At 62.6% G+C, this 83,206-nt stretch carries 76 protein-coding genes and 8 pseudogenes; 45 read left to right on the top strand and 39 right to left on the bottom strand.

Going from position 1 to position 83,206, the window contains the following annotated elements; genetic code table 11:
* Positions 1-161 precede the first annotated feature (161 nt).
* Positions 162-473: a hypothetical protein gene (locus ASU23_RS35280; protein WP_322943162.1), complete on the top strand. Its 312-nt coding sequence runs from the start codon at positions 162-164 to the stop codon at positions 471-473.
* 50 nt (positions 474-523) lie between these two features.
* Here ASU23_RS35280 and ASU23_RS33885 read toward each other — a convergent pair whose 3' ends face one another.
* From ASU23_RS33885 to ASU23_RS35270, 4 genes are all read right to left on the bottom strand, one after another.
* The gene (locus ASU23_RS33885; protein WP_156423104.1) at positions 524-1,942 is read right to left on the bottom strand and encodes a hypothetical protein; all 1,419 of its coding nucleotides are present in this window, start codon (positions 1,940-1,942) and stop codon (positions 524-526) included.
* 275 nt (positions 1,943-2,217) lie between these two features.
* Positions 2,218-2,550, bottom strand: coding sequence for a helix-turn-helix transcriptional regulator (locus ASU23_RS05585; RefSeq protein ID WP_058037500.1), 333 nt, complete (start codon positions 2,548-2,550; stop codon positions 2,218-2,220).
* Positions 2,547-3,101 (bottom strand): site-specific integrase, encoded by a 555-nt coding sequence (locus ASU23_RS35275; RefSeq protein ID WP_306300761.1) that lies wholly within the window; start codon positions 3,099-3,101, stop codon positions 2,547-2,549. Before ASU23_RS35275 ends, ASU23_RS05585 begins: the two co-directional genes overlap by 4 nt.
* Positions 3,094-3,576 carry a hypothetical protein gene (locus ASU23_RS35270; protein ID WP_306300760.1) on the bottom strand — a complete coding sequence of 161 codons (483 nt, stop codon included), beginning with the start codon at positions 3,574-3,576 and terminating at the stop codon, positions 3,094-3,096. Before ASU23_RS35270 ends, ASU23_RS35275 begins: the two co-directional genes overlap by 8 nt.
* A gap of 54 nt (positions 3,577-3,630) precedes the next feature.
* Between ASU23_RS35270 and ASU23_RS05575 the strand changes: the two genes are divergently transcribed.
* The 3 genes from ASU23_RS05575 (at position 3,631) to ASU23_RS05565 (ending at position 6,524) form a co-directional block, all read left to right on the top strand.
* Positions 3,631-4,131 carry an IS5 family transposase gene (locus ASU23_RS05575; protein WP_253741225.1) on the top strand — a complete coding sequence of 167 codons (501 nt, stop codon included), beginning with the start codon at positions 3,631-3,633 and terminating at the stop codon, positions 4,129-4,131.
* A 94-nt stretch (positions 4,132-4,225) separates the two neighbouring features.
* Positions 4,226-4,510 (top strand): YciI family protein, encoded by a 285-nt coding sequence (locus ASU23_RS05570; RefSeq protein ID WP_058037499.1) that lies wholly within the window; start codon positions 4,226-4,228, stop codon positions 4,508-4,510.
* A 1,258-nt stretch (positions 4,511-5,768) separates the two neighbouring features.
* Positions 5,769-6,524, top strand: coding sequence for an IclR family transcriptional regulator (locus tag ASU23_RS05565; RefSeq protein ID WP_058037509.1), 756 nt, complete (start codon positions 5,769-5,771; stop codon positions 6,522-6,524).
* A gap of 24 nt (positions 6,525-6,548) precedes the next feature.
* Here ASU23_RS05565 and ASU23_RS05560 read toward each other — a convergent pair whose 3' ends face one another.
* Positions 6,549-7,481, bottom strand: a complete 933-nt coding sequence (locus tag ASU23_RS05560) for an alpha/beta hydrolase (protein WP_058037508.1) — start codon at positions 7,479-7,481, stop codon at positions 6,549-6,551.
* Between the two features lie 228 nt (positions 7,482-7,709).
* Here ASU23_RS05560 and ASU23_RS05555 point away from each other — a divergent pair, with 228 nt between their 5' ends.
* The 3 genes from ASU23_RS05555 (at position 7,710) to nudC (ending at position 9,825) form a co-directional block, all read left to right on the top strand.
* Complete coding sequence (locus ASU23_RS05555; RefSeq protein WP_058037498.1) at positions 7,710-8,453, top strand: alpha/beta fold hydrolase; 744 nt, start codon at positions 7,710-7,712, stop codon at positions 8,451-8,453.
* A gap of 69 nt (positions 8,454-8,522) precedes the next feature.
* Complete coding sequence (locus ASU23_RS05550; protein ID WP_058037497.1) at positions 8,523-8,825, top strand: Dabb family protein; 303 nt, start codon at positions 8,523-8,525, stop codon at positions 8,823-8,825.
* 73 nt (positions 8,826-8,898) lie between these two features.
* Positions 8,899-9,825, top strand: a complete 927-nt coding sequence (nudC, locus tag ASU23_RS05545) for an NAD(+) diphosphatase (protein ID WP_058037496.1) — start codon at positions 8,899-8,901, stop codon at positions 9,823-9,825.
* Between the two features lie 40 nt (positions 9,826-9,865).
* Here the strand turns inward: nudC and ASU23_RS05540 are convergent, their stop codons facing one another.
* The 4 genes and pseudogenes from ASU23_RS05540 to ASU23_RS05525 form a co-directional block, all read right to left on the bottom strand.
* Entirely contained in the window at positions 9,866-11,692 is a 1,827-nt protein-coding gene (locus ASU23_RS05540; RefSeq protein WP_253741221.1) for a sigma-54-dependent Fis family transcriptional regulator, read from the bottom strand.
* 90 nt (positions 11,693-11,782) lie between these two features.
* A pseudogene (locus ASU23_RS05535) lies at positions 11,783-12,181 on the bottom strand (acyl-CoA synthetase); the annotation flags it as partial.
* Between the two features lie 53 nt (positions 12,182-12,234).
* Positions 12,235-12,564 carry a recombinase family protein gene (locus ASU23_RS05530; protein ID WP_253741219.1) on the bottom strand — a complete coding sequence of 110 codons (330 nt, stop codon included), beginning with the start codon at positions 12,562-12,564 and terminating at the stop codon, positions 12,235-12,237.
* A gap of 457 nt (positions 12,565-13,021) precedes the next feature.
* Positions 13,022-13,504 carry an ester cyclase gene (locus ASU23_RS05525; protein ID WP_058037507.1) on the bottom strand — a complete coding sequence of 161 codons (483 nt, stop codon included), beginning with the start codon at positions 13,502-13,504 and terminating at the stop codon, positions 13,022-13,024.
* A 15-nt stretch (positions 13,505-13,519) separates the two neighbouring features.
* Between ASU23_RS05525 and ASU23_RS05520 the strand changes: the two are divergent.
* Positions 13,520-13,885, top strand: a pseudogene (locus ASU23_RS05520) (DDE-type integrase/transposase/recombinase); the annotation flags it as partial.
* Between the two features lie 460 nt (positions 13,886-14,345).
* Here ASU23_RS05520 and ASU23_RS05515 read toward each other — a convergent pair.
* From ASU23_RS05515 to ASU23_RS05495, 5 genes and pseudogenes are all read right to left on the bottom strand, one after another.
* The gene (locus ASU23_RS05515) at positions 14,346-16,079 is read right to left on the bottom strand and encodes a sigma-54-dependent Fis family transcriptional regulator (RefSeq protein WP_253741217.1); all 1,734 of its coding nucleotides are present in this window, start codon (positions 16,077-16,079) and stop codon (positions 14,346-14,348) included.
* Between the two features lie 177 nt (positions 16,080-16,256).
* Positions 16,257-17,185: pseudogene (locus ASU23_RS05510) on the bottom strand (AMP-binding protein); the annotation flags it as partial.
* Positions 17,186-17,278: 93 nt separating this feature from the next.
* A complete protein-coding gene (locus ASU23_RS05505; protein ID WP_005564687.1) occupies positions 17,279-17,590 on the bottom strand; it encodes an EthD family reductase in 312 nt (103 codons plus the stop codon).
* A gap of 116 nt (positions 17,591-17,706) precedes the next feature.
* Positions 17,707-18,768 (bottom strand): alpha/beta fold hydrolase, encoded by a 1,062-nt coding sequence (locus ASU23_RS05500; RefSeq protein WP_011600043.1) that lies wholly within the window; start codon positions 18,766-18,768, stop codon positions 17,707-17,709.
* A gap of 37 nt (positions 18,769-18,805) precedes the next feature.
* Positions 18,806-20,446 carry an NAD(P)/FAD-dependent oxidoreductase gene (locus ASU23_RS05495; RefSeq protein WP_058037492.1) on the bottom strand — a complete coding sequence of 547 codons (1,641 nt, stop codon included), beginning with the start codon at positions 20,444-20,446 and terminating at the stop codon, positions 18,806-18,808.
* A 227-nt stretch (positions 20,447-20,673) separates the two neighbouring features.
* Here ASU23_RS05495 and ASU23_RS33220 point away from each other — a divergent pair.
* The 3 genes and pseudogenes from ASU23_RS33220 to ASU23_RS05480 form a co-directional block, all read left to right on the top strand.
* Positions 20,674-20,958: pseudogene (locus ASU23_RS33220) on the top strand (helix-turn-helix domain-containing protein); the annotation flags it as partial.
* 463 nt (positions 20,959-21,421) lie between these two features.
* Entirely contained in the window at positions 21,422-22,066 is a 645-nt protein-coding gene (locus ASU23_RS34475; protein WP_058037491.1) for a DUF6461 domain-containing protein, read from the top strand.
* A gap of 476 nt (positions 22,067-22,542) precedes the next feature.
* Complete coding sequence (locus ASU23_RS05480; protein WP_058037489.1) at positions 22,543-22,845, top strand: putative quinol monooxygenase; 303 nt, start codon at positions 22,543-22,545, stop codon at positions 22,843-22,845.
* A gap of 275 nt (positions 22,846-23,120) precedes the next feature.
* Here ASU23_RS05480 and ASU23_RS34735 read toward each other — a convergent pair.
* Positions 23,121-23,297: pseudogene (locus ASU23_RS34735) on the bottom strand (IS481 family transposase); the annotation flags it as partial.
* Between the two features lie 95 nt (positions 23,298-23,392).
* A complete protein-coding gene (locus ASU23_RS05475) occupies positions 23,393-23,635 on the bottom strand; it encodes a hypothetical protein (RefSeq protein ID WP_058037488.1) in 243 nt (80 codons plus the stop codon).
* Here ASU23_RS05475 and ASU23_RS35265 point away from each other — a divergent pair.
* Both ASU23_RS35265 and ASU23_RS05465 read left to right on the top strand, forming a co-directional pair.
* On the top strand, positions 23,623-23,850 hold the full coding sequence (locus tag ASU23_RS35265; protein WP_058037487.1) for a VOC family protein: 228 nt from the start codon (positions 23,623-23,625) through the stop codon (positions 23,848-23,850). The two genes, ASU23_RS05475 and ASU23_RS35265, sit on opposite strands and share 13 nt — an antisense overlap.
* A gap of 1,400 nt (positions 23,851-25,250) precedes the next feature.
* The gene (locus ASU23_RS05465) at positions 25,251-25,589 is read left to right on the top strand and encodes a MerR family transcriptional regulator (protein WP_308125228.1); all 339 of its coding nucleotides are present in this window, start codon (positions 25,251-25,253) and stop codon (positions 25,587-25,589) included.
* 110 nt (positions 25,590-25,699) lie between these two features.
* Here the strand turns inward: ASU23_RS05465 and phoU are convergent, their stop codons facing one another.
* Together phoU and ASU23_RS34730 are read right to left on the bottom strand one after the other, a co-directional pair.
* Complete coding sequence (phoU, locus tag ASU23_RS05460; protein WP_058037485.1) at positions 25,700-26,362, bottom strand: phosphate signaling complex protein PhoU; 663 nt, start codon at positions 26,360-26,362, stop codon at positions 25,700-25,702.
* 171 nt (positions 26,363-26,533) lie between these two features.
* The gene (locus ASU23_RS34730) at positions 26,534-27,154 is read right to left on the bottom strand and encodes a PAS and ANTAR domain-containing protein (protein ID WP_058037505.1); all 621 of its coding nucleotides are present in this window, start codon (positions 27,152-27,154) and stop codon (positions 26,534-26,536) included.
* Positions 27,155-27,369: 215 nt separating this feature from the next.
* On the opposite strand from ASU23_RS34730, the gene ASU23_RS34725 reads away from it, so the two are divergent.
* The 4 genes from ASU23_RS34725 to ASU23_RS05435 all read left to right on the top strand — a co-directional run bounded on the left by ASU23_RS34725 (position 27,370) and on the right by ASU23_RS05435 (position 30,582).
* Positions 27,370-27,687 (top strand): hypothetical protein, encoded by a 318-nt coding sequence (locus ASU23_RS34725; RefSeq protein ID WP_253741213.1) that lies wholly within the window; start codon positions 27,370-27,372, stop codon positions 27,685-27,687.
* Positions 27,688-28,001: 314 nt separating this feature from the next.
* A complete protein-coding gene (locus tag ASU23_RS05445; protein ID WP_156423103.1) occupies positions 28,002-28,865 on the top strand; it encodes a hypothetical protein in 864 nt (287 codons plus the stop codon).
* 738 nt (positions 28,866-29,603) lie between these two features.
* On the top strand, positions 29,604-29,792 hold the full coding sequence (locus ASU23_RS34465) for a hypothetical protein (RefSeq protein WP_058037504.1): 189 nt from the start codon (positions 29,604-29,606) through the stop codon (positions 29,790-29,792).
* A 115-nt stretch (positions 29,793-29,907) separates the two neighbouring features.
* Entirely contained in the window at positions 29,908-30,582 is a 675-nt protein-coding gene (locus ASU23_RS05435; RefSeq protein WP_172827024.1) for a HemK2/MTQ2 family protein methyltransferase, read from the top strand.
* A 1,066-nt stretch (positions 30,583-31,648) separates the two neighbouring features.
* On the opposite strand, the gene ASU23_RS05430 is transcribed toward ASU23_RS05435, so the two are convergent.
* Both ASU23_RS05430 and ASU23_RS05425 read right to left on the bottom strand, forming a co-directional pair.
* Positions 31,649-32,737 (bottom strand): hypothetical protein, encoded by a 1,089-nt coding sequence (locus ASU23_RS05430; protein WP_058037482.1) that lies wholly within the window; start codon positions 32,735-32,737, stop codon positions 31,649-31,651.
* Positions 32,738-32,953: 216 nt separating this feature from the next.
* On the bottom strand, positions 32,954-33,838 hold the full coding sequence (locus ASU23_RS05425) for a hypothetical protein (protein WP_156423102.1): 885 nt from the start codon (positions 33,836-33,838) through the stop codon (positions 32,954-32,956).
* Positions 33,839-34,950: 1,112 nt separating this feature from the next.
* Between ASU23_RS05425 and ASU23_RS33875 the strand changes: the two genes are divergently transcribed.
* Complete coding sequence (locus ASU23_RS33875; RefSeq protein WP_156423101.1) at positions 34,951-35,379, top strand: hypothetical protein; 429 nt, start codon at positions 34,951-34,953, stop codon at positions 35,377-35,379.
* Positions 35,380-35,390: 11 nt separating this feature from the next.
* Here ASU23_RS33875 and ASU23_RS05410 read toward each other — a convergent pair whose 3' ends face one another.
* The 5 genes from ASU23_RS05410 to ASU23_RS05390 all read right to left on the bottom strand — a co-directional run bounded on the left by ASU23_RS05410 (position 35,391) and on the right by ASU23_RS05390 (position 39,960).
* A complete protein-coding gene (locus ASU23_RS05410) occupies positions 35,391-36,542 on the bottom strand; it encodes a hypothetical protein (RefSeq protein WP_216637117.1) in 1,152 nt (383 codons plus the stop codon).
* A complete protein-coding gene (locus ASU23_RS05405; RefSeq protein WP_058037478.1) occupies positions 36,539-37,741 on the bottom strand; it encodes a sensor histidine kinase in 1,203 nt (400 codons plus the stop codon). Before ASU23_RS05405 ends, ASU23_RS05410 begins: the two co-directional genes overlap by 4 nt.
* Entirely contained in the window at positions 37,738-38,340 is a 603-nt protein-coding gene (locus ASU23_RS05400) for a LuxR C-terminal-related transcriptional regulator (RefSeq protein ID WP_253741223.1), read from the bottom strand. Before ASU23_RS05400 ends, ASU23_RS05405 begins: the two co-directional genes overlap by 4 nt.
* A 300-nt stretch (positions 38,341-38,640) precedes the next feature.
* Entirely contained in the window at positions 38,641-39,300 is a 660-nt protein-coding gene (locus ASU23_RS05395) for a hypothetical protein (RefSeq protein ID WP_058037476.1), read from the bottom strand.
* Between the two features lie 300 nt (positions 39,301-39,600).
* Positions 39,601-39,960 (bottom strand): hypothetical protein, encoded by a 360-nt coding sequence (locus ASU23_RS05390; RefSeq protein WP_058037475.1) that lies wholly within the window; start codon positions 39,958-39,960, stop codon positions 39,601-39,603.
* 832 nt (positions 39,961-40,792) lie between these two features.
* Between ASU23_RS05390 and ASU23_RS05385 the strand changes: the two genes are divergently transcribed.
* Positions 40,793-42,730: a cutinase family protein gene (locus tag ASU23_RS05385; RefSeq protein WP_082661348.1), complete on the top strand. Its 1,938-nt coding sequence runs from the start codon at positions 40,793-40,795 to the stop codon at positions 42,728-42,730.
* A 954-nt stretch (positions 42,731-43,684) separates the two neighbouring features.
* On the opposite strand, the gene ASU23_RS35085 is transcribed toward ASU23_RS05385, so the two are convergent.
* Positions 43,685-43,807 carry a hypothetical protein gene (locus ASU23_RS35085; RefSeq protein WP_256933449.1) on the bottom strand — a complete coding sequence of 41 codons (123 nt, stop codon included), beginning with the start codon at positions 43,805-43,807 and terminating at the stop codon, positions 43,685-43,687.
* Positions 43,808-44,309: 502 nt separating this feature from the next.
* On the opposite strand from ASU23_RS35085, the gene ASU23_RS05380 reads away from it, so the two are divergent.
* The 5 genes from ASU23_RS05380 to ASU23_RS05365 all read left to right on the top strand — a co-directional run bounded on the left by ASU23_RS05380 (position 44,310) and on the right by ASU23_RS05365 (position 50,522).
* A complete protein-coding gene (locus ASU23_RS05380) occupies positions 44,310-44,771 on the top strand; it encodes a hypothetical protein (protein WP_058037473.1) in 462 nt (153 codons plus the stop codon).
* A 568-nt stretch (positions 44,772-45,339) separates the two neighbouring features.
* Positions 45,340-46,098, top strand: coding sequence for a hypothetical protein (locus tag ASU23_RS05375; protein WP_058037472.1), 759 nt, complete (start codon positions 45,340-45,342; stop codon positions 46,096-46,098).
* Between the two features lie 178 nt (positions 46,099-46,276).
* Positions 46,277-46,408, top strand: coding sequence for a hypothetical protein (locus ASU23_RS35080; RefSeq protein ID WP_256066028.1), 132 nt, complete (start codon positions 46,277-46,279; stop codon positions 46,406-46,408).
* Between the two features lie 602 nt (positions 46,409-47,010).
* Entirely contained in the window at positions 47,011-49,518 is a 2,508-nt protein-coding gene (locus tag ASU23_RS05370) for a LuxR family transcriptional regulator (RefSeq protein ID WP_172827023.1), read from the top strand.
* Between the two features lie 182 nt (positions 49,519-49,700).
* On the top strand, positions 49,701-50,522 hold the full coding sequence (locus ASU23_RS05365; protein WP_172827022.1) for an ABC transporter substrate-binding protein: 822 nt from the start codon (positions 49,701-49,703) through the stop codon (positions 50,520-50,522).
* A 247-nt stretch (positions 50,523-50,769) separates the two neighbouring features.
* Here ASU23_RS05365 and ASU23_RS05355 read toward each other — a convergent pair.
* A pseudogene (locus ASU23_RS05355) lies at positions 50,770-51,395 on the bottom strand (transposase); the annotation flags it as partial.
* Positions 51,396-52,309: 914 nt separating this feature from the next.
* On the opposite strand from ASU23_RS05355, the gene ASU23_RS05350 reads away from it, so the two are divergent.
* The 3 genes from ASU23_RS05350 (at position 52,310) to ASU23_RS05340 (ending at position 54,211) form a co-directional block, all read left to right on the top strand.
* Complete coding sequence (locus tag ASU23_RS05350; protein ID WP_058037502.1) at positions 52,310-52,945, top strand: GAF and ANTAR domain-containing protein; 636 nt, start codon at positions 52,310-52,312, stop codon at positions 52,943-52,945.
* A gap of 119 nt (positions 52,946-53,064) precedes the next feature.
* Positions 53,065-53,841, top strand: a complete 777-nt coding sequence (locus ASU23_RS05345; protein ID WP_058037468.1) for a GAF and ANTAR domain-containing protein — start codon at positions 53,065-53,067, stop codon at positions 53,839-53,841.
* 43 nt (positions 53,842-53,884) lie between these two features.
* Positions 53,885-54,211, top strand: a complete 327-nt coding sequence (locus ASU23_RS05340; RefSeq protein WP_156423099.1) for a hypothetical protein — start codon at positions 53,885-53,887, stop codon at positions 54,209-54,211.
* Between the two features lie 265 nt (positions 54,212-54,476).
* Here ASU23_RS05340 and ASU23_RS05335 read toward each other — a convergent pair.
* Together ASU23_RS05335 and ASU23_RS05325 are read right to left on the bottom strand one after the other, a co-directional pair.
* Positions 54,477-54,968 (bottom strand): annotated as a pseudogene (locus ASU23_RS05335) (sigma-70 family RNA polymerase sigma factor); the annotation flags it as partial.
* A gap of 699 nt (positions 54,969-55,667) precedes the next feature.
* Positions 55,668-56,174, bottom strand: coding sequence for a MarR family winged helix-turn-helix transcriptional regulator (locus ASU23_RS05325; RefSeq protein ID WP_058037465.1), 507 nt, complete (start codon positions 56,172-56,174; stop codon positions 55,668-55,670).
* A gap of 145 nt (positions 56,175-56,319) precedes the next feature.
* Here ASU23_RS05325 and ASU23_RS05320 point away from each other — a divergent pair, with 145 nt between their 5' ends.
* From ASU23_RS05320 to ASU23_RS05310, 3 genes are all read left to right on the top strand, one after another.
* A complete protein-coding gene (locus ASU23_RS05320) occupies positions 56,320-58,782 on the top strand; it encodes a molybdopterin oxidoreductase family protein (RefSeq protein ID WP_058037464.1) in 2,463 nt (820 codons plus the stop codon).
* On the top strand, positions 58,779-59,258 hold the full coding sequence (locus tag ASU23_RS05315) for a hypothetical protein (RefSeq protein WP_058037463.1): 480 nt from the start codon (positions 58,779-58,781) through the stop codon (positions 59,256-59,258). The genes ASU23_RS05320 and ASU23_RS05315 overlap by 4 nt, the downstream gene beginning before the upstream one ends.
* An 83-nt stretch (positions 59,259-59,341) precedes the next feature.
* Entirely contained in the window at positions 59,342-59,749 is a 408-nt protein-coding gene (locus tag ASU23_RS05310) for a DUF952 domain-containing protein (protein WP_058037462.1), read from the top strand.
* A gap of 156 nt (positions 59,750-59,905) precedes the next feature.
* Here ASU23_RS05310 and ASU23_RS05305 read toward each other — a convergent pair.
* The 6 genes and pseudogenes from ASU23_RS05305 to ASU23_RS05280 form a co-directional block, all read right to left on the bottom strand.
* A pseudogene (locus tag ASU23_RS05305) lies at positions 59,906-61,486 on the bottom strand (FMN-binding glutamate synthase family protein).
* A 256-nt stretch (positions 61,487-61,742) separates the two neighbouring features.
* Positions 61,743-62,060 (bottom strand): MGMT family protein, encoded by a 318-nt coding sequence (locus ASU23_RS05300; RefSeq protein ID WP_058037461.1) that lies wholly within the window; start codon positions 62,058-62,060, stop codon positions 61,743-61,745.
* Complete coding sequence (gene metH, locus ASU23_RS05295) at positions 62,053-65,634, bottom strand: methionine synthase (RefSeq protein WP_058037460.1); 3,582 nt, start codon at positions 65,632-65,634, stop codon at positions 62,053-62,055. Before metH ends, ASU23_RS05300 begins: the two co-directional genes overlap by 8 nt.
* A 209-nt stretch (positions 65,635-65,843) precedes the next feature.
* Positions 65,844-66,176, bottom strand: a complete 333-nt coding sequence (locus ASU23_RS05290; protein ID WP_007732991.1) for a cupin domain-containing protein — start codon at positions 66,174-66,176, stop codon at positions 65,844-65,846.
* A gap of 179 nt (positions 66,177-66,355) precedes the next feature.
* Positions 66,356-67,036 (bottom strand): hypothetical protein, encoded by a 681-nt coding sequence (locus tag ASU23_RS05285; RefSeq protein WP_058037459.1) that lies wholly within the window; start codon positions 67,034-67,036, stop codon positions 66,356-66,358.
* A 159-nt stretch (positions 67,037-67,195) separates the two neighbouring features.
* On the bottom strand, positions 67,196-67,891 hold the full coding sequence (locus ASU23_RS05280; RefSeq protein ID WP_019749589.1) for a metalloregulator ArsR/SmtB family transcription factor: 696 nt from the start codon (positions 67,889-67,891) through the stop codon (positions 67,196-67,198).
* A 59-nt stretch (positions 67,892-67,950) separates the two neighbouring features.
* On the opposite strand from ASU23_RS05280, the gene fdxA reads away from it, so the two are divergent.
* From fdxA to ASU23_RS05235, 9 genes are all read left to right on the top strand, one after another.
* A complete protein-coding gene (gene fdxA / locus ASU23_RS05275; RefSeq protein WP_007732994.1) occupies positions 67,951-68,325 on the top strand; it encodes a ferredoxin in 375 nt (124 codons plus the stop codon).
* Positions 68,326-68,334: 9 nt separating this feature from the next.
* Entirely contained in the window at positions 68,335-70,080 is a 1,746-nt protein-coding gene (gene ctaD, locus ASU23_RS05270; RefSeq protein ID WP_058037458.1) for a cytochrome c oxidase subunit I, read from the top strand.
* A complete protein-coding gene (locus ASU23_RS05265; protein ID WP_007732998.1) occupies positions 70,077-70,523 on the top strand; it encodes a hypothetical protein in 447 nt (148 codons plus the stop codon). Before ctaD ends, ASU23_RS05265 begins: the two co-directional genes overlap by 4 nt.
* Before the next feature lie 30 nt (positions 70,524-70,553).
* Positions 70,554-70,964 carry a DUF952 domain-containing protein gene (locus ASU23_RS05260; protein WP_007733000.1) on the top strand — a complete coding sequence of 137 codons (411 nt, stop codon included), beginning with the start codon at positions 70,554-70,556 and terminating at the stop codon, positions 70,962-70,964.
* Between the two features lie 120 nt (positions 70,965-71,084).
* Positions 71,085-71,573 (top strand): molybdopterin-binding oxidoreductase, encoded by a 489-nt coding sequence (locus ASU23_RS05255; RefSeq protein ID WP_238565229.1) that lies wholly within the window; start codon positions 71,085-71,087, stop codon positions 71,571-71,573.
* A 493-nt stretch (positions 71,574-72,066) separates the two neighbouring features.
* Positions 72,067-72,303 carry a hypothetical protein gene (locus ASU23_RS05250; protein WP_007733004.1) on the top strand — a complete coding sequence of 79 codons (237 nt, stop codon included), beginning with the start codon at positions 72,067-72,069 and terminating at the stop codon, positions 72,301-72,303.
* Positions 72,304-72,477: 174 nt separating this feature from the next.
* On the top strand, positions 72,478-72,927 hold the full coding sequence (locus tag ASU23_RS05245; RefSeq protein WP_019749593.1) for an Rrf2 family transcriptional regulator: 450 nt from the start codon (positions 72,478-72,480) through the stop codon (positions 72,925-72,927).
* 31 nt (positions 72,928-72,958) lie between these two features.
* On the top strand, positions 72,959-74,152 hold the full coding sequence (locus ASU23_RS05240) for a globin domain-containing protein (protein WP_020971120.1): 1,194 nt from the start codon (positions 72,959-72,961) through the stop codon (positions 74,150-74,152).
* Between the two features lie 11 nt (positions 74,153-74,163).
* Entirely contained in the window at positions 74,164-74,361 is a 198-nt protein-coding gene (locus tag ASU23_RS05235; RefSeq protein WP_007732173.1) for a hypothetical protein, read from the top strand.
* Positions 74,362-74,391: 30 nt separating this feature from the next.
* Here the strand turns inward: ASU23_RS05235 and ASU23_RS05230 are convergent, their stop codons facing one another.
* The 4 genes from ASU23_RS05230 to ASU23_RS05215 all read right to left on the bottom strand — a co-directional run bounded on the left by ASU23_RS05230 (position 74,392) and on the right by ASU23_RS05215 (position 77,863).
* Positions 74,392-74,805, bottom strand: a complete 414-nt coding sequence (locus ASU23_RS05230) for a VOC family protein (protein WP_007732172.1) — start codon at positions 74,803-74,805, stop codon at positions 74,392-74,394.
* Between the two features lie 1,052 nt (positions 74,806-75,857).
* Positions 75,858-76,496: a Fic/DOC family protein gene (locus ASU23_RS05225; RefSeq protein WP_007732169.1), complete on the bottom strand. Its 639-nt coding sequence runs from the start codon at positions 76,494-76,496 to the stop codon at positions 75,858-75,860.
* A 3-nt stretch (positions 76,497-76,499) separates the two neighbouring features.
* Positions 76,500-76,682, bottom strand: a complete 183-nt coding sequence (locus ASU23_RS05220) for an antitoxin VbhA family protein (protein ID WP_007732167.1) — start codon at positions 76,680-76,682, stop codon at positions 76,500-76,502.
* Positions 76,683-77,335: 653 nt separating this feature from the next.
* Positions 77,336-77,863 (bottom strand): DUF488 family protein, encoded by a 528-nt coding sequence (locus ASU23_RS05215; protein WP_100199315.1) that lies wholly within the window; start codon positions 77,861-77,863, stop codon positions 77,336-77,338.
* A 133-nt stretch (positions 77,864-77,996) separates the two neighbouring features.
* Between ASU23_RS05215 and ASU23_RS05210 the strand changes: the two genes are divergently transcribed.
* The 6 genes from ASU23_RS05210 to ASU23_RS34720 all read left to right on the top strand — a co-directional run bounded on the left by ASU23_RS05210 (position 77,997) and on the right by ASU23_RS34720 (position 82,969).
* Complete coding sequence (locus tag ASU23_RS05210; protein ID WP_007732161.1) at positions 77,997-78,656, top strand: carbonic anhydrase; 660 nt, start codon at positions 77,997-77,999, stop codon at positions 78,654-78,656.
* A gap of 136 nt (positions 78,657-78,792) precedes the next feature.
* Complete coding sequence (locus ASU23_RS05205) at positions 78,793-79,380, top strand: uracil-DNA glycosylase family protein (protein WP_019749598.1); 588 nt, start codon at positions 78,793-78,795, stop codon at positions 79,378-79,380.
* Positions 79,381-79,747: 367 nt separating this feature from the next.
* Entirely contained in the window at positions 79,748-79,945 is a 198-nt protein-coding gene (locus ASU23_RS05200; RefSeq protein ID WP_007732151.1) for a hypothetical protein, read from the top strand.
* A 951-nt stretch (positions 79,946-80,896) separates the two neighbouring features.
* The gene (locus tag ASU23_RS05190; RefSeq protein WP_238565220.1) at positions 80,897-81,031 is read left to right on the top strand and encodes an MFS transporter; all 135 of its coding nucleotides are present in this window, start codon (positions 80,897-80,899) and stop codon (positions 81,029-81,031) included.
* Positions 81,032-81,045: 14 nt separating this feature from the next.
* Positions 81,046-81,801 (top strand): hypothetical protein, encoded by a 756-nt coding sequence (locus ASU23_RS05185; RefSeq protein WP_058037456.1) that lies wholly within the window; start codon positions 81,046-81,048, stop codon positions 81,799-81,801.
* 1,030 nt (positions 81,802-82,831) lie between these two features.
* Positions 82,832-82,969 (top strand): hypothetical protein, encoded by a 138-nt coding sequence (locus ASU23_RS34720; protein WP_241896194.1) that lies wholly within the window; start codon positions 82,832-82,834, stop codon positions 82,967-82,969.
* Positions 82,970-83,206: the final 237 nt, after the last annotated feature.

Raw genomic sequence — 83,206 nt, 5'->3', positions numbered from 1 at the left:
GAAGCAACGACTGAATCTTTGACACCCGAACTCGAAACCGCATAACCTACAACACGACTCGTTGATCACGAACCTGATGGTTCACCGATCCGAAGTACACCACTCCATGGGACGCTATCTGTGGTGTTTCCTCGAAACGAGTGCATAGTCGGTACGAACGCATGCTCGCCGATACGGCTATAGCTGGCCGATCGAGTTACGTTGTCTTGCAGGTACGTCGGTTTCTGTGCTCGAACAGCGGCTGTGACCGACGCACATTTGTCGAGCAGATCGACGGACTGACCAAGGCTTATGCACAACTACTCCGCTGCTGCGCGGAATCCTCGAGAAGATCGAGCTGGCGTTGGCTGGACGAGCTGGATCGAGGTTGGCGTCTGCGCTGGGAGTTTCGGTCGGAGTTCTACTCTGTTGCGGCTGGTCCGAGCGTTGCCAGACCCTCCAACCGGCGTGGTGACGGTGCTCGGTATCGATGACTTCGCGCTGCGAAGGCGACATCGGTATGGGACTTCCGAAAGCCTGGAGTTCAGCCAAACTGAAGGAATTCGGCGCGAACTTGAGGACAGGTCGGGCTCGGGAACCGATGATAGTGCGTGGGTTCGCGGTCAACTGTGGAGATCGTGGTGTTCTGCGGGGCTCTCGAGTAGGTGCCGGGCCGCGGCGGCATAGCGGATCGCGGTGCCCGGATTGAATCCGAACACCGCGGTGAGGTGCAGTGGGTCCGGGCCGTGTGTGAGTGATTCTTCGAGTTGACGATCGACGTGCAGACGATCGAGGGTGGCGGTAAGCCCCCAGAATGCCCGGGTGATCCACACTCTGCCACTGTCACACTCAATCGACCGCCCGCACTTCCAGATCCGACCGGGCACGTGCGCACTGCGGTCACGCGGTTGACCAACAGGTGGGGGTTGGCTGTGTTGGGCCAGTGGGTGCGTCGGTAGCTCAGCCAGTCCGTCAGCGCTCGGTAGGTGAGGTCGTCCAAGGGTCGGGATCGGCCGGCGATGGTCAGCCGACGGTCACCGAGGTCGATGTCGTCGAGCAGCAACTCGCCGACGTCCTTGGTGCGGGCAGCGTGGATGGCGGCCAGGGCGACGGCGAGGCGGGTCGCTGGTGTGATCGCCGCGTCGGTGGCCTCGGCGATTTCGTTGTCGTCCAATGGCAGTATGGCGCGGTAGTTGTTCGGTCCAACACGGATGCGCGTGGTCGGGTCGCGGAAGATGATGCCGTTCTTCCGGCAGTGCCTGAAGAGGGACCGCAGGACGCTGAGCGTGTGTCGACGTTTGTTGCCCTGCAAGGTATTCGCGATTGCGAGGATGTCGTTACGGGTGACTTCCCGTAGATGGTCGTAGTAATGCGACCAGCCGAGCAGGATTGGTCGGATCCTGTTGAGGTAGCCCCACACGGTGTTCGGGTCGCGGGGACGCGTTCGTGGCCCGCCGTCGTGGAGTGTGCGGATCCAGTCCTCGACGTCGCGCCGGATGCCGGGGGTGATGCCGTCGAGTTTGCGCTCCAACCACGTGTCGAACGCCAGCACTCGGTCGTCGTCGAGCAGCTCGAGTTCCTTGAGGATATCCGCGACCCGACCGCGATGACGGACCGCGGAAATCAGCTCGGAGTAGCGGATCTTCTCATCACCGGTATGACCGGACAGCACGACGACCAGCGCCTGGTCGACGCCGGCGATGAGTGCGTGCGACCACCCGCGGGCCTCATCGACATCCTGGACGACGCGGCGGCCGCGAATGAGGGTGGGGTTGGCCAGATCCGCGTCCCTCCGGCGATCGAAACGGGTGTAGTCGCGGCGAATATCGAGCGGAAGTTGGAGTTGGGCCCCGGCCCGTATTGGATCTCGAAGCTCGGCACCCATGAGTGTGGGGCGCAGACCCCGCGTTCCGCGCTTGCCTAATCGTTCTCGTCCGGGGATACGGTAATGGTCGCGATGCATACGGGCGAAGAACAGCTGCTGGTAGCGCACCGCACGCAGAAACGGTTCGGAGACTGCAGTTTTCCCGGCGGCTTTGGCATCGGTGAGTGCCTGCAGCCGGCATAAGCGGCAGTAACCTTCCTTGATCGGGACTGTTCTCCGGCAGGCCGTGCAGCGGCCCGATGGATGCAGGTTGCGGAAGGTGTAGCAGGCTCGGCAACAGTAGCCGGGCAGCACACCCCAGGCGAAGCACTCGAAGCAGCTGGACGCCGGCTTGCCCGGTGAGATCCCGCCCATCAGACTGGCGGCAGCGAGCGACCGTCCCTGCGTTTGGGGACCACCGCGGGCCCGCCGGATGAGGCCGCAACGAGCGGACCCTCATGTTCGTGATCGACTGTGCGAGTGACCTTGTCGGGCTCGGGAATGAGTAGTTCACCGACCTCGCAGCCGAGCACGGTGCAGATGACGTCAAGGTCGGCGAGTTTGATGCTGGCCAACGAGTCGGTCGACCACATGCCCGACATTTTCCCGGCACTGATGGCCAGCCCGTGGTCAGCGAGCATGCGCTGCAGCTCGCTGGCCTTCCAGATTCCGCGGTTCGCGGCGGCCAGCCGCAGGTTCCACTTCATGACAGCAGTCCTTCCAGGCGTCGCTCGGCACGCTGTTGGCCGGCGATCCACGCGTCTTCGATATGGGTGCGGTGCACGTGGACGTACTGCATTGTGGTTGCGATCCAGACGTGACCGAGGGCCTGTTGGATCGCGACCAGATCCATGCCGCCCAGGTAGAGCTGGCTGGCACAGAAGTGTCGCAGCACGTGAGGGGTGAGCCTGTCCGGCCAGTCCGGCAAGTGCCTGACCGCTGCCTCCGCCAAGGCGGCGCGGAGCGTCTCGCTGCTGATCCGGGCAGCCGAGCTGTCGGTGTTCTTGCGTTCGGACGGAAACAACGGCGCACTGGGCCGATCGTGATTATCACCGAAATGTCCCCAGACGTCCTCGACATACCAGCACAGGGTGCGCCCGGCATCGTTGATGAGTGGCACCATCCGCTCTCGTGGCCCGCTACCTCGGGACCCTTTCCCTTTGCGGACATGGAGTTTGCCGAAACGGCCGAGATCCCACTTGATGTTGGCCAAGTCGAGGCTGCGGGTCTTGTTGATGCGGATCCCTACGTCAGCCATCAACCGAGCGGCGGCGAAGTTGCGTGCTGTCGGTGCGAACTTTCGGCAGCTGACCAGATCCTGCCGCCAGCCCGCGAACAACCGATGAACCTGCTCTGCGCTGGGCGGAATCCGCAACGATGCCCGTTGTTGACCGCGAGGGGGTTGATTTCGTCGATCGGGCACTCAGCGATGCGGCCAGGGCGTGGATCTCAACCTTGTGACGCAATTCCAGGAAACAGAAGTATGTCTTGAGTGCCTGCGCGCGGGCCAATCGCGTGTTCTTCGCCGACTGCCGCAACACCTTGCCGAAGTACCCGTCCGCATCAGTAGGCCCCATCTCCCACAAGGGGCGTCCGAGCCATGCCCGCACCTGTTCCAGGTTGGCCACGTCGGCGCGAATCGTGCTGTCCGCCAAGCCGGCAGCCGCTCGAGCGAGCACGAACCCGGACAGCACGTCGGTCTCGAACTCAGCGATCTCCTCCCGACTCGCCAATGGCCGCCGCTCGCGCTACGTGATCGGGCGCGGGTCCAGGGCGGTCGACACCCGCTGCCGTCCGCGGCGATCGTCGACTCCCAGTCGGTGCAGGGCGCCGACACGGTGGCCCGGTCGAGCCGAGGATACGACGCGGGCAAGAAAATCAACGGCCGCAAACGTCATATCGCGGTCGACACCAACGGGCTGCTACTGGCGGTCGTGGTAACCATGGCCGGGATTCAGGACCGCGACGGTGCCATCCGGCTGCTGGCCGCGTTGCGTGCCCGATTCTCGACGATCAGCCTGGTGTGGGCGGACGGCGGCTATGCCGGACGGCTGATAGACTGGTCGAAACGGGTTGTGTCCCTGACGGTTCAGGTCGTCAAGCGCACCGACGATGTTAAAGGGTTCAAGGTTCTTCCCCGGCGTTGGGTAGTCGAGCGAACCTTCGCCTGGATCTGTAAACACCGGCGCTGTGTCCGTGACTACGAGACGCGGCCCGACCATCACGAAGCGATGGTCTACATCGCCATGATCGCCACCATGTCACGCCGACTCGCCCGCACGGCGTGACCTATCCCGGAGTTCTCAGACGCGCTCTCAGGTGCGCACTCGATGTGCATGTTCGGAGCCGTTTCATGTCCTTTCCCCCGCTTGAGGAGTAACCATGGCCTTGTTCGCTGTGATCTGGTCGTATACCACCGATGCCTCGGTCAAAGAGGCTGCGCATGCCGAACACCTGACTTTCGTCAAGGATGCCGCTGCCCGAGGCGTGCTGCAGGAGGCCGGCGCCTGGGCCGACGGCGCCGGAGCCCTACTGGTCTTCCAAGCGGTCAGCGAAGACAACTTGCGTTCTCTGCTTGCGGAGGATCCTTACGTCAAGCAGGGTGTGGTCGTAGAGCAGCACATTTACCAATGGAATCCAGTCATAGGCCCTCTCGTCGGCGTCTAACGCCAATGCGGCACGCTCAGTCCCTGGTGGCTCGTTGTTGAAGTATCTTTACGGTTTGCCTTGGTATGTGCTTGGTCGGCGGTGTGGGTCCAGACGAACGGCGCGCAGCGGGTGTTCCATCCGTTGATGAAGGCGCGGACTTGGTGGTCAGCTCCTTGACGGAGCCGCAGGTCCGCGGTGGATGGCCTGCCGTTCGATTATTCCGACCACACCTCCACCAGGTTCATCCACGATGCCGAGGTGGGCGCGAAATGCACATGATACGAGAATTTTCGGCCAGCCACGCCCAGACTTCGGCCTTCTTGTGGGTGGCGTAGTTGTCCATCACTAGATGCAGCTCCCGCTCCGGGTAGGCGCGGGCGGGGTGTTTGAGGAAGAGAAGGAACTCCCGATGGCGATGTCGCGGTTTGCGCAGCCCGGTGACCCTGCCGGTGGCGATGTCCAGGGCGGCGACTCCCCCGAGGACTCCGTCCAGCGAGGTACCCCCCCAGGGTGGAGGTGCCGTGTCGGGTGTAGTCGTGGGTGCGCTGCCCGGGCGAGCCGATCCGCATCGACAGCATCGGCGCGGTCCGGCCCAGGGCCCGAATCTGCGACTTCTTCGTCCACGCACAGCACGATTTCGTTGTCGGTGGATGCCAGTACAGGCCGACGATGTCGAGCACCCAGCTCCGGATCGGTGGAAAACTTTGAACAGAAGTCAAGCCGTGGCAGTAAAGTTCCGTCTTTCCCCATGCAGGGGATTCTCACTGGCACAGCTTTGTTCGCCGCGCATCTGTGCGGCGCGAAAGATGTGACTCTACCAACGCTCTCGACTTGTTCTGTAGTTCCAGCCACAGTCACAGCTGCCAACCCCGTACCCTTCTCGCTCAACAAATGACGTCGGGACCGGGGCGACGGTCATGCCTGCTGACGAAAGCTGGGTTTCAAAGTCTTTGCGGGAAAGACAGATTGGCCCACGGCTGTCGCATGAGTATGTTACGTAGGTCGTGAGTGGAGCGCGGGTGTGCCGGCGAGATCGCTCGTCTATGCCGTGGAGTGTGATTCGACCATTCACCGGAAAATCAGTGTGGAACTCAGTGACGGCTTGAGTTAGTCCTAGTGTTGGACAGGGATATTCGGTGCCCGCCTGCCATCGACTCCAGGATCGGGCGGCGAGATCGACCATCTGTGCCGCCCACCTCCTCGATCCCGCCAGGTTTGTCGCGCCTCTTCCCTCTCGGCGCAAGCTTCGGATTGCTTATATACGTAAATTTATGTGTTGCAATCAGATGACGCCCTCAATGTTCGAGGCCGCAGTCGCCATCGGACCGTGGACCGCATTGCTGCGATTCTCGAGCTCGTGGCCCGATCCCGCACCGGACTCACCTTGAGTGGGATGGCCAAAGAGCTGGACGCGCCGATTAGTTCGACGCAAGGTCTCGTCAACGGTCTCGTTGCGACGGGTTATCTCGAGGAGCACGAGCGACGGTACTCGCTCGGCAGTGCCCCGTATCTACTCAACCGCCTCGCCGGACGGCAGCCAGTCTCGACGGTCACGCACGCCGACCTCGAAGACGTCCACGCGAGTTCCGGCTTGACGACCGTGCTGTCGATCGCCGTCGGTCCGAACATTTTCTACGTCGACTACTGCTCTTCCGACCCGCGGTTCGCGTACCTCGCTGAGAATTACGTGAGGCGATCGCTCATCCGTACCTCCGGCGGCTGGATACTGCTTGCCGGGATGGAGAAGCGCGACCTCTGGGCGTACATCCAAACTCTGCCCGACGAGGATCGCGACACTGTCGAGCGGTTCTTCGCTGCCCTACCGGAGATCGAACAGACCGGAATCTGCGCCTCCCCTAACGAGTCGACCGACGGCGACGGTGTCTCGGTCGCGGTTCTCGAGAACGGCAAGACCGTCGCCGCCGTCGGTGTCATCGCACCTCATACCGTGATCACGAAGGAGCGCGACAGGTTGGTCGCCCTCTTGGAGCAGGGTGCCCGGAGTTGGTCCGATCGCGGCGTACGACCGTAATGCAGCCGATCCGGGACACCGTGGTCAGTCGGCGAACTGCTTGCCGAGGAATTCGACGACGGCGCCGTGCAGTTCGGCGCTGCGCGGAATGGCGCCGGTCATCCAGTACACGGCATGGACAAGGCCTTCATACAGTTCGACCTGCACGGGGACGCCCTGGTCGGCCAGCCTCCGGCCGTAGTCCACGCCCTCGTCCCGAGTGACCTCGTATTCGTTGAGCAACAGCAGGGTGGAGGGAAGCCCCGACAGATCCGCGGCCTTGGCCGGGGAGGCGTACGGATTCTCGGCGTCTTCCGGGGTGGCCAGGTACTGCTCCCAGAACCAGTCGATGGCTGCCGTGGTGATCAGGTACCCCTCGGCGTTCTCCTCGCGCGACGGGAATCGTGCCGTGCCGTCGATGACCGGATAGATCAATACCTGAGCGCGCAGTGCCGGGGTGCCGGTGTCGCGTGCCCGGAGGGCTGTGACCGCGGCCAGGTTGCCTCCGGCGCTGTCACCCATGACGGCTACGCGCGTGTCGTCGCCACCGAAGTCGGCTGCGTGCTCGACGACCCAGTTCAGTGCCGCGAACGCATCGTCGGGTGCGGCAGGAAACTTGTGCTCGGGAGCCAGCCGGTAACTCAGTGCAGCCACGATGACTTTCGCGTCGGCGGCGAGCGCGCGACATGGCTGCTCGGTGACGTCGAGGCTGCCGGCGACCCAGCCGCCGCCGTGGATGTACACCACGATCGGCAGAGGTGTTTCGGACTCCGGGATGTAGAGACGCACTGCCTGGTCGCCACCGGGGCCGGGGTAGACCGTGTCGACGATACGAGCGACGTCCGCCTTCGGTGCCTGGAGGCCGCTGAAGGACTCGACGACCTCACGGGCTTCAGCAATGCTCATCTGCTCGAACGACTTCAGTCCCTGCTCGTGCAGGGTGTCTATCAAATTCTTGACCGCAGGATCGAGTGCCATGGTGTTCTCCTTCATGTCGTGGGCAGGTCTGTTCAGCCGGCAGGTGGAGCCACCCTATGGGTGCGTTCGGCGCGGGGAGTGTCCGAAAATCACACACGCACCTGCGCCCCCGGGTGTCACGGGCGTGTGTTTCACAATCGGACACGCCGACGCCCTGCGGTTCTAGTTTCATTCGGAGTGATCAACAGACGGCTGGAATTTCAGCGTCGCCGACAGAGAGGAACGCCAGTGAACGCGATTGCAGCGATCGAAGGAAGCGGTGACCATCGGATCCTGGTGTTGCACGGCTGGGCGCTGGACAGCAGCGTATGGCTCACCGCCCGCGCCCGGACGGATCAGTCCCGCTTCACCTACGCGTACCTCGACTTTCCGGGATACGGGGTCAACCGTCCCGAGCCACCGGCCGACGGAATCGACGGGATGGCCGCGGTCGCCCTCGACGCCGCCGATCAGCTCGGATGGTCGACCTTTTCCGTTCTCGGACATTCGATGGGGGGCACCACAGCGCTTCGGGTGGCGACCCTCGCACCTGAACGCGTGACCTCGGTCGTCGCACTGACGCCCGTCTCCCCGGCAGGTACCCCTCTCGACGAGGCGACCTACGGTTCCTTTGCCGGGGCCTGGGCCGACCCGGGTGCAGCCATCCGTGGCGCGCTGGCACCATACATCGACGAGACAGATCTGAAGAACCTCGTCGACCGCAACCGCTCGACGATGGATCAGGCAACGTGGGAGTCCTACCTGAAGAACTGGACGAGTCCCGACTTCCTCGACCGGATTGGCATCTACGAAGGGCCTACCACCCTGATCGTGGGTGAGAGCGACCCGTTCGTCACTGCCGAGTACCTCGGGGACACGTTGGCGGCGTTGAAGAACGGGAACCTGAAGACCATTCGGGGCAAAGCCGGGCACTACCCCATGGTGGAGAACGCTCCGGAGACGGTGGCGTTGTCGGAGCAATCTCTGTACTGATCCGGCCGGGAACGCAACCGGTTCCGACTATGCCACGTTCGAATCACGAATCCAGGGAGGATTCTCACCATGTTGAATCACGTTGTGACGTTCAAATGGAAGCAGGACGTCAGTGACGAGCACATTCAGTCCTTTCATGAAGCTCTGAGCGCGGTCTCGGAGAAGATTCCGGAGGTCGTGGAATACCGTTACGGAAGGGATCTGGCCCTCAAGCCCGGCAGTGGTGACTACGCAATCTCCGCGACCTTCGAAGACGTCCCCGACTTTCGCACATACCTGGCACATCCCGATCATGTGCGCCTCGTCCAGGAATTCATTTCGGTGATGGCCGAATCGTATTCGTCCGTTCAGATCGAATTCGCCTCGCGATAGGCGCGACCGGACCGTCGTTCGTCGAACGACGGTCCGGTCGACAGTGTCGCTCGTTTCCGAAAGTTGTGATCCAGTGGTGAGTGTCGAACACACCGGGCAGGCCCCGTCACGTGGTGCCCTGAGCCGTCCCGTCTCGGTGCGGGACGACGCGGCTGGGTGGGTGGAGGCGTGGCCGGATGCCCGAATGCTTCGCGTGAACGGTCGCGGTCAGGTCCGGCTCGTCGACAGACAACTGATGCTGGAACCGGCCGCCGACCTCTACTCCGAGCCTCCCGCGCGCGCCGTGCTCCTCGGCGTCTGTGGCACGGTGCACGAGTGGGCGGTGCGGGACGAGTTCCTCGCTGACAAGTCCTCTGCGGGAACCGAGGTCGAGGTCGGTGACCTGCGCTCACACGGAGCATTCCTCGATGCTGCTGACGCCGACCGGTATGTCACAGCGTTGGCATTGCTGACGTGGCAGGACGACGCCCATTTCTGCGCGCGGGATGGAGCGCCGACAACGATCACCTCGGGTGGTTGGATGCGCGTGTGCACGGCGTGCGGCCGGGAGGAATATCCGCGTACCGATCCCGCGGTCATTTGTCTGGTGCACGACGGGGCAGACCGAGTACTGCTGGCGCGTCAGGCGAACTGGCCGGCACGGAACTTCTCGACGCTGGCGGGCTTCGTCGAGGCGGGCGAGTCTCTGGAAAGCTGTGTGGCACGGGAAGTTGCGGAGGAGGTCGGTCTCGTCGTCTCCGACGTGGTCTACGTCGGAAGTCAGCCCTGGCCCTTCCCACGCTCCCTCATGCTCGGATTCCATGCCACCGCCGACCCTCGCGACGAGCTCGTCTTCAGGGACGGCGAGATCGGCGACGCTCTCTGGTGCACCCGCGCGGAGGTACGGGAGGCTCTGGCTGCCGGGGATTGGACGAGCTCGGCGGCTGCGCACGTGTTGTTGCCCGGCGCAGTCTCGATTGCCCGGCGCATGCTCGAGGCCTGGGCGCGAGCCGGTGACTGACGCTCTGTCTCGATCGGCACGGTCCCGTCGTCGACTGGCACTACTGCGGAAGGAACCGGCTTCCGTCGATTCCTAGGGCGCGCATTTTGCGGTAGAGGGTGGAGCGAGCTACCCCCAGGCGTTGCGCAGCCAGTAGTTTGTTGCCCTCGGTCTCGACGAGTGCCCTGAGCAACGCGTCGCGCTCCGCCAATTCGAGTGAGGTCGAGGCGTTTCGGCGGCGTAGATCACCGTCGCGGTATCCGTCGGGCAGATGCTGCACTCCGATGTCGGAGCCCATCGACCGCAGGAGCGAGGACGCCAGAACCGATTCGAGCTCTCTGACATTTCCCGGCCAGTCCCGCGCGAGCAGCAGTTGCAAAGCAGTGGGTTGCAGTCGCAGGCCGTTGCGGTCCGGGGAGTGCTTACGTAGTAGGGCGACACTGATGTCGGCGATATCTTCGGACCGATGTCGCAGTGGATCGATCTCGATGCGGCGCATGAAGTGATCGCACAGTCGTCCGGCGGGGCCTTGGCGGATCCCTTCGCCGGCGGTGGCAATGATGTGGGCGCGATGGTCGACGGCCTCGCTGAGGACCGCGCAGACGTTGGAGACCAGTTGTTCCGGCAGGAGATCGAGATGCCGGATGATGAGGGCTCCGTCGACCTTGTTCCAATTGACCAGTCCGGCAATCCACGCGTCGGGGTCGATGGAGGCGGTACCAGCGTCGAACACGGTGAAATGGCCGTCGGCATCCTGCATCCGGTGGAGGGCGCTCGCGGCGAAGAACTTGCCGGCGCCGGGTTCTCCGGTGACGAGCACAGGTGCGTCGATCGCGGCGAGCCGCTCGAGCTCGGTCTGCAGTCGTTTCGTCGACAAACTGCGGCCGGGGATCTTGACAGTCTCCGTGCGTCTTTCGACGGAGGAGGCCGACGCCAATTGACGGGCGTACGACTTCTTCGTATCGCGGGGATGTGGCCGCATCTCGATGATGATGCCCGCCGGCGTTCGGGAGTCTCCGACTCTACGTGCAGTTGCGGAAACCGTGACGTTGTCGGCGAGTCTGACTTCCCCGATGTATTCGTCGCGGCCGGCCAGCATTCGGCATGCCCAATCCCACAAGAGCGCCTGGTCGGACGTGTCGATGATCTGCGCGGCCATCGGAGTGGTCATGATGACATCCTGATTCAAGGACACCACTGCAGAGGAGCCGCGTCGAGAGGCCTGCAGGAAGGACTGGAGAAGCAGTTGCTCGCGATCGGAGGACTCGGCGTAGAGGCGCGACTGAATCTCGCGAACGGCTGATTGCGCCAGGGCGCCCATCAGCGCGTTGGAGTCCGACAGGTTGGAGGTGATGTCGAGTATGCCCTCCACGGTGCGGGTGATCGGATGGATGATAGGGACGCCGACGCACGCCAGGCTCTGCAGCGCCTCACGGAAGTGCTCACCACCGCTGACTTGGAACGGTCGTCGCTCCTCCAACGCGGTGCCGATCCCGTTGGTGCCGGTGTCCTCCTCGGCATAGCGGAAACCGGGTGCGACGTAGGCGCGGTCCAAACGCGCTCGCAACCCTGCGTCGCCCGCCCTGCGGTCGACGATCTGAGCGGCGGAATCGGCCAGCAGGATGGTCGCGGGGGCGTCCTGCAGGTGCAGGACGAGGTTGTCGATCACGGGATCGGCGGCTCTCCTCAACCGGCTGTCGCGATCGACGTCCGGCGTGTAGGGAAGGTCGCCATCGCCGGACGAGACGCCGATAACTTCACACCGCCGCCACGACGCCTCGATCTCGGGTCGGAGGGTGCTCAACGCCTGGCTCTCTCGTGATGGCGCTGATGTCCAGAATCGTTCACGTTCGTTCCATGGCTCGCGGCTCGCCTTGTCGATACTCATAGCCACCTTACATCACTGGTCAGGGGATTTTCTGAGCTGATCCCCCTCGCAATGTAACCTGGCTCACATCTGTGGCAGTGTCCCGTTTTGCTACAGTCCGCCCACTGTCCCGGACCCGGTGGGGATGACTGCAACGTTGTGGTCGCGACCATCGGAGACTGTGCTCGCCGGGTCTGCCGAGGTGGGCCGACCTGTGTTTTCCCGATGTTGTCGTCTGATGTCGGCTTTGTCGATCTTGCCCACCGCAGTCTTGGGGATCTCATCGACTCTCACGAAGCGATCGGGCAGCCAGAACCGGGGGAGCGTCGTCGCCAGGAACGACCGGAGCTCCTCGTCGGTCACGTCGGCGTCCAGCCGGAGCCACGCGAGGGGGCGTTCCTGCCATGTGTCGTCCGGTATGGCGATGACGGCGGCCTCCGAGACAGCAGGATGAAGCACGAGCGCATTCTCGAGGTCCACCGAGGAGATCCATTCCCCACCGCTCACCAGCCCCGTCCCCAGGCAGCTCGCGCGTGCCCCCACACCACCCGTCATGGAGGAAATCACATCCCGAACATGGCACGACCCTCGGCCGTTGCGGTGTCGATGCCCTGCTCGAGGACCGTCAAGCCGACCCCCCGTTCGCGGAGCTCGGCCCCGAGGGTGATCAGATGCGGCACCGAGCGACCGAGTCGATCCAGCCGGGTGATCACCAGGGTGTCGCCCTCGCGCAAGCGCTGCAGCACCCGATCCAACTGCGGCCGTGAGGCTTTGGCCCCGCCGGCGTGATCGATGTGGATGTTCTCGGTGGCCACCCCGGCGCGCCGCAGCGCAGCGACCTGATGGTCGGGGTTCCCGTCCGTCCCGGAAACCCGCGCGTAGCCGAGCAGCATATGTCGACAATAAGCTGAGCCTGCGTCTCTGACGGCGTCCTGCACCGGCGCGACCGCCGGGCCAGCACGTGGCGGGGGACGGCGTTCTGAATGGTGCAGGCGGTGAACACCTGGGCGCATCACAAGCAGTCCGTCACGGGCGCTCAGGAGGGCGCGATTTCGTGTCGCTTCGCTACGTCTAGGTCGGCGGGGGTGCTCACACGATCATGTCCCGGAGCACCGCGGCGGCGTTGGTGAGGTGCAGCTGCACGTCGGCCTGGGTGCCCAGTTGCTCGCGCACGGCGGCTGCTGTCGGTTGGTTGAGGTCGGTCATGCGATCACTCCGTCTGTTGTGAATGACTCGGACGTGTGGTGCCCGCGGCCCGCTGGATAAGCGTTTCGGCAAGAATTGCGGTCGTGGTGGCACGCTCTGCCCGGGGAAGATGACACGTCCCGGACTGAGGGGATGTGCCGCGGCTCAGGAGCGGGTGAAGCGGGATCTGAGTTTGTGCATGCCGACCATGATCTTTTCTGCGGTGCTTCCGGGTTCGGGGACCAGGCCCAGCTGTATGGCGATGTCGTTCATGTTGACGATGATCCGGAGTGTGGCGATTTTGCCGTCGCGGTATTCGTGGATGTCGACGCCGTCGAAATCGATGTGTTTGCCGGTGGCGGGGATGCCAGGTGGGTCGAGCGGGCCCTGGTGGGTGGCGGTCGCCTTCCACCAGTAGGCGGCGCGGGGGCCGTCACCCGCGATATGTGGGCCGGCGATTAATTCGAAGGTCAGGTCGGGGAACGCGCGCCAGCCGTGGTCGAGGAATTCGCGTACGTCGGCTTTGCCGCGCATGGTCTTGGGCCAAGCGGAGTCGTCGTAGACGATGTCGTCGGTGAGCAGCTCGAGGACCTGTGTGGGGTCGTGGGCGTTCCACGCGTTGCCCCAGCGCTCGGCGAACTCGTCCACCCACGCGGGGTCGTTGCGGCCAAGAAGTTCTTCCGTCGCCTGCTCAAAAGGCCTGGAGTATGTGCCGCGGGTACTGTCACCGACAAACTGGCCAGCTACACCGTCGCGCACCGCGAGTTGCTGGGCTCGGTCGAGCATCGCCGCTCGAAGTATCTGAACAATCGAGCCGAGAACTCGCACCAACCGACCCGGCAGCGCGAGCGGGCGATGAAACGGTTCACATCACCCGGGCACGCGCAACGGTTCCTGTCCGCGTTCAGTTCGATCTCACCGCACTTCCGGCCGGGCCGGCACCGGCTCTCGGCGCCCGAATGGCGTACCGAGATGGCCGACCGCTTCGCGGTCTGGCGGGAAGTCACCGCGATCGACGTTGCCGTCTGAAAAGCGAACAACTCGAGGGTGGTCCATAGCATCATCTCAAAAACCAACTGTGCCGCTATACTTTTCAATCAACGTGACAGTGCCATTCAGCGTTATCAGGGCATGTCGGAGTCGTTCATTGGACTGCCCTCGGGAAATCCCGTAGGTGATGAAGATCTGCTCGGCAGGAATGCCCCCGTATGGCACAATGTCTGTGCCAGTTGGATCAACTTCACCCGTGGGTCGGTGACGTCCTTGGCGCGGGCCGCTGCGAGTCGTCTGCAATTGCGGAGGCGCTGGTACTCACGCGTCGAACAGTCCAGCCAGTAATGAGGTCCGGAGGTGTTGGAACTTCGGCTTTCGCCGACTCGTGCTGGCAAAGAGACGGCCTCCGGCGCAGTGGAACCTGTGCGGCTCGACCTGGCATCAAAAGGGGATTCGGACATGGTGGCTTACCTCATGGTGTGACCCGCCAAGGGGATCACACCTGAATGCCGAATGTGTCGATCTTTCGATAGAGCGACGACCGGGCGATCCCCAGCGATTTCGCCGCCGCCACGCGATTGCCGCCACATTCACGGAGCGCCACCACGATGGCATCACGTTCGGCGCTCTCCATCGCCGTCATCGTCCGCCGAGGCGCCGAACTGAGTGCGGGTGGCAGATCGACTGCGGTGATCACCCCCGCCGGCTTGGCGTGCAGAGCGTGCTTGAGCGTGTCCACCAACTCGGCGATGTTTCCCGGCCAGTGGTATTTCTTCAGCACCCGTAACACGTCGTCGGGGATGTCGGCGTCGCGGTGAGGTGCGAGCTGCCCCAAGCACATTCGAATGATTGCCGGAATGTCGTCGGGATGGTGTCGCAACGCGGGGACATCGATTGTCGTGGTGAAGTTGCGAGCAAGGGCGGAGTGAAGGAGCCGATCTCCATCGGTGGACGAGGTGGCAATGATCCACCGCGCCGGATAGCCGCGCTGATCGGCGGACACCACATCGGAGACGGCCTGGTCCAGGCGGGCGTCGAGCACGTCGATATCGCGGAGAACGACGGTGGTGGCGGCGGAATCCAGCGCGTTTCTCAGGCGTTCCTCGACGGATTCCACGGGGTGACAGTCCACGACGGCAATCGGAGCTTGTGGGTTCTTGTACAGATGTGCCCCGCGCGCAAGGGTGAGCCGGCCGCTTCCACCTTCTCCCCGCAGGATCGTGTTGGCATCGGTGGATGCCAGGGAGATCAGCTCCCTGCTGCACCGGGTCCATTGCGGTGAGGATCCGGTCGATCCGGGCAGCGCAGGAAGGCTGCGGTGGTGCGTGGTCGAGGACCTGGTGTGCGGCGGCCGTTCGACTTCGAGGATCACTCCCGCGACCTCGGCACCATCCTCGATGATGTTGCGCTTGACCGTGATGGTGCCGCCCGAGGGGAGGTGAAGGGCGAGCTGGGTGATCCGCGAGGGGCCGAGCAGCGAATGTGCTTCCTCGCGGAGGAACGCCTCGTCGATCGGATCGAGCAGGCGAGAACCGATGGTGTTCGACATGAAGACGCCGCAGCTCAGTGAGTACACAGCGACCTGTCGACGTCGACAGGCTGCGAGGAACTCTCCCAGCACGAGCTGTTGTTTCGCCGATCCTGTCGAACGCAGTGCCGACTCGACGTCCCGTGCAGCCCCGAGCGCGAGTTGACGCATCAGCGGGTTCGCCTCTCGGGCGAGACCGCTGATATCGATCAATCCTTCGACACGTCCGAGGATCGGATTGTGGATGGGCGCGCCGGCGCAGGTGAAATCGTGGATTGCCTCGTGAAAGTGCTCGCGGCCGTCGACGTAGACGGCCATGCCGGTCTCGAGGGCGGTGCCGACGCCATTGGTGCCGATGAGTTTCTCGGAGTAGTTGAACCCTGGCGCGAAATAGACGCTGTCGAGCTTGGCGGCAAGGACAGGATCATTGTCGCGCCGCAACATGACTTGGGCATGCTCGTCGGTCAGCGCGACGCTGAGTGACATTCCGGACAGGTCGTCGTGCAGGCGATCGAGGATCGGTGAGGCGCATTGCACCAGCCGGCGACGCAGGTCGAGGTCTTCGACGAACTGGAGACGAGGAGGGCTCGAACCGTCCGGCACCACGCCCGCCTGACGAGATCGCTGCCACGACTGGGCGATGAAGCTGGAGACCTCGTCCGTTGCGGACAGGGATGAAGCGGGGCGACGATCGGTAGTCACTCGCCGCCGCCTAGGGTCGCTGTCCATCAAATCTCCGTCCTGGTGTCTCCGACGCACCCCACTACTGTGTCGCAGGTCACTTTCCCTGAGTGTCCCAGAATAGGACATCGGAAACCTGCGTCGACCCGCGACCGACCGTCCGGGCGGATGCCGGCACTGCGGATTCGCAGCGCCGAGCTATTCGCCGCGGAGCGCCGGTCTCAGCGCGTCGAGCACCGCAGGGTCCTCGATGGTGAGGGGACCGGCTCGTCGTGGCCGTCGGCGATGGCCCGCATCGACTTGCGGAGGATCTTGCCCGACCGCGTTTTCGGCAGTGCCTCCACGATGGTCACCTGCCGGAAGGCTGCCACGGCGCCGATGTCTCGACGCATCGCGGCGATCAACTCGCCCTGCAGCGTGTCGTGATCGATGTCGATTCCATCTTTGAGCACCACGAACCCGCGCGGCAGTTGACCCTTCAACCGGTCGGCCACGCCGATCACCGCGCACTCGGCCACCGCCGGGTGCGCCGCCAGCACCGCCTTCATCAACCCAGGGGAGAGCCGGTGCCCAGCGACGTTGATCACGTCGTCGGTACGTCCCATCACGAACAGGTAGCCGTCCTCATCGAGGTATCCGCCGTCACCGGTGAGGTAGTAGCCAGGGAACCGCGTCAGGTAGGACGCGACATACCGTTCGTCGGCGCCCCACAGGGTGGGCAAGGTGCCCGGCGGCATCGGCAGCTTCAGGCAGACCGCGCCTTCCTGACCGGGCCCCATCTCGCTGCCGTCCTCGTCCAGAATCCGCACGTCGTACCCGGGCACCGGCACCGACGGCGAACCGGCCTTGATCGGCATCGGTTCCAACCCGCGCAGGTTCGCCGCGATCGGCCATCCGGTCTCGGTCTGCCACCAGTGGTCGACCACCGGTACACCCAACTTGGCCTGCGCCCACCGGTAGGTCTCCGGGTCCAGCCGCTCACCGGCCAGGAACAACGACCGGAACTTCGACAGATCGTAGTGCGCCACCTTGGCCGCCTCGGGATCCACCTTTCTGACCGCGCGCAGCGCGGTAGGGGCGGTGAACAGGGCTTTCGCTCCGTATTCGGAAATGACCCGCCAGAGAGCGGACATTGCGTGTGACGGGTGGTTGGCGGAGCCACCGAACGGCGCATCCCGGACCGCGGGGCGTTCACGGTCCGGGATGTGCGCGGCCTCAGGTCAGGCGGAGGGGATGAAGTCGTCGGTGACGAACAGGGTGGCTCCGCCGGTGGCGAAGTTTCCGATGTCGGCGGCGGCGGCCTGCCCTTCGGGTGAGGCGAGTCCGTCGTCGAGTGCCTGCCGGGAGTCGAAGCTCAAGACGGCAACGAGGTGGTAGGGCGCCTGCGACTGGTCGAGGGCGCTGACCTTGCCGGCGTGCCAGGTGCGAACACCGGGGATCTTGTCGGCCAGTGGGCGATGGGTGGTGCTGTAGTACTGGTCGAAGGACGCGGGTTCGTCCGGGTGGCCGTAACAGACGATCAGATGATGCATCGATTTTCTCCGAAAGGGTTGTCAGACAGCAGGATTATTGGACTCGGGCGACCGGGTGGTTCGCGGCGGATGAGCTGGCTGTGTCGATCAAGCTCGACGCCGCGCCCGGCCCGGCTTCAGACCTCGATGTCGAGGAGGTCCCCGAGGTGCCGGTCGATCTGGGGCATGTAGGTCGGTGAAACACCGAACAGACCCAAGTGACCAAGGGTGTCCTCGACGACCCGCAGTTCGCTGTTCTTGATCAATTCCTGCTCCGGGACACAGTCCCGGACCGGGAACAGTTGATCCTCGTCGATGGGCATGACGAAGGTCTTGGCGGTGATGCGGCCGAGTGCTGCCGCCAGGTCACCGCCGGTATGGCGGGCGACGTCACCGCGCTGCCACGCCCACGACTGCGTGAGGAGCGCGTTGGGGTCCATCGCAGTGAAGTAGGGCTCGAGGAATCCGCTCAGGAACGCCTCCTTGGAGTCGAACTCCATCGCCCGCCACACCTCATGCTTCCAGAACTCGGTGGAGAATCCGACGATGGCCCAGATGTGGGCCTGCCGGATGAGCCCGTCGACGACCTGTTCGTTGGAGGTGTATTCCCCGCCGTTCCAGCCCGGACTCGACTGGATCGCTTCGCGCATCGCCTCGGCGATGAGGAAGTCGCCCGGCGTGTTCTGTGCTGTGCCCGCAATCGGCGCGGCGCGCAGCACCTTGTCGGGGAAGCGCACCGCCCACTCGTAGGTCTGCTGGGCGCCCATCGACCCGCCGGTCACCAGGGCGAGGCGTTCGATGCCGAAGTGCTCACGCAGCAGTCGCTCCTGCGCGACCACGTTGTCGCCGATGCGGACGTGCGGGAACTTCGACATCGCAATACCGGCGTTGGCGCCGGCGGCATTATGTGGGGAGACCGACAGCCCGCTGCCGATCTGGTCGATGCAGACGATGAAGTATTTCTCCGGGTTGAGCGCGTGGTCGGGGCCGATGTAGACATCCCGCCAGATCTGGTGTGTACCCGAATACCACGTCGGGATGAGGATCGCGTTGTCCTTGGCCTCGTTCAATACGCCGAAGGTTGCCACCGCCAGCTGGCAGTCGGGGATGGAACCGCCTTCCTCCAAGTCGAGTTGTCCGATGCCGATCAGTTCGTAATCGCCATGAAATTCGTTTGTGTAGTACGGGTTCTCGATCATTGTCGTCCTCCTTTGGGCCGATGAAGTGGATGTCGGATCAGCTCAGTTGAAAACCCTTGTACCCGGCGGCCGCTGCGGCGAGGGTCTTCTCCCGATAGGTGCCGACTCCGCCGATGTAGGACAACACTCGCCGAGGCTTGCCGGGGACGTTGGCGCCGTTGTACCAAGAGTCGGTTTTCGAGACCAGCGTGGCGTTCGCGGTCTCGTCGTGATGGGCGACCCACTCGTCTTCACCGGCCAGCGTCGGCTCGATGACGGTGTGGTCGTGCGCCCGCATGTACCGGATGCATTCGGCGATCCACTCGGTCTGTTGCTGCAGGCAGGTGGTCATATTGCACAGTGCCGCGGAAGGCGCCAGAGGGGCACCGGTCGTGAGCATGTTGGGGTAGCCGTGCACCATCAAGCCCATGGTCGTGCGGATGTCGCGATTCCAGTCGTCCTTCAGTGCCCGGCCGCCGCGCCCGCGGATGTCGATCCGCGTCAAAGATCCGGTGCCGGCGTCGAAGCCCGTGGCCATGACGATGACGTCGACCTCGTGCAGCGTTCCGTCGGCCAGGACCAAGCCCTGGGGCACGATCCGGGTGATCGGGTTGTCGCGGACTCCGATGGCCTCGACGTTCGGCCGGTGATAGGTCTCGAGGTAGTTCGTTTCCAACGGCACACGATGTGTTCCGAAGCCGTAGTCGGTGGGGATGAGCAGGTCGCACAGGCGGGGATCCTGGAGCCGTGCGCGCATCTTGCGTCGAACGAACTCCGAGATCTCTTCGCTGATCTCCTCGTCGTAGAACATCTCACCGAACGAGGCGAGCCACAGCTTCAACGAGCCGTTCTCGTAGATCTCCTCGAGTACATCGTTGCGCTGCTCCGGTGTCAGATCCGCCCACACGTGCTCGAAGTCGTACTCGAAGCCGCTGAACGTATTCGGCAATGTTTCTTTCAGCTCGGCGAACCGGCTCTTGTACGCCGCCACGTCCGACTCGTCGAAGGTGGGGTTCTTCATCGGGAGGGCGTACTGAGGTGTGCGGATGAAGACCTTCAGATGTTCGACCTTGTCGGCCACGGTCTGGATCACCTGGATGCCGGTGGCACCGACGCCGATGACGGCGACACGTTTGCCGTCGAGATCGGCGCCCTCTTTCGGCCAGCGGGAGGTGTGGAAGATCGGCCCGCTGAATTCTTCCTGGCCCTCGAACACGTACGACATCGGAGCCGAGAGCATTCCGCTGCAGGTGACCAGGAACCGGGTGGTGATCGTCTCGCCGCGATCGGTCCGCACGATCCACTTGTCGGCCCGCTCGTCGTAGTGCGCACTGGTGATCATGGTGGACAGTTGGATGTCGCGGCGAAGGTCGAGGGTGTCTGCGACGTAATGCATCCAGCGCTCGATCTCCGGTTGGCCGGGGAAACGCTGGCTCCAACTCCAGTTCTTGTACAGCTCTTCCGAGAACAGGTACTGGTAGATGTACGCCTCGGAATCGAAGCGCGCACCGGGATAGCGGTTCCAGTACCACGTGCCGCCGACGTCGCCGGCGGTGTCGTAGGCCCGCACTCGCAGACCCTGTTCGCGGAGCTGGTGCAGCTGGTACAGACCGGCAACCCCCGCGCCGATGATCAGCGCATCCAGTTCGAGCGATTCCGTTGCCGAAGTTTCCGTGGGCGCAGAAGCCGTAGTCGACATCTCATACCTTTCTGTGGTTCAGGTCACTGAGAAGTCATTTTTGTGACAACCGCCACCGCCAGCTGTCCCAGCTTCGGACAGTTCGGTAGGCCCGTGTTCGGAAGCTACTGCCTATGCCGGTGAACGCCCCTTTCCGGGACGGTGCCGGTAGGCGTTCCTTGGGTTCGTGCGGTGATCGCAACACCACTGATCAAAGGGTGTTGCACGTGGTGAAATATTCTCATCGGATGGTTCCGGAGATCTTTCAAACGTTCTGGGCGGGGATGGCTGCGGGTGAGTTCATCACGGACGCGGCCGAGGCGGCCGGCTCGTATCGCAAACAGGGTGCTCGGTGGCTTGCGGCCTGTGGTGGGGTGTGTCCCCGGCGTGGCCGCAACCTCAAGGGCCGATGTTTGACGTTCGCGGAACGGGAAGAGATCGCCATCAGCATCGCCGCAGGTCACACGCTTCGTGACATCGCGACAACCCTGAACCGGAGTCCGTCGACGATCTCACGCGAGATCGCCCGCAACCGTGAGCCGTCCGGGCGGTACCGAGCCAGATCGGCGCACGCAGCCGCCTACCATCGGGCCTTGCGGCCCAAACCGTCGAGAACGCAAGTAGTGTTCGTCGCTGCCAGACGCCACGGCGGTGATCTGCAGGCGCTGTCGTTCGGAAGGGTCAGCAAACCATTGAGCGTGGTCGCTGTTCGCGGCGCCGTACGGCGTGGTCTTAGTCATAGTGAAGCTTCCTCTGGCAGCATGCTGAGCAGCTCCCTTTCCTGGCCGGTTAAGGGAAGCGCAAGGTATGGCTTCGAAGGTCACTGCTCACGTGGGTAGTCGCACGTTGCGACCCCACCGATGGCTATTGTCTGACCTTGCGGCTCGACGGAACCGGTGGATATGGTTGTACAGCAACGCTTTATCGTTATACAAGCCGTGGCCTCCTGCTCGTATCCGTCGCAAGTTCGCCTCTGCGTTTACCCGTCCGCTGAGAGTGAGCAACGCCAGCATCGCTGCCGCCGCCCTCGGCGCAACTCTCGGAGCGGCCGGCGCGTTCTGGTTCTCCAGGATCACCATCAACACCGACTACTGGACCGGACTCGCCCCCGCGATGCTCGCCATCGCCCTCGGCTTCGGGCTCGGCGTCATCGCGCTCTCCCAAGCCGCCGTCTACCGGGTCGACGCAGACATGGTCGGTATCGCCTCGGCACTGCTCAACACAGCCCAGCAAATCGGCGTCGCGCTCGGTCTGGCAGTACTCGCCGGGGTCGCCGCCACCGCGACAGCAGCAAGCGGCAGTACCAGCCCGCAGGCGCACGGCCGCGGTACTTTCCTTTGGTACCACGAAGGCCAGGTCAAGTGCGCTTTTGACCACCATATTCCGAGCGGCCGTCGAGGGACGGACCCGGACGCCGTAGTGCCCTGGCTAGAAGAGATCGGCGGATTTGGGCGCCTCTCAGAGGAAGCAGAGTTTCCGGCGACCGTACACACCGAAGCTGCCGTCATGGCGCTGATGGAGCGCGTTTCGGGCGTACAAGTAACGCACTCGTTGCTCCACGACTCGACGTTCCTGACTGCATTGGTGAGGCCAACTCCCGGGGTCTTCCTGACGGCCTTGTGGCCAGCGAACCGAGCGTAATTCCGGTTGCCTTTCGTCACTGGTGACGAAATACGGTGCAGCGCAATTGATTACGCCGATAATATAGATTACGTCAGGCGGATAGGCGTGGGGACGATGAAGGTGCGGCGGCGTGGCGGCTGGTCGCGAAAGGGGGTTTGGGCGGCGGGTTGCACTGATGAAGCGCGCGGCCGACGGCTAGTCGGTAGGTTTTGTGAGTGCAACTCTGAGCTCCATTCGCGCCGTTCCTGGACCAGCCGCGCTGGCCGCGATCGCCGTCCCCAGCACCACATTGGTCGACGGCTCACCGAACTCGCCGACCTCCGCCCTGGTCGTCGCAGCGTTCGTACTGCTCGGGGGCCTGTGGGTCGCCTTCATAGGGTCGTTCTTTCTCGACGATCTCCCCCATAGAGAGCCGGTAACCAATGGGGGGTCACTCGTCGGCGACATTCAACGCGTGCGCTTCCCGCGACCGTACGAGAGGAAGAGGTGTCGTCATGAGTGTGACCAAGGGACTGCTGGTCAGGTTCGACGCGTTGCCCGGGAAGGAGGACGAGGTGAGGGACTTCCTTGACAGCGGCCGTGGGCTTGTCGAGGGTGAGCAGGCCACCGTCGCGTGGTTCGCGATCCGCCTCGGCCCGTCCTCGTTCGGGATCTTCGACGTTTTTCCGGACGACGCCGGACGTGACGCCCACCTGTCCGGACCCGTGGCGGTAGCACTCGGCGAAAACGCCGGCACGTTGTTCTCCGAACCCACGATCGAGAAGCTCGACGTCCTGGCTTCCAAGCTCCCCGCCTGACACCACGGATTCGGGGCACGAGACTCGAGCGGAGGGGTCGCTGCGCGGCGTCCTCGGGCTGACGCAGCCCGCCCTTGGCGCGGCAGCGGCCCCTTCTCTGGGGCTTGTTGCCCGCGTACACCCTGATATGTCGGTGTGGGGACAGGTCCACGTGTAAGTCGGTGTTCGGCGTTCCGTAGTTGTTCGCTGAGGTGAGTGGGCCACCCTGGGAGTCGTCTTCCGGCAAGTTGACGATTTGCGCGGCTTCGCATTGTACGAATTGTCGATAGCACACGTCACCGCCAATTGTACCGACCCGACAGGTTGGGTACGCGGTCGGCGGGTGAGTTGCCCCGGAGTGCGGTGTGGCCGCGTTCGTGATTGTAGATGCGAAGGAACTCAGGGAAGGCCGCGACGCGTTCGGACTCGCTCAGGTAGGGGCGAGCGTAGGCCCATTACTCCTTGGTGCGATGCGGACACGATTGGGGCCGAACGCGTGCGCGTCGGTGTGCGCCAAGCCCAGACCCACTGACCGACGAGGCGTTGGCCGGGGTGGTCGACAGCACGCTTATGTCGGGAGGTCTGCGGTGCGGTGCCTCGGTTGCGGATACGCCGGATGATGCTCGATGCGGCTGATCATCGCCGGCTTGCCGAGTTCTACCGGTGCCTTCTGGGTGCGCAGTACGAACCGGGTAGTGAACCCGGCCAGGAAGTCGAGCCTCGATTTATCGATCTGGTCGAGTCGGCTACGGGCGCCCGGTTGGGTTTTCAGGTCAGTGAGAACTATCAGCGTCCGGATTGGCCGGATCACCGAAGGGTTCCGACTCAGGGGCATCTCGAATCAGTGTCCAGGAGGGGGAGCTTGATCAGGCGATCGACTTCGCCGTGTCCCTGGGTGCATGTGTCGCCAGTGTGGTGGAGCGCGATGAGGGGATCGTTGTTCTCCTCGATCCTGAGGGTCATCCTTTCTGTTTCCTGACTGCCGCTGTGCCCGAGGCGCCCGTCAGCGACTCGGAGGTGCGCTGACTGCGGTAACGGAGGTTCGCCCTTGTTCTGCGGATGAGAGGTGGTGCGGACGTTAAACCTTGCCGGACTACTGGCCTGCGGGAATGACTGAGTTCGGTTGACAGTTGTCGGCCTACGGGATCAGTTCGATTTCGTCGGAATCGTATCCGAGGAGCGGTGCGATGCCTGATTGGGCGGTGTCGCCGTAAATTGGTTCTACGCCTTCTGCTTCGAACATCTGTGAATGCAACTCGTCCACGTCCGTGGGGTGGGATGAGCGTGCGAAGCATGCCGCCGACACCGACGCAACCCTCCTCGCCATCGGCGACTACCACGCCACATTCCGTCGCCACCACAACAATTGGCGATTCGCTTCATTCGCAGTCACACGCGCCTGGCAGACCAACCCCTGAGTTGCCACAACTGTGCATTTCGGGATGTGGACTCAATTGCCATACGGTCCAAACCTATTCGGGAAAGGGCCCACGAGTGATGAATCCGTCCGGGTCGCGTAGGTAGGGCGGCGCGAGGTGTCACTGCATTGCCTACCTTCGCGTCAGGCTTGCACGGAGTGGCCGCCTGCTCGACCCCTGGTTGTCGGTAACATTTCAGTCACCGGGTAGACCAAACCTGACGGACTGTTTTAGGGTGGAGGTGCAGGGTTGAGCAAAGAGCCCGGCGCGGAAAGTGGGTCCCCGTGCTGTGTGCTCAACACGGGGACGTCTCACCTCGTGGAGTCCCCGCCCGGCATCAGTCGGTGGGGACTCCACTTCGACAGTATGCCAAGTTGGTGTATCTGCAGGTTACGTAAATATTGCAGGATGCGGAAGACGCCCGCTCCAGTCCGGGACCTCGATACTCGTCCTGTCTTAGTGGCTGGCGTTGTCATGGCGTGCGTGCGCGTGGGTCCGTGATCGACTGCGCGAAGCATCTCGACTTTCGAACTGACGTGATGCTGCCGTTGGATGCGCCGGTTTGCTCGTCGATCGCGATCGGGAACATCGGTTTCAGGTATGGGTTCGATGGGGTTGCCGTCGTTGACATGGTGGACGACCAGGCGCAAATTTCCTCTCTTCGAACCGGCGGCGCAGGCGTCACAATTTCTATCGTGGCGGGGGTAGACATTCTCTCTTGGTGTGTTGTATCTTTTTCTTGCAGGAACGAAATCAAGAGGTGCGGGAGAGATGAACTACCCGCAAGCAGTACCGCAGGGCAGGGACGTGCCGGGGCCGAAAATTGTTGTGAGTGTGTAGTTCAGGTCCCGGCACCCCCTTCACGAGGGTTACCGGACATGGTGTGTGCGTTCGGAAGCCCGAAGAGTGCAGTTGTTGTTAGTTCAGTGAGTGAAATCGGCCCCGTCTCGGCCCCGGCGCACCCCCCGCGCCGGGGGCCCCGTCCATTCGAAGTGAAAGTAGACCGCCATCTCGGCAGAGCGACCCGCCGGCGACCTGTCCGGCAAGTTCGACGACGAAGACTATCCCGCCTACAGCATGGGCCACGCCGCCGAACTCCTCGGTGTCCGGCAAGGATTCCTCCGCAGCCTCGATGCCGCGAAACTCCTCACCCCACAACGCTCCGCCGGTGGGCACCGCCGCTACTCGCGCTACCAACTGCGTATCGCCGCCCGCGCGCACGAACTCGTCGCCGCCGGCACCCCACTCGAGGCTGCGTGCCGGATCATCATTCTCGAAGATCAACTCGCCGAAGCGCGCCGCATCAACGCAGAACTTCAACAACGCGAGAACGGGGCCGGCGTCTGATCGCGGTTGGTTTCGGTGAATGAGCCGGCAGGAAGGAGCCTCGAGCCTTTAGCTGGGGTTCATGGTTCCCGGGGTGGTCGAGTGGTGACGGTGATCTGCGAGTGTGGTTGTCAGAGAAGGGTTTCGGGTCGGGCTGGGAGTTGTCCGGTTTCGAGGAAGATGATGCGTCGTCCGATGTCGACGGTGTGGTCGCAGAACCGTTCGTAGAACCGTCCGAGGAGGGTGACGTCGACTGCTGCTTGTACTCCGTGTGGCCATTGTGGTGCTTGGGTGACGGTGAACAGGCGCCGGTGCAGTTCGTCCATGACGGTGTCGGCGGCGACCAGCTTTTCGGCGCGTTCATGGTCGAGGTGGCGGAGTACTACTTGGGTTTCGGTGGCCCGGGCTACCGCGGTCTTCCCGATGTCCTGGATGACTGGCTGTGCTTCGGGTGGGACCGCCGGTGTGGAGTGGCGCAGGCGCGCGATCTTCGCTACATGGGTAGCGAGTCCGCCCATGCGTTGCAGACTGGCGGCGATGTGCAGGCCGCCGCCGGTGAATCGCAGGTCATGCGCGACGGGGGCCTGTAGGGCGAGGAGTGAGAATGCCTGGTGTTCCCAGTCGGCGGCGGCTTTGTCGAGGTCGGTGTTCGCGTCGAGTACTCGTTCGGCGGTGGGAAGGTCGACATCCAGCAAGGCTGTTGTTGCGTCGGCAATTGCTGTGATGGTGAGAGCGCACATGGCGGCGAGACCGGCAGCGAGGTCGTCGAGGCTGTCGGCGAAGTGTGTGCGCATCTGCTCACCTTAAGCGTGCCGAATGGTGTGCGACCAAGACTGGCAACAAAGGTGCGCCGGCCGATATGGACTCGAACCGAGCCGAGTGCCGAGTCGGGGTCACCACAGGGCCAGCGCTCCGGTGCTCGCGGCCATGAAGAACACACGCTGCGACCGCGTCGCAGCGTTGTGTCAGGTGGTGTGGAGCAGGAGATGATCGAAGCGTGTGCGTACCGCGGTGGGGATGTCGAGGTCGGTGGCTATTCGGGTGAGGAGTCCTTCGGCGATGTCGCGGAGTTTGGTGTTGGTGTGTTGGGAGTGCCAGACGAGGACGTCGAAGGCGCGGTCGGCGGGGATGCGGTAGATGAGCATGAGCATGCCTTTGGCTTGTTCGATCGCGCCGCGGGAGGCGGTGAGGTCGGCGACGACGTCGTCGACTGCTTCGGAGACGGTGGTGTCGATGGTGTCGGTGATGTCGATGTAGAAGCCGGAGCTGCCGATGACGGCACCGTCGTCGTCGAGGACGCGGTCGCCTACGACGACGACCGAGCGGGTGTGCCCGTGGGTGTCGATGATGCGGTGGCGGCTGCTGAATGCTCCGCCGGTGGTGCGGATGGTGTGCAGGGTGTGGGCGACGTGGGCTCTGTCGTCGGGGTGTTTGTGGGAGAGGAGCAGTTCGGTGGTCGGGGTGACGGCGGCGGTGGCGGGGTCGTATCCGTGCATGCGGGCTACGGTGTCGGACCATTCCCATCGGTCGCCGTGGCGGTGGTAGAGGAATCCCCCGACTCGGTGTGGGGCACCGGCTTTCGCGATCGGCTCTAATGTTCTGTTGTCCTCTGCCGGCACTCGTACGCCCTTCCGATCTTGCCTGTCCTCACTTGCTTGTTCGATGAAATTTATCGGATACGGCGGGTGACGGCGACACGTGGTTCCAGTCAGGGAGTGGTAATAGGCGAGGGCGACAGGGCGATCGTTATCGTCTGGTCGTGGTGTGTCCGGCCGGTCGAGCGGGGGAGGGATGGAAGCGCGTGAGTGTCGGTGTGTGTCGGGAGAAGTTTCTGGGGGAGTTGGGGCAGCTGTGTGGGCGGTTTCCCGATGATGCGGTGTTGATCGGGTCCTACGAGGCGGTCGTCGGCGGTGACGATGTGGTGTTCGGTTTGTTGATCGAGTTGGTGGGCCCATTGGCGCCGCTGTGTGCTGATGAGTTGTGGGAGTGTGTGAGCGGGTTTCTTCGCGACTTGAGGCGGGTGGAGTTGTTCGGCGAGCCGATCCAGTTGAGAAGTCCTGCGCGGGGGCGTTGTTCGCGGTACACGCCGCCGTCGATACGTCCGGTCATCCGGCTGTGATCGAGTGCCGGAAATGAATGCGGGATGCGAACCCTGAACGGCGTGCAGGTGTGCCCACGACGGGTCGGTGTGTGTATCCGTTGCCCGCGCGCATGGGATTGGATTGGCCTGCAGTTTCCGGTTGGTGCGTGCCTGGGTAGCCCGATCGGCGACTCGTTGCCTGTGCAACACTCCGCTGCAAGGCGTGGCTGTCCTGACCATTCCCCGGCGACATCGGCGTAGCAGAACTTCCCTCCGATTCGAGATGTCGGGGGCGATGCTGTCGTTTCGCTGATTTCGCTCGTGACCCGTGGTTGTCTGGTTATCGTGGTCTGATGACATTATCTCCGTCGTGGGTGGAGCTGGTCGGGAGAAATGCTGCGGCGGAGACGGTTTGCGTGTCGGGATCGATGCGCATGACCGGACAGGCGGGTGATCAGACCCCAGGCGGGGATTTCCGGTTCTGGCACGGCGCCGGAGGGCGGTGGCGCGTCGAGCGTGGTGGTGAGGTTGTCTACATGTCCAGCGTCGACGGGGAGGCGTTCGTGCGGATCGACAACGAGATGCAGCGCCATCGCGGCGGCTTCGGGGTTGTGCACCTGGGATCGATGTTCAGTCCGTTGGATCTGTTGGGGCCGGAGTCGGTGTTGCGGCGGATGAGCGTGCAGGGGACTGTATCCGAACCATGCCTGGATGTGGTCGGGGGAAGAGCCGCGTGGTCGATCACCATGACTCAGTCGTCGGGTGTGCCGGTTGATCTGGCGTTCGACAGTCGCACGGGTGTGCTCGTGCGACTGACCGGTCCGGAGGACGCCGGCGGTTTCGAGGTCCTCCATCTCACCGAGCACGGCCAGTTGGGTGCGGAGTTGTTTCGGTGGGACGGGCCGTCGGTGGATGCACCGATGTCTGCTCGGCGCCGCCCTGCCGGAGATCGCGAGCAGCGAGGTGCGTCGCGGGTAGAGGAGCTCACTGCGCTGGTAGCTGCTCTCGATCGTCCCCAGGAGGTGCTCGAGGTTGTAGTTGCCTCAAAGGGGGGAAGGGCTGCGCGTGAGGCGATCGCGGATCTTCTTGGTGTGTCGGCGGTCGGTGCGGAAGCGGTGGCGTCGATGGCGCTGATGGGGTTTCGGTCGGATGTGGCCCAGAGAGCGCGTGAGGAGTTGGCGGCGTTGCAGAGCCGTTCCCTCTGTGAGGGAGAGTAACGGCCAGACGCTGGGTGGCTCATCAGTGGTCGATAGTGTGGGGGGTCGGTCCCATTTGACGCGGATCGCCTTGGGGCAGGCGCTGATCGGTTCGGCGGCGAACGCAGTGGTGACGATCGGGGGCGTCATGTGAGGTTCGGCGCCAAGCTCGTCGAGTCTGTTGGGCCGGGAGGTGGGCAGTGTCCGTGGTCTCCACCTACCCACTTCGCCGGACGCGCGACGGGCAGGTGACGAAGTGTGTGTTGTACGCCAGTGAGGGACCGGGACAACAGTCGTCTCGGTCTGGCGCATCCCATCCCGGAGTCACGTTGGTGAAGCTCCGAGACGAGTGCGGTTCAGCGCTTGCGCCTGCCTGACGAAGCGGGGGTGCTGGTGGAATAGGTCTGGGAGACGGGCGTCCCGCCTCCCGTCGAGTGACCAGCCGGTCGACGGGCGCCCCACAGGCAACAATAGCTGCGAAATCCGCTACTGCACCGGGAGTTTCAATTTCAGGGACGGTGACTGGTGTGTCGGCGACGTCGACGGCGGACCGAGTGGATTGAACTGCGTGTCAGTTCGCAGGCTGCTTTTTCGACTGTACTCGTGTTGTGTTCTCGCTTGGGTTCGGGCGAGCTGCGATGGCTGGGATCGCTTCGGGTAGTGCGTGTTCGGTTTCTCCTTGTTCCATTGATTCTCTTCCCTGACGTTTCTGGTGAAAGTGATCTGGGTAACAAACCGGGGGTCGATGAGGAGGCTGTGATGGATGTGATTGTGTGGGCCGAGTCCGAGGAACGTGAGCGGTGGTGGCGACAGGTGATGGGCGTCGCGCCTGCAGGCGAGCGTGGCGTGGGTATTGAGGCTGGAGAGTTGACCACTAGCGGGTTTTCGGGGGCGTCGAGGAGGCGCGGATCGGCAGTCCGATCGATTCAGGGCGTGACCGCGGCCTGAGCACAGCCGCGTAGCCCAGGAGACTGATTCGAGCGGGAGATAATTGTCGATCGGTTTGCGTACGTGCTGTTCGGGGAATGGGCGTGTGCATGGTGCCAGAACCGAGGAGTCGATGATGATCGTGCGTTTGCCTGGTGTGTATCCACCTCAACAGGACACGTCCTTGCTGAACGATGCCCTGTTGGCGCATAGTCTGACACCGCGCACTCGGGTGTTGGATTTGTGCGCCGGTACGGGCGCGTTGTCCGTTGCCGCGGCCAAGGCGGGGGCCGGGCACGTTGTCGCGGTGGACATCGCGCGTCGTGCGTGTCTGAATGCGCGGCTCAATGCGGTCGCTGCCGGGAAGCGTATCGACGTTCGGCGTGGTGATCTGACGGCGGCGGTGCAGGGTGAGCTGTTCGACCTCGTCGTCTCCAACCCGCCGTATGTTCCAGCGTTGGGCGACGAGTTGCCTACGAGCGGTATCGAGCGTGCATGGGATGCCGGCAAAGACGGGCGGGCATTACTCGACAGGATCGCGTTGTCTTGCGCTGAAGTGTTGGCTCCGGGTGGGACGTTGCTGTTGCTGCAGTCAGCGCTGTGTGGTGTGCAGAAGACGGAGACGATCTTGGAAGAATGCGGTTTGACGGTGACTGTGGCGGCCAGGAGTTTCGTACCTTTCGGTCCCGTCATGCGTGCGCGCCGAGCGATTCTCGAGCAACGGGGTTTGATCGTGACCGGTCAGGATACTGAGGAACTCGTGGTTCTCCGCGCCACCAAATCAGCTCCTTCGACCAGCACGATGGCATGACGGCGAGGCATCGGTGTGCCGCGGCGCTGACGCCATCACTCTGGGGACTTCCGTTCCTGCCGCGTACACGAGCGGGACACGACGCAGACGTAGTGGGGTATCAGCGGGCAGGTGTCGGGGTGCGCACTGACAATATTGTGGGTGCGAGGGCGCGAATCGCTTCTCCGGCAAGGGTGTTGACTGCATGAGCGACTGCGTTGTGCCCGTGTCTCGGTTGCTGGGCGATATCACGCGGTATCTCGGTGTGGCCCAAACATCATCTCTGACACATGCTCAACGACACCAACCGGTCACCGGCATCAGCCAAGATTCACGGAGCGTTCGCCCCGGCGATCTCTACATCGCCCTACCCGGTCGGACCCACCACGGGGGCGCCCTCGCTGCGAGGCAGCGGCGAGGGAGGTCTCACTACTCCGCGCAGCCATGTCCGTCCGCCGCTTGGGGCGTGCACGGCAGCGTGGCGAGATCGGCGATGATGATGGCATTGTGGGTTCTTGGCTCGTCGAAATTTGGTAATCGCCGACCCCACCAGAATCCCGTTTCTGCATTTTCTGCCAGGCGTGCGCCGGCAATCGCGAGTTCTCAAACGCCTTCAGAGATTGCTGCTTCCAGGGGTTTGGAGGGCTTCAGCGGTTGATTCTGACTCCTCGTGGCGTGTTTAGCCGCCGTAAACGGTCACAAAGAGCGACCAGGACGCGGTACCCTCCGCTCTGAATGTGCCGTCATGGTCGTGTCGCGGTCGCGCACATGTTGGGCAGGCACTGTTTCATGTTCGCCACTGAGCGGTGCTGCTGTGACGAAGCGGTTTTCGGGCGTCGGCGTATGCGCCCGGCAGAGACGAAGGGTCCATTGTGCGTCGAAAAAGCGACTCTATCGGCACACTCGACTTTGCCCGTCACCGAGCGGCTGTGACCGCCAAACCTTCGGAGCCTAACACTTTTGAATGATCCTGAACGCGAACAGGTATCGAGCATATCGGCTGGTCAGATACGCTCGATATCTGCCACTGGTCTCAGGCTGCTCGGCACTGCTCGATAGCGGTTTTTCGTATGAACATGAATCTGTATCAGCAGGCGATGATGATGTTGGGGTCGGTCTTCATGTCCAACCATTTGCCGTAGGCGTCGTCGTTTTCCCGGTGGACGTCGGCGCATACCTCGGCCTGTGTATAGCCAGCGGGTTTGTAAACCGCGTAGATCGGGTTTCCCTCGTTGCTCTCCTGTCGGAGGGATGGGCAGGAGTGGTCGGTGCGCAGGTACTTCGCGCCGGGGTGCGCGGCGAGGGCATTTCCCACTTCGGTGGCATAGTTTCCGGGCTTGGTTGCGCTGTAGACGACCACGATCCCGAGACCATCGCACGTGGGTTGGGTGATAGGCGTCGACAGCCCGAGATCTCCTGACCCACCGACGGTATTGCCGGAGTCGTCGGCGCAGTGGGTGAAGCTGCTCAGTTCGGCTTCGGGAACGCCATCTGCCCGCGCTTGGGTGGGGCACATTGTGGTCGGGAACGATGTGTAGACAACCCACTTGCCGGCGACCACACGGACCAAAGAGGAGGAGTCGCCCAGAAGGTTCCAGACCACGTACGCCCACTGTCCGTGGCAACGGATTTGGCCACCAATATCGCGACTGAGATCGGTCTCGATGGCGTCAGCAGTGCACGGTGGCGTCGCTGTTGCGGTGGCATTGACTGCTCCGTCGCCCGTAACGACAACAAGTGTGAGGGCACCGTTCTCGCACTTCGATCCATAGCCGGCCAACTGGGAGGCGACAGCGGTCGGGCTCACGCACGTCCAGCCATCGAACATCGCTGACATGGTGTTGCCCTGGCGGGTGATCACCGGATCGTTGTAGTAGCGGTTGATGAGCGCCACAGCATCGGTACAGGTGATTGCACCAGTCTCTACGACCACGGTGCCGGGGGTGCCAGCCGGGAAAGTGACGGTGCCGCAGGTGCTTCCGGGGGTGGCGAGCGCGTCGGTAGTTGGTTGACGGTTCGGTTGTTGCGCCGGCTGGGAGGACGCGCTTGCCGTCTCGGGCTGGGCACTGACGGCCTGGCCGGATGTTGAACAGGCGGTTGCCACGAGGGTCATACCGACGATCGCTGTAATCGTTGCGCGTCGCAAGCCGAGTAGCTGTGCTGCCTTGTGCCGCATGCATCTCCCTGATGAGTCTGGTCAGTTCGACGATCTGACCTGTAGTCGCGTGGTTCCAGGCTTTTGTTACACCAACGGCCTGGTATCGGGGCGCATGCTCTGCACATCCTTACCTATAGACGAGCGCCGGCATTACTCCGGCGCGAGAGCAGATGATGCAAGTCTCTTCTGCGATTCTGCACGGTTCAGCGTCGGTGCCGCCGGTTGGTGGTTTAGCTAGCATCCGCCGAGCGGGGTTGCCACGAATTTCTTGGTGCCACCACGAACCTGAGTGACGGTGTCGGAGTCGCTGAGAGCACCAATTTTCGCGTTCTCGAACTGGAAACCTAAGTACATGGTCGGCTTACTGGGCTGGCTGACCACGAGGACTGGGCCGAGGTCATTCACTTGCTCGATCACATCGTCGCTGAAGGCGTTGCGTACCTGGGCGGGGGTGCTGCCTGTTCCCACTCCGTAAATTGGCCGTGAGCCCACCGCGCCGACAACTGCGTCATTTTTCACGTTGATTGCAGCGGTGGTCCCGTCGTAGTAGACGGTGCAATCGCCACCGACAGTCCTCATGTTAGTTTCGTCGATACCGTGGCTGGCCAGTTCTGATTCCACGGTGCCGGTGACAATGTTGCCGTAGCCGCCAAAAGTTATCGCTCCTGCTGAGGTAGGGGAGCGCGTGGTAGAAACTGCTGACGAGGTGGCTGCGGCGACTGAATTTCCTGCGTTTGTGCACATGAGAAATGGTTCGGTGACGAATTCTTTCGTACCACTCCAAATCTCGTAATGATTGAAACCGTCTGCTCCGATGGAGAAGGCCAAATATCGGTCAGGATGGTTCGGATCGCTAACTAGCAGGTCGGTGTTTTGTGGTGACCTGAAATTTGGCGTCGAAGTGAAAGTAGCTTCAGGATAGGCAGTTCTGATGTCCTGTTCGCTCGACGCGGATGTGATCCCGCTTGATGTCGAGGTGCTATTAGCGCCGACTATTTTGCCGTCGATAGTGAATATTTCAACGGTTGCGCCGTAGTTGCCGATCGAGTAGCGCATGCACCCGTCCACTGGTTCCCCGGCGGGGGTAATTCCCTGGGCAAGAAGGTCCGCTTCGCTCATTCCGGCCACCACTGGTCCAGCCCCACCGAAAGTCAGTGCCCAATCAGCTGGGGTCCTATTAGTGGATCCCGACAATGAATCGTCGAAACCACCGCAACCGGACAATGTCAAAGCCCCAGCGATACCCACAACCGCCGCGATCTGGAACCTCGAGACCATGCGTTGATGAACCCTTCTGATTAGTCGATGCACGCATCTTCACGATCGACGCAGCGTGTGTGGCGAACTCTAACTGGTGACCTCACGATGAACCAGGCCAAGATTGTCGATCAAGGGTGAGTGCTGTTCGGGTTTGCTGCGGGCGGGACGAGTTTGAACTGCCGCAATTGCGCTTTGATGGATTCGGGCCATGTTACGCGGTTCTTTGCCAGGTACCAGGCCGCTATACCGGATGCGACTGCGAGGATAATCCATACGATACTACCGCCGAGTTGCGACCCGAAGTCGTTGCTGGACGAGGCTTTTCCTGTCGCTAGGTCGTACTCCGTGGTTGTCGTCACTCCTTCGACTGAGAAGGTCCAGAATGCAGGGATGGCAAACAGTACTGTCAGGGCTCGCGCAACATGATAGGGGCGAAGTTCGAAAGCCATAGGTTCCTCCGAAAGGCATGTTCAGGTTTGGAGTTCGTGAGGTTGAGCGGGTGAGAGAGTTTTGACAGTAGTTGAACTTGGAGGGATCGCCGAGACGGCAAAAGTAGGGGCACACGCCGTCGTGAATAAGTAAATCAACGACCAGATACTCTTTACCCTTACGTAAGAGAGCGCAGGGTCGAGCAGTTGTGTGCTGAGTGAGCCCGATGGCGAGGTCGACTGTCCATCCGATTCCTCCGGGAACTTGCCCTCGAATGCCAGAAGAAATAGGTACTTTATCCGATGCCTTGGGCAACGCCAGGACCGGTACCTTAAATTGAGTACGGTGGTGCGCTAGGGTTATCGGCTGTTGCTTCACTGATGCAGATTCCGCGCTACCGTCAGGACCAAACCCCGTATTTGTCAATCAGAGGGTGCCACGTTTTCTCTGCGGTCGACGATGCAGTTAATGGAGACATCCCCTTACCGCACCACTGCGGACTGATCCAGGATGGACAATGAATTTAAGTAGAGGAGATATTCATGACGCGGAGTAGCTCGGTCGGCGCCCTTGCTGTTGGTGCTCTGATGTTTGGTGTGGTGTTGCTCACCGGATGTGGGAACGAAAACTCTACTGAGTCCAGCGCCACGCGCTTCGAGCGTCTTTGCAGCCAGTTCTGCGAAGACGGCGAAGAACTTGCCGACATCACGTGCACGAAGGCACACGGCAGTAACTGCTTGGCTGTAGTGGAGGATAAAGCCGATTTTGCGCATAGGATTACTCAAGTCGGTATCGCCGCAGGTTCGGTTCAGGGCCAGGCTCTCACTGTCAGCGAATCAGCACAGGCTTTTGAGAACGCCGGGTGTGGGATGGGTTCGATGTCAACGGGTTCCGCGAACTACTGCAAGAGCAGCTTGTCGACCTTCGAGGCTTCCTTCAACGAACTTCTCGACAGACTCAACCAGCGGTAGTCCGAATCCGATCACGGCTCGTCCAGCGCGTCGTCGCCTCCGCGATTGGTCCCCTCTGCCCGATTCGGGAGGAGCGACGCGGTGGCCAGATCGATGAGCGTGTCGGGGACAAGGAGGGCGAGTCCGTCCTGCCCGTACTCGCTGCGGGTGGTGTCGTCGCTGCGTCGGTGCAGGATGGTCAGCAGGGTATCGCGTTGTGGGGGAGACACTCTGACGGTCAGTGTGCCGTCGGCGGCTTCGGTGAGGGCTGCGAGGACTGCAGTGATGATCTGTTCGCGGACGGGGTCTGCGGTTTGGTCCATGCCGTGGTCGTCGAGCAGGATGACGTCGACTCCACGCGCCCGTGCCGCCCTGGCTGCGGCGGCGACGTCGGCGGTGTCGAGAATGGGGGCTCGGAGGGTGTCGCGTAGGTGCGCTTCGAGGAGGGTGCAGGCCCGTTGTTGCTCGTCGGTGATGTCCTCGTCTGTGGCGAGGTGTTCGAGGAGGGGGCGGGCCAGGTTGTCGAGTCGTCGTAGTTGTTGGTCGCGTTCGTCGAGGATCGCGGTGTCGGCGGCTTCGGCGGCGACGCGGATGATGGTTTGTTCGCGCAGTGCGAAGATGTCGCGGGCGGCGGGACGGATGGTCCAGGCGAAGAACGTCGCCATCAACAGTGGGGCGAGGTTGATGATGGAGATTCCGATGCCGTAGCCGGCGCCTTGTCCGGTTCGTTGCGCCCACCAGGCGCAACTTGCCAGGGTTGCGGTCATCCCGAGCCATGCCCACCAAGTCCGTCCGCGGACACACATATAGGTGTAGATCGCGGTCGCGGCGGAGAGAGGCCAGAGTTGTAGTAGACCGTCGATCGGGATCGGTACGACCGCGAACACCAGATTGAGGCTGATCGGTCCCGCCAGCGTCAGCGCAAGAGTTGTCCGATACGGCAGTGGATCACCGGCGGTCCGGATGAGAGCTATTGCGGCGGCACTGACCACAATCCAAGCTGATGTTTCGGCCCATAACGACTTTGCTGTGGGGGCTGTGGTGAGCGCGAGGAGAAGGAACGTCGCGATGAACGCGCCGACGACTACAGTGGCCGCGGCGGTGCGTAGCCCGAGGAGTTCGCGGACATCGCGGGTGTCGGAGGTTTGATGTTTCGCGCGCGATGCGGTGCGGTCGTCGGTCATGGCGCTGTCCATTCGATGTGCACGGTGGTGCCGCGTCCAGGTTCGGAGTCCACCCGCGCTGATCCACCGGCGATGGGTCGCATTCGTCCGAGGATGCTGACGGCGATGCCCAGGCGGTGTGGGGGGATCGAGGTGTGGTCGAATCCGACGCCGTCGTCGGCGATGGCGATGCTGATGCTGTCGGACTGTAAGGCTGCGGTGACTGTTCGGGTGGCCCGTGGTCCGGCGTGGAGGTGACTGTTGCGCAGTGCTTCGGAGAGCGCACCGCTCATGGACCGGACGGTGCTCACGGGAATCCGCAAGGTTTCTGCAGTCTCGGTGCCGGTTACGACGAACGAAGTGTTGGGGTCGATATCGACTGTAGCGGTGCGTAGTTGGGCGAGGGTCTCGTCGAGGCCGATGGACTGATCGGGATCGCTGACGGTGTGCAGTTCGTCGAGTTCACGCAAGGTCGTTGAGGCGAGGGCACGGACATTCTCTCGGTGTACTGGCCGTGACGCGGTCAGGAGGGTGGCGATCACTCCGTCGTGGATGAGGGCGTCGAAGCGTTCACGTTCGACGGCGCGGGCCCGTTGGGCGGCAGCGCTTGCGGCGGCGGCGTGCGTGGCATTGGTGGTGGCGTCGAGTAGCCGGCCGGTGCGTAGTGCCATCGCGGCTCCGCCGACGAACAAGGTGCAGAACATGATCGCGAAGGTGATGTCCGGGATCAGCATCGGCGCGGATGCGTTGACTCGGGCGGCGAGGTTGATCATTTGCACTGTGGTACAGCCGATCACGAGATGGATAAAGGCAACGCTCGTCGGCCAGGCGATGACGGCGGCGAGGCTGGCCAGGCCGGGGAACGCGGCCAGCCACACGCCGTCATCGCCTGGCAGTTGGGCCCCGGTCCATGCCAGGGGCCAGGTGAACGCGGCCGCGAGGAAGGCCAGTGCGGCCGCGGCGGCTGCCGAGCGCATCGCTGCGGTGCTGCGGCGGAAGGAGAGCAGGCCGGGCAGCATGCCGGACCCGAACACGACCACGACAGCGAGAGGTGTCCACCATCGATGCATGTGCGGTGTCGTGGTGGTGATCGAGGGGTACAGCAGTGCGAGGTAGGCGAGGTAGCCGACGCTGGTGAAGCGGGCGAACATGCGCAGGATGCGATCGGTGTTCGCCCGGCCGACGCCCGTCGCGGCGGATGGCACGGCCGGGCTGGTCATCGCAGTCCGCGTTCGGGGACCGGGAGCCACCCGTCTTCGACGGCGCGTTTGTAGAGGTCGGTTTTGGTGTTCGCGGGGCGTCCGGCGTCGGCGTATTTGGCGCGGATACGTCCGAGGTAGTCGTTGACGGTGTGGGTGGTCAATCCGGTCAGGCGAGCCACGCGGTCGGCCTTTTCCCCGGAGGCGTAGAGGGCGAGCACATCACGCTGACGCGGGCTGAGATCGACCTCGGCCAAATGGGGGTCACCGTCGACGGCAGCGGCCCACTCCGTGGTCACGACTGGTTCGCCCGCGACGGCGGCGATGATCGCGGCCACGACGACATCGACGGTCTCGGATTTGCGCACCACACCGAGGACGCCGGCCTTGGCCGCCAAACGCACGAGGTACGGATTTTCGGCGCCGGTGAAGATCAGGGTTTCCAGACCCGCGGCGCGGAGCTCGTCGACGTTGGTTTTCGGGGACGATCCGTCTGCGAGGCGTAGGTCGAGGATCGCCAGATCCAACGCGACCTCCTGGGCGAGTAGTGCGGAGACGGTGGGTGCTGAGGCGCACACGGACAGGGACGGGTACGGGGCGAGCATCGCCTCGAGGCCCATGACGACCGCCTCATGGTCCTCGACGACACCGATGCGGTGGACCGTGTCGGTGGGGGAGTAGGAGGGGGTATCGGTCACGTGGTGGACTCCGCTGCGCGTGTGAACAGGATCGACAGAACATAGCAGGGAGTTCGGAACGGGAAGTCGGTTTGCGGGTGTTCTCAGGCGCAGTGCACAGCGCGGGACCATTCGCTGATATGTCAGGCATCTGGTCCGCCACGATCGCGGATGGGCAGGTCGAGACGGGAATGGATTCAGGCACGACAGTGGGTGCCGGTGATGATGTCTGCTTCTTGTCGGTCACATCCTGATGATCGCGCCGGCGACGGGCGTGTCGGCGAGGTAGGCGTTCGGTGCGAGCGATCGAACGGCGTCGGCGATGTCGCCGCGGAGGCGCTCGATCGTTTCGCCGGCGACCAGGACGCCGTGCTGCGAGTGCGCGGAGACGAAGTCGAGGCGCCCGCTTGCACTTGAGGCATTGTCTTGAAGGGAGATGACTGCAGTGAACAAGTCGGGCGCTGCGACCGAGCCGAACCGCACACTGATCCGCCGGTCGGTGTTCTCGATCAGGTACAGGCCGAAGTGTTGGGCCGAGGGCCCAGGACCAGGCTGCAGTGTGTGAAGGAGATGTTCCCGGATCACTACGCTGCGGACGGGCGCCGAGAACAGCAATGCATGATCGAGCGCGAATCGGCCGTACCCCGAGACAGACTCGGCGGTAGGGCTTTCGGATCCACCGGTATATCGGGCGGGGACTGCGCGCAGGCTGTCCCAGGTGGTGTTCTTCTTGCGCATCCGATCCGAGACAAACCACACCGTGAGGCCGAGGGCGGTCAGCAAGAGCATCCACGCGATGTCGTCGTTGTAGAAACCGGTGATCCCTTTGACGCCGACAATCAGAATTGGAACAGCTCCGATGGCCCGGACGACGAGATACGGTCTGATGCCGGTGGCGTTCATGCGATGGTCCTCACCCCGTTGTGGACAGTACAGCGATACCGAAAACCTGGGGCGGCTCAGCGTTCGCACGTCATCGTTCGACCGTAGAACGGGTAGAAGTCGGCCGCGAGACAGCAGAATTGGGGGCACAGTACGTGCATGCCCTCTGCCCGACAGTGTCACCGAATGTAAACGACCGTAAGGTTCTCGCACCTGCCTCCGACGGTGACAGGCCGAGCGGATGCTGGCACGGCGGCCGTGCAATCGTGACACGTGCTCGGCGCCCTTTCAAAGAATGGGGATTGAGAGCGCAGTAGTCGGTCAGGGAACGATCCACAGTCCGGCGCCGGGGAGAACGGTGATCGGGCTTCCGGCGCCGCTGGTGGTGACGGTGGCAACCAGGACACCCGAACCGGTGATTGCGGTGGCTCCGGTAGCGGGTAATCCGAACCACAAGTTCGAGGTGCCTGCAACGCCCGTGGTGAGGTTGCGCCAGTGGACCATGCACGCGCAGATGCCTTCGGTGCCACGGAATTCGGTGATTCCGGGGCGTTCGGTGTCGGTGGTGGCCGTGACATGTTGCCCGACCAGAGGTCCGCCGAGCCCGGTCGGGCCGGTGGCGAGGCCGGCGACCGGGATGGGCAGCACAGTGTCGACGGGTTCCGCCGAAGCGCGGGACATGCTTGTGACGACCGCAGTTACAAGGATCGCCAGAACGACGATCCCTACTCTTCGGCAGAGAGCGACCCGTCGGAGCGACCGTGCGCGTGAGAGAGGAACGTCGCGTGACGCCGACGACGGCAGAGGGGAAATTCCTACCCGGCGATGATATTTCATGCGGTCCTCCCGAGAGATGAGACGCGGGGTGCACCGGGTGGTTTCACCAGTCCCAGCGCACACACTGTTCGGACTGACCTCGAGTGCACATCGCGCAAACACAAGTTCGTCACAGTGTGTACCAGTAGTTACCCCGTTTCCGGCCCCGACAACCACGACATGTAGACGATTGCCATCGAGCAGTCGGGCGCGCGACTCGGCGCGCGTCGAGACTTTCATCCGGTATAGGACGAACCCAGGTGCTCCCATGCACGAGATCGGGCAGCAGGTGCCTCGTCGCTCGGCCGCTGACCCTTCGCGCCGCCAGCGATGAGTGTGTGGTCGACGGGTGCTGACAGCGACTACGGCGCATACACATTCGGTGATACGAGCGGGGGACAGCTTCCAGGGACGCCCCTTCGGGAGGCGTCCGCATCGTCGTGCACGCCGGAAGGTATCGCACGGGGGCGTGTATGGGGAGACCACAGAATTGGGGGCATGCGCGAGGGGTGGGCTGTCGACTGAGATACATCTGATCGGGTGACGCTAACGAGGGACGAAAACACTCCGGAACCGGCACATCGCTACACCCGATCCTACCGAAACATTCGACACGTCTCGCTCGTGCACGGAAACAGCGCACACCGCACCTCAGTGCACAGGTGCACCGACGGCAGTGAAGGGATGACGAGAACACATGAGGACACGATTACAGCAGCGGCCTACCGGCCGCACTGGATCCGCCGGCGGGCATCGACGGAATGCGGTGCTTGCGCTGCTGAGCCTGCTGGTAGCCGTGGCCACGATCTCGGCGCCGATCGCCCAGGCACAAGAATCGGCATCGCAGCAATCGAGTGTGTTGTTCGTGGTCGATACCTCGGGATCGATGTCGGGATCCCCACTGACGCAAGCGAAAGAGGCGCTGCGCGCAGGGATCGACGCGCTCGCTCCCGGCCAGGCCGCCGGGCTGCGTAGTTTCAGCGGCAGCTGCGGCGACGGTGGCCGGTTGTTGGTTCCTGTCGCCACCGACAACAAAGACCAACTCAATGCCGCGACAACGCAACTCTCCGCCGACGGTGGTACCCCCACACCGGACGCCCTGAGGGCAGCAGCGCGCGACCTGCCGGCCAGCGGGGACCGCACCATCGTGTTGATCAGCGACGGACAGAGCAGCTGCGGAAACCCCTGTGCCGTTGCCCAAGAGATCAAGAACGATCTCGGTGTCGACTTCCGCGTCCATGCCGTCGGTTTCAACGCCCCGACCAATGCCGAGAGCGAGCTGAGCTGCATCGCCAATGCCACCGGCGGGCAGTACTTCACCGCCACCAACACCGACGAGCTCGCCGCAGCCATCTCCGCGGCAGTGGAAACGACCAACCCCGCCGAATGCGATGACGTGTACTTCGTCGGCGTCCGCGGATCCAGCGAGAAAGGTGAGGACGGTCAAGGGCCGGACACAACACTCGAAGAGTACGAGTCCGCGACCTTCGATCCTGTCTACACCAAAGATTCCGGCCCCAACGCCCGCACCACGGGGATGGGTGAACCCGTGAAAGCCGTCTTCGACGAACTGCACCATCAGGGCGAAGCCGGCACCCCGGAGATCGCATCGATGCAGGCCCGCGCGATCCGCTATCCCGCGATTCCGGTCAATCTCCTCGACCTCTCCTACATCGATCGGTACCAACGATCCGTCGCGGTCGGTGCCGACAACCTCGCGAAGGAACTGCGGCTGATCGCCTCGCACTGCCATCAGGCGTCCGTGGTGCTCGCCGGTTATTCTCAGGGCGCCGACGTGATCAACAAGACCATGGGCAACGCCCACCGCAGCGGCGAGACGTCGCTGTTCACTCAGGTGAAGAAGATCGTCGTCATCGGCGATCCCTCGCATCAACCCAACCGCGCCGAAAACGTCGGGGGATGGAGCAAGTTGGGCTCGACGAACGGCTCCGGCGCCTCGGTCTCGGCGTCGATCGCTGATCCTGATGCACTGAAATTCAAGGATGCCCACGCCGGACTTGTGTCCTCGATCTGCATGATCGGTGATCTGGTGTGCGATACCAGTTCGTTGGCGGTCCACGAAGCGATCGCGTCGAAATTCGGTTCGCAGACCATGACCCACACCCTGTACTCGGCATTGTCGATGCAATGCCCGGCAGTGAGCAACGCCTGGCAGTACGGCACCGACTGCAGTGGTCAAATACTGTTCACCGCGCTGGGGCACACCGCGGTGCCACGTTCACACGGCGGGCTCAGTGCCGATCAGGTTGTCGTGCAGTCCGGTACGCACCTGTGGGCCGGTTTCGTCGCGATTCGCGGCGCTGTGGGGCAGGTGACGAAGGTGGGCAAGTTCGTCGGAACGCTGTTCTCCGATCCGGTCGAGGTCGGAACGTTCGAGGTGAACGACGACGGTGTGGCGATCCTCGATTTCGTCGTTCCGAACGTTCCGCCTGGTGAGCATCATCTGGAACTGCGCGGCGACGACGGCAGCGTGTACCGACTGCCGATCCTCGTCACCGAGACACCGGTCACCGATGGACCCTTAGGGTATGTCGTCGACGGCACGACGGTGCACGTCCCCGACGCTACCGGGACGGGAAGCGTCGGCAGTTCGGGCAGTATCTTCGGCAGCTGACGACATAGTCTTCGTGTCAGCGACTGTTGTCCCGGTGCCGCGAAGGTACCGGGACAACAGTCGTCTCGGTCCGGCGTGGCCCCGTCCGGCGATAGCGCCGGCGAAGCACTCGGACATGAGAGTGATTCATGGTGGGGCTGATGTCAGGCGAAGAGGTGACGAGTTGCAGACGGGGCATGTAACGGGCGAGATTTATGGGGGCGTCCCGCCTCCCGTCGAGTGACCAGCCGGTCGACGGGCGCCCACAGGAAACATAACTGCGAAACCCGCTACTGCACAATAATTCCCCGATTCTCAAGGGGCAGGCCGGGTACGTCGGCGGCGCCAGAGAGTTCCGCTGAGTGATGCGATCTGTGCGCGGTGAGCGGCTGTTTTGCCCCTGTGGGAAGCCTGCTGACAGAATTCGGGCACGCGTGTAAGCCGACGTGGAGACTCACGACCGACAGGAGCGATTGGTATGTCCTGGTCCCGATTCGAGATGGTCCTCCGCCCGCTATCGGACTTGTTGTAGCAGAGTATTTTTCGCGGGCGACCGGGATGTTTGCGGTGAGGGTTCTCGATGCTCGCCGTGAAGGAGGAACAACGGGGTGGGCACGGTGGTCACCGACGTAGGAGTCGTCGTAGTCGGGGCTGTGGGCGGCGCACTGGTGCAGAGTGCGCGGTGCTGCTCGTGCAGGAGGTGACGCTCTCGCGGTGGGATCCAGGGTCCTTCGTAGACGCGGAGGTCGCATCCGCGGCACTGGGTTCGGAAGTAGCCTTCGCTCATCGATCGGGTTCCTTTCGTTATTTCTCGGCGACGAGTCTCGGCGGGCGTGTGGGGGCTGCCGACAGTCATGATCGCGTGGGGAAACCGTAGCGTTGCCGCATCCGGGTGAGGGCCGCGATGTCTTCATCGTTGACCTGTGTCGCGGCCGCCCAGGCGAGGCTGTCGGTGTAGTCGCGTCGACGTTGTCGTCATTCCTCGGGCGTGAGGGCCGTCGCGGCGGTGTGAGGGTCCGCGCAGTTCGATTCGGTGTTCTCGAATTGCGCGAGGTACGCGGCGAGGATGGCGGCGTCACGGCGAAATCTACTCAACACTGCTGTCTCACCTCGGTATGGCAGCGGTCGTACCGTCTCCACGACGTACCGGAGACAAGTTCTATTTCAGGCATGGGACGTGACGCTCCATTCGGTCCCGACCTGATGAAGACAGTGCAATCTTTGATCAATCGGACTTTAGCATCGCATCGCAGAGGTTCAGTTATCCCCAAGCTATTGGTGGGGCGGTGGCAGCGCTTCCAGAACCCTGGGTCGAGATTTTCAGGCGAGCGTGGTTGGGCAGATACGAGCATCGCGCGTGGACAACCATGCAGTTACCGGTGTCGAGTTCGAACAGACGGACTTTCACCGCACACCCGTATCGTTCGCCCCCCGTTTTTGGGGTCTCGGCAAGCTCTGACGTGCGTACTACGGTCGAGCAGTCAAGTGGACGACCCATCAGACGACCCCACCAGCGTGGCCTCGGCAGCCCTCACTGACGCCGGTCCGGCCGTCACCGATCTGCAGAGAAAAGGGACAAACTATGCATCTTCGAAGGTTCATGACAACAACTGCAGCGATCGCCGCGACGACAGTTGCCGGAGCTGCAGTCGCGTCGGCCGACGTGGTCATCCCGCAGACCCCGACCGTCCAGACAAGCATCGCCGGTGACACGTTCAGCGCTACTGTCACCAACACCAACACGATCAATTCACACTGCGGCCTGACTGTGCTGACCGCCGACCTTGCACCAACAACTGTTTTCCCCGCCGGTTTCGATATCGGCACCTCGAACTGGGACACCCACCCTGATCCCGTGTTGCCCGGTGACACCAAGACGTACACCGTCGATGACCTTGCCGCGGGCACGTATGTCTTCTACGCCGGATGCACGACGACGGAGAACGAAAACTCCGAATGGGTGAACTCGATGGTGCAGGCGGACACGTTCACCATTACCGCGACAACGGGGGAAGAAGGAGGACCGGGCGGTTCCCTCGGAAATCTCTTCGGGTCGTCCTGACCCCAACTTGCCGTGTGAAACGGAACTGCGGCGTACGGAAACGGACACCGATGGTCAGCGGGCAGTGTGTCCGGGACGCTGCGGCCTGTTCCTGGTCGTAGGGTCGATAGTGTCGCCGTGTTCTCGACCCAACCCCGAGAGGATGGCGCCAGGGCTTGTCGGCCTTACTCATGAGCGTCGACGGCCCTGTTCGGTGCGCTGGCTTCTGTCACGGTTGTCAGCGCGCCAGGGCTCCACCGGCGAAGTCTCACTCCCTTTCCGGTGGAGCCCCTCGTTCGGACCGTGTCTCGGACAACGATTCCGCCAACGGGGAAAGGCTGGAGTCGGAGCGATCACGGCGGGCCGGCTTCGGTGAACGCAGAACCTGACTGCTTAACACCAATGGACGCATCATCCCATTCTATGAGAATTCGAACAGCGGCCTGAAAAGTGAAACACGTTACCGAACAACGGTTTCCAGTTGTCTGTAAATTACGGTCACGCGATAGTTAAACATTCACAAACCGGACAGTCTGTGCTAGTTTTTGCTGATCTTTACTTGCATTCCTTATCGAGAGGTTCAACTCGTATGTCCACCACTGCTCGCCGCGCCGGAATCGTCGCCGCACTCGTCAGCTCCGCAGCCCTGATCGCCCCCGCTTTCGCCGGCGCGCTGCCCACTGGTTCGCTCGGCTCGGACGAGACGGCTCCCGGCGTCACGTGCGATGCAACCTCCACCGAAACCAGCGCCAACGGCTGGGGTATCCCGTTCGACGACGAGAAGAACCAGACCGCTTCGTACTCGGCCGAGAATGTTCTCGACGAGGACGGCTCCCTCGAGCTCGCGGTCGACGGCGTCGAAGACCGCTCCGTGTCATATCACTCGGCGGGCGGTGTGAAGCTCTCCGACATCCTCGACACCGACATCAGCTTCGCCGAACGCGCGGCCACGGCGAAGGCATCGTTCCAGCTGCGGCTGAGCGGAACCACCGGCGGCAAGTTCACCGACACCACCGGCTTCACCACCCTCGTGTGGGTGCCTGACGCCACCGCACCGGACACCACCGACGGCGCCGTGCACACCGACCTGCAGGACGGGCAGTGGTGGAGCACCCAGAACATCGACGGCGCAAAGGACTTCGCCCGCGTGAGCCTCGACGCCATCGCCGAAGCTCAGCCGAACGCTGTCATCGACCACTACGGCATCAGTATCGGCCGCGGCTCAGCCGCAACCTCCACCCTCGTGGATGCGGTGACGTTCAACGGTTGCACCACCAACTTCGCCAAGAAGGACGCTGAGACCGGTACCGGCTCGCTCGGCAACCTGGGCAACATCTTCGGCAGCTAGGGAAACGACCGGGGCGTGACATCCGGAGCGGTGGCGGTCACGAACGGCCACCGCCCGGCGAACTGGCAGCCCCAAGTCGCAGAAGGGTGGGGGCGGACCCCGGTGTATGCGGGGGTCTGCCCCTCCTTGCTTTGCTGTTTGTCACTACCGTTCAATCGATAATTTCTGAGGAGTTTTCATGGGATCGTTCGATACCGCATCGCTGAGCACCGAATCGCTCGAGGATCTCAATCTCGGCAAGGTCAGCGAACTGCTCAAGCTCGGCATCACCGCAGTCTCTTTCATCACCGCCCTGAATTCGCTCAGCTGAGCGCTGCCTCGGGTTGAGGCGGGGGAGAATGTAGCCGGGGTTCGGGAACTTACCGCCGCCGGAGTCGGCTGATGTGGCGGACGGAGTTCCCGGCCCACTCGAGAATGCGGTGGACTTGACCAGTGATCGTGGTGAGCGTCGGTGGGCCCCTTCGGCACGCTGGCTTCCGTCTCGGTTCTCGCGCGCCAGACCCGTCTGTAGGTTCACCTCTTTGTCTACGGGTTCTCCCTGGGGGTTGGATGTGCACCCTGCCCCTTGTTCCATCTTGGTGACGAGCGGCCGGCATCACGACGAACGCGTCCTCCGACCGGGCCTGCCAGTCGCGAGCACAACCTGTGCCGCGTGCTATCGCGGCAATCTGTCCGCCAGTTGCTTCCATACCGGCTAGGGACCACAGGTCCTTACATCCCGTCGCCTTCATGAAATCGTTTGGTCTCGGTGACACCAATGGGGGGTGATTGCAGGGGTGATTTCAGGGATGAGAGGCGGGTGAGCCTTCGCATCGCTCCAGATGCCCGATACACATAGCAGGTCGGGTTCCTGTGGTTGTTTGTGCCGACGTTTTGTGCCGTGCACCGATGAAAATGAAAGAGTTCTTGTTCGTGGTTTCAGCCGATGTTCGTGCGTACGCATCCGAGATCCTCGCATCTGCCGAGTTGATCCCCTTGCGGCACAAGCTCGTGGTGATGCTCGAGAAAGCAGCTCGGCTCACTACCGTTCATTCGTTCCCTGGGTCGAGTACCGCTTCTGTGCTGCGAACGTGGGCGTCGTCGGGGTCGCCACGGGCCACCCTGGTTACACCGGTGCTCCGTCCCATTGGCGAAGCTGTCGACGAGATTCACGACCTCATCGCAGGGACGGAGCCGCCTGGGGGACGGATTGTTCTGACCTTCCTTCACCCGAACCCCGTCACTGATCCCGGTGTACATGCTTACCTCCTCGAACTGCTCGAGCAATACGGCCATGTCGATCTGATCGTTTCCACAACCCACCGTCGGTTGGAATGTGCTGCCCGGGAAGGTGGACTGACGGTCCAGACCATCAGCGCTGACGACCTCGTCTTCACCGAGGACGACGTCCACGCTCTCGCGTCCAGCGTCAACCTCCCCGCGTCGGTCGCCGAGGTGGTTCGTCACTGCACGGCCGGAATCCCTACCGTGGTGATGGATACGATCACCGAGTTGGCGCTCCGCCCCGTTGCCGTGTCAGGGTCGCCCGAGCAGTGGCGTGCCGCCGCGGAGCGATGTGTCGATCGCTACCTGGCGACCCTCACGCCCCGCGGGCGTAGCAGGCGTCTCGGGATTATTCTCGAGGCGTTGTCCATTGCGCATCTGATCGATTCCGATGTCGCGGCAGTGCTCACCGACAACACAGCGACCACCGAAGACCTCCTGGCGCTCGAGCAGTCGGGAATCCTTCTCGCAGTCCAATCTTCGGACGGCACGTCCGGGGCGTGGACGATGACGGCACCTCTGCGAACATTGTTGAGCCTTCGCCCCCGTGTGCAAGACACCGCACGCGGTGAGCGCAAGATCGCGCTGGCGCACCATCATCGCCGGACGCAGACACCGCATCTCGCACTCCGGTACGCCGCTGAGGCGCACGAGTGGCCATTGGTCGTGGATGTCGTCGAAGAGTCGTGGGTGTCCATGCTCGCCCAACACATGGCGTTACTGCGCGATATCCTTGTGCGCATTCCGCCCCAGTACACACAGAACAAGGTTGCCGTTCAAGCTGGACTGAATCTGTTCACACGCAACGGATCACGATCGACTAGCATGACCGATGGACTCCCCCGCACTGTCGAAACTTTGCGGCAGTTGGCCGCAACCGACGAGGGAATCGACCGACTACGTATAGGTTCCATTCAATCGATCATGCACCGTGTCTCGGGCGATTTCCCCGCTGCAGCCGAGTTGGCCGTACACCTTTCGCAACTGAGCGGGTACATCCTCGAAATCAACCCCGAGCGGATCACCGACGAACTTCCCGTCCTCCGGCTGCAATGGGGCATCACACACCAACTCGCCGGTGATCTGACCACGTCCTCGATCGAACTCAACATGGCCTATCGCGGTCGCGAAGCCGCCGACACCGGATTCGTCGCAGCCAACGCAGCCGGCAGCTCGGCAATGAACTGGGCGATGGTCGGCGAACCGACCCGCGCACAATTGTGGCTGGATTACCAGAGCAAGCATCCGATCCCGGCGGGCTGGCTGGAGCAGATGGTTCAAGTCAGCGGCCTCGTCGCCCGCACCCTCCTCGCCCTGGACCGCCTGGAGGTCGAAACCGCCGGCGACGCGCTAACGGCACTCGGCGAACCATCGCATCGAGAAGAGCTGTGGGCGTACATCGTCTATGCGCGGTGCCTGCATGCACTGGCGACCGGTACCGCCTTCTCCGCGCTGGTCTTTCTGCGCCGCCAACGCGCCGCGCACCCGCACCGCGTGCGAGCTGGATCTGCAGCGATGCCCCTCCTGGCTGCGATGGAAATCGATCTCATGCTCGCCTGCGGCGAAGGCAACAATGCCTCTGCCTTGGCGCAGACCCTGACCGCGCCCGAATCCCATCCCTGGACCCTGGTCTCCGTTGCACGACTGCACTATCTGACCGGCGACTACAACGCAGCCTTGACCCTGTGCCGAGAACTCGATGCCGACCAGCAAGCGCGATATCCAGGGCTGCACACCGAAGCTCTCCTGCTCGAAGCCAGCATCCACCTTCGTATGGGGCACCTCGTGCGCGCCGGGAACTGCTGGAGATGTGCCGTCACCGTCGCCGAACAAACCGGTGCCCTGCGCCCGTTCACTACGATCGCCGACGCGGACATCGACGAACTGCAGAAAATCGAACATTCGGAGCTGGTGTCCAATGTTCGCACCGACATTCGTCCGGTCTTCCCTCCCGCCGTGTCGCTCGTCGTGGTCACCGAACGCGAGCACGCCGTACTGGCCCTGCTCGCAACAGGAATGGGGACAGCCGACATAGCAAAGGAACTCTTCGTGTCCATCAATACCGTCAAAACCCAATTACGCAGCCTGTACCAAAAAATCGGGGCCCACAACCGCCATGATGTCGTCATCATGGCCAAGCACCTGTCCATCATCTGATGAGTTCCCGCCCCTCCTCGCCGCGGCCTCCTCACTTCAGGTTGGTGATGCTGGCACTTCTGACGTTCACTCTCGCTTGCTCCGCCTGCACATCGCCGCACCCCAACGCCGACGACAGTGCAAGTCTTGACGCAGCAGCCAGGACAGTGGTCCACAGCAGGGGAGCCACCACTGTGGCACACGTGCCGGAACGTATCGTCGCGCTGTCCTCATCCTGGGCCGACACCGTCATCGCCTTCGGGCGCACCCCCGTTGGTGTCGGATCCATTGCCGGTATCAGCACCTCCGGCGGGCACTTTCCCTGGCAAGGTGACTACGCGTCGACCTCGATCACGCTCACTCTGGTGGGCGCGCCCGCGTACGAACAAATCGCGGCCCTGGCACCGGACCTGATTCTGGCGGACTACTCCGCCCGCGACGCCGCCGTGTACAACGCTCTCAGCGCTATTGCACCGACCATCGCCCCACTCGCTTCCACTGGTTACGTCGACCCGTGGCGCGCACAAGTCAGCGTCCTCGGACAGATCTTCAACGAAACAGACCGCGCCGAGCGTCTGATCACCGACACTGACAACGCCATCGCCGATGTCGCCCGACGACATCCCAACCTCGCTGGGCGGACCTTCCTCATCGCCACAGCCCGCCCCGGCACCGTCGCCTTGATCGCTTCCGACACCGACCCGGCGGCCGCGTTGTTCGTCGAACTCGGAATGCGCATGGATTCCGAGATCGTCGCCCAATCCCACGGGGTAACACGGACCAACATCGCCGTCGAGAACGCACTGCCGATGATGGGTGCCGACCTACTTCTGATTCAAGGACAAGCAGCGTTGTTGGAGGCGTCGATACCGGTATGGGGCAACCTGCCCGCGGTGCGATCGGGCGCTGTCGCGCACATCGACGGTCCCCTGTCCGCGGCGCTCAGCGACCCCAGCGTCCTCGCCATCGCATATCTCCTGCGTGCGCTCGAGCCACAACTTCGGCAAGTCGGATCGGCATCATGAGCCTCGCCCTGCCCCTTCCGCGTCAGTGAACATGTGCGGGGTCTATCTCGCTAACCGCGTTCGACGGTTTCCGTCAGTAAGTTTCCGATCCCGGGCCAACGATCGGTGAACGTGATCGCACACGCGTTCAGCGCAGGCCCTTGCTTGTCGGGCCAGAGCGGGTCGCCAACACAGCCTTCGGTATCCGCCCTGGTGTTCTTCTGTCGACACGGGTCTATCTCTTTAACGGTGTTTCGGCGGTTTTCCATCAGTAAGTTTCCGATCCCGGCCAACGATCGGCGAACGTGATCGCAAACGCGTTCAGAGCAGGCTTCCACCTCGTTATCCATCGTGCCTGGCCCTTGCCTGTCGGGTCGAGCGAACGCGTCACCAAATACAGACACTTCAGCGCAGCCGCCTCGGTAGGGAAATGGCCACGAGCTTTCACCGCCCTCCGATAGCGGGCATTGAGGGACTCAATCGCGTTGGTAGAGCACAGCACTCGCCGTATCTCGGTGTCGTAATCGAGGAACGGGATGAACTCCTGCCAGGCATTGGTCCATAGTCGGATGATCGCCGGATACGTGTTGCCCCAATGTTCGGCGAGATCGTCGAACGCTGCACTCGCTGCCGCCTCAGTCGGGGCAGTGTAGATCGGCTTGAGATCGTGTTTGAGCCCGTCCCAGTGTTGCCGACCCGACAGCCGAAAGGTGTTGCGGATCAAATGGATTACACACGTTTGGACCGTGGTCGCCGGCCACACGTTCTCGACGACCTCCGGTAGACCGTTCAATCCGTCGCAGACCAGGAAGAAAACGTCCAGGGTACCCCGATTTCGAATGTCAGTCAGTACGGACAGAATTTGGCGCCCTCACCGCCGGTGCCGGCCCACAGTGAGTGCCGAGTTGTGTCGGGCGCGGTTTCTACGGGAGTTGGGTCAGCTTCGCGAGCGGTTTCCCGATGACGAGGTGGTGATCGGTTCGTACGAGAGTGTCGTCGACAGTGACGACGAGGTGGTGTTCGGGTTGTTGATCGGGTTGGTGGGCCCGGCTGCTCCTGCGTGCGCAGATGTGTTGTGGGAGTGTGTGAGTGGGTTTCTTCGGGACCTGCGGCGGGTAGAGTTGTTCAGTGATCCGATACAGGGGAGAAGTCCTGTGCGGGGGCGTTATTCGCGGTACACGCCGCCGTTGAATCGTCCGATTGTCCGGCTGTAATCGAGTGTTGGCAGGTGCATGCGGGATGCCAACCCGGATCGATCGGTTCTCGTGCCCTCGCCGTCGAGTGCCATGGGATTCGCACAGACGGGTTCCGGTTGGTGCGTGCCGGCGAGATCTGCTCGGCGACTCGTTGCCTGTGCAGTGCTCCGCCGTACCGCTAGTTACCCGCTGGGGAAGGGGTGAACCGGCGCTGCGCAGTGCCGGGTGGCGGGCGCTGCGACGCCGGGGTTGCTGTGGGAATTGTGTCGCTGTTGGTTGCTCTCGCTGCGCACGGTTTGAGGGAACTGATGTTGGGGAAGGAATCGGGGATGAGTACAGCGGAGCAGACGTATCATCCGGGACAGAAAGCGCCGGTCAGCGGCTTCTACGAATGTGATTGCGGTGACGCGCACCGGGTCTACCGATGTCGCCGGCCACGTGTTGCCGCCACTGCCACAAGGATGCTCGGGCGGGGTGTGGCGACTGAAAGAAGCTCGGCCACAGTAGAGTTGATGTGCACGCGTGACACGGGCGGTACCCAGCCCGGGAAGGTACTTCTTCGATGTCGACAGACCTGTCCCCCGCGAGTTTCATCCGTCGGAGCCGTTCGAGGTGACAAAGCAGCTGGCGCGTGAGCTTGTGCGCGAGACGGGGGTCGACGGGGTCGGTGTCGCTGTTTTTGCGACCGACTCGACACGTGATCTCGTCTACGCCAGCGACGGCGTCGCGGAGGAGCTCGACGAAACGCAGTTCACGCTCGGGGAAGGTCCGTGCCTGGATGCTTTCCGTTTCGATAGCCCGGAGCTGCACGCCGACATGGCTGGCGGTGAGGCACGTGCGCGGTGGCCACTGTTCACGGCCCAGGTGTTGGGGTTGGGGGCGGCGAGCGTCTACGCCTACCCCCTCGGCGGTGGAGGGTCCCCGTTCGGGGTGCTCGAGTTGTACGGCAGTTCGCCGATTGCATTGGCGCAGTCCGAGGACGTGAAGTGTCGCTCGTACGCGCACACGATCGCTCATGCGGTGCTTGCCGAACTCGCTCCGGTGTACGCCTTGACGTCGGGGAGTGATGTGGGGGTGTTTCGGCGCGGGAACGTGAACGTCGCGTCCGGGATACTCGCTGCCTACCACAGGATTTCGGTAGAGGAGGCGATGGTGCGTCTGCGTGCGCGGGCTTTCTCGCGGCAACACCGCATCACGGCGGTCGCTCAGGGCGTCATCGCCGGGGATCGTTTCGACACCGACGAGTGACAGCGGGGGCATCACGTCATTGCTGTCCTGGGGCGGTAGGGTCACGGTATCGGTGAAACCAGCGCCGCCACCCTTTTTGAGTCTCGCAGGATGGTGCCTGCGAGATAGGACCATCCATCATGACTCGCGACGAACTCTGTACTGCGCTCGATGCGCCTGCGCCGCATGTTGACGTCATCACCGCGCAGCAATACGACTCCGACGACATAGCGGTCGCGGTGGAGCGTTTCGGTGCGCTCCTACGAACCCCGATGCCCTTACCTTCGCTGCTGCAATCAGTGTGTGCGCAAGTGGTGGCGACGATCCCCACGGCGGACATGGCCGGCGTCACCGTCCTCTCCCCACGAGACAAAGAACCGGAGACGGTCGCGTGCACCGACGAGCGCGCCCTCGACGTCGACGTCGATCAGTACCGCGCGAACGAAGGGCCGTGTCTGGAAGCGGCACGCACCCGGCAGGTGGTGCGGGTACGCATCGACGACGCCGCACTACGGTGGCCCGAGTTCGCGAAGAACGTCGCCGGAATGGGAGTGGCAAGCTACCTCTCGGCGCCGCTCACGATCGATGACGACCATGTGGGGGCGTTGAATCTCTACAGTTACGACGATCACGGGTTCAGCGAGATCGACGAGGTGCTGTTGCAGGTGTTCGTCGCCGCGGTCGAGGGCGCGGTATGGAATGCACGGCGGGCGGAGCAGTGGCGAGTCGAGGTCGAGGGTCTGCAGGAGGCGATGAAGACGCGGGCGGCGATCGAGCAGGCCAAGGGAATGCTGATGGTGTTGCATGGGATCAGTGCGGAGCGTGCGTTCGAGGTGCTGGTCGAACAGTCCCAGTCGCGCAATATTCGGGTCGCGGCGATTGCGGCCGAGGTCGTGGAAACACTGACCAAGCAGTAGCCGCAGACGGGGATATCGGAGAAGAACATAAGGAGAATGCGTGGTGGACTGGTTTGTATCAATATGGGATGAGGATTCGGAGGCTCACCTGTACCGCGGCGGTGAAGGGTTTGATCGTGCGTCGGTGATCGAGCAGGCGGTTGCCGCGGGGCGGTTGATCGTGCGCCGCGAGGACGGTTCGATCGTCGGAGTGGTAGGAAAAGTGGTCATCGACGGCACCCCGGTTGACGCGATCGCGTTCGGCGACTTCAGTGTGAGTGATGACGAGCTCCGCGGTCTCCTGGCCACCAAGCTTGACCGCGTGCAGGGATCTTCGGAGCTCGGCCGGAGTGCTGGCTCGTCGAGTGGGGTCGAATTCCGGAAGGGCTGACTGGGATCGGGAGTTTGGCTGCCAATTGTTTTTCTGTTCAACGTCTTCCGTGCGCTGCCGTGTGAAGTATCTAGGTGTCCGTGCCGGTAGGAAGTTTTGTGGGGTCCGCCGGGCCGGAGCGCGGGGTGCACTGTCCGGCGGACCGATCCGAAGCTTCGCCGCCGGGGGTGTTCAGACATCGGCGTGGCTGTGCGATCGCGAATTTAGGGTCGGAGATTCGAAAATGTTGGGCGGAGCCGGGTTTCAGGTGAGTTTTCCGAGTTCGAAAGAATCGGTAGAGCAGGATGGTGCGTTCTCGTTCGGGGAGGGCGAGGAGTGCGGGTCGGAGGGTTTCGTGGTTGTCGATGCCGTCGAGGGCGGTGTCGTAGTCTCCGCGGGTGTCTGCGAGGGAGACGCCGTCTTTGAAGGTCTCCACGTCGAGGGATGTCGACTGGTACGAGTCGCCGGCGGCGACGATCTGCCCGATCTCGGACGGTTCTACGCCGATCTCGTCGGCGAGTTCGGGTGTGGTGGGTTCGCGGCCGAGGTGTTGTGTGAGCGAGGATTGCGCTTTCTTGAGGGCGAGGTAGTTTTCCTGCAGTGAGCGTGGGACGCGGACACCCCACCCTTTGTCGCGGAAGTGTTTGCGCACTTCTCCCATCATTGTGGGAAGGGCGAAGGACAGGAAGTCTTTCCCTTTGTCGAGGTCGAAGCGGTTGACTGCGCTGACCAGGCCGAGGCGGGCGACCTGGACGAGGTCGTCGTGAGATTGTCCGCGGGTGTTGATCGGGTGCTACGAGGCGGTCGTGGACGGCGGCGATGATGTGGTGTTCGGTTTGTTGATCGGGTTGGTGGGCCCATCGGCGCCGGTGTGTGCTGATGAGTTGTGGGAGTGTGTGAGCGGGTTTCTTCGCGACTTGAGGCGGGTGGAGTTGTTCGGCGAGCCGATTCGGTGGAGGAGCCCTGCGCGGGGGCGCTGTTCGCGGTACACGCCGCCGCCTGGACGTCCGGTAATCCGGCAATGATGCGCGGGGCGAACTTAGTTCAGAGACGGTGGCCTCATGCGCCTGACAGAGACCGCCTCTGAACCGGGGCGATTCGTGTCCGCGCTGCGCTTCATATTTGCCGGCCGTTTCAGTTCCTGCGCTTGTTTGATGCCGTAGTCGGCGGTGGGGCGGTGGGGAATGGAAACTCGGAGGTGGTGAACTCGATGGTGTCTACGAAGACGTTCACCATTCCGGCAGAAGGGAAGGAGGATCGGTCAACGAGGTTGTCGCACGGGCGGGCACTCACTTGTCACTGCCCTCGTGGTGATGAACCAACCTCCAGACGCGGCCGATTTCGTCGCTGGATCTCCTGCAAACTCGATCGTCGGCCGTGGCGTACACGCGTCGAGGACACTCCCCGACGCTGCCCGGTGCGCCCGGGCCCACGCCAGCTGCTCCCGGAGTCCGGTGACTGTTCAGCAGGTGCTCGTTCAGTGGGCCGGCGGCCACAACAGGGTCAAGATGTCGCCGTCGATCGGTTCGCCCGCGGCGGCGGCGAACCGGCGCATGGTGTAGGCCAAGGCATTACGGTCATCGGACGTCATCCGCGCCAGGACCGCCGATATCGCCTCCCGGCGGTGGGCGCTGACCCGGTCCACCAGTTCTTGTCCGGCAGGAGTGAGGGTCAACGTCAGGTGCCGGCGATCGTCGAGCGCGTCGCGCCGATCCAACAGGCCGGCTTTGATCAGCCGGTCCACCGCCCGGGAGGCGTTCGAGGGATGCACCGCGAGTGCCGCAGCAACAGCAGCCAAGTTCACGGGCCCGCGGGTGTCGACCAAGACCAGGATCCGCAGGTGCGGCACCGTGACGAGTTCTTCCGCCTCGGCGACGGAGGCTGCGGCGATGCCGACCAGGGTCCGCGAGGCCCAGAGCACCGCGTCCACCTGCTCGGTGAAATGGTTCTCCGCATCGACCCCGTGCTCTCTTACTGCGCTCATACCCACATCCTGCACTCAGCCATTGCGCAGTCGCAACCATTGCGCGTTTGATGGGAGGAACATTACTACCGATGCCCGGTCAGGGGCGGGGTACTACGTAACCTCACCGGGCTACTGATCCGCTCCGTGCGGGAAGGAGTTGTCGATGACCGTTTCACGGGACCGAATCGCTGAACCGTGGGGTGCGCGCACCCCGTACGGGCGGGGGCAGGGGTGGCCGCAACGGGTGGATCAGCACCTCGCTGAGGGCGTCGAGTCGGGGTCGGTGGATCGGTGGGTGCAGTCCGCGTCGATTCTGCATTCCAATGGTGACGCGCTCGATATCGCGGTGAAGGACGGTGCGATCGTCGGTGTCCGAGGGCGCGGGGTCGACCGGGTCAACCGGGGGAGGTTGGGGCCGAAGGATCTGTTCGGGTGGCAGGCCAACGGATCGAAGGACCGGCTCACCCGGCCGTTGATCCGCCGCGGCGGCGCCCTGGTGGAGACGGACTGGGATACCGCGATGAACGCCGTAGTGGCCCGCAGTCGGCAACTGTTGGACGATCAGGGGCCGAGCGCGATCGGGTTCTACACCTCGGGGCAGTTGTTTCTCGAGGAGTATTACGCCCTCGGGGTGATCGCCCACGGGGCGATCGGCACCAATCACGTGGACGGAAACACCCGCCTGTGCACCGCGACCGCCGCCGAGGCACTCAAGGAATCGTTCGGCTGCGACGGGCAACCCGCCTCCTACACCGACATCGACCACGCCGACGTGATTGCTCTGTTCGGGCACAACGTGGCCGAAACGCAGACGGTGTTGTGGTCCCGGATCCTGGATCGGCTCGCCGGGCCGAATCCGCCGGCAATTCTGTGTGTCGATCCGCGGCCGACACCGGTCGCCCAGCACGCCACCGTCCACCTGGCGCCGCTGCCGGGTACCAACGTCGCGCTGATGAACGGACTGCTCCATGAGATCGTCGAGCACGACTGGATCGACAGGCAGTGGATCGAGCAGCATACTGTCGGTTTCGAGGACCTGCGCACCCAACTCGCTCCTTACACGCCGGAGAAGGTGGCGTCGATCTGCGACGTACCGGTGGCGGATCTGCGCGAAGCCGCCCGGCTGATCGGCATGACCGATCGTCTGCTGTCGACGGTACTGCAAGGCTTCTACCAGTCCCATCAAGCCACTGCCGCTGCTGTGCAGGTCAACAACGTGCACCTGATCCGCGGCATGCTCGGCAAACCCGGCTGCGGGGTACTGCAGATGAACGGACAACCCACCGCGCAGAACACCCGCGAATGCGGCGCCGACGGTGACCTTGCCGGATTCCGCAACTGGGCCAACGACTCTCACGTCGCCGAACTCGCGCAGTTGTGGAACATCGACCCCTCCCAGATTCCGCACTACGGCCCGCCCACGCATGCGATGCAGATGTTCCGGTACGCCGAACAGGGCTCGTTGAAGATGTTGTGGGTGAGCGCGACGAATCCCGCGGTATCACTGCCCGAACTCGCGCGGATCCGGTCGATCCTGTCTCAGGACAGGCTCTTCCTCGTTGTGCAGGACATTTTTCTGACCGAGACCGCACAGCTGGCAGATGTGGTGCTTCCCGCAGCGGCGTGGGGAGAGAAGACCGGGACCTTCACCAACGTCGACCGCACCGTGCACCTGTCCGACAAAGCGGTGGAACCGCCCGGGCAGGCGCGCCCGGATCTGGACATCTTCCTCGACTACGCCCGCCGAATGGACTTCCGCGACAAGGACGGTGGCCCACTGCCGGCGTGGCACGACGCGGAAACCGCGTTCGCGGCGTGGAAGGACTGCTCCGCAGGCAGACCCTGCGACTACACCGGCATCACCTACGAGCGGCTGCGCGGCGGATCCGGAATCCAATGGCCCTGCAACACCGAACATCCCGGCGGCACCGAACGCCTCTATACCGGCGGCGAATTCTTCTCCGCACCCGAGTACTGCGAATCGTACGGCAAGGATCTGGTCACCGGCACTCCGCTCGAACCCACCGAATACCGAGCCCTCAATCCGGACGCCAAAGCGATCATCAAAGCCGCGGAGTATCTTCCGGCGCACGAAAAACCCGATGAGCGTTACCCGTTCGCGTTGATCACCGGCCGCACCCTGTACCACTTTCATACCCGCACCAAGACCGGTCGTGCCCGCCAACTCGACGACGCAGCCCCTGCTGTGTGGGTCGAGATCTCGCGAGCGGACGCACGCAACCTCGGCATCGAGGAGGGGGACCTGCTCGAGGTCTCCTCTCCCCGCGGGCTCCTGCACGCCCAGGCCCGGGTGAGCGGCATCCGGTCCGGAGTGTTGTTCGTTCCGTTCCACTACGGCTACTGGGACACTGGTGGCGGCGAGCACGACCGCGCGGCGAACGAACTGACGATCACCGACTGGGATCCGGTGTCCAAGCAGCCGATCTTCAAGACCGCCGCCGCGGCGGTGACCCGGATTCGCGCCGGCGACGGTCCGGCGCCCGCCCCGACCACCACCGCCTCCGCCCCTGCCACACCGGCAGCGGCGTCGATCCCGTCGACCGTCGGCGGAGCGGCGGCGATGGTGACCGAACACCTGCCCTCGACCCCGAAGGTGACCGAATGAAGATCAATCTGGCATTGCGGGAGCTGCACCGCTCCGAACACACACTCGCCCTGGCCCTCGCTGCTGTGTCAGCTCGGCACGCGACCGACCACGAGATCCATCACGTCGCCTACGATCTCGCCGAATGGTCACGCACCCATCTGCGTGAGCTCGCAGCCGCCGCAACCCGCTACGATCTCGATCTGGACGCTGCACCGCGCACCGTGCCGTTGACGTCCCCGATCCAAGCGAAACTGAGCGAACTGCTCGGCCACCGGCCAGAACCCGCCCTGGTGTTGTTGATGGATTTGCGCCGTTTGCACCGCGTCACCGCGGGCGTGTCCGTCGATTGGGAACTTCTCGCCCAAGGCGCGCAGGCGGTCAAGGATCAGGACTTGCTCGCGCTCACCGCGCGCTGCCATCCGCAGACGCTACGGCAGCTGCGATGGTCCAATGCGATGCTCAAAGTGCTTGCGCCTCAAGTCTTGGCCAGCTAACAGCGGCGGGGACGGGCACGTGCCCTGCACGCCCGCGTCCCGATCGATTGTCGGAGTCCGCCTGTGAGGAAAGGAGTAGTGAGATGAGTGGCCCACGCATCGTGCATGTGGCGCTGGCCGACGACTGGGAGGGCTGTCGGCGCTTCGGGGAATACGACGTCGCCACGGTAGCAACCTCGTTCGACGACATCGGATACATTCACGCCAGCACCAGCATGCATCTACCAGCCGTACTCGAGCAGCCCTACGGCCAGGTGAAGTTGCCGCTGCTGTTGATCGTGCTCGACGAACAGAGTCTCGCCGCTGCCGGAATCGATATCAGCTGGCGCACCGACGGGAGCGCGCAGCTCACTCCGCGGATACTCTCGCCCTTCCCGATGGAGGCTCCGATCGTCGTCGAGGCCATCGAACTCGACTACGAAGACGGCGGATGGGTGACGCCGGACCTGGCAGGTTTCGCCGTGCGCGAGGATGCGCCCGCGCCGCTGTGACCGCTCGCCCATCATCTACTCGTCCGAGGTCTGCCGTTGTCGCTGTTCGATCGACAGCCCGGCATCGACGGGCGCGATCTGGCGGATCCGAGCCAGCGACGCGCGGTGACCCCGCCACGGAACGTGCGCGCGGAGGTTCGCTGGAACGGGTCGCCGTCAGTGCTCGGGGATCGGGCGAAACGAATCCGGTGACGCCGCATACCAATCCGCCGCCCACGACGGCGGCGGGTCGGACAACAGCTCACCCGTGCGCAGCCGTGGATAGATTTCGGCGTAGGACCGGATGTCGGTGGGTGATACTTTCTTGCGCAGCATCTCGGTGGTCAGTTCGGCCGGGTGACGGGCGCCCATCGATGCCATGATCTCCACTGCCTGGCGCACGGTGCTCTCGTGGTATCGCTGGACGCGACGAGATTTGTCGGGCACGTCCAAGGCGCGTGTTCGTTTCGGATCCTGGGTGGCGACACCGACCGGGCAGGTGTTGGTGTTACAGCGCTGCGCTTGAATGCACCCGATGGCCATCATCATGGCGCGGGCAGAATTGGTGTAATCCGCACCTTGAATGAGCCGCTTGACGATGTCGGTACCGGTGGCGATCTTCCCACTTGCGCCGATGGCGATCCTGCCGCGCAGCCTGGTGCCGACCAGCGCGTTGTGCACGGTCATCAACCCTTCCGTGAGAGGGAGCCCGACGTTGTCCTCGTATTCGAGTGGTGCAGCGGCAGTTCCGCCCTCCGCGCCGTCGACGATGACGAAGTCCGGGATAGTTCCTTCCGCCTGCATAGCTTTACAGATTGCGAGGAACTCGATCCGGGACCCCACACACAATTTGAAACCCACCGGTTTACCGCCGCTGAGTTCACGTAGCTGCGCGAGGAAGCGCACGAGTTCGCGGGGAGTGTGGAAGACGGAATGGGCGGAGGGACTGACACATTTCTGCCGCGGCGGGACACCGCGGTAACGGGCGATTTATTCGCTGACTGTCGCCGCCGGCAACACTCCGCCGACACCGGGTTTCGCTCCCTGGCTGAGCTTGAGTGAGATCGCCCTCACATTCTCGTGGGCGGATTTGTCGGCGAACTGCGCCGCGTCGAACTCGCCGCGCCGGGTGCGGGCACCGAAGTACCCCGAACCCAGCTCCCACACGAGATCACCGCCCCCGTCGAGATGATAAGGGGTGATGCCTCCTTCGCCGGTGTCGTGCGCGAAGTGCCCGGCGGCAGCGCCTGTGTTGAGCGCACGCAGAGCGTTGGCAGAGAGCGCGCCGAAGCTCATCGAAGAAACGTTGAGCAACGACATCGAGTACGGCTTGCTGCAATCCGGTCCGCCGAGCATTACCCGCGGCGGCTCCTCCGGTTCCGGAACAGGCGATGCCGAGTGCACGAGATATTCGTAGCCCACCTCGCCGATATCACGTTCGGTACCGAACGAGAGCTCCCCGTGTATGCCTTTGGCGCGCTCGTAGATGACCGTGCGCACGTCTCGGTCGAACGGACGACCGTCGAAGTTCCGCTCGATGAAGTACTGCTGCAACTCCGGTCGCACGCTTTCGAGAAGGTAGCGCAGATGCCCGACTACCGGATAGATCCGTAGCAGTGAATGCCGGCGCTGGGCGACATCGAAAATCCCCACACCAAGCAGGACAACGCAGACGGTAACCAACAGCCACCATCCCGCGCCCACGAGCGTTGCCACGATGCCGAGCACGAGTAGTGCAAGTCCAAGAGAACCGACCATGAAAATTCGCAGCACCGAACACCTCTCATCGAGCAGGGATCGTCGCACAGGCACCCCAGACCAACGTAGCTCGACGATAATCGCCCGGCCACCTGCGTCCCCGGACGGGTGACCGATGATGCAACAACCCTCGCGGCCGATTGCGCCGCTCCGTGACACGGTCGCAGGCAGTCGACGTAACGCAGCACGACGCTTAGCGGATGTGCGGGGGAAGGGTTCGGTCAGGGCAGCGTGACCGAATTGGGGCATGCGTCGCTCAGTCGTTCCAGAGCGCGAGTGCTAGGTCCACTCGATCGCCGCGCATGGGCGTTCCTTCACCGCGTAGTAGGGCGAGAGCATTATTGCCGTGGCAGGCGGCCGGGGTGCCGTTGGCGTAGACGACGCGGTGCCAGTGCGTTTCGTCTGCCCAACGGGTCATGACCTGCCCGACTTGGCGAGGGTGTCCGTTGACGAGGGTGGCGATCAGTCCGTATGTCATTACTCGGCCTGCAGGGATACCGTCGATGATGTCGAGGACGCGGCGAGCGAATGGAGAGGGTCCTTCTTCGTTTACTTCGGTCGACAATTCAGACATTGAAATACTTTGCTTCCGGGTGGTGCAGGACAAAAGCGTCCGTGGACTGCTCGGGATGCAGCTGCAGTTCTTCGGACAATTCGACGCCGATTCGCTCGGGTTCGAGCAACGCCACCAACTTGGCACGATCCTCGAGGTCCGGGCACGCGCCGTATCCGAACGAGTAACGAGCGCCGCGGTACTCGAGATCGAAGTAGCCGGCAACCTCGGTCGGGTCCTGCTCCGCGACGGTATGCCCCTCGGGGAGCACAAGCTCTTCACGAACGCGTCGATGCCAGTACTCGGCCAGAGATTCCGTGAGTTGGACGCCGATTCCGTGAACTTCGAGGTAATCACGGTACGAGTTCGACGCGAACAATTCGTTGGCGAAGTCCGCGATCGGCTGACCCATCGTCACCAACTGGAACGGAAGAACGTCCACCTGGCCGGTCGCTTCTGCTTCCTTACGCGAGCGCACGAAGTCAGCGATGCACAGGAAACGGTCGCGATGCTGACGCGGGTAGGTGAACCGGAACCGTTCAGGTGCATCCGGTTTCGGTTCGGTGAGCACGATGACGTCGTCGCCCTCCGAGATCGCCGGGAAGTAGCCGTACACAACCGCGGCGTGCGCGAGGATGCCCTCGGACGTCAGCCGATCGAGCCAGTATCGGAGCCGCGGACGGCCTTCCGACTCGACCAGTTCCTCGTACGTCGGACCGTCGCCCTTGCGCTGACCGCGAAGGCCCCACTGGCCGAGGAAGAGAGCGCGCTCGTCGAGCAGCCCCGAGTACTCGGACAGAGAGATTCCCTTGACGATGCGCGAGCCCCAGAACGGCGGTGTCGGCACCGCAATGTCGGTAGCGACATCGGAACGCTCCGGCAGGACGACGGGAACCGCTGCAGCTTTACGCTTTTCGGCGATGCGCTTGGAACGCTCGTGACGAGCCTTACGCTCGGCAGCCTTCTCGCGAGCAGCGATGGCCTCTGGGCTGTCCGGCGCCGGGCCGCCGCCGCGCTTGGTCGTCATGATCTGGTCCATCAAGTTCAGACCCTCGAAAGCGTCGCGGGCATAGCTGACGTCGCCCTCGTACACCTCCTGCAGATCGTTCTCGACGTACGAACGCGTCAGCGCGGCACCACCCAGCAAAACCGGGAACTGTTCCGAGACACCGCGAGAGTTCAGTTCCTTGAGGTTGTCCTTCATGACCACTGTCGACTTCACGAGCAGTCCGGACATGCCGATGACATCGGCCTTGTGCTCGATCGCAGCATCGAGAATGGTCGCGATGGGCTGCTTGATGCCGAGGTTCACGACGTCGTAACCGTTGTTACTCAAGATGATGTCGACAAGGTTCTTGCCGATATCGTGGACGTCGCCCTTGACCGTCGCAATGACGAGGCGGCCCTTGCCGTCGTCGTCCGTCGCTTCCATGTGCGGCTCGAGGAACGCAACTGCTGCCTTCATGACCTCGGCGGACTGCAGAACGAACGGCAACTGCATCTGTCCGGAACCGAACAGTTCACCGACGGTCTTCATGCCCGAAAGCAGTGTCTCGTTGATGATTTCGATCGGGGACTTGACCGTCATTGCTTCGGTGAGATCGTCGTCGAGGCCGTTGCGCTCGCCGTCGACGATGCGACGCTCGAGCCGGTCGAACAACGGAAGTCCGGCGAGTTCCTGCGCACGGGACTCGCGCGCCGACGCAGCCGAGACACCCTCGAACAGAGCCATCAGCTTCTGCAGCGGGTCGTAGCCCTCGCTACGACGGTCGTAGACCAGGTCGAGTGCGGTTTCACGCTGCTCGTCCGGAATTCGCGCCATCGGCAAAATCTTGGACGCGTGAACGATCGCCGTGTCCAGACCGGCCTCGGTGCACTCGTGCAGGAACACCGAGTTGAGGACCTGCCGTGCGGCCGGGTTCAAACCGAACGAAATGTTCGAGATACCCAGGGTGAAGTGCAGTTCCGGGTACGCAGCCTTGAGCTGACGGATGGCTTCGATGGTCTCGATGCCGTCGCGTCGCACCTCTTCCTGACCGGTGGAGATGGGGAAGGTCAAGGCGTCGACGATGATGTCGGACTCGGCGAGTCCCCAGTTTCCCTTGATGTCCTCGATCAGACGCTTGGCGATGGCGACCTTGGTCTCGGCGGTGCGAGCCTGGCCCTCTTCGTCGATGGTCAGGGCGACGACTGCCGCGCCGTGCTCCTTGACCAACGTCATGATCTTGTGAAAACGCGATTCGGGGCCGGCGCCGTCCTCGTAGTTGACGGAGTTGACAGCGCAGCGGCCACCGAGGTGTTCGAGACCGGCCTGCAACACGGCAGGCTCGGTGGAGTCGAGCATGATCGGCAGCGTCGAGGACGTCGCCAGACGGCTGGCCAGTTCCGACATGTCGGCGGCACCGTCGCGGCCCACGTAGTCGACGTTGAGGTCGAGCATGTGTGCGCCGTCGCGGGTCTGGTCCTTGGCGATGTCCAGGCACTTCTGGTAGTCCGCGGAGAGCATTGCCTCGCGGAAAGCCTTGGAGCCGTTGGAGTTCGTGCGTTCACCGATCATCAGGATGCTGGCGTCCTGCTCGAACGGCACCGCCGAGTACAGCGAAGAGGTACTCGGCTCGTGGATCGGGGTGCGCTGGGCCTTCTCGACCTGACGGACCGCGTCGGCGACCGCGCTGATGTGCTCGGGTGTCGTACCGCAGCAGCCGCCTACGAGGCCGAGTCCGAACTCGGAAACGAAACCACTGAGGGCTTCGGCCAATTCGTCGGCGGTCAGCGGGTACTCGGCGCCCTTGGGGCCGAGCTGCGGCAGGCCGGCATTGGGCATGACCGACACCGGCAGCGTCGAGTACTTGGACAGGTGCCGGAGATGTTCGCTCATCTCGGCCGGCCCGGTGGCACAGTTCAGGCCGATCATGTCGATACCGAGTGGCTCGAGTGCCGTCAGCGCCGCACCGATCTCACTGCCCAGGAGCATCGTTCCAGTTGTCTCTACCGTCACGTGCGTGATGATCGGCAAACGCAGTCCGAGTTGCTCCATCGCGCGCTGACTGCCGAGAATGGCCGCCTTCACCTGAAGCAGGTCCTGGCAGGTTTCGACGAGGATGGCGTCGGCGCCACCGTCGATCATGCCGAGCGCGGCTTCGGTGTACGCGTCACGAAGGACTGCGTACGGTGCGTGTCCGAGGCTGGGGAGCTTGGTTCCCGGTCCCATCGAGCCGAGTACGAATCGGGCCATGCCGTCGCGGCCTGGTCCCATCTCGTCCGCTACTTCACGGGCGAGAGCAGTGCCTTTTTCCGCGAGTTCGCGGATCCGGTGAGAGATGTCGTAGTCGGCGAGGTTGGGCAGGTTGCAACCGAAGGTGTTGGTCTCGACGGCATCGGCACCAGCGGCGAAGTACGCACGGTGGATGTCTTTGAGCACGTCGGGACGGGTGTCGTTGAGGATCTCATTGCACCCCTCGAGGCCGAGGAAGTCGTCCAGGGTGAGGTCCGCGGCCTGCAACATGGTGCCCATCGCTCCGTCGCCGATGACAACGCGCTGTTTCAGCGCATCAAGCAGGGCAGAGTTCAACGGGCCGGACGTGCCGCCGGTCATGGACTCCGAGGACACAGGGGCGATCGGAGCGTTGGTCTCGGATCGGTTCAATGCACTTACCTCACAGGTCGGTTGTCATCGACACGAGACAGCGCCGCAGACCCGCACCCAGAGAAAGAGCAGGGCACAGTTCGGCAACTCGATCGTGATCGACAACGAAACAGAAGGATAACGGTCGAATCAGTGGCCGCAGAAGGCCGTCGATACTTTCAGATTGTTTTGGCGACGGTCAGCAGTACGCTCGAGGACTCCAACGCTTCGAGAGAATGCCGAGCATTCGGGACGATCAACAGATCGCCGGATGAGCCCTCCCACGCGTTTTCGGCTGCGCACAGGCGTACCCGACCGGTGAGCACGTAGACGGTCGCTTCCCCGGGGTTCTCGTGCTCGTCGAGCCTTTGCCCCGCAGCCAGCGCGATGACAGTTTGACGCAGGACGTGCTCATGGCCGCCGTACACGGTACGAGCGCTGCGGCCGCTCTTCGAGTTTTCCGCCTTGTCGGCGAGTTGGCGCGCTAGCGCTGTCAAAGACATCTTTTCCACGATGGTCGCTTTCTGTCATTTGTCCGGTGCCGTCGAGGGTTCACGTCGTTTTCGGCTCGTCGGCTACGAGGTTGCGAGCAGGTTTCTCTGGTGGTTGGTGTGTGTGCGGCATCTACACAGTCGTGATCGAAGTCCGCCCGGGATCATGTAGTTGTATCGGCATCGTGCACGAGGTTCCATCAGGCCTGTGTCGGGGGTTGCGGATGATCTCGTGTGGTGAGGAACTTCGCGGGGTCACTACCGGCACGAGCGCCGCTGCTGAGCCATCGGGCGAATCCTCGAGGATCGCGACGTTCGAGTTCGTCGAGGTAACGCTCGCGGGTACGCGCGAGGTGCAGCGCGTCCGGAGTCGGTGTCGATGGATCATGGTGCAGCGCCGCATAACTCACGCGCCAACATCGGCACAGAGCTTCGTTCGACAGGTCGCTGCAGTCCGGTAGCGGAAGAAGCGGCACCTCGACGGCGCTGGTGTGGATCAGAGGGCTTGTCGGCGAGCACGGGGGTGACTGGGTGAACTTGACCCTGCCGTGACAATAGCGGGACACCGGGGGAGAGGTGAGGGTCATCAGCAGTATCAGCGGTAAGGCAGCAGCGCCGGAGAGCGCGATCAATCCGATGACACCGGCCACGACTGCCGCCCACGTAGCGCCGTCTCGTAGCACAATCGCCAGGAGGGTTCGCGGTGGTGGGGTAGCGCGAAGTGTGATCGGTCGCAACCAGGGTGAACCCGCTCCGATCAATACTGCGGCAATCATCGCCGATATCAGTACGTCGGCAGAGACGGTGAGGAATGCGACGATCCCCCCTGACGCGGTAAGGACCGCTGCGGCGACCCACCAGATGATGCGATAGATGCTCATGGGATGTAATCCCTTGCCGTGAGGAAGTGTCCAACTGTTCCTGTCTCGGTGCGGTCCGCGAAACGGCGAATAGGTGCGAGTACACCGGCGGTCCCACAACGAGCGGGGGAGGGGAATGCGACTGCGCGACAGCAACATCGATGTACACGATCCTGTGTGTCATTGCTGCTCCAGTTGTGCCAGGCACGTATGTGGGGTGTCCCAGGGGGTGAGCGTGCTCTCGATCTGGCGTGCGCCGAGTCGTGTCAGGACCCCGCGTATCAAGCCCAGGTGCAAGGAGCAGACAACGCCGGGGTTTTGTCGGGCGACGCTTTCGAACGGGCAGGCGTGCAATCGGATCCGCGTCGGTGATGTCGAGGTTTCGAGTTCCGGATCGAACCCCATCTCCGCGAACAAGGTGGTGACGACGAGCGCTGCTTCTTCTGTCGGCCGGCCGGTTCCGGAGGTTGCGCCGAGTTCGTCGCTCGCCCACTGTCTGCCCGCAGCCTCGGCGAGGTTCTCCGGGGTGCCGTCGCTCTGGCGTGCGAAGTGGGCCGCCAGAACGTGAGCCAACTTTTCGTATCCGGAGGTGGCGCCGACTCCTGACCCGAGTGCATTCTGTGCCCGGTAGAGCTGGCGTGGACGCCCACGGGTGACGTTGTGTTCGGTCTCCTTCGCGATCAGACCGACCTCGATCAGTGCGTTCAAGTGGAACCGAACTGTGGTCACATGCAGATCGCACAAATCGGCCAGTTCGGCGGCGGTCATCGATTCCGCGCCGGCTCGCAGGGCGTCCAGCAGTTGGACTCGGCGCCGTGACGCCAGTACTGCATGAGTACCGGCGCGTGCCGACCCTGTTCCTTTTCGTATCGCCATACTGTAAGACTTTAGAGGAAAGATGTCCTCGAAAATAGGCAGTGTCCTGGAGGCCGCTCATGACGTACGTGATCGCTGCACCATGTATCGACGTGATGGACCGAGGATGTGTCGAGGAATGTCCGGTGGACTGCATCTACGAAGGGGCACGGTCGCTCTACATCCACCCGGACGAATGCATCGACTGCGGAGCGTGCGAACCGGTCTGCCCGGTCGAGGCCATCTCGTACGAATCCGACGTGCCCGCCCGCTGGGAAGATTTCATCGACGACAACGCTCACTTCTTTCATCGTCTACTACCCGGAGCGGCCGAGGTGGTGGGATCTCCGGGTGGGGCCGCGAAGCGTGGTCGCGTCGGCGTCGATACGGAGTTGGTAGGCGGGTATCCGCACCCGGGCGATCCGGATGGCGGACCGCCGTTCGGCGAGCAGTGAGGGTGGCCCATGACTCCCGTTGTGACAGAACTCCTTCCTTCGCGGCCCTACCCGAAACACCGGGGGTTCAAGGGCACGTTCCTCTATTCCGCTGCCACCACGACCGATCCAAAAAAGCTGGGCGTGATGTATCTGGTCACCTCGTTCGCCTTCTTCATGTTGGGCGGATTGATGGCCCTGCTGATCCGGACCGAACTTGCCGTCCCCGGTCTTCAGTTTCTCTCGAACGAGCAGTACAACCAGCTCTTCACCATGCACGGCACGATCATGTTGCTGCTGTATGCGACTCCGATCGTCTTCGGCTTCGCGAACTACATACTTCCCCTGCAAATCGGTGCACCGGATGTCGCGTTCCCGCGACTGAACGCGCTCAGCTACTGGCTGTACCTGTTCGGTGCGCTCATCACCGTATCCGGATTCCTCACCCCGGGCGGAGCCGCGGACTTCGGATGGACGGGATATACCCCGCTGACCAGTGCACTGCATTCACCAGGTGTCGGCGGAGATCTGTGGATCATGGGACTCGCACTGGCCGGCGTCGGGACCATCTTGGGCGGGGTCAACATGATCACCACCGTGATCTGTTTGCGAGCACCCGGGATGACGATGTTCCGGATGCCCATCTTCACGTGGAATGTCTTCATCACCATGATCCTGGTGTTGTTGGCTTTTCCTATTCTCACAGCAGCGCTGATGGGTCTGCTCGTGGACCGACACTTGGGCGGGCATCTCTTCGATCCCGCCACCGGTGGTGCGATCCTGTGGCAACATCTGTTCTGGTTCTTCGGACATCCCGAGGTGTACATCGTGGCCATACCGTTCTTCGGGATCGTCTCGGAGATCTTTCCCGTCTTCTCCCGCAAGCCGATCTTCGGCTATGCCGGACTCGTCTACGCGACGATCGCCATCTCTGCGCTGTCGGCGGCAGTGTGGGCACATCACATGTTTGCCACGGGAGCCGTTCTGCTGCCGTTCTTTTCGATGATGAGTTTTCTCATTGCCATACCCACCGGGGTCAAATTCTTCAACTGGATCGGAACGATGTGGAAAGGACAACTGACCTTCGAGTCGCCGATGATGTTCTCGCTCGGATTTCTGATCACTTTCCTCTTTGGCGGTCTGTCGGGGGTGATACTGGCGAGCCCGCCCCTCGACTTCCACGTCACCGATTCGTATTTCCTCGTCGCGCACTTCCACTACGTTCTCTTCGGGACCATCGTCTTCGCCACATACGCCGGGATCTATTTCTGGTTCCCGAAGATCACCGGACGATTCATGAACGAACGACTCGGTAGGTGGCATTTCTGGACGACTTTCGTCGGTTTTCATACAACCTTTCTGGTTCAACATTGGCTCGGCGCCGAAGGCATGCCGCGGCGGTATGCCGACTACTTACCCTCGGACGGATTCACCACGCTGAACTCGATCTCGACGATCGGTTCGTTTGTTCTCGGAGCGTCACTGCTGCCGTTCGTGTGGAACGTGTTCACCTCGTACCGCTACGGAGAGGTCGTGACGGTCGACGATCCGTGGGGTTACGGAAATTCGCTCGAATGGGCAACAAGTTGTCCGCCGCCGCGGCACAACTTCACCGAACTGCCTCGGATCCGCTCCGAGCGTCCCGCGTTCGAACTGCATTACCCGCACATGGTCGAACGAATGAGGACCGAAGAACATGCAGCTAGAAGGAAGATTTCCACAGCCGTAGTGGAAGGACCGAACTCGATCCCGTCCAGTGAGGTCGATGGCCTATGACCGAAGCGGCACGCTACGCGCAATTAATCTTGCCGGTCTTTTGGCTCGGGATGGTCGCTGCGATTTCCTTCCTGGAAGCACCGATCAAGTTTCGCGCTCCCGGAGTGAGCCTGGCCATCGGGCTCGGGATCGGCCGCAAGGTTTTCACCGCGCTGAACGCGGTGGAGTTGGTTCTGGCACTGATATTGCTGGCATCGTGCGCGGTCGCGAAACCTGCCGTCCCCGCGTTGACGTTCGTTGTACTAGCCGTGTCGGTGCTCGTTGTTCAGGTTGCGGCGATCCGACCACGGCTGAGTGAACGGTCAGACCGAATCCTTGCCGGAGAAGTCTTACCTCGTTCGAGGACACACGTGGTGTACATCGCTTTCGAGTTGGTGAAGGTCGTGTTGTTGATCAGTGCGATCATCTCCCTGTTCCAGGTGTTGACCGCATGTCTTCACTGACACCCGGACCACTTCCACGAAAGGTTCCCGATGAACGAATGCATTTTTCACATAGCCCTTGCTGATGACTGGGAAGGCGCTCAACGATTCGGAGAATATGAAGGATCAACCCGCGCAAAGACTCTCGATCAGGTTGGCTTCGTCCACGCTGCCACTGCAGGGGATCTCGAGAATGTTCTCGCGACAGTGTACGGAGACCTCCGACTTCCACTGGTAGTGGTAGTTGTCGATCAGGATGCTCTCCTTGCAGCGGGGGTCTCGATCAGGTGGGACGAGCGCAACCCATCACCTCCTGGTGCAGACACACGGGTTCCCCGGATCCTCGGAGCAATACCGTTGGATCCGGACATCGTCCTCGATGTTCTCCCGATCGACGAAGTCGGCGGGGAATGGGTCGTTCCCGACATGTCCGCATATACGCTCCGAGATACGACGCGGTAGCCGACAAAACTCAGGTAAGCCGACTTTCCGACCAATAGTGATGAGCAGGGTCAGGTCCTCGAACAATTTTTGCACGCCAGTTACCTAGCCGGTGTCACCTACAGCGTTTGGATGTAACCGATGGTTGACTCCACCGATCCGTCTACAGCGCCGAGAGCGGACCCCGATGCCGTGCGGACTCCTACTGTGGCGCAAAGCTTCCGCACGCAATTGATCCCAGGCGCGGACGTCGTCGACCCTGTCACCTGGGCGGGTTCGGTGCCATATGCCACCGGCATCACACCTCGTATGCGCATCGGCCACAGCAAGCGGTTCAACCTGCTCTGGCTGCTCCCTATCGGATTCGTCGTCCTGATCGCGACAATGGCTGCGGCACAGCACTTGCGTGGGTTGTCGTCGGTGCAGGTGTTCATCGAACAGCACCCCGGAGTCGGCGAGGTCCGCCCAGGGGAAACGTCTGCCCTTCCTGCATGGTTGGGTGCGCAACACTTTCTCAATCTGTTTCTGATGGTCTTCATCATCCGGTCGGGCATACAGGTTCTCACCGACCACCCTCGGCTGTACTGGACCCGGCACAGCACTCCTGGCCGGGAGTGGTTTCATATCTAAAAGCCTGTTCCTGCCGATCCCTTGCGGACAGCGCGCGACGGACCCAACCGTGCAACATGGGGCCGATGCCTACACGTGCGATCTCAAGCTCGACTGTTGATAAGTCGCTCGACGCAAAAGTGTACGACGGTCTTCGGCGGCAGACCGATTCCAGATCGAGTCCCCACAGCCGTTACACCGTCGACAGTTGCCGTTTGGGTGCGATGTAGGTGAGCGAACCGTCGATAGCTTGGGGTTAGCGATAATCCGGATTGAACTGTTACGGTGAGTTACTTGAAAGTTGTTCGTTCTTCATGAGGTCGGGGCCGAATGGAGCTCCACCAGCAATGAAACTATGTAGCACAGTGCTTTTCCGGAACGAAAGTCCCTGTACATTATTTGTCCGTCGTTGCGTTCGACGCATCGAGCTGTCTCACCGAGATCCGATCGATGCTTGCGGGATCATTGCAGTGCCATTCCGTACGGCCGCAATCAGCGTTAAGACGGTGACGCCATGACGAGCAGATGTCGGCGCGAAGCCGCATTGCTCGCCGTGTTTCTGGCACAATTCGAACCCGTAGCCGGGGGACAGAAACCGACCGTCACTCGCCTCACCGCCCGTGAGATCGACCAATGGCGAGAGGACTACGAGCAAGCGCTGCAATGGTCAGCTGCAACGAGTTTCAGCACGAACGACGTCGCCAACCTCAAGGAAATGCGTCGACGGTACGGATTTACCTCCGTCCTCTGAGAGTGCACTACGGGACGATGTGCTCGACTCGACCTTTCGGCAACAAACCAATATTGCACGGTCGGTGCCGCTTCACAGCGTTCTCGACCATGTTTGACGTGGTGCGTTGGGCCTTCGTTTGAGATCCCCCTCACATAATAGTCATCTCAGATGCGAATTATGTAGGTTCAGATCATGCAACTGACGCAGTTCACCGATCTGGGATTGCGCGTCGTCATGCGGTTGGCCGTACTCGACGCCGATGCCTCCCCCAGTACCCGGGTAATTGCGCAGCAGCTCAACGTGTCGTACTCCCATGCCACCAAGGTGGTTACACGGCTCGGTGAGCTTGGCATCGTCACAACCAGGCGCGGTCGCGGCGGCGGGCTTTCCATCACCGAACTCGGCCGCACCGCCACCATCGGCTGGCTGGCCAGACGCCTCGAAGGCCCGGGTGAAGTCGTCGACTGCGAAGGCGACAAACCGTGCCCACTTCGCGGCGGCTGCCTCCTTCGGAGCGCTTTGCGCGAAGCACAGGAAGCGTTTTTCGTTTCACTCGACGCGGTCACGATCGAAGACGTCATCCGGCAGCCGTCCAAAACTGTCCTGCTACGCCTCACCACCCGGAGCGACGAAGCAGGCTGATCAATCGAATTTCGACCGAACGGAGCAGCTCATGCTTTCCCCACAGTCAACCGAGGTCATTCGCGCCACCCTTCCCGTGGTCGGCGCCGCCATCGGCGATATCACAACCCTGTTCTACCGCAAGATGTTCGACGCACATCCTGAACTCGAACGTGATTTGTTCAATCGCGGCAATCAGAAACAGGGCGAACAGCAGAAGGCTCTCGCCGGCGCCATCGCGGCATTCGCGACGCTTCAGCTCGAGCCGGACAGCGCCAAGGTCGATCTCATACTCTCACGCATCGCGCACAAGCATGCGTCGCTGGGAATCACGCCCGACCAGTACGCAATCGTGCACGAACACCTCTTTGCCGCGATCGTCGAAATACTAGGCGATGCAGTCACTCCCGACGTCGCAGCAGCCTGGGACGAAGTCTACTGGCTGATGGCGGAAACCCTCATCACGATGGAGCGTGGCCTCTACCAACTCGCCGGCGTCGACGCCGGTGACGTCTGGCGCACGGTCAGGATCAGCGAACGAGTTCTTCAGTCCGCCGATACCGTCTCCCTGACGCTCACTTCGCTAGACGGCAGTGCACTCCCCACCTTCGCACCCGGACAGTATCTTTCGGTCGGGGTTACGCTGCCCGACGGCGCTCGCCAGATCCGCCAATACAGCCTGTGTTCGATACCGAGCAGCGCAGACTGGCGGATCAGCGTCAAGCGAATCTCCGGCACTCCTGATGGCGAAGTGTCGAACTTCCTCTACAACAACGTATTCGAAGGTCAGGAACTCTCCGTCACCACGCCTTTCGGTGATCTCACCATGCCGGATGACAACTCACCTCTCCTACTCGCGTCGGCCGGAATCGGTTGCACACCGATGATCGGGATGCTCAATCATCTCGTGGACACCGGCGCCGAGCGTTCGGTCTCTGTCATTCATGCGGATCGATCCATCGCGGACCATGCTCACCGCGCGGAACTCAGCACACTCGTCGACAAGATTCCCGCCGCAACTTTGCATCGTTGGTACGAGGATCTCGGCACGCACGTGGCGTTCGGATCGGTTCACGAAGGACGGGCGGATTTGCAAGACATTGCAGTGGAGCCCGATACCCAAGCCTTCCTCTGCGGGCCGATGCCGTTCATGTTGGCGATGCGCGCATCGTTGCTCGAAAGGGATGTTCCGGCGCAGAATATCCACTACGAGGTCTTCGGGCCCGACAGCTGGGCCAACACCTGAGCGGAGCCGACATGACGGAAGAGCAACCGGTGGAAACTCTTTCGCGGTGGTCCGGTTCCGGAGCGATGTGGCGGGTTCTGCACAGAACCCCCACCTCGATCACGGTGTCACTACGACGCTGCGACGACGGCGAGGAAGTGGACCGGCTGACCTCGTCCGATCCAGATCTCCTCGCGTGGATCGGCGACCGCTCCGGCAGCGAGGACTGACCGGACCACTGCTTGTGGTCGACGGGCACGTTATCCGTGGAATCGTGGTGCGATCAGCTCTCGGGGTAACTGTTCTGGGCTTGGGTAAGCGACGATGACACGTATACCGTCAGGGTCGCAGCCATCGACGAAAGTCACTCCACCGACTACCTGGGTGAAGGTAGAGGCATCGTATGCGCGTAATCGAGCACCGATCCGCGCCAATTCTTCTTCGGTATCAGCGGACCACATGACGTAGCGGACGCCGATATTGCTGATGTTGGGCCGGGATGCGTCTTTTTGGACATACATGTAAATCTGAAAATCGTCCGGCGTCAGGAGAAGGGCCGCCTCGCGTTCGCGAAGGGCGACACGGCAGGTGAACACGTCGCAGTAGTAGCTCACAGACCGGTCCAAGTGGGCTACTTGCATCACCGACGAGGCAACTTTCGCGGCAGCACACATTTTTTGTCCCATAACTCCCGAGCAGGCCAGAGGTCTTCACAGTACCGTCATGCTCGACACCCTGGCTCGTACTGCAAAACCGACTTCTGAACGCGGCAAGATCGTCCGCCACTGTCGCGTACACAGCGTTTCCCCGTCCGCGTGTCGAGTACTCGATCTGCGAAGGGAGACGTCGGCATGGTCGGTCCAACGCGACTAGTGTGCCCGACCCGAGGACCTTCGCTCCGACGATCCCACGGAGTCGCGCATGAGGGCGATCGGGATGGAACAGAAGCGGTCCATCATCGACGCGGGCATCGCTGACCCGCGGTAATGTCAGCATCGTTGCACGTCGCAACCTGTCGAGTCCGCGTGAGAGAGCACTCGACAGGTTCAACCGACTTATTCAGCACAGGACCGAACGTGGTCCGAGTGTCCTCTCTTTGCGGTGATCGCCTGGTGCAGTCTTTCTTCGAGAGCTTCTCGGTCGCGTGACAGTGGGGTCCGGCCTGTGCAGGTCCTCGCTGTGGACAATTGGGGAGGGCGTCCTTCCTCAACGAGGTGAAGCTTGTGTTCATGTCAGGATGATGGTCTGGACCGTGTCAGAGGGTCCTGGAGCCTGATCCGGATTTGTGGTTCTCGCCGGTGCACAGCGAACTATCGACGTTAATATCGTTGTGCCGCAACAGGGACGGAGAAGACGGCGTCGGTCGGTGCGGCGGGGGCAGGGTGTGTTTCGAAGAACTACGCAACCTCCGGCGACGATCCAGGTTCGTCGTACGCTGTGGCGTCGTGTCATCGCGTACCACTGTCTTTGCGATGGGATAGTTGTCTTCGGTGCAGTGAACAGAGATGATGACCGCAGGCGCCCCGACCTGAGTGTGGACCACTTGGGGACCAGCTCACGGTCTGGGGCCGCAGGGGCCGACGGAAAGTCGATGTCACCGAAGATGATCGAAGGGACGCGCCTGTCGAGCTCGCCCGCCGTGCTGCCTCTGGTCTGTCTAGGGGTTCAAAAGCGAAGGGGGTGGGTGAGACGGGTCAACCCCTGTATCGGCTCGGGTACAGCACAGTCAGAATTCATACGCCGGCTCGTCGTCGAGGATCTTTGTGAACATCTCGATGAGCCCGCTCCTGTCGGATTCGGCCCGGGCGGTGTGGCACGCACCGTGCAACTCGTCGTCGTCGGTCTTCTGCCAATCGAGTCCGGCCCCACGTTCCGAGAGAAGCAGGTCGAAGAACTCGCGAGTTGCCCGGCCATTGCCCTCCCGAAAGGGGTGCGCAAAGTTCGCGTAGTCGTACAAGTATGCGATTTTGCGCGCAAGGCCCACCTCACTCACCGTCGCGAGCTGTGTACATTCGTATATCTCGAACGCGACATGATCCATCGCCTGATGAATATTGCCTGGCGGGCAGAACGACTGGTTGCCCTTCTCTGTACCCACAGTGCGCACGTCGCCGGCCCAGAGGTACACATCTTGGAAGAGCTGACGGTGGATGGCCTGAAGGAACGTAAGGTCATAGGTTCGGTCCCCGAGGAGTCCGGGGGATTCACGAAGTTCGATTATTCGGGCTTCGACAAGATCGTTCTCTGCATCGCTGAGCGCCTCGATCGTGTCGGCGCCCACACGGTTACGTAGAACGTCCGTGCCGGGGATGAAGTAGCCCTGCCAGTCCGTCTCGAGGTCACCGGTATTCCACGGATGCTGCACTGGTTACTGGACGTTGTACCGGCGGCGAACCCGATCGCCGAGCTCAGTCGCGGTGATCGTTCCGCGCGCGTAGGCGAGCTGGTCCGTGCGGGTGGCGGCGGTGCTGCGGGCGCCCTCGAGTTCGGTGCTCTTGCGGATAGCCCGGATCGTCTTCACTCGACGTTTGGTCTTCTGCAACTCGGTCATGGAACTTCACCTCCTGGTATCTCCAGAATAGTCGACGGACCCGAGATCTCGTGGAGGCGGTGTCGACGGACGTGGGGGCGTGGCTCGTTAACTGGTTTTAGCGATCTGTTCGGCTGCGCCTCAATCTGTGCTGCAATTCCGGCCGTCTCCACCACGACCGCAGTGCTGGATCGGCGGGCGCCGGGTGGCAGCCTTCGCGTGATGGTGCCGACTGTGACTGGGGGCTCTGATCCGGTTGGCACGGGTGAGCGGGGAATGAAGACGTCACGTCACCGCCAGTTGGACGGTGGACGGTGATGGGTGATCCGTTCGAACCTCGTCCATCCCTGCAACGAAGTTTTCGGATCGGCGGATCACGCCTGCAAGTCGCGTGGGGGCCCGTGTTGCACCCCACAGTGAAGTCAGTCGACGCAGTTGTCACATACTCTGTTTCAGCCAGGAGGATGGTGTCCGCAGCGGCCGATTCTCCGTTCGGGCGGGACTTCGCTCGGTTGCCCTGTCAAGGCAGAGGGATGAAGACTTGCGCTCGCGCAGACGGTCTCCGGGCCCTGCAGTATGCGTAGCAACGCGGCGTGAGGAGCGCCCCTAACAATCCCCGGCCGGGCAGGAGTGGTGGTGGTTCGGCGCGGCAACGAACATCGGGCATAAGCGGCCTATTCTGAAGGATCGGGTGGGTACCAGATGCGTGTTCCGTCGATTTTCGCGAATGATGTCATGGTGTGTGGTTTGGCTGAGGTGGGGCTCATGATGTCGAGGACCTGGTAGTCGCGTAGGAGTAGGGCGTCGCCGATCATCGATCGGTGGCATCGCCACGGGACGGCTTCGGCGCACATGATCGTGGTGACGGCTCCGGTTGCGGCGGTGCATAATTGGTCGATGCCTTCTTGGAAGGGCTCTGTTTGCATGTAGTCGGCGTAGCCGCGGAACGAGGTGTTGCGCCAGGCGCCGTTGATGGAGTTTTTCGTGGTGTGGCGCAGTCCTCCGAGCCTCTCGATCCATTGATAACGAATGCCCTGGCTGGGGAGGGCTTCGGTGAGGGCATCGTGTCCGAACTGGGGGTTGTGACGCGATTGGGGGACGGAGCGGACGTCGACGACTTGTTCTACATCGTGGGCGCGGAGAAGTTCGACGAATTCGTCGAACGGGTGTGTCGAGTGGCCGACCGTATACATGCGTTTCATGCACTCCATCATCAGGTGCGGGAGGTACTCGCGCTTCCAAATGCTCATCGCCGCGGGGAGGCGAGAAACGTGCGGAGAAGTCCTGTTTCAACCCCCAGCGCACGGCGTTCCTGGTCGTGTGCACAATGAATGAATGCCACGTTCGAGTCCGGTGTCTGCTTGGAAGTCCCTTCGTGAGGGCAACGAGCGGTTTGTCAACGACGCGTCCATTCATCCCAGTCAGGGGATTGCCGATCGCGCGAAACTCGTCGACGGGCAGCACCCCACTGCGGTGTTGTTCGGTTGCGGAGATTCGCGCGTAGCCGCGGAGATCATTTTCGATCAGGGTCTGGGCGACATGTTCGTCGTGCGCACCGCGGGTCACGTGCTCGATGATTCGGTTCTCGGTTCGATCGAGTACGCCGTCGATATTCTCGACGTGCCGCTGATCGTCGTGCTCGGGCACGACGGTTGCGGCGCAGTGAAGGCAACGCTGGACGCTCTGGACGAGAATGCGGTGCCCGATGGTTTCATTCGTAGTGTGATCGAGCGTGTTGCACCGTCGATTCTGATGGGCCGCAACGAAGGTCTGTCCACGGTCGACGAACTCGAAGGTCGTCATGTGGTGGAGACGGGGTCGTTGATCATGCAGAGGTCGCGGATCATCGCCGACAAGGTGGGCAAGGGTACGTGCGCGATCGTCGGCGTCACGTATGCGTTGTCGGACGGCCGGATGCGCCTGCAGGGCACTGTCGGTGATGTCGGAGAAACCGCAACGGGCTCCGAGTCCGGTGACGCCGATCGCCTCGCCTGAAACGACCGCGCCAGAACGCCAGTAAACCATCGGCTGGGCGGCTGGAAATTTCTGTCAGGATCCCGCGAATGCCGCCAGGCCAGCGTGAAGGCGGGGAGCGGGTCATCGACGTATCGCGGCTTAGGGGTGTTTGATCATGCAGGAATCTTTGGCGCATGTGTTGACGGAGATCCGAGGGTGCACGCTGTGCGCTGACCAGCTGCCCTACGGTCCGCGGCCCGTCGTGCAGGCCGGTCCCTCCGCTCGGTTACGCATTATCGGCCAGGCACCCGGACGTAAAGTCCACACCACCGGTATCGCATGGGACGACCCGTCGGGGGATCGTCTGCGCCGGTGGCTGGATCTCACGTCGACGCAGTTCTACGATCCGGGCACGGTCGCGCTCACGTCGATGGGGTTCTGCTATCCCGGCAAAGCACGTTCGGGCGATAAACCGCCGCAACGAGAATGTGCAGCCCGGTGGCACCCGCGGCTCGACGATCACTTGCCGAGCATTGCGCTCACGGTATTGGTCGGTCAGTATGCACACGCCTATTACTTAGGGCGGGATCGCAGAACGTCGTTGACCGATACCGTCCGCGCTGCCGAGGATTACTTGCCGCTCGGCTATCTCCCTGTACCGCATCCGTCTCCGCGCAATCAACCGTGGCTGTCGAAGAACCCGTGGTTCGAGGAGGACGTGTTACCGATCGCGCAGGCTGCAGTTCGGGCCCTCCACCTTTGACCGCTGCCGGTTCTCCTGGTGCACGGCCTACGAACGCGTCTCGCCTGGTCAGTGCCGCATGTGCCAGCGTCGATGTCGAGTGCGGGATTACTCTGTTCGGCGTGACCGACGTATCGACTCGACAGCGCCGAGCCTGCTGACCCACTGAGCTGAGCAACTGGCGTGGTCACTTTGTTGCTCTCACCGACCTCGACGCCGCGAACTGTTCCGGGGAGAACAACCACGCGGGGGCTCGCTGTTCGGACCCGACGATTGCTGCGCCCGTAATTCATTGGCGAGAGTCGAATGTAGGGCCGGGCCGGGCGTCACGCTTGCCTGCTCGATCGCGGCAGCGGATGGTGAGGGGATGGATCGCTACTGAATTACCATGCCCGACGGTTCGGCCGTCGACGAATACTTCCACTCGGACAACGACGCAATCACAGCAGCCACGGAAGCGAACTCGGGCACGAGTTGTGGGATCACCGTCGAACGCTACGCCGAGGACGGCCACCTCTTCGCAACGCATTTCCCTCAAGGAGGGCACCGCGGTACCGCCCGCCGGCACCGCCCTCGCCCCGGATAGGCCAGCAATCGTCCAGTCCAGGATATAGAGAATGTTGTTGCGTCCCGATACGGCGGCGAAATCGGCTCGTTGATCCTCTTCCGGGAAACAGCATGGCAATCATCAAGTGCCGCAAGGCTTCGATCTCAACCGGGCCCGCAGTGCCGTTCCCTTCCAACATGGGATCTACAGACTGTGGACTTCCTGCCTGTCGTGCCGACGGCACGTACCTGTCAATGACGGGTGATGACCCCGGACCTCCGCCGGTATCGCGATACGTGATCCACAGCGGTGCTCGACTGCCGTTCCGCAAGATTGAAGCGTAGGAGGTCGGGTTGACTCACCACCGTATGTCGCATCGCCTGAACAACGAATTATGCTTCGGCGGAAAGTGATACGAGTTTCTGTTGTAGTTTCGGCTCCATGTCGTGATGTGGCAACTCTCCGAACGAAGTGTTAGCACGTTCTGCGATTCCGGAGGCAGTTCGTTCACTGGTTTTTGTCGGGGCGCAGGCCGCCGAATGCCCTAATGTGTGTTCTCCCCGAATTACGTGAAACGTGCAACGAGCAATTGCGTGAATTCAAGAAATATGGTGGGCTGTCGTTGCCGGAGGGGTAGGCAGTATCAGGGCGCTGGCAGAGACGTGAGTTCCTGTTTTCGTAGGGATCGACGAGTGTGAAAAATGCCCAAGGTTCTCGGGTGCTCCTGCGCGGGCGTGATTGCGTTGGGTCGATGTCGGCCCTGGCAGCGTCGGCCCGGGTTATGTCGTTGCAGCTGCGGGAATCAGCAGGAGATCGTCGGAAGAACTCGGCCACATGATGTCCAACCGCCCCGCCCACTACAACTAAAGGACTAACCCGAAAGAACTAACTCCTCCCGTAGAAGAGGTTTGTCCGATTCGGCCTAACGCAAACCGTCCGGTCTGTGCTAATTTTCTGTTCTTCGTCATCGGTTTGGTTCTGCTCGGCGGCATGATCTTCGCTTCGACGTCGGAATCAGCTGTGCGACTGCGCTCTTCGCTGGATCTGATCGGTGCAGTACTGCTCGGATCGGGCATCGCCGGAATTCTGATCGGCGGTTTTCGGAAGCTTAAATTTCCCCTGTGAGAGGCGTCAATCGCATGTCCAAGAACACTCGTCGTACCGGAACCATCGCTGCCCTCGTCGGCGCAGCCGCGCTGATCGCGCCGGCCTTCGCCCATGCCGCACCGACCGGTTCGCTCGGCTCCGCAGATCCGGGGGCGGGCTTCACGTGTTCCGCGACGTCGACTGAAACCACCGCCAACGGATGGGGCATCCCGTTCACCGACGAGAAGGACCAGACCGCCTCCTACTCGGCAGAAAACGTCTTCGACAAGGACGGCTCACTCAAACTCGAAGTCACCGATGTCACGGATCGCTCCGTCTCGTACCACGCGGCCGGCAGCATCAAGCTCGCCGACGCTGCAGCGAAGGAGATCGGGTTCTCCGAGCGCGCAGTCACCACCAGCGCCGCGTTCCAGCTACGCCTGACCGGCACCACGAACCCGGCCGACAACGGTTTCACCACTCTGGTGTGGGTCCCGAGCCAGAATGGCGCACCCGTTACGACGGACGCGGTGAATCACGAGAACATCCAGGACGGACTCTGGTGGAGCACCCGCACCATCGGCGGCGCAGCCAAGGGCGTTCCCACCTCACTCGACGCCATCGTCGCAGCTAATCCCGACGCCAAGGTCGAGCACTACGGCGTCAGCGTCGGAACCGGCTCAGCAGCCTCGAGCGTCTTCGTCGACGCAGTGAAGCTCAACGGATGCACAACCAACTTCGCCAAGAAGGACGCCGACCCCGAGACCGGAACCGGCTCACTCGGCAACATCTTCGGTAGCCTCTCCTGACCTGAGGTTCCACACACAAAAATCAGGCGCACTCTCCACGCGGAGAGTGGGCCTGATTTTTACGTGACTGCGAGTGACGATGGATCTTTTCGGCCGCGTCGTGCAGAAGTATCGCCTGACAAGGGTCGGAGTCGATTGCGTTGTGAGGCATTACTTTCGTGGGTTGTTTCCGGTTCGTCGAGCTGCAGTATCGTCGCACTCCAGTCGGCTAGTTCGGCAAGGTCAATCGGCATTGGAATCGAGGTTCCGGTATGCCCAGGTCTGGGGAGTGAACCAGGGGGGGCGCGGTCATCCGCGACAGCAAGAGCATTCGAGATCGCTTTGGCTTCACGGCCCGCGTAAAAGGGGTCCCCCGGTACCTCGACCCCGGACAGATCACGCACTCGTTCCAGGAGCATTCCGTTTCCGAAAGCGATGGTATCGACCGTCCCAGGCGAACAACTCCTCGTCGATTTCGTCGCAGACAGCGATGTGAGTGATAGCCGAGAATTTGGCCGGATTCGATGTCGATCCAGATTCGTAGCGGGTGCAGTATGGGGGGAGTCGGGGTCAGTTCGACTGTCCAGGAACGCCGTCCGGCGAATTCGGCTTCGTCTACTTCGCTTGTGGGCAGGTTGAAGACGTCGCTTGTCCTGTCGGTGGCAGTTCTGCGCCGTAGTAGGAACTTGTTGACATCTAGACAGGGGAGATGGCCTGGAGAACAGGTGCGGGGGCGTTGCGCGTCGGCGGTGAAATCCCACGCTTTATCGCCGTTGGTGACGAAGATCAGCCGTCCGTCCTCGTGTTCGATGCAGAGCTGATCACCGTCCCGCCATACTCGGCAGCCGTCCCTTGCCTGCGCCGATGTCGGGGGAGTTCCGGGCGTTGGGGTCAGCGCTGCGCCCTCTGGGTCTCCGTTCGTCCGGATTTCGCGGATGACGCGGCGCAGGGCAGTTTCGGGGGCTCGGTGAGCTGTCAGAACCTCGAGCTATGCCGTCACCCCAAAAGCCTAGGACTCAGGCCTGGGGGGTTCGCGACTTCATTGAAATTCATGACCACGGACGCAGGGGCCTCGCTGACCGTCCCCAGAGGTGACGCCCCGCGGGGCGTGGAGCTTCTTTTCGGACCATCGTGGGTCCGCGTTCACGTTCGTGAGCTCGGCGCTCTCGAGACCAACAAGTTGGACTGATGGATGGCCAGAGAGCGACTTCCAGCCAAGGACATACACGCATTACATTGGGTTTCGGTTTTGTGACGCCCACCGCGATCAGAAGGTTCCTGGATGCGTGGCAACGCATCCATGACACGCTGAATCGCCCTGGGTTCGGTGGAGACTTCTGGCCTTGGAAACGAGGATGGAAGCATGCCGAATGAACGGGTGTCAGGGAGGCCGACGATGCGGCGGTATTCGCCGGAGGAGAAGGCC

The organism is Rhodococcus sp. KB6, assembly GCF_001445685.1.
Lineage (GTDB): Bacteria > Actinomycetota > Actinomycetes > Mycobacteriales > Mycobacteriaceae > Rhodococcus_F > Rhodococcus_F qingshengii.
This window is presented reverse-complemented; position numbering and strand designations above follow the sequence as displayed.

Coding starts and splice junctions, on each gene's coding strand:
- ASU23_RS35280 (WP_322943162.1), top strand. CDS start 162: ATGCTCGCCGATACGGCTATAGCTGGCCGATCGAGTTACGTTGTCTTG.
- ASU23_RS33885 (WP_156423104.1), bottom strand. CDS start 1,942: ATGCATCGCGACCATTACCGTATCCCCGGACGAGAACGATTAGGCAAG.
- ASU23_RS05585 (WP_058037500.1), bottom strand. CDS start 2,550: ATGAAGTGGAACCTGCGGCTGGCCGCCGCGAACCGCGGAATCTGGAAG.
- ASU23_RS35275 (WP_306300761.1), bottom strand. CDS start 3,101: ATGGCTGACGTAGGGATCCGCATCAACAAGACCCGCAGCCTCGACTTG.
- ASU23_RS05570 (WP_058037499.1), top strand. CDS start 4,226: ATGGCCTTGTTCGCTGTGATCTGGTCGTATACCACCGATGCCTCGGTC.
- ASU23_RS05560 (WP_058037508.1), bottom strand. CDS start 7,481: ATGGCACTCGATCCTGCGGTCAAGAATTTGATAGACACCCTGCACGAG.
- ASU23_RS05550 (WP_058037497.1), top strand. CDS start 8,523: ATGTTGAATCACGTTGTGACGTTCAAATGGAAGCAGGACGTCAGTGAC.
- ASU23_RS05540 (WP_253741221.1), bottom strand. CDS start 11,692: ATGAGTATCGACAAGGCGAGCCGCGAGCCATGGAACGAACGTGAACGA.
- ASU23_RS05530 (WP_253741219.1), bottom strand. CDS start 12,564: ATGCTGCTCGGCTACGCGCGGGTTTCCGGGACGGACGGGAACCCCGAC.
- ASU23_RS05505 (WP_005564687.1), bottom strand. CDS start 17,590: ATGCATCATCTGATCGTCTGTTACGGCCACCCGGACGAACCCGCGTCC.
- ASU23_RS05500 (WP_011600043.1), bottom strand. CDS start 18,768: ATGATCGAGAACCCGTACTACACAAACGAATTTCATGGCGATTACGAA.
- ASU23_RS05495 (WP_058037492.1), bottom strand. CDS start 20,446: ATGTCGACTACGGCTTCTGCGCCCACGGAAACTTCGGCAACGGAATCG.
- ASU23_RS05480 (WP_058037489.1), top strand. CDS start 22,543: ATGAGTGTGACCAAGGGACTGCTGGTCAGGTTCGACGCGTTGCCCGGG.
- phoU (WP_058037485.1), bottom strand. CDS start 26,362: ATGCGCACACACTTCGCCGACAGCCTCGACGACCTCGCTGCCGGTCTC.
- ASU23_RS05445 (WP_156423103.1), top strand. CDS start 28,002: ATGACATTATCTCCGTCGTGGGTGGAGCTGGTCGGGAGAAATGCTGCG.
- ASU23_RS34465 (WP_058037504.1), top strand. CDS start 29,604: ATGGATGTGATTGTGTGGGCCGAGTCCGAGGAACGTGAGCGGTGGTGG.
- ASU23_RS05435 (WP_172827024.1), top strand. CDS start 29,908: ATGATCGTGCGTTTGCCTGGTGTGTATCCACCTCAACAGGACACGTCC.
- ASU23_RS05430 (WP_058037482.1), bottom strand. CDS start 32,737: ATGCGGCACAAGGCAGCACAGCTACTCGGCTTGCGACGCGCAACGATT.
- ASU23_RS05425 (WP_156423102.1), bottom strand. CDS start 33,838: ATGAGCGAAGCGGACCTTCTTGCCCAGGGAATTACCCCCGCCGGGGAA.
- ASU23_RS33875 (WP_156423101.1), top strand. CDS start 34,951: ATGACGCGGAGTAGCTCGGTCGGCGCCCTTGCTGTTGGTGCTCTGATG.
- ASU23_RS05410 (WP_216637117.1), bottom strand. CDS start 36,542: ATGACCGACGACCGCACCGCATCGCGCGCGAAACATCAAACCTCCGAC.
- ASU23_RS05405 (WP_058037478.1), bottom strand. CDS start 37,741: ATGACCAGCCCGGCCGTGCCATCCGCCGCGACGGGCGTCGGCCGGGCG.
- ASU23_RS05400 (WP_253741223.1), bottom strand. CDS start 38,340: ATGGGCCTCGAGGCGATGCTCGCCCCGTACCCGTCCCTGTCCGTGTGC.
- ASU23_RS05395 (WP_058037476.1), bottom strand. CDS start 39,300: ATGAACGCCACCGGCATCAGACCGTATCTCGTCGTCCGGGCCATCGGA.
- ASU23_RS05390 (WP_058037475.1), bottom strand. CDS start 39,960: ATGTCCCGCGCTTCGGCGGAACCCGTCGACACTGTGCTGCCCATCCCG.
- ASU23_RS05385 (WP_082661348.1), top strand. CDS start 40,793: ATGAGGACACGATTACAGCAGCGGCCTACCGGCCGCACTGGATCCGCC.
- ASU23_RS05380 (WP_058037473.1), top strand. CDS start 44,310: ATGACAACAACTGCAGCGATCGCCGCGACGACAGTTGCCGGAGCTGCA.
- ASU23_RS05375 (WP_058037472.1), top strand. CDS start 45,340: ATGTCCACCACTGCTCGCCGCGCCGGAATCGTCGCCGCACTCGTCAGC.
- ASU23_RS35080 (WP_256066028.1), top strand. CDS start 46,277: ATGGGATCGTTCGATACCGCATCGCTGAGCACCGAATCGCTCGAGGAT.
- ASU23_RS05345 (WP_058037468.1), top strand. CDS start 53,065: ATGACTCGCGACGAACTCTGTACTGCGCTCGATGCGCCTGCGCCGCAT.
- ASU23_RS05325 (WP_058037465.1), bottom strand. CDS start 56,174: ATGAGCGCAGTAAGAGAGCACGGGGTCGATGCGGAGAACCATTTCACC.
- ASU23_RS05320 (WP_058037464.1), top strand. CDS start 56,320: ATGACCGTTTCACGGGACCGAATCGCTGAACCGTGGGGTGCGCGCACC.
- ASU23_RS05315 (WP_058037463.1), top strand. CDS start 58,779: ATGAAGATCAATCTGGCATTGCGGGAGCTGCACCGCTCCGAACACACA.
- ASU23_RS05310 (WP_058037462.1), top strand. CDS start 59,342: ATGAGTGGCCCACGCATCGTGCATGTGGCGCTGGCCGACGACTGGGAG.
- ASU23_RS05300 (WP_058037461.1), bottom strand. CDS start 62,060: ATGTCTGAATTGTCGACCGAAGTAAACGAAGAAGGACCCTCTCCATTC.
- metH (WP_058037460.1), bottom strand. CDS start 65,634: ATGACCGGCGGCACGTCCGGCCCGTTGAACTCTGCCCTGCTTGATGCG.
- ASU23_RS05285 (WP_058037459.1), bottom strand. CDS start 67,036: ATGAGCATCTATCGCATCATCTGGTGGGTCGCCGCAGCGGTCCTTACC.
- ASU23_RS05280 (WP_019749589.1), bottom strand. CDS start 67,891: ATGGCGATACGAAAAGGAACAGGGTCGGCACGCGCCGGTACTCATGCA.
- fdxA (WP_007732994.1), top strand. CDS start 67,951: ATGACGTACGTGATCGCTGCACCATGTATCGACGTGATGGACCGAGGA.
- ctaD (WP_058037458.1), top strand. CDS start 68,335: ATGACTCCCGTTGTGACAGAACTCCTTCCTTCGCGGCCCTACCCGAAA.
- ASU23_RS05265 (WP_007732998.1), top strand. CDS start 70,077: ATGACCGAAGCGGCACGCTACGCGCAATTAATCTTGCCGGTCTTTTGG.
- ASU23_RS05260 (WP_007733000.1), top strand. CDS start 70,554: ATGAACGAATGCATTTTTCACATAGCCCTTGCTGATGACTGGGAAGGC.
- ASU23_RS05255 (WP_238565229.1), top strand. CDS start 71,085: ATGGTTGACTCCACCGATCCGTCTACAGCGCCGAGAGCGGACCCCGAT.
- ASU23_RS05250 (WP_007733004.1), top strand. CDS start 72,067: ATGACGAGCAGATGTCGGCGCGAAGCCGCATTGCTCGCCGTGTTTCTG.
- ASU23_RS05245 (WP_019749593.1), top strand. CDS start 72,478: ATGCAACTGACGCAGTTCACCGATCTGGGATTGCGCGTCGTCATGCGG.
- ASU23_RS05240 (WP_020971120.1), top strand. CDS start 72,959: ATGCTTTCCCCACAGTCAACCGAGGTCATTCGCGCCACCCTTCCCGTG.
- ASU23_RS05235 (WP_007732173.1), top strand. CDS start 74,164: ATGACGGAAGAGCAACCGGTGGAAACTCTTTCGCGGTGGTCCGGTTCC.
- ASU23_RS05230 (WP_007732172.1), bottom strand. CDS start 74,805: ATGTGTGCTGCCGCGAAAGTTGCCTCGTCGGTGATGCAAGTAGCCCAC.
- ASU23_RS05220 (WP_007732167.1), bottom strand. CDS start 76,682: ATGACCGAGTTGCAGAAGACCAAACGTCGAGTGAAGACGATCCGGGCT.
- ASU23_RS05215 (WP_100199315.1), bottom strand. CDS start 77,863: ATGAAACGCATGTATACGGTCGGCCACTCGACACACCCGTTCGACGAA.
- ASU23_RS05210 (WP_007732161.1), top strand. CDS start 77,997: ATGCCACGTTCGAGTCCGGTGTCTGCTTGGAAGTCCCTTCGTGAGGGC.
- ASU23_RS05205 (WP_019749598.1), top strand. CDS start 78,793: ATGCAGGAATCTTTGGCGCATGTGTTGACGGAGATCCGAGGGTGCACG.
- ASU23_RS05200 (WP_007732151.1), top strand. CDS start 79,748: ATGCCCGACGGTTCGGCCGTCGACGAATACTTCCACTCGGACAACGAC.
- ASU23_RS05190 (WP_238565220.1), top strand. CDS start 80,897: ATGATCTTCGCTTCGACGTCGGAATCAGCTGTGCGACTGCGCTCTTCG.
- ASU23_RS05185 (WP_058037456.1), top strand. CDS start 81,046: ATGTCCAAGAACACTCGTCGTACCGGAACCATCGCTGCCCTCGTCGGC.
- ASU23_RS34720 (WP_241896194.1), top strand. CDS start 82,832: ATGACCACGGACGCAGGGGCCTCGCTGACCGTCCCCAGAGGTGACGCC.